The organism is Neisseria dentiae, assembly GCF_024580525.1.
Taxonomy (GTDB): Bacteria; Pseudomonadota; Gammaproteobacteria; order Burkholderiales; family Neisseriaceae; genus Neisseria; species Neisseria dentiae_A.
In genome coordinates, this window is record NZ_JANIKQ010000004.1 from 1 (window position 1) to 112870 (window position 112870).

The 112870-nt window shown below is 56.0% G+C and carries 113 protein-coding genes, 1 tRNA gene and 1 pseudogene (1 of these 115 cut by a window edge); 77 read left to right on the forward strand and 38 right to left on the reverse strand.

Annotated elements, in window-relative coordinates:
* Positions 1-247: 247 nt before the first annotated feature.
* Positions 248-332: transfer RNA gene (locus NQ012_RS03605), tRNA-Leu, on the reverse strand.
* Positions 333-731: 399 nt separating this feature from the next.
* On the opposite strand from NQ012_RS03605, the gene NQ012_RS03610 reads away from it, so the two are divergent.
* The 8 genes from NQ012_RS03610 (at position 732) to hflX (ending at position 8407) form a co-directional block, all read left to right on the forward strand.
* On the forward strand, positions 732-1397 hold the full coding sequence (locus NQ012_RS03610) for an SCO family protein (RefSeq protein ID WP_257066216.1): 666 nt from the start codon (positions 732-734) through the stop codon (positions 1395-1397).
* A 74-nt stretch (positions 1398-1471) separates the two neighbouring features.
* A complete protein-coding gene (gene hisG / locus NQ012_RS03615) occupies positions 1472-2131 on the forward strand; it encodes an ATP phosphoribosyltransferase (RefSeq protein WP_257066217.1) in 660 nt (219 codons plus the stop codon).
* Positions 2132-2157: 26 nt separating this feature from the next.
* Entirely contained in the window at positions 2158-3399 is a 1242-nt protein-coding gene (locus NQ012_RS03620) for an NYN domain-containing protein (RefSeq protein WP_257066218.1), read from the forward strand.
* Positions 3400-3430: 31 nt separating this feature from the next.
* On the forward strand, positions 3431-3790 hold the full coding sequence (locus tag NQ012_RS03625; protein ID WP_257066219.1) for an MmcQ/YjbR family DNA-binding protein: 360 nt from the start codon (positions 3431-3433) through the stop codon (positions 3788-3790).
* 52 nt (positions 3791-3842) lie between these two features.
* On the forward strand, positions 3843-5135 hold the full coding sequence (gene hisD / locus NQ012_RS03630) for a histidinol dehydrogenase (RefSeq protein WP_257066220.1): 1293 nt from the start codon (positions 3843-3845) through the stop codon (positions 5133-5135).
* 150 nt (positions 5136-5285) lie between these two features.
* Positions 5286-6344 (forward strand): alanine racemase, encoded by a 1059-nt coding sequence (gene alr / locus NQ012_RS03635; RefSeq protein ID WP_257066221.1) that lies wholly within the window; start codon positions 5286-5288, stop codon positions 6342-6344.
* Between the two features lie 97 nt (positions 6345-6441).
* Complete coding sequence (locus NQ012_RS03640) at positions 6442-7215, forward strand: TatD family hydrolase (RefSeq protein ID WP_257066223.1); 774 nt, start codon at positions 6442-6444, stop codon at positions 7213-7215.
* Between the two features lie 100 nt (positions 7216-7315).
* Positions 7316-8407 (forward strand): GTPase HflX, encoded by a 1092-nt coding sequence (gene hflX, locus NQ012_RS03645; protein ID WP_306440794.1) that lies wholly within the window; start codon positions 7316-7318, stop codon positions 8405-8407.
* Positions 8408-8585: 178 nt separating this feature from the next.
* Here hflX and NQ012_RS03650 read toward each other — a convergent pair whose 3' ends face one another.
* Complete coding sequence (locus NQ012_RS03650; protein ID WP_257066226.1) at positions 8586-10940, reverse strand: FimV/HubP family polar landmark protein; 2355 nt, start codon at positions 10938-10940, stop codon at positions 8586-8588.
* Positions 10941-11228: 288 nt separating this feature from the next.
* Between NQ012_RS03650 and NQ012_RS03655 the strand changes: the two genes are divergently transcribed.
* The 5 genes from NQ012_RS03655 to NQ012_RS03675 all read left to right on the forward strand — a co-directional run bounded on the left by NQ012_RS03655 (position 11229) and on the right by NQ012_RS03675 (position 14042).
* Positions 11229-11762 carry a septation protein A gene (locus tag NQ012_RS03655; RefSeq protein WP_257066227.1) on the forward strand — a complete coding sequence of 178 codons (534 nt, stop codon included), beginning with the start codon at positions 11229-11231 and terminating at the stop codon, positions 11760-11762.
* A gap of 3 nt (positions 11763-11765) precedes the next feature.
* Positions 11766-12056, forward strand: coding sequence for a YciI family protein (locus tag NQ012_RS03660; RefSeq protein ID WP_257066228.1), 291 nt, complete (start codon positions 11766-11768; stop codon positions 12054-12056).
* Positions 12056-12325, forward strand: coding sequence for a BolA family protein (locus NQ012_RS03665; RefSeq protein ID WP_257066229.1), 270 nt, complete (start codon positions 12056-12058; stop codon positions 12323-12325). The genes NQ012_RS03660 and NQ012_RS03665 overlap by 1 nt, the downstream gene beginning before the upstream one ends.
* 61 nt (positions 12326-12386) lie before the next feature.
* Positions 12387-13262, forward strand: a complete 876-nt coding sequence (locus NQ012_RS03670) for a peptidylprolyl isomerase (protein ID WP_257066231.1) — start codon at positions 12387-12389, stop codon at positions 13260-13262.
* Positions 13263-13283: 21 nt separating this feature from the next.
* The gene (locus tag NQ012_RS03675) at positions 13284-14042 is read left to right on the forward strand and encodes a peptidylprolyl isomerase (protein ID WP_257066380.1); all 759 of its coding nucleotides are present in this window, start codon (positions 13284-13286) and stop codon (positions 14040-14042) included.
* Positions 14043-14139: 97 nt separating this feature from the next.
* Here NQ012_RS03675 and mtrR read toward each other — a convergent pair whose 3' ends face one another.
* On the reverse strand, positions 14140-14784 hold the full coding sequence (gene mtrR / locus NQ012_RS03680) for a multidrug efflux system transcriptional repressor MtrR (RefSeq protein ID WP_257066232.1): 645 nt from the start codon (positions 14782-14784) through the stop codon (positions 14140-14142).
* Positions 14785-15007: 223 nt separating this feature from the next.
* Between mtrR and NQ012_RS03685 the strand changes: the two genes are divergently transcribed.
* From NQ012_RS03685 to NQ012_RS03710, 6 genes are all read left to right on the forward strand, one after another.
* Entirely contained in the window at positions 15008-16273 is a 1266-nt protein-coding gene (locus NQ012_RS03685; protein ID WP_257066234.1) for an efflux RND transporter periplasmic adaptor subunit, read from the forward strand.
* 11 nt (positions 16274-16284) lie between these two features.
* Entirely contained in the window at positions 16285-19554 is a 3270-nt protein-coding gene (locus tag NQ012_RS03690; RefSeq protein WP_257066236.1) for an efflux RND transporter permease subunit, read from the forward strand.
* 2 nt (positions 19555-19556) lie between these two features.
* Positions 19557-20996 carry an efflux transporter outer membrane subunit gene (locus NQ012_RS03695; RefSeq protein WP_257066238.1) on the forward strand — a complete coding sequence of 480 codons (1440 nt, stop codon included), beginning with the start codon at positions 19557-19559 and terminating at the stop codon, positions 20994-20996.
* Positions 20997-21137: 141 nt separating this feature from the next.
* Positions 21138-21467 (forward strand): ArsR/SmtB family transcription factor, encoded by a 330-nt coding sequence (locus NQ012_RS03700; protein ID WP_257066239.1) that lies wholly within the window; start codon positions 21138-21140, stop codon positions 21465-21467.
* A gap of 151 nt (positions 21468-21618) precedes the next feature.
* On the forward strand, positions 21619-22662 hold the full coding sequence (locus NQ012_RS03705) for an LLM class oxidoreductase (RefSeq protein WP_257066240.1): 1044 nt from the start codon (positions 21619-21621) through the stop codon (positions 22660-22662).
* 102 nt (positions 22663-22764) lie between these two features.
* Entirely contained in the window at positions 22765-23829 is a 1065-nt protein-coding gene (locus tag NQ012_RS03710; RefSeq protein ID WP_257066241.1) for an NADH:flavin oxidoreductase/NADH oxidase, read from the forward strand.
* A gap of 42 nt (positions 23830-23871) precedes the next feature.
* Here NQ012_RS03710 and NQ012_RS03715 read toward each other — a convergent pair whose 3' ends face one another.
* Entirely contained in the window at positions 23872-24432 is a 561-nt protein-coding gene (locus NQ012_RS03715; RefSeq protein ID WP_257066242.1) for a TetR/AcrR family transcriptional regulator, read from the reverse strand.
* Positions 24433-24608: 176 nt separating this feature from the next.
* Here NQ012_RS03715 and NQ012_RS03720 point away from each other — a divergent pair, with 176 nt between their 5' ends.
* The 9 genes from NQ012_RS03720 to NQ012_RS03760 all read left to right on the forward strand — a co-directional run bounded on the left by NQ012_RS03720 (position 24609) and on the right by NQ012_RS03760 (position 31558).
* Positions 24609-25301 (forward strand): metal-dependent hydrolase, encoded by a 693-nt coding sequence (locus NQ012_RS03720; protein WP_257066243.1) that lies wholly within the window; start codon positions 24609-24611, stop codon positions 25299-25301.
* Between the two features lie 167 nt (positions 25302-25468).
* Positions 25469-25924, forward strand: coding sequence for an HvfX family Cu-binding RiPP maturation protein (locus NQ012_RS03725; RefSeq protein WP_257066244.1), 456 nt, complete (start codon positions 25469-25471; stop codon positions 25922-25924).
* A gap of 85 nt (positions 25925-26009) precedes the next feature.
* A complete protein-coding gene (locus tag NQ012_RS03730) occupies positions 26010-26276 on the forward strand; it encodes an HvfA family oxazolone/thioamide-modified RiPP metallophore (protein ID WP_257066246.1) in 267 nt (88 codons plus the stop codon).
* A 106-nt stretch (positions 26277-26382) separates the two neighbouring features.
* The gene (locus tag NQ012_RS03735; protein ID WP_257066247.1) at positions 26383-26676 is read left to right on the forward strand and encodes an HvfA family oxazolone/thioamide-modified RiPP metallophore; all 294 of its coding nucleotides are present in this window, start codon (positions 26383-26385) and stop codon (positions 26674-26676) included.
* 86 nt (positions 26677-26762) lie between these two features.
* Positions 26763-27614 carry an HvfB family MNIO-type RiPP peptide maturase gene (locus NQ012_RS03740; protein WP_257066249.1) on the forward strand — a complete coding sequence of 284 codons (852 nt, stop codon included), beginning with the start codon at positions 26763-26765 and terminating at the stop codon, positions 27612-27614.
* On the forward strand, positions 27601-28323 hold the full coding sequence (locus NQ012_RS03745; RefSeq protein WP_257066250.1) for an HvfC family RiPP maturation protein: 723 nt from the start codon (positions 27601-27603) through the stop codon (positions 28321-28323). The genes NQ012_RS03740 and NQ012_RS03745 overlap by 14 nt, the downstream gene beginning before the upstream one ends.
* 3 nt (positions 28324-28326) lie before the next feature.
* The gene (locus NQ012_RS03750; RefSeq protein ID WP_257066251.1) at positions 28327-28920 is read left to right on the forward strand and encodes a sigma-70 family RNA polymerase sigma factor; all 594 of its coding nucleotides are present in this window, start codon (positions 28327-28329) and stop codon (positions 28918-28920) included.
* Positions 28921-28929: 9 nt separating this feature from the next.
* Positions 28930-29106, forward strand: a complete 177-nt coding sequence (locus tag NQ012_RS03755) for a zf-HC2 domain-containing protein (RefSeq protein WP_085365099.1) — start codon at positions 28930-28932, stop codon at positions 29104-29106.
* A 349-nt stretch (positions 29107-29455) separates the two neighbouring features.
* Positions 29456-31558 carry a TonB-dependent siderophore receptor gene (locus tag NQ012_RS03760; protein ID WP_306440792.1) on the forward strand — a complete coding sequence of 701 codons (2103 nt, stop codon included), beginning with the start codon at positions 29456-29458 and terminating at the stop codon, positions 31556-31558.
* 218 nt (positions 31559-31776) lie between these two features.
* On the opposite strand, the gene NQ012_RS03765 is transcribed toward NQ012_RS03760, so the two are convergent.
* Positions 31777-32553: a ferredoxin--NADP reductase gene (locus NQ012_RS03765; RefSeq protein WP_257066253.1), complete on the reverse strand. Its 777-nt coding sequence runs from the start codon at positions 32551-32553 to the stop codon at positions 31777-31779.
* Positions 32554-32919: 366 nt separating this feature from the next.
* Between NQ012_RS03765 and lspA the strand changes: the two genes are divergently transcribed.
* Positions 32920-33432, forward strand: a complete 513-nt coding sequence (gene lspA, locus NQ012_RS03770; RefSeq protein WP_257066255.1) for a signal peptidase II — start codon at positions 32920-32922, stop codon at positions 33430-33432.
* 28 nt (positions 33433-33460) lie between these two features.
* Entirely contained in the window at positions 33461-34399 is a 939-nt protein-coding gene (gene ispH, locus NQ012_RS03775) for a 4-hydroxy-3-methylbut-2-enyl diphosphate reductase (protein WP_257066257.1), read from the forward strand.
* A gap of 145 nt (positions 34400-34544) precedes the next feature.
* On the opposite strand, the gene tsaD is transcribed toward ispH, so the two are convergent.
* The 3 genes from tsaD to NQ012_RS03790 form a co-directional block, all read right to left on the reverse strand.
* The gene (tsaD, locus tag NQ012_RS03780) at positions 34545-35609 is read right to left on the reverse strand and encodes a tRNA (adenosine(37)-N6)-threonylcarbamoyltransferase complex transferase subunit TsaD (protein WP_257066381.1); all 1065 of its coding nucleotides are present in this window, start codon (positions 35607-35609) and stop codon (positions 34545-34547) included.
* A gap of 77 nt (positions 35610-35686) precedes the next feature.
* A complete protein-coding gene (metF, locus tag NQ012_RS03785) occupies positions 35687-36532 on the reverse strand; it encodes a methylenetetrahydrofolate reductase [NAD(P)H] (protein WP_257066259.1) in 846 nt (281 codons plus the stop codon).
* A 304-nt stretch (positions 36533-36836) separates the two neighbouring features.
* Entirely contained in the window at positions 36837-37997 is a 1161-nt protein-coding gene (locus NQ012_RS03790) for a polyamine ABC transporter substrate-binding protein (RefSeq protein WP_085365092.1), read from the reverse strand.
* Positions 37998-38311: 314 nt separating this feature from the next.
* On the opposite strand from NQ012_RS03790, the gene NQ012_RS03795 reads away from it, so the two are divergent.
* The 6 genes from NQ012_RS03795 to NQ012_RS03820 all read left to right on the forward strand — a co-directional run bounded on the left by NQ012_RS03795 (position 38312) and on the right by NQ012_RS03820 (position 42594).
* The gene (locus NQ012_RS03795; protein ID WP_085365091.1) at positions 38312-38830 is read left to right on the forward strand and encodes an RNA pyrophosphohydrolase; all 519 of its coding nucleotides are present in this window, start codon (positions 38312-38314) and stop codon (positions 38828-38830) included.
* Between the two features lie 133 nt (positions 38831-38963).
* Complete coding sequence (locus NQ012_RS03800) at positions 38964-39416, forward strand: DUF7832 domain-containing protein (RefSeq protein ID WP_257066262.1); 453 nt, start codon at positions 38964-38966, stop codon at positions 39414-39416.
* An 18-nt stretch (positions 39417-39434) separates the two neighbouring features.
* Positions 39435-40490 carry a glycosyltransferase gene (locus NQ012_RS03805; protein ID WP_257066263.1) on the forward strand — a complete coding sequence of 352 codons (1056 nt, stop codon included), beginning with the start codon at positions 39435-39437 and terminating at the stop codon, positions 40488-40490.
* A gap of 12 nt (positions 40491-40502) precedes the next feature.
* Positions 40503-41072 (forward strand): D-glycero-beta-D-manno-heptose 1,7-bisphosphate 7-phosphatase, encoded by a 570-nt coding sequence (gene gmhB / locus NQ012_RS03810; RefSeq protein ID WP_257066265.1) that lies wholly within the window; start codon positions 40503-40505, stop codon positions 41070-41072.
* An 81-nt stretch (positions 41073-41153) separates the two neighbouring features.
* Positions 41154-41888 carry a lysophospholipid acyltransferase family protein gene (locus NQ012_RS03815; protein WP_257066267.1) on the forward strand — a complete coding sequence of 245 codons (735 nt, stop codon included), beginning with the start codon at positions 41154-41156 and terminating at the stop codon, positions 41886-41888.
* A gap of 22 nt (positions 41889-41910) precedes the next feature.
* A complete protein-coding gene (locus NQ012_RS03820) occupies positions 41911-42594 on the forward strand; it encodes a M48 family metallopeptidase (protein WP_257066382.1) in 684 nt (227 codons plus the stop codon).
* Between the two features lie 166 nt (positions 42595-42760).
* Here the strand turns inward: NQ012_RS03820 and NQ012_RS03825 are convergent, their stop codons facing one another.
* The 7 genes from NQ012_RS03825 to NQ012_RS03855 form a co-directional block, all read right to left on the reverse strand.
* Positions 42761-43588 carry an undecaprenyl-diphosphate phosphatase gene (locus NQ012_RS03825; protein ID WP_257066269.1) on the reverse strand — a complete coding sequence of 276 codons (828 nt, stop codon included), beginning with the start codon at positions 43586-43588 and terminating at the stop codon, positions 42761-42763.
* A 191-nt stretch (positions 43589-43779) separates the two neighbouring features.
* Positions 43780-44481: a thiol:disulfide interchange protein DsbA/DsbL gene (locus NQ012_RS03830; RefSeq protein WP_257066271.1), complete on the reverse strand. Its 702-nt coding sequence runs from the start codon at positions 44479-44481 to the stop codon at positions 43780-43782.
* A 19-nt stretch (positions 44482-44500) separates the two neighbouring features.
* Positions 44501-45307: an SPOR domain-containing protein gene (locus NQ012_RS03835; protein WP_257066273.1), complete on the reverse strand. Its 807-nt coding sequence runs from the start codon at positions 45305-45307 to the stop codon at positions 44501-44503.
* A 113-nt stretch (positions 45308-45420) separates the two neighbouring features.
* Positions 45421-46911: a YifB family Mg chelatase-like AAA ATPase gene (locus NQ012_RS03840; RefSeq protein ID WP_257066275.1), complete on the reverse strand. Its 1491-nt coding sequence runs from the start codon at positions 46909-46911 to the stop codon at positions 45421-45423.
* Between the two features lie 26 nt (positions 46912-46937).
* Positions 46938-47213, reverse strand: coding sequence for an accessory factor UbiK family protein (locus NQ012_RS03845; protein WP_085365081.1), 276 nt, complete (start codon positions 47211-47213; stop codon positions 46938-46940).
* Between the two features lie 103 nt (positions 47214-47316).
* The gene (locus tag NQ012_RS03850) at positions 47317-47754 is read right to left on the reverse strand and encodes a hypothetical protein (RefSeq protein ID WP_257066383.1); all 438 of its coding nucleotides are present in this window, start codon (positions 47752-47754) and stop codon (positions 47317-47319) included.
* Between the two features lie 15 nt (positions 47755-47769).
* Positions 47770-48570 (reverse strand): NUDIX domain-containing protein, encoded by an 801-nt coding sequence (locus NQ012_RS03855; protein WP_257066276.1) that lies wholly within the window; start codon positions 48568-48570, stop codon positions 47770-47772.
* Positions 48571-48971: 401 nt separating this feature from the next.
* Between NQ012_RS03855 and NQ012_RS03860 the strand changes: the two genes are divergently transcribed.
* Positions 48972-49619, forward strand: coding sequence for a hypothetical protein (locus tag NQ012_RS03860; RefSeq protein WP_257066278.1), 648 nt, complete (start codon positions 48972-48974; stop codon positions 49617-49619).
* 92 nt (positions 49620-49711) lie between these two features.
* On the opposite strand, the gene NQ012_RS03865 is transcribed toward NQ012_RS03860, so the two are convergent.
* Positions 49712-51760 carry a M3 family metallopeptidase gene (locus NQ012_RS03865; RefSeq protein WP_257066279.1) on the reverse strand — a complete coding sequence of 683 codons (2049 nt, stop codon included), beginning with the start codon at positions 51758-51760 and terminating at the stop codon, positions 49712-49714.
* Between the two features lie 283 nt (positions 51761-52043).
* Here NQ012_RS03865 and NQ012_RS03870 point away from each other — a divergent pair, with 283 nt between their 5' ends.
* Both NQ012_RS03870 and xth read left to right on the forward strand, forming a co-directional pair.
* Complete coding sequence (locus NQ012_RS03870) at positions 52044-52355, forward strand: ArsR/SmtB family transcription factor (RefSeq protein WP_257066280.1); 312 nt, start codon at positions 52044-52046, stop codon at positions 52353-52355.
* 119 nt (positions 52356-52474) lie between these two features.
* Complete coding sequence (gene xth, locus NQ012_RS03875) at positions 52475-53245, forward strand: exodeoxyribonuclease III (RefSeq protein ID WP_257066281.1); 771 nt, start codon at positions 52475-52477, stop codon at positions 53243-53245.
* Positions 53246-53536: 291 nt separating this feature from the next.
* On the opposite strand, the gene trkA is transcribed toward xth, so the two are convergent.
* The gene (trkA, locus tag NQ012_RS03880) at positions 53537-54931 is read right to left on the reverse strand and encodes a Trk system potassium transporter TrkA (RefSeq protein ID WP_257066282.1); all 1395 of its coding nucleotides are present in this window, start codon (positions 54929-54931) and stop codon (positions 53537-53539) included.
* 226 nt (positions 54932-55157) lie between these two features.
* Between trkA and NQ012_RS03885 the strand changes: the two genes are divergently transcribed.
* On the forward strand, positions 55158-56543 hold the full coding sequence (locus NQ012_RS03885; protein WP_257066283.1) for a GntP family permease: 1386 nt from the start codon (positions 55158-55160) through the stop codon (positions 56541-56543).
* Positions 56544-56559: 16 nt separating this feature from the next.
* Positions 56560-57084: a gluconokinase, GntK/IdnK-type gene (locus NQ012_RS03890; RefSeq protein WP_257066284.1), complete on the forward strand. Its 525-nt coding sequence runs from the start codon at positions 56560-56562 to the stop codon at positions 57082-57084.
* Between the two features lie 255 nt (positions 57085-57339).
* Here the strand turns inward: NQ012_RS03890 and NQ012_RS03895 are convergent, their stop codons facing one another.
* Positions 57340-57495: a hypothetical protein gene (locus tag NQ012_RS03895; protein WP_257066285.1), complete on the reverse strand. Its 156-nt coding sequence runs from the start codon at positions 57493-57495 to the stop codon at positions 57340-57342.
* Between the two features lie 203 nt (positions 57496-57698).
* Complete coding sequence (locus NQ012_RS03900; RefSeq protein ID WP_257066286.1) at positions 57699-57875, reverse strand: hypothetical protein; 177 nt, start codon at positions 57873-57875, stop codon at positions 57699-57701.
* Positions 57876-58084: 209 nt separating this feature from the next.
* Here NQ012_RS03900 and NQ012_RS03905 point away from each other — a divergent pair, with 209 nt between their 5' ends.
* From NQ012_RS03905 to grxB, 4 genes are all read left to right on the forward strand, one after another.
* The gene (locus tag NQ012_RS03905; RefSeq protein WP_257066287.1) at positions 58085-58696 is read left to right on the forward strand and encodes a phosphoribosylanthranilate isomerase; all 612 of its coding nucleotides are present in this window, start codon (positions 58085-58087) and stop codon (positions 58694-58696) included.
* 9 nt (positions 58697-58705) lie between these two features.
* A complete protein-coding gene (gene trpB / locus NQ012_RS03910) occupies positions 58706-59908 on the forward strand; it encodes a tryptophan synthase subunit beta (protein WP_257066288.1) in 1203 nt (400 codons plus the stop codon).
* Between the two features lie 336 nt (positions 59909-60244).
* Positions 60245-60988: a carbonic anhydrase gene (locus tag NQ012_RS03915; protein WP_257066290.1), complete on the forward strand. Its 744-nt coding sequence runs from the start codon at positions 60245-60247 to the stop codon at positions 60986-60988.
* Positions 60989-61074: 86 nt separating this feature from the next.
* The gene (gene grxB / locus NQ012_RS03920) at positions 61075-61725 is read left to right on the forward strand and encodes a glutaredoxin 2 (RefSeq protein WP_257066291.1); all 651 of its coding nucleotides are present in this window, start codon (positions 61075-61077) and stop codon (positions 61723-61725) included.
* 116 nt (positions 61726-61841) lie between these two features.
* On the opposite strand, the gene NQ012_RS03925 is transcribed toward grxB, so the two are convergent.
* On the reverse strand, positions 61842-62525 hold the full coding sequence (locus NQ012_RS03925; RefSeq protein WP_257066292.1) for an epoxyqueuosine reductase QueH: 684 nt from the start codon (positions 62523-62525) through the stop codon (positions 61842-61844).
* Positions 62526-62780: 255 nt separating this feature from the next.
* Between NQ012_RS03925 and NQ012_RS03930 the strand changes: the two genes are divergently transcribed.
* The 4 genes from NQ012_RS03930 to NQ012_RS03945 all read left to right on the forward strand — a co-directional run bounded on the left by NQ012_RS03930 (position 62781) and on the right by NQ012_RS03945 (position 66515).
* Positions 62781-63758: a DNA polymerase III subunit delta' gene (locus NQ012_RS03930; RefSeq protein WP_257066293.1), complete on the forward strand. Its 978-nt coding sequence runs from the start codon at positions 62781-62783 to the stop codon at positions 63756-63758.
* Positions 63759-63784: 26 nt separating this feature from the next.
* Positions 63785-64144: a PilZ domain-containing protein gene (locus NQ012_RS03935; RefSeq protein WP_373566630.1), complete on the forward strand. Its 360-nt coding sequence runs from the start codon at positions 63785-63787 to the stop codon at positions 64142-64144.
* A gap of 325 nt (positions 64145-64469) precedes the next feature.
* Positions 64470-65615: a succinyl-diaminopimelate desuccinylase gene (gene dapE / locus NQ012_RS03940; RefSeq protein WP_257066294.1), complete on the forward strand. Its 1146-nt coding sequence runs from the start codon at positions 64470-64472 to the stop codon at positions 65613-65615.
* Positions 65616-65774: 159 nt separating this feature from the next.
* The gene (locus NQ012_RS03945) at positions 65775-66515 is read left to right on the forward strand and encodes a UDP-2,3-diacylglucosamine diphosphatase (RefSeq protein ID WP_257066295.1); all 741 of its coding nucleotides are present in this window, start codon (positions 65775-65777) and stop codon (positions 66513-66515) included.
* Between the two features lie 41 nt (positions 66516-66556).
* On the opposite strand, the gene NQ012_RS03950 is transcribed toward NQ012_RS03945, so the two are convergent.
* Together NQ012_RS03950 and NQ012_RS03955 are read right to left on the reverse strand one after the other, a co-directional pair.
* Positions 66557-67363, reverse strand: coding sequence for a TSUP family transporter (locus NQ012_RS03950; RefSeq protein WP_085391011.1), 807 nt, complete (start codon positions 67361-67363; stop codon positions 66557-66559).
* Between the two features lie 40 nt (positions 67364-67403).
* Positions 67404-68318: a TauD/TfdA family dioxygenase gene (locus NQ012_RS03955; RefSeq protein WP_257066296.1), complete on the reverse strand. Its 915-nt coding sequence runs from the start codon at positions 68316-68318 to the stop codon at positions 67404-67406.
* Between the two features lie 316 nt (positions 68319-68634).
* On the opposite strand from NQ012_RS03955, the gene gcvP reads away from it, so the two are divergent.
* The gene (gene gcvP / locus NQ012_RS03960; protein ID WP_257066298.1) at positions 68635-71490 is read left to right on the forward strand and encodes an aminomethyl-transferring glycine dehydrogenase; all 2856 of its coding nucleotides are present in this window, start codon (positions 68635-68637) and stop codon (positions 71488-71490) included.
* A 135-nt stretch (positions 71491-71625) separates the two neighbouring features.
* Here gcvP and NQ012_RS03965 read toward each other — a convergent pair whose 3' ends face one another.
* Positions 71626-72636 carry an RluA family pseudouridine synthase gene (locus NQ012_RS03965; RefSeq protein ID WP_257066300.1) on the reverse strand — a complete coding sequence of 337 codons (1011 nt, stop codon included), beginning with the start codon at positions 72634-72636 and terminating at the stop codon, positions 71626-71628.
* Positions 72637-72742: 106 nt separating this feature from the next.
* Positions 72743-73057, reverse strand: a complete 315-nt coding sequence (locus NQ012_RS03970; RefSeq protein WP_257066301.1) for a hypothetical protein — start codon at positions 73055-73057, stop codon at positions 72743-72745.
* Between the two features lie 108 nt (positions 73058-73165).
* On the opposite strand from NQ012_RS03970, the gene NQ012_RS03975 reads away from it, so the two are divergent.
* Positions 73166-76069 carry an Rne/Rng family ribonuclease gene (locus tag NQ012_RS03975; RefSeq protein WP_373566632.1) on the forward strand — a complete coding sequence of 968 codons (2904 nt, stop codon included), beginning with the start codon at positions 73166-73168 and terminating at the stop codon, positions 76067-76069.
* Positions 76070-76441: 372 nt separating this feature from the next.
* Here NQ012_RS03975 and speA read toward each other — a convergent pair whose 3' ends face one another.
* Positions 76442-78346, reverse strand: a complete 1905-nt coding sequence (speA, locus tag NQ012_RS03980) for an arginine decarboxylase (RefSeq protein WP_257066305.1) — start codon at positions 78344-78346, stop codon at positions 76442-76444.
* A gap of 499 nt (positions 78347-78845) precedes the next feature.
* Complete coding sequence (locus tag NQ012_RS03985; protein WP_257066306.1) at positions 78846-79634, reverse strand: inositol monophosphatase family protein; 789 nt, start codon at positions 79632-79634, stop codon at positions 78846-78848.
* Between the two features lie 83 nt (positions 79635-79717).
* On the opposite strand from NQ012_RS03985, the gene NQ012_RS03990 reads away from it, so the two are divergent.
* A complete protein-coding gene (locus NQ012_RS03990; RefSeq protein WP_257066308.1) occupies positions 79718-80440 on the forward strand; it encodes a 16S rRNA (uracil(1498)-N(3))-methyltransferase in 723 nt (240 codons plus the stop codon).
* Positions 80441-80527: 87 nt separating this feature from the next.
* Here the strand turns inward: NQ012_RS03990 and NQ012_RS03995 are convergent, their stop codons facing one another.
* Positions 80528-80992 carry an Lrp/AsnC ligand binding domain-containing protein gene (locus NQ012_RS03995; protein WP_257066309.1) on the reverse strand — a complete coding sequence of 155 codons (465 nt, stop codon included), beginning with the start codon at positions 80990-80992 and terminating at the stop codon, positions 80528-80530.
* A 132-nt stretch (positions 80993-81124) separates the two neighbouring features.
* Here NQ012_RS03995 and NQ012_RS04000 point away from each other — a divergent pair, with 132 nt between their 5' ends.
* On the forward strand, positions 81125-82381 hold the full coding sequence (locus NQ012_RS04000; protein WP_257066310.1) for a D-amino acid dehydrogenase: 1257 nt from the start codon (positions 81125-81127) through the stop codon (positions 82379-82381).
* A 328-nt stretch (positions 82382-82709) separates the two neighbouring features.
* Here NQ012_RS04000 and NQ012_RS04005 read toward each other — a convergent pair whose 3' ends face one another.
* On the reverse strand, positions 82710-83327 hold the full coding sequence (locus NQ012_RS04005) for a riboflavin synthase subunit alpha (protein WP_257066312.1): 618 nt from the start codon (positions 83325-83327) through the stop codon (positions 82710-82712).
* 152 nt (positions 83328-83479) lie between these two features.
* Complete coding sequence (locus NQ012_RS04010; protein ID WP_257066314.1) at positions 83480-84760, reverse strand: NupC/NupG family nucleoside CNT transporter; 1281 nt, start codon at positions 84758-84760, stop codon at positions 83480-83482.
* A gap of 245 nt (positions 84761-85005) precedes the next feature.
* Here NQ012_RS04010 and NQ012_RS04015 point away from each other — a divergent pair, with 245 nt between their 5' ends.
* From NQ012_RS04015 to NQ012_RS04025, 3 genes are all read left to right on the forward strand, one after another.
* Positions 85006-85446: a peroxiredoxin gene (locus tag NQ012_RS04015; RefSeq protein ID WP_257066316.1), complete on the forward strand. Its 441-nt coding sequence runs from the start codon at positions 85006-85008 to the stop codon at positions 85444-85446.
* Positions 85447-85457: 11 nt separating this feature from the next.
* Positions 85458-86042 carry a GNAT family N-acetyltransferase gene (locus tag NQ012_RS04020; RefSeq protein WP_257066318.1) on the forward strand — a complete coding sequence of 195 codons (585 nt, stop codon included), beginning with the start codon at positions 85458-85460 and terminating at the stop codon, positions 86040-86042.
* Positions 86043-86132: 90 nt separating this feature from the next.
* Positions 86133-86594 carry a methylated-DNA--[protein]-cysteine S-methyltransferase gene (locus NQ012_RS04025; protein WP_257066320.1) on the forward strand — a complete coding sequence of 154 codons (462 nt, stop codon included), beginning with the start codon at positions 86133-86135 and terminating at the stop codon, positions 86592-86594.
* Positions 86595-86909: 315 nt separating this feature from the next.
* On the opposite strand, the pseudogene NQ012_RS04030 reads toward NQ012_RS04025, so the two are convergent.
* Positions 86910-87058, reverse strand: a pseudogene (locus tag NQ012_RS04030) (lipoprotein signal peptidase).
* A gap of 99 nt (positions 87059-87157) precedes the next feature.
* Here NQ012_RS04030 and xerD point away from each other — a divergent pair.
* On the forward strand, positions 87158-88048 hold the full coding sequence (xerD, locus tag NQ012_RS04035; protein ID WP_257066322.1) for a site-specific tyrosine recombinase XerD: 891 nt from the start codon (positions 87158-87160) through the stop codon (positions 88046-88048).
* A 238-nt stretch (positions 88049-88286) separates the two neighbouring features.
* Here xerD and mog read toward each other — a convergent pair whose 3' ends face one another.
* The 4 genes from mog to NQ012_RS04055 form a co-directional block, all read right to left on the reverse strand.
* Complete coding sequence (mog, locus tag NQ012_RS04040) at positions 88287-88868, reverse strand: molybdopterin adenylyltransferase (RefSeq protein ID WP_257066324.1); 582 nt, start codon at positions 88866-88868, stop codon at positions 88287-88289.
* A gap of 88 nt (positions 88869-88956) precedes the next feature.
* Positions 88957-89670, reverse strand: coding sequence for an S-methyl-5'-thioinosine phosphorylase (locus tag NQ012_RS04045; RefSeq protein ID WP_257066326.1), 714 nt, complete (start codon positions 89668-89670; stop codon positions 88957-88959).
* 97 nt (positions 89671-89767) lie between these two features.
* Complete coding sequence (gene adhP, locus NQ012_RS04050) at positions 89768-90811, reverse strand: alcohol dehydrogenase AdhP (RefSeq protein WP_085364968.1); 1044 nt, start codon at positions 90809-90811, stop codon at positions 89768-89770.
* A gap of 406 nt (positions 90812-91217) precedes the next feature.
* Positions 91218-92006, reverse strand: a complete 789-nt coding sequence (locus tag NQ012_RS04055; protein ID WP_257066330.1) for an inositol monophosphatase family protein — start codon at positions 92004-92006, stop codon at positions 91218-91220.
* Between the two features lie 172 nt (positions 92007-92178).
* On the opposite strand from NQ012_RS04055, the gene NQ012_RS04060 reads away from it, so the two are divergent.
* The 4 genes from NQ012_RS04060 (at position 92179) to rpsO (ending at position 94855) form a co-directional block, all read left to right on the forward strand.
* Positions 92179-92988: an RNA methyltransferase gene (locus NQ012_RS04060; RefSeq protein WP_257066331.1), complete on the forward strand. Its 810-nt coding sequence runs from the start codon at positions 92179-92181 to the stop codon at positions 92986-92988.
* A 58-nt stretch (positions 92989-93046) separates the two neighbouring features.
* On the forward strand, positions 93047-93919 hold the full coding sequence (locus NQ012_RS04065; RefSeq protein ID WP_257066333.1) for a DUF1853 family protein: 873 nt from the start codon (positions 93047-93049) through the stop codon (positions 93917-93919).
* Positions 93920-93987: 68 nt separating this feature from the next.
* Positions 93988-94389, forward strand: a complete 402-nt coding sequence (locus tag NQ012_RS04070; RefSeq protein ID WP_257066334.1) for a hypothetical protein — start codon at positions 93988-93990, stop codon at positions 94387-94389.
* A gap of 196 nt (positions 94390-94585) precedes the next feature.
* Positions 94586-94855: a 30S ribosomal protein S15 gene (rpsO, locus tag NQ012_RS04075; protein ID WP_085364963.1), complete on the forward strand. Its 270-nt coding sequence runs from the start codon at positions 94586-94588 to the stop codon at positions 94853-94855.
* A 189-nt stretch (positions 94856-95044) separates the two neighbouring features.
* Here the strand turns inward: rpsO and NQ012_RS04080 are convergent, their stop codons facing one another.
* Positions 95045-95932 (reverse strand): LysR family transcriptional regulator, encoded by an 888-nt coding sequence (locus NQ012_RS04080; RefSeq protein WP_257066338.1) that lies wholly within the window; start codon positions 95930-95932, stop codon positions 95045-95047.
* A gap of 107 nt (positions 95933-96039) precedes the next feature.
* On the opposite strand from NQ012_RS04080, the gene NQ012_RS04085 reads away from it, so the two are divergent.
* The 3 genes from NQ012_RS04085 (at position 96040) to ppk1 (ending at position 99300) form a co-directional block, all read left to right on the forward strand.
* Positions 96040-96438, forward strand: a complete 399-nt coding sequence (locus NQ012_RS04085; RefSeq protein ID WP_257066339.1) for a DoxX family protein — start codon at positions 96040-96042, stop codon at positions 96436-96438.
* Positions 96439-96497: 59 nt separating this feature from the next.
* A complete protein-coding gene (locus NQ012_RS04090) occupies positions 96498-97103 on the forward strand; it encodes a nitroreductase family protein (RefSeq protein WP_257066340.1) in 606 nt (201 codons plus the stop codon).
* Positions 97104-97242: 139 nt separating this feature from the next.
* Positions 97243-99300, forward strand: a complete 2058-nt coding sequence (gene ppk1 / locus NQ012_RS04095) for a polyphosphate kinase 1 (RefSeq protein ID WP_257066341.1) — start codon at positions 97243-97245, stop codon at positions 99298-99300.
* A 125-nt stretch (positions 99301-99425) separates the two neighbouring features.
* Here ppk1 and tmk read toward each other — a convergent pair whose 3' ends face one another.
* Positions 99426-100046 (reverse strand): dTMP kinase, encoded by a 621-nt coding sequence (tmk, locus tag NQ012_RS04100; RefSeq protein ID WP_257066343.1) that lies wholly within the window; start codon positions 100044-100046, stop codon positions 99426-99428.
* Positions 100047-100168: 122 nt separating this feature from the next.
* Positions 100169-101164 (reverse strand): endolytic transglycosylase MltG, encoded by a 996-nt coding sequence (gene mltG, locus NQ012_RS04105; protein ID WP_257066344.1) that lies wholly within the window; start codon positions 101162-101164, stop codon positions 100169-100171.
* A 136-nt stretch (positions 101165-101300) separates the two neighbouring features.
* Here mltG and NQ012_RS04110 point away from each other — a divergent pair, with 136 nt between their 5' ends.
* The 5 genes from NQ012_RS04110 to NQ012_RS04130 all read left to right on the forward strand — a co-directional run bounded on the left by NQ012_RS04110 (position 101301) and on the right by NQ012_RS04130 (position 105428).
* Positions 101301-101456, forward strand: coding sequence for a lipoprotein signal peptidase (locus tag NQ012_RS04110; RefSeq protein ID WP_257066385.1), 156 nt, complete (start codon positions 101301-101303; stop codon positions 101454-101456).
* The gene (gene ampD, locus NQ012_RS04115; protein ID WP_257066345.1) at positions 101449-101997 is read left to right on the forward strand and encodes a 1,6-anhydro-N-acetylmuramyl-L-alanine amidase AmpD; all 549 of its coding nucleotides are present in this window, start codon (positions 101449-101451) and stop codon (positions 101995-101997) included. Before NQ012_RS04110 ends, ampD begins: the two co-directional genes overlap by 8 nt.
* 79 nt (positions 101998-102076) lie before the next feature.
* A complete protein-coding gene (locus NQ012_RS04120) occupies positions 102077-103348 on the forward strand; it encodes a cell division protein ZipA C-terminal FtsZ-binding domain-containing protein (RefSeq protein ID WP_257066346.1) in 1272 nt (423 codons plus the stop codon).
* A gap of 433 nt (positions 103349-103781) precedes the next feature.
* Entirely contained in the window at positions 103782-104054 is a 273-nt protein-coding gene (locus tag NQ012_RS04125) for an ACT domain-containing protein (protein WP_085366997.1), read from the forward strand.
* A 12-nt stretch (positions 104055-104066) separates the two neighbouring features.
* Positions 104067-105428, forward strand: coding sequence for a PFL family protein (locus tag NQ012_RS04130; protein ID WP_257066349.1), 1362 nt, complete (start codon positions 104067-104069; stop codon positions 105426-105428).
* Here NQ012_RS04130 and NQ012_RS04135 read toward each other — a convergent pair.
* On the reverse strand, positions 105425-105604 hold the full coding sequence (locus tag NQ012_RS04135) for a hypothetical protein (RefSeq protein WP_257066350.1): 180 nt from the start codon (positions 105602-105604) through the stop codon (positions 105425-105427). The two genes, NQ012_RS04130 and NQ012_RS04135, sit on opposite strands and share 4 nt — an antisense overlap.
* A 144-nt stretch (positions 105605-105748) precedes the next feature.
* On the opposite strand from NQ012_RS04135, the gene NQ012_RS04140 reads away from it, so the two are divergent.
* From NQ012_RS04140 to NQ012_RS04175, 8 genes are all read left to right on the forward strand, one after another.
* The gene (locus tag NQ012_RS04140) at positions 105749-106555 is read left to right on the forward strand and encodes a DUF4198 domain-containing protein (protein ID WP_257066351.1); all 807 of its coding nucleotides are present in this window, start codon (positions 105749-105751) and stop codon (positions 106553-106555) included.
* Between the two features lie 115 nt (positions 106556-106670).
* Complete coding sequence (gene zapE, locus NQ012_RS04145) at positions 106671-107822, forward strand: cell division protein ZapE (RefSeq protein ID WP_257066352.1); 1152 nt, start codon at positions 106671-106673, stop codon at positions 107820-107822.
* Positions 107823-108041: 219 nt separating this feature from the next.
* On the forward strand, positions 108042-108467 hold the full coding sequence (gene ndk / locus NQ012_RS04150; protein WP_257066353.1) for a nucleoside-diphosphate kinase: 426 nt from the start codon (positions 108042-108044) through the stop codon (positions 108465-108467).
* 133 nt (positions 108468-108600) lie between these two features.
* Positions 108601-109701, forward strand: coding sequence for a 23S rRNA (adenine(2503)-C(2))-methyltransferase RlmN (gene rlmN / locus NQ012_RS04155; RefSeq protein WP_257066354.1), 1101 nt, complete (start codon positions 108601-108603; stop codon positions 109699-109701).
* The gene (gene pilW, locus NQ012_RS04160; RefSeq protein ID WP_257066355.1) at positions 109698-110462 is read left to right on the forward strand and encodes a type IV pilus biogenesis/stability protein PilW; all 765 of its coding nucleotides are present in this window, start codon (positions 109698-109700) and stop codon (positions 110460-110462) included. Before rlmN ends, pilW begins: the two co-directional genes overlap by 4 nt.
* The gene (locus NQ012_RS04165) at positions 110462-111364 is read left to right on the forward strand and encodes a RodZ domain-containing protein (RefSeq protein WP_257066356.1); all 903 of its coding nucleotides are present in this window, start codon (positions 110462-110464) and stop codon (positions 111362-111364) included. The genes pilW and NQ012_RS04165 overlap by 1 nt, the downstream gene beginning before the upstream one ends.
* On the forward strand, positions 111361-112632 hold the full coding sequence (gene ispG / locus NQ012_RS04170) for a flavodoxin-dependent (E)-4-hydroxy-3-methylbut-2-enyl-diphosphate synthase (RefSeq protein ID WP_257066358.1): 1272 nt from the start codon (positions 111361-111363) through the stop codon (positions 112630-112632). The genes NQ012_RS04165 and ispG overlap by 4 nt, the downstream gene beginning before the upstream one ends.
* A gap of 54 nt (positions 112633-112686) precedes the next feature.
* Positions 112687-112870: the start of a hypothetical protein gene (locus NQ012_RS04175; RefSeq protein ID WP_085367007.1), read on the forward strand. It continues 215 nt past the right edge of the window; only the first 184 of its 399 coding nucleotides appear in the window; the start codon lies at positions 112687-112689; its stop codon lies off the right edge, out of view.

Consider the following 112870-nt stretch of genomic DNA (forward strand, 5'->3'; position numbering starts at 1 on the left):
TGTGGTGATGGTTGGTTATCTGCTCGTTTGGCTAAGACACGGATGTTAAAAAATCCCAGGGCGTGTACAGAGGCAGATAACCTGTTTGGTTGCTATGGTACATCGGTTTCAACATACAAGGGCGTGTTTCGGGCCGTCTGAATGAAAAAGCTGCCGTAACTGTGTGTACGGCAGCTTTTTTAACGGGTATTGGGAACGACGGCGGTTGCTTCCGGCAAAAAAACAACCGCTAGAAAGCGGTTTTGTGTGGTGCCCAGGGTCGGACTCGAACCGACACACCTTTCGGCGGGGGATTTTGAGTCCCCTGCGTCTACCAATTTCGCCACCTGGGCAGGTGAAGAGTTGGCTATTATAGTGCCAAAAAAAATCTTGTAAAGCCTTGTGCGGCGGTTTTGCGGGTTATTTTTACAATTGCTTGAAAACAAATAAAATTAAAACCGATCCGGCGTTGTTTGGGTGCGCGGGCGGGAAAATGCGCCGGTTTTGACCTGAAGCAGGCGGTTTCGCAACATAGAAGCCGCCAAACAGGTTAAGATGACACCATAGCGAAAAAACTTTATTGCTCCCGCGGCGTTGCTGCGCCTTAGCTCAAAGAGAACGGTTTTGTAAGCCGCTGAAGCGGCAGCAAAATCGGTTCCGTACTACTCGTACTGCCTGCGGCTTGCTGCCTTGCGGCAAAAATAAGTTTTTCCGCTATTGCCTTTATAAACGGATAATTTTAGGAGCGTGCCATGTTCAAACCTAACCACCGCCGTATTCTGCTTGCCGTTGCGGCCGCGGCCCTGCTGGCGGCCTGCAAGCCTCAGGAGGCCGCCGATCCGGCCGCATCGCAGCCTGCGCCCGAAAAGGCTTCCGCCACGGTGGCGGCGGCGCAGCCGGCGGGTTTTAACGGCACGGATATGCGTAAGGAAGACATAGGCGGCGATTTCACGTTAACCGACGGCGACGGCAAACCGTTCAGCCTGAGTAGCCTGAAAGGCAAAACGGTGATTTTATCGTTCGGCTATACCCATTGCCCCGATGTCTGCCCCACCGAATTGCTCACCTACAACGATGCGCTCAAGCAGCTCGGTGCCGAGGCGGATAAGGTGGCTGTGGTGTTCGCCAGCGTCGATCCCGAGCGCGACACGCCCGAGCTGATCGGCAAATATGCCCGCCAGTTCAACCCTGCCTTTATCGGCCTAACCGCCACCGAAGGCCAGGATTTGCCGCTGATCAAGCAGCAATACCGCGTGGTTTCGGCCAAAGCGCAGCAGCAGTCGGAAAAAGTTTATCTGGTCGACCACACCGCAGGGGCTTATCTGCTTGATAAAAACGGCGAAGTGGCCGTGTTCGAGCCTTACGGCTATACCGCGCAACAGATTGCAGACGATATCCGCATCTTGTTAAAATCTTAGCCGTCTGAATCAGGCCGTCTGAAAAAGATTTCAGACGGCCTGATAACCATCACATCACAATATCCCAGAAAAATATGCAAGAAAACCAATTGACTATCGCCTTGTCGAAAGGCCGCATTTTCGACGAAACCCTGCCGCTTTTGGCCGCCGCAGGCATCACACCCGCAGAAAACCCCGAAAAATCGCGCAAGCTGATTATCGGAACCAACCGCCCCAATATCCGCCTGGTGATTGTGCGTGCCAGCGACGTACCCACTTATGTGCAATACGGCGCGGCCGATTTCGGCATTGCCGGCAAAGACGTGTTGATCGAACACGGCGGCGACGGCCTTTACCAGCCGCTGGATCTGCAAATCGCCAAATGCCGCATGATGGTGGCCGTACCCAAAGGTTTCGATTATGCCGCCGCTTCGCAGCCGGGCAGCCGCCTGCGCGTGGCCACCAAATACCCCGATATCGCCGCCGAACACTTCGCCGCCAAAGGCGTGCATGTGGACATCATCAAACTTTACGGCTCGATGGAACTCGCCCCGCTGGTGGGCTTGAGCGACGCCATCGTCGATTTGGTTTCCACCGGCGGCACGTTGAAAGCCAATAATCTCGAAGCGGTGGAGCATATCTGCGATATTTCCAGCCGTTTGGTGGTGAACAAGGCGGCGCTGAAAGTGAAACACACGCTCATCCAGCCCGTAATCGACGCATTTGCGGGCGCCATCGGCGCAGAGGCCGTCTGAAAAGATAACTAAAAGAAGAACAAACCATGAACATCACCGATAAAAAACTCGCCGTTTTAATCGATGCCGACAACGCCCCCGCCGACATCATCGACCGCCTGTTGGAAGAAATCGCCAAATACGGCATCGCCAGCGTCAAACGCATCTACGGCGACTGGAGCCACGGCCTCAACAAATGGAAAGCCGCGCTGTTGCCGCACGCCATCATTCCCGTGCAGCAGTTTGCCTACACCAAAGGCAAAAACGCCACCGACATGGCGCTGGTCATCGATGCGATGGACCTGCTTTACAGCGGCAATTTCGACGGTTTCTGCATCGTATCCAGCGACAGCGACTTTACCCGTCTGGCCAGCCGCCTGCGCGAAAGCGGCCTCACCGTTTACGGTTTCGGCGAAAAGAAAACCCCCGAAGCTTTCCGCAAAGCCTGCGACAAATTCATCCACACCGAAATTTTCCGCCCCGAAAAAAGCGGCGCCGATAAAAACAAAAGCAGCGGCAAAACCAAGCCCGCCGCCGAAACCGGCTCGTCCGCGCCCGACGCCGCCACGCTCATCAAACGCGCCGTGCGCGAAAATGCCGACGATTTGGGTTGGGCCAACCTCGGCCCCATCGGCAGCTACATCAACAAAATCAACCCCGATTTCGACCCGCGCCTCTACGGTTTCAGCAAACTTTCCGAATTAATCAAATCGTTCGACATCTTCGAATGGCGCACCGACAACAACCAAATCCAAGTGCGCCGCCGCACCGTTGGCGAAAGAAACGGCAGGCCGTCTGAAAACGGGCAGCACGAACCCCGCCAAAACGAAACCGGCGAACCTGCGCGCGGCACCAATAAAGCCGAGCAGCAGAACAACACATCTGCCGCCGCCGAATCTGCCGTGCCTGATGCGGCGCCCGCACAAGGCCGCAAACCCGTCCGCAAAACGCGCGCGCAGCAAACCGAAACGCCGTCTGAAACCGCAGCGGCACACACAACGGACGAAACGGCAGACAACGCCGCCAAACCCAAAAGCAACGGCAAACCCACCTTCACCAAACTGATACCCGTGGTGCAGCAGGCCGTCGATGCCGCGGCAGACGGGAGCGGCTGGGCGCGCTTGGGCGACGTGCTCAAACAGCTCGCCCCGGCCGTCAACCCGCACCAATACGGCTTCGACACCGACCGTGCCCTGATACACGCCATTTACAGCGACTGGCTGGAAATCAAAAAAGCCGGCCGCGGCGAGCGCATACGCGTTAACAAACGGTTTGTGAGCAAAGACTGATGCCGTCTGAAAACCGCAAGGAGTACGCGCAATGAACCGCCGAACCCTGCTCGATTATGCCGCCCGACGCTACCTTACCGTGCCCGAATATCCGTGGCGGAAGTATCCCGATTATGCCGTGCTGCGCCACAGGGGCAGCGGTAAATGGTATGCCGTTTTAATGGATGTGCACGCCGCCAAACTCGGCTTGACAGGCAGCGGAAATGTGCCGTTGGCCAATATCAAAGCCGCCCCCGATTTGGTGCAGCTCCTGCGCGTGCAGATGGGTTTTCTGCCCGCCTACCACATGAACAAAACGCACTGGCTGAGCGTGCGGCTCGACGGTTCGGTAAACGAAGCCACTGTCAAAGCCTTGCTGGACGGCAGCTTCGCATTGACACAGGCCGTCTGAACAACCGGGCCGCCACGCATTCCGAATGGCAAAAAAACGAAAGACCGAAACCATGAAACACCTCAACACCCAATCCCCCGATTTCCAAGCCGAACTCAAAGCGCTGCTGGCTTTCGAAACCGCGCAAGACCCGAAAATCGACCAAATCGTGGCCGATATCTGCGCTGATGTGCATAAGCGCGGCGATGTGGCCGTGATCGAATACACCAACCGTTTCGACGGCACGGCGGCGCAAAGCATCAATGATTTAACCCTTAGCCAAACCGACTTGCAAAACGCGTTCGAGCGTTTGCCCGAAAACGTGCAAAGTGCGCTGAAAACCGCCGCCGCACGCGTGGAAAGCTACCACCAACGCCAAAAACTGGAGTCGTGGACATACACCGACGAAGACGGCACGCTCTTGGGCCAGCAAATCACCCCGCTCGACCGCGTCGGCATTTATGTGCCCGGCGGCAAAGCGGCTTACCCCAGCTCGGTGATTATGAACGCCATGCCCGCGCACGTGGCCGGCGTGAAAGAAATCATCATGGTGGTGCCGACCCCGAAAGGCGAGCGCAACGACATCGTGCTGGCGGCGGCTTATGTGGCGGGCGTAACCAAAGTGTTTACCGTCGGCGGTGCGCAAGCCGTGGCCGCGCTGGCTTACGGCACCGAAACCGTGCCGCAGGTCGATAAAATCACCGGCCCCGGCAATGCTTTTGTCGCCGCCGCCAAACGCCGCGTGTTCGGCGTAGTGGGCATCGACATGGTGGCCGGGCCGTCTGAAATTCTGGTGATTGCCGACGGCAGCACGCCCGCCGATTGGGTGGCGATGGATTTGTTCAGCCAGGCCGAACACGACGAAATCGCCCAAGCCATTCTGATTGCCACTTCGCAAACGTATTTAAACGAAGTTCAGACGGCCATGGACAAACTGATTGAAGAAATGCCCCGCCGCGACATCATCGAAGCCTCACTGGGCAACCGCGGTGCGTTTGTGTTGGCGAAAGATTTGGACGAAGCCTGCGAAATCGCCAACTATATTGCGCCCGAACATTTGGAATTGTCGGTGGAAAACGCCGATCAATGGGCGAAGAAAATCCGTCATGCCGGCGCGATTTTCATGGGCAGATACACCAGCGAGAGCTTGGGCGACTATTGCGCCGGCCCCAACCATGTGCTGCCCACCAGCCGCACCGCCCGTTTCTCGTCGCCCTTGGGTACTTACGATTTCCAAAAACGCTCGAGCCTGATTCAGGTATCCGAAGCGGGCGCGCAAAAACTGGGCAAAATCGCCAGCGTTTTGGCGCACGGCGAAATGCTCACCGCCCATGCGCGCGCGGCGGAATTCCGTTTGAAAGATTAACGTTTCGGCTTCGGTATAGACATATATTTAAAAACCGACCCAATCGGCCTATAATCCGTTGTTTCAAACAACAGGCCGTCTGAAAAGCGCCGTTTTCAGACGGCCTTTAACCAATGCCTGCCAACCCTGCCGTAAAGGATATTCTGAAAAATGCGTCCGCTAAATGCCCAAATCCGCCTTGAAAACCTGCGCCACAATTATCAAACCTTAAAAAACATCCACGGCGGCAAACTGTTGGCGGTGGTGAAAGCCGATGCCTACGGCCACGGTGCGGTGCGGTGCGCGCACGCGTTGGCGGATTTGGCCGACGGTTTTGCCGTGGCAAGCGTGGAGGAGGCGGTGCAATTGCGGGAACACGGCATCGAAAACCCGATTTTGCTGTTGGAAGGCGTGTTTGAAGCCAAAGAGTACGAACAGGTCGACCGCCACCGCTTGTGGCCTGCCGTGTGCAGCCAATGGCAGCTTGAAGCGCTGCTGCACCACTCATGGCAGCACCCCGTGAAAGTATGGCTGAAAATGGATTCGGGGATGCACCGCGCCGGCTTCTTCCCGCATAACTACGCCGCCGCCTATACGGCGTTGAAGCAAAACCAAAATGTTGATAGCATTGTGAAATTCAGCCACTTCGCCTGCGCCGACGAAGCCGACAACGCTATGACTGAAATGCAGCTTGAGGCGTTTGATTTGGGCTGCGAGGGTTTGGCGGGCGAAGAGAGCCTGGCCAATTCCGCCGCCATGCTGCGCTATCCCGCCGCCCGCCGCGATTGGGGCAGGGCGGGCATCGCGCTTTACGGCGCCTGCCCGTTCGGCCACACCGACAGCCGTTTGAAACCTGTGATGCGCCTGAGCACGCGCGTGTTTGGCGAGCGGGTGTTGCAGCCGCATTCGCCGGTGGGCTACGGTGCGGCGTTCTACACCAAAAAGTCCACCCGTGTGGGTCTGATTGCCTGCGGCTATGCCGACGGCTACCCGCGCCATGCCCCCAACGGCACGCCCGTTGCCATCGGCAGCCACCGCAGCCAGCTTATCGGCCGCGTGTCGATGGATATGATGACGGTGGAGCTTGATGTGTCGCACGAAGGCATAGGCAACGAAGTCGAGCTGTGGGGCGATGTGGTGAATGTGAACGAAGTGGCTAAAGCCGCCGGCACCATTGCCTACGAACTGCTCTGCCATGTGAAACGGGCGAAGTTTACTTATTACGAATAACCGGATGCGCCGAAGGCCGTCTGAAAGCCCGCACTGTTCCGGCAGCAGCTCCGTTTTTTCAGACGGCCTCGGTGCTTTATAGTTTCTAAACAATATCATGTATTTAGTTGATTCCCACTGCCACCTTAATTTCGACGGCCTAAGCAGCCGCCTGCCCGAAGTGTTTGCCAATATGGCTGAAAATCAGGTCAGGCAGGCGTTGGCGATCAGCGTGAGCCGGCAGAGTTTCGCCGAAGTGCTGGCGATTGCCGAGGCCAACGACCATATTTTCGCCACCGTGGGCGTGCACCCCGACCGGGAAGACGCCGAAGAGTTTACGGTGGAAGAATTGGCGCGCCATGCGCAACACCCGAAAGTGGTGGGCATAGGCGAAACCGGCTTGGATTACCACTGGTGCAAAGGTGATTTGGCGTGGCAGCACCAGCGTTTTGTCTGCCATATCCTTGCCGCCAACCAAAGCGGGCTGCCGCTGGTGGTACACACCCGTGATGCGGCTGCCGACACCATGCGCCTGTTGCGCGAGCATCAGGCGCACGCGGGCGTTATCCATTGTTTCACCGAAAACGTGGAAGTGGCCAAAGCCGCGCTGGATTTGGGCTTTTATATTTCGTTTTCCGGCATCGTTACCTTTAAAAACGCCCCCGATATTCAGGCGGCGGCAAAATATGTGCCTGCCGACCGCATACTGGTGGAAACCGATGCGCCTTTTCTCGCTCCCGTGCCCAAACGCGGCAAGCCCAACGAACCGGCTTATGTGAAATACACCGCCGATTTTGTGGCGCAGTTGTGTGGTGAAACACCGGAGCGCATCGCCGAAACCACCACCGAGAATTTTTACCGGCTGTTTAACAAAGTGCCGCGAGCGCAATAGGCTTCAGGCCGTCTGAAAAAAACCGACCAACGGAGCCAGCACCGTGAGCAAACCCACCCTGTTCCAAATCGACAAATCCCTTGAAAAGCCCGAGCGCGTGATGCTGGCGGGCGTGATGCTCAGCGCCGACTATACCGGCGCCAACGAGTTGCGCGAGCAGGCGTTTCAGGCGGCTTTAAACGAGGCGGCCGAATTGGTGCGGGCAGCAGGCGGCGACTTGGTGCGTACCGAAACCGCCAAGCGCGACAAAGCGCACACCGCTTTATTTGTGGGCACCGGCAAGGCGGAAGAGCTGGCCGAAACCGTGCGGCAGCATAATATCGACCTGGTGGTGTTCAACCACGAACTCAGCCCCACGCAGGAGCGCAATCTGGAGCGGGTGCTGCAATGCCGCGTGCTCGACCGCGTCGGCCTGATTCTGGCGATTTTCGCCAAACGCGCGCAGTCGCAAGAGGGTAAATTGCAGGTAGAGCTGGCGCAGCTCAGCCACCTGAGCGGGCGCCTGGTGCGCGGCTACGGCCATCTGCAAAGCCAGAAAGGCGGTATCGGTTTGAAAGGGCCGGGCGAAACCCAGCTCGAAACCGACCGCCGCCTCATCAACCAAAAAATCACCGCGCTGAAAAAGCAATTGCACAATGTGCAGAAACAGCGCGCCACCCGCCGCAAAGCGCGTATGCAGGGCAATATCAAAACTTTTTCGCTGGTGGGTTATACCAATGCCGGAAAATCCAGCCTGTTCAACCGTTTAACCAAAGCAGACGTGTTGGCGAAAGACCAGCTTTTCGCCACGCTCGACACCACTGCCCGCCGCCTGTATCTCAACCATCAAACCAGCGTGATTCTTACCGATACGGTAGGTTTCGTGCGCGATTTGCCGCACAAGCTGGTGTCGGCTTTTTCGGCCACGCTTGAAGAAACCGCATTGGCCGATGTGCTTTTGCACGTTGTCGATGCCGCCCACCCCGATTTCGAACGGCAGATGGACGATGTGAATGCTGTGCTCGAAGAAATCGGCGCCCACGAAGTGCCGCAGCTGGTGGTATACAACAAAATCGACCTGCTGCCCGACAACAAACGCCCTGCCGGCGTATTGCGCGACACGCAGGGCAGGGCGGTGGCGGTAAATGTTTCGGTTACCGGAAACTTGGGTTTGGACGCATTACGTGCGGCTATGATCGAACGGGCAGGGTAGGTGATGTAGGTTGGATAGAAAATCGGGAGGGTATTTGTATGGTGAATTAAATCTAACGATATAAGACGGCTAGCCGCCTTGTATCGAAGTAAGTGGATTCACTATATAGTCTTTTTTAGCCATAAGCCTAAACTAAAAATGCCGTCTTTTCAGACGGCATTTATTGTAGAAATCGAGATTATTTATCCAACTCGGCAAGCATGGCTTTGGTTTTTTCCAAAATCGTACCGCTGGATTCTTCCAGCAACTCTTGCAGGGTTTCTCTTGCTGCTTCGGGGTCGCCGATTTCAACATACATTTGCGCCAGTTCGTATTTGGCTTCCAGCGGAGCGGTCATGCCCACGGATTCGGAGATAAAGCCGTCGTCGCTGCGCGAATCGCCCTCAACGTTGATGCTTTCCCATTCGATGGTTTCCGCATCATCGGTAGGGAGGTTAACCGTGGCGCCGAAATCTTCGCCGTCTTGGAAGGCAAAACCGTCGTCTTGCGGGGTGGCCGCAGTCCAAGCGGATTCGGTTGTTGCTTCGATTGCGGCATGATCTTCTGCCGGTGTGGTTTCGATTGCGGCAACAGCTGATGTATCGGCATCTTCTGCAATTTCAACGGCAAGAGAGGATTGATCGGTAACGGTTTCGGCCGTTGCCGCATCGGTTTCGGCGGTAAACGATAACGTGTCGATTTCAACCGTTTCTGCTACGGATTCCGGAGCAGTTGTGGGTTCGATTTGCACCAAAGACGGTTCTTCAGCCTGCTCTTTGTCATCAGGGGCGGCTTGGCCGGTAACGGCATCAACAGCGGCCTGTTCGGTGTAAAACTCAAGCGGGGCATCGTCGAAGGTGGCTTTGGCGGAATCGGCCGGTTCGGATTCTGCTATTACGGTGGTTTCTTGGTTTGAATCCGCATCTTCATCTGCGTTGAATTCAACGGCTACATGTTGGAATTCATTTTCGGTTTCAGGCTCGTAAACGCTTTCGGTCGATTCGATGTTATCCCAATCGGCATGTTCGCGTTTTTGAGTTTCTTCGTCTTGAGTCAGTGCGCCGGATACGATGCCGCCTTGTTCGCCGTCAATCGAACCCAAATCCAAATTGAAGTTGCCTTCGGTTTTTTCTACGGGAGCGGCTTCGGCTTCGCTGAAGAAAATATCGTCGAAGTCGTCTTCCATATCCAAACCGTCATCTTCGGTTTTGGTTGCGGCTACTGTAGCAGCGGCGGCGGCCGTAACCGTAGCGGCTGCTGCTGTTGTGCCCGCGGATGATTTGGCTTCGCCGCTCGGATAGGCCACAGGCTGATGTGTGCGGATTTCTGTTTCGGGTGTGGGTTCAAGCGTTTCGTATTCGTCGTCTGAATCGGTATCGGTGTCTTTGACGATGATTTCCTTGCTGCCCTCGGTTACGCCTTCGACGGCAGCCTTTTTCTTACCTGCCAGTTTCAACAGCAGCCATAAGGCGATGGCGCCTAAGCCTGCAAACAGCAGCCAACGCCATAAACCGCTGCTTTCTTCAGAGGCGGGCTGGGCAGGTTGCGCCGTTGCTGCAGGAGAGGAAGTAGCGGCGGCAGGTTCGGAGGCCGTGCTGCTGGCAGCGGCAGTCGCCGGCTCCGATGCTTGGGGAGCTGCGGATGCTGCGGCCGTTGTTGTGTCCGTTACGGGAGCGGAAGCCGGGGCGGCGGTTTCGGCGGGTGCAGAAGCGGCGGTGTCAGGCTGCGATGCTTGGGCGGCTTGCTCTTGTGCGGCAGGGACGGGTTGCTTGGCCAGGCGTTTCAATTCTTCCGAAGAAGGAATGTTCAATACGCGGCCGGCAAGAATTTGGTTGGCATTACGGGTTGGGAAGATTTCCGGGTTGGCCGTCATGATGGCGGCGATGGTTTCGCGTAGGCTCAAACCGGACGGGCGGATTTGGTTGGCGATGGAGGTGAGTGTTTCGCCTCGGCTGACTTTATAGTTGCCGCGAGGCGGCTCGGATTTGCGCTCGGCAGCAGTTTGCTCGCGCAATTTTTCGCGTGCGGCCGCGGCAGCTTTCTGCTGCTCTTTGCGGGCCTGCTGTTCTTGTGCTTTTTTGGCTTTCAGTTTGGCCCGTGCGGCGGCGGATTGTTGTGTTTCTGCGCGGATGCCGGTTTCATCGGTTTGGGCCGGTGCCGTTTGGGTGCGGCTTTCCGGCTGCGTGCCGGCGGAGCTGCTGCTTTCGGCAGGGTAGTCGGCGGGGTCGATAATGGCGGTGTATTGGCGCGATTGCGAGCCTACGCCTACTTGGAATACTAAAACGGGGTCGTTTACCGGTGCGTTGGAGCGGATGTTGATAACGGCGTTATTGCCGGATTTTCTAACGCTGGCGCGCAGGCTGCCGTCTGAAAGCGAGGCGTTGCCGCCGTTCAGCAGAATCCGGGCTTCTTCCCCAGTTACCGTTACTGTGCCGGAAAACGGCTCGCCGAGATTGGATTGAACGTTCAAGCCGCCTAGGCCGCCAACTGCCGAAAATGACGTTGTCAGCGCGAGAGAGGCGGCAATCAGTTTGATTTTGTGATTGTTTTTCAAATTATGTCCCCTGTTCGAGTTTGCAGCTAGGCTGCCTGTAATATATAGACAGCATGATATATGCTAACCGCCTACTCTGCCAAGTAAAATTGCTAATTTATGTAAACAATAAACCAGAGTTTGCAACTTTATAACCACTTTCTGTTGCGCATGGGGGAAAATCCGATAATCGGCCTGTTTTTCAGACGGCCTGTCGGTTTATTGTTACCATTGACATAAGTAATGCAAAAGAGTTCATCTGCCTGTATCATTGCACATTGTTTTTACCTTGGATTTGTTCGGCAAGATATGAAAATTTTAAGCGACTTAATCGCTGTGATTCTGTTTTTCGCCACCTATACGCTCACCAAAAATATCGTGTGGGCGACGGCGGTTGCTTTGGTGGTGGGCGTGTTGCAGGCCGGGTTTGCCTGGTTGAAGCATAAAAAGCTCGATACGATGCAATGGGTGGGCTTGGTTTTGATTGTGGTGTTCGGCGGGGCGACGATTCTGCTACGTGATCCGCGTTTCATTATGTGGAAGCCCACTTTGCTGTTTTGGGCGGGGGCGTTGGCTTTGTGCTTGGGGCAGTTTTGGGGTAAAAACGGCTTAAAGGCCGTGATGGGCAAGGAATTGGAGCTTGACGAGCAGGTTTGGCGCCGGCTGACTTGGATTTGGGTGGCTTTTTTGGTGTTTATGGGTATTGCCAATATCGCGGTTGCCTATATGTTTACCGAAGCACAATGGGTTAACTACAAACTGTTCGGCTCAACCGGGCTGATGGTTGTTTTCGTTATCGGGCAGGGTATGTATTTGAGCCGTTACCTGCCTCAGGAGGACTGATTTATGGAATATTATATGTTGCTGGCCACCGACGGCGAAGGGGTGCACGATGCGCGTATGGCCGCACGCCCCGAGCATTTGAAACGTTTGGAAGCCTTGCAGGCCGAAGGCCGTTTGCTTACGGCAGGCCCCAACTCTCTGCCGGATAACCCCGATCGGGTGTCGGGCAGTCTGATTATCGCCAAGTTTGCGTCGTTGGACGATGCCCAGGCATGGGCGGAGCAGGATCCCTATGTGGTAGCGGGCGTGTATGAAGAAATTCTGATCAAACCGTTTAAGGCCGTGTTTAAATAATGGATATGCAGGCGATTATCGAAGGCCGTCTGAAACCGTTGGGCTTGCAATTGTGCGAGTTCCACGACGACAGCCATCTGCACGCCGGCCATGCGGGCAACAGGGGCGGCGGCCATTATGCTGTTGTAGTGGTGGGCGAAGTGTTTGCCGGCGTGGGCAGGGTCAATCGTCAGCGCATGGTTAAAGATTCGTTGCAGGATTTGTTTTCAGACGGCCTGATACATGCCTTAAGTATCAAAGCGGTTACGCCCGAAGAATATTTCCGTTAAGCCGGTTCGGCTGATACGGATTAACGTTTAATTTTGATTTCCGATAAATCAGAGAGCAACCATGAAAAAATCTTATATTGCATCTGCCGCAGCGTTGTTGGTGGTGTCCGGCAGCTTGATGGCGCAAACCATCGTAACGGTGAACGGTGCGAAAATCGACAGCAAAGACATCGACTACCAAGTGAAGCTGCTGCAAAGCCAAAACCCGCAGGTTCAAGACGGCCCGATGCTGCGCCGCAACCTGACCGAACGCCAAGTAACCATGACTTTGGTGGCGCAGGAGGCGAAGCGGTTGAAGCTGGAGCAGTCTGCCGAATACAAACAGGCGCTGGAGCAGGCGCGCGCGGCGGCAAAGCAGAGCGGGGATGACAAGAAACCCGGTTTTCCGCAGCAGTGGTCGGCATTTGAAACCGCCCTGCAAAATCAGGCTTATATCGCTCATGTGTTGCGCAGCAACCCCGTTACCGAAAACGACGTGAAAAAAGCCTACGGTGATTTCAGCAAGTTTTACCAGGGCAGCCATGAAGTGCAGTTGGGTGAAATCTTAACCCGCAATGCGGCGGACGCTCAAAAAGCCATTGCCGATTTAAAAGCCAAAAAAGACTTCAAATCCGTTGCCAAACAATATACGGCCGACCCGCGCGGCAAACAGACCGGCGGCCTGAATGCCGCTTATGTGAACTTGAAAGATTTGGAACAGGGCGCGCCCGCCGTTTATGCCGTTGTGAAAAACCTGAATAAGGGCGGATACACCACCACACCGCTGGAAGACGGCAACGGTTTGTATGGCGTGTTTTATATTAACGACAAGCGTGCCGCCAAAGTGCCGACTTATGAAGCCGCGAAAAACGGCATTGCGCAAGAATTGCAGGCGGCCCGGGTGGACGGTGCGATTGAGTCGCTTTACCGCAAAGCCAAAATACAAAACGCCAAATAAGCAGTTGGAGAGAATGCCATGATGAAACACAAATACACTACCTTGGCGGCTGCGGCCGTGTTGGCGGCTGCCGGTTTGGCCGTGGCCAAAGCACCTGAAATCGACCGCGGGCGTATCGACAGCATGGTTGCCCAAGTATTGCAGCAGGCGGACAACACGCCCGGTACGCAGCGCCCCGACGGCGCGGCGATACGCAAAAACGTGATTTTGCAGCTGCAAACCGCAGAGGTGTTGAAAAATGAAGCATTCAAGGCGGGTTTGAACAAAGATGTCGAAGTGCAGAACCAGTTTAAAAACGTAGAGGCGCAGTTTTACGCCATGCAGTATGCGCTTTATTTGGAGCGGAACACCGAAGTCAGCGAGGCGGAATTGCGTGCGGGTTACGACAGACAGACCCGTGTGGTGAAGTTGCAGCAGGTGCATTTCCCCTCTGCCGAAGAAGCGCGCAAGGCTCAGGAACTGCTGCTGAAAGGTTTGTCGTTCGACGAATTGATGAAACGCTATCCCAACCCCGAACAAGCGCTTGCCGACTTTATCTCGCCCCAGCAGCTGCCGCCCGTAATGGCACAGCTGGTTGACGGCATGACGCGCGGCCAAGTTACCCGCGAACCGGTGGAGATGGACGGAAAATTCTATCTGTTTAAGCTGGCCGCTTCCGAGCGCAACCCGGAAGCGCCGCCGTTCGAGCAGGTGAAACCTTTCCTGACGCAGCAGGTTAAGCAGCAGAAAGTTCAGGAGCAAATCGAAAAAATCTTGAAAGACAACGGCGTCGGCGGTTAAATACCGTGGCTGTTGTTCGAGGCCGTCTGAAACTTTGTTTTCAGACGGCCTTAAGTATTTTTGAAAAGGTCTCGGGCTTTGAAAGTAGGTGAAACGGTTAAGCGGCGGCTTGCGGTTTGCGCAGGGTGGGGCAGTGTTTGAGACTGCCGAGTATGGTTTGTACGAAACGCGGGCCGTTTTCTTTTAAGTTGACCCGTTCGGGGTTGACCAGCCATTGGTGAATCAGACCGTGAATCGCCGATTTCAAATAAAGCCGGGCAAGCGCGGTGTCTAAGTCGGCAGGCAGCGATTCTTGTTTGATGCATTGTTTCAATACGGCATCGAGCAGTTCGTGCCACATATTTTCATATTTGTCGATAACGGCGGTAATAGCCTGGTTTTGCTCGGTACGCTCGCATTTTAAATGCAGCACGCTGCTGAATTTATAGTGTGCGGGGTCGTTTTCCATGCGGTGAAACATATTGGTGAGGCTGATGTGCATGGTTTCCCACATATCGGCGGCATCATCATTCAAATCTGCCTCCAGACGGCCTGCGATTTCGTCGCACAGGCGTTGGAAGAGGGCGTCGAACAAGTCTTCTTTGTTTTTGAAGTGCCAATAGAAAGCCCCCCGCGTTACGCCGGCGTTTTGGGCGATTTCGTTGAGCGAGGCGCGGGAAACGCCTTTTTGATAAAAGGTGTCTAACGCGGCCAGCATCAGGTGTTCGCGCGTTTTCAGGGCTTCGGCTTTGGTTTTTCGCATGGTTTGTGTTACGGGTTATTTTTTGTAAAAAAGTTTCACGATTATAAGAAATAACTTTTTAACATGCAAGTGTGTATGTATAATGGCGGATTATTTTATTATGCCTGTATTGCGTGATACGGGGCGGGCTGGTTGGTTTTTGCCGGCGGCCGAAGATAAATCTGCATGGTTTGGGCCATGTAAGATATGTAAGGAAATTACATTTTCATAGAAAGATCGAATCATGACATATTACTCTTCTAAAACATTGCGCTTGGCGGCTGTGGCCGCTGCCACGCTGCTGGCACTGTCTGCCTGCGGCAAGAGTGAAGAATCAGCCCAACAGGGCAAAGGGGGCGCGGCGGGTCAGCAGGCGCCCGCGCCCGTGGTGGGCGTGGTTACCGTGCAGCCGCAGTCGGTAACCATCAGCACCGATCTGCCCGGCCGTTTGGAGTCGCGCCGCTCGGCCGATATTCTGCCGCAAGTGAGCGGCATCATTAAAAAACGCCTGTTTCAAGAGGGCAGCTATGTGAAAGCCGGCCAGGCACTCTATCAGTTGGACGACGCTACTTATATCGCTTCTTTGGAAAGCGCCCGCGCCGAGCTGGCTTCCGCGCAGGCAACGTTGGCTAAGGCCAATGCCGATTTGGCGCGCTACAAGCCTTTGGTGGCCGCCGATGCCATCAGCAAGCAGGAATACGATGCCGCCGTGCAGTCGAAACGCTCGGGCGAGGCAGCGGTGAAAGCGGCTCAGGCGGCCATCCGTTCGGCCCAAATCAATGTGGACCGCTCGCGCATCAGTGCGCCGATTTCCGGTTATATCGGCCAATCTTATGTTTCGGAAGGTGCGTTGGTTAGCTCGGGCAGTAGCACCAAACTGGCTACGATTCAGCAAACCAACCCCATGTATGTGAACCTCACCCAATCCGCAACCGAAGCCATGCAGCTGCGCCAAGACATTGCCGACGGCAAAATGAAGGCGGTAAACGGTGCGGTGGAAGTGGACATCAAACTGGAAAACGGTAAAACCTACGCCCACAAAGGCCGCCTGCTGTTCGCCGACCCGACGGTTAATGAAACCACCGGCCAAGTAACCCTGCGCGCAGAAGTGCCCAATCCCGATAACATTCTGCTGCCGAATTTATATGTGCGCGTGAGCCTGCCGCAGGCCGATATGGATGATGTGTTCGTGGTGCCGCAACAGGCGGTAACGCGCGGCAAGCAAGATACGGTGATGATTGTGAACGCCCAAGGCGGTATGGAACCGCGCGTGGTAACGGTGATGCAGCAATACGGCAGCAACTGGATTATTTCAGACGGCCTCAAGGCGGGCGACAAAGTGATTGTGGACGGTACGTCTATCGCCGGCATGATGCAGGCGAAAAAAGTAACGCCTAAAGAATGGACGCCGCCTTCGACCCAAGCTTCGCAAGCCTCCGCACAGGGTGCCTCGGCCGTTCAGACGGCCTCTGAAGCCAAACCTGCCGCCGCTTCCGGTGAGAAAAAATAAGGAAGCGACACATGGCTAAATTTTTTATCGACCGCCCGATTTTTGCCTGGGTAATCGCGATTTTCGTGATTATCGCAGGTGTTGTGGGCATCAGAAGCCTGCCGGTTTCCCAATATCCTTCCGTGGGCGCACCTACCATCACGCTGGCGGCCACCTATCCGGGTGCATCGGCACAGGTGATGGAAGACAGCGTGCTGGCCGTTATCGAGCGCAATATGAACGGTGTGGAAGGCTTGGACTATATGACCACCAACGCCACGTCCAGCGGCGGCGGCACGGTCAGCCTGACCTTTACCCCCGAAACAGACGAGGATATGGCGCAGGTTGAAGTGCAGAACAAGCTTTCCGAAGTAACGGCGCTGTTGCCCGCAACCGTGCAGCAAAACGGTGTAACCGTATCCAAATCGCGATCCAACTTCCTGATGGTGTTGATGATGTCGTCCGACACCATGGACACGGAAGAAATCGCCGACTATGTGGAACGCAACATCAAGCCGGAAATCCAGCGTGTGGAAGGTGTGGGCGAAGCCCGCCTGTTCGGCTCGCAACGTGCCATGCGCGTGTGGGTTGATCCGAAAAAACTGCAAAACTACAACCTTTCTTTTGCCGACGTATCTTCTGCCATCAGTGCCCAAAACGCCCAGCTTTCCGTAGGCACGATGGGCGATCTGCCTGCCGTACAGGGGCAGACTATTGCCGCCACCATTGTGGCGCAAGGCCAGATGAGCAAGCCCGAAGAGTTCGGCAACATCGTTTTGCGCTCCAGCACCGACGGTGCCAACGTTTATCTGAAAGACGTGGCCAAAATCGCTTTGGGCAGCCAGGATTATGCAACCGGCACGCGCTTGAACGGCAAGCCTTCGGTGGGTATGGCGGTGATGCTGTCCAACAGCGGTAACGCCGTGGCGACGGCTGCTGCCGTGCGTGAAAAAATGGATCAGTTGCAGCGTTATTTCCCCAACGATATGAAATGGTCGGTGCCTTACGATACGTCTAAGTTCGTGAACATTTCGATTGAGAAAGTGGTGCACACACTGATCGAAGCCATCGTGCTGGTGTTTGTCGTGATGTTCCTGTTTTTGCAGAATATCCGCTATACGCTGATTCCCACTATCGTGGTGCCGATTTCGCTGCTGGGTGCGTTTGCCTCGATTTGGTATTTGGGCATGTCGATTAACGTGCTGACCATGTTTGCGATGGTGCTGGTAATCGGTATCGTGGTGGACGATGCGATTGTGGTAGTGGAAAACGTCGAACGGATTATGGCCGAAGAAGGGCTGCCGCCGGTGGAGGCTACTAAAAAGGCCATGAGCCAGATTTCCGGTGCGGTAATCGGTATTACCGCCGTGCTGATTTCAGTGTTTATTCCGCTGGCAATGTTCAGCGGCGCCACCGGTAATATTTACCGCCAGTTTGCCGTAACCATGGCGATTGCGATTGCTTTCTCGGCATTTTTCGCCCTCACGCTCACGCCCGCTTTGTGCGCTTCCATGCTCAAGGCCATTCCCAAAGGACATCACGAAGAGAAAAAGGGCTTTTTCGGCTGGTTCAACCGCAAATTTTCAGACGGCACCCACCGTTACGAAGGCTGGGTGGCCAAGCTGTTGCGCAAATCCGCCCGCATGATGGTGGTGTATGTGGCGCTGGCCGCCGTGGCCGGTTTGCTGTTTGTGCGCATTCCCACATCTTTCCTGCCGACTGAAGACCAAGGCAGCCTGATGATGATGGTGCAGCTGCCTTCAGGCGCTACCAAAGAGCGTACCGATGCCACTTTGGCCGTTGCCAACCAAGTGATTACCTCCATGCCCGAAGTGGAAAACTTTATCGGCGTGTCGGGTTTCAGCTTTGCCGGTTCCGGTCAGAATATGGGTTTCGGTTTCGTAACCCTGAAAGATTGGAACGAGCGCAAAGCCGCAGGCAGCGATGCTGCTTCGGTGGCCGGTAAGATTACCGGTGCGCTGATGGGCAGCGTGCGCGACGGTTTTGCGATCGTGATGAACCCGCCCGCCATTATGGAATTGGGCACCAGCTCCGGTTTTGAAATGTATCTGCAAGACCGCAACAACAGCGGCCACGAAGCGTTGTTGGCCAAACGTAACGAGTTGATCGGCAAAATGCGCCAAAATCCGATGTTTGATGCCAGCAATGTGCGTGCGTCGGGTTTGGAGGATGCCCCGCAGTTGAAGATTGAAATCGACCGTCAGGCCGCTGCCGCGCAGGGTATTGATTTTTCCAGCATCAAAACCGTTTTGGGTACGGCGTTGGGTTCTTCTTATATAAACGACTTCCCCAATAACGGCCGCTTGCAGCGGGTGATTGTTCAGGCCGATGCCGCCGCGCGTATGCAGCCTGCCGATATTCTTGCGCTGCCCGTGCCCAACAGCAATGGCGTAGCGGTGCCGCTTTCCACCATTGCCACCGCATCTTGGCAAAACGGTATGGAGCAGAGCGTGCGCTTCAACGGCTATCCCGCCATGCAGATTTCGGGCGCAGCAGCTACAGGCTATTCTTCGGGCGAAGTGATGGCCGAAGTGCAGAAAATGGTAGACGAAATGCCCGGCTACAGTTTGGAGTGGGGTGGCCAGTCGCGCGAAGAAGCCAAAGGCAGCTCGCAAACTTATATTTTGTATGGTTTTGCCATTTTGGCCGTGTTCCTCGTGTTGGCGGCTCTGTATGAAAGCTGGTCGATTCCGCTGGCTGTAATTTTGGTGGTGCCGCTGGGTTTCTTGGGTGTGGTGCTGGGTGTAAGTGGCCGTAACCTTACTGGCAATCTGTTCGGTATGCCCGCACAATACCTCAACGATATCTACTTCCAAGTCGGCCTGATTACCGTTATCGGATTGAGTGCGAAAAACGCCATTCTGATTATCGAGTTTGCCAAAGACCTACAAGCACAGGGCAAGAGTGCGCTAGAGGCAGCATTGGCTGCCGCCCACCTGCGCTTCCGTCCGATTATCATGACATCGTTTGCCTTTATCTTGGGCGTGGTGCCTCTGTATATCGCATCGGGTGCCAGCTCGGCCAGCCAGCGCGCCATCGGCACGACAGTGTTGTGGGGTATGCTGATCGGCACGATATTGGCCGTGTTCCTGGTGCCGATTTTCTATGTGGTGGTGCGTAAGTTTTTTAAAGATACGCCGCGCCAGCAGGAACGGGCTAAACTTCAGGCCGCCGAAGCCGGCATGACGCCCGATTTGGTAGATAAATATGTGGCCGATGCCGAAGAGGGCGCACATCTGACCGAAGAAGAAAAACGTGCCCTGCATGACAATAAGGATTAAGCATGAAACAAGCAAAATTCAAACCCGCATTAAGTGCCGTGGCCGCCGCTTTGGTATTATCGGCCTGCGCCATGATTCCGAAATACGAACAGCCGCAGGTAAGCGTGCCCGAGAATTTCAAATACGACACCTATCCCGGCACCGGTATTCAGGCGGCCTCTTTGGGCTGGCAGGATTATTTTGCCGACCCGCGCCTGCACCGTTTGATTGAAATCGCGTTGGCGCGCAACACCGATTTGCGCAGTGCCGCACTTAATGCCGAAGCCTTGCGCAAGCAGTATATGATTCAGCGTGCCGATCTGCTGCCCGGCATCAATGCCACCGGCAGCGGTTCGCGCGGCAGAACGGCGGCCGATTTGAGCAGTACCGGTCAGTCGTCTGTATCATCGGCTTACAATGTCGGCTTGGGCGTTACCTCTTATGAAATCGACCTGTTCGGCAAAGTGCGCAGCAACACCGAAGCCGCTTTGCAAAGCTATTTCAACAGCGCCGCCACCCGCGATGCCACCCACCTTTCTTTGGTGGCTTCGGTGGCGAAAGCTTATTTCAACGAACTTTATGCCGCAGAGAGCATGAAGCTGGCGCAAAACGTGTTGAAAACCCGCGAGCAAACCTATAAGCTCACTCAATTGAAACACAAAGCGGGCGTGGTTTCCGCCGTTGATTTGCGCCAGCAGGAAGCCCTGATTGAATCGGCCAAAGCCGACTATGCCGATGCCGTGAAATCCAAAGAGCAGGCGGCAAATGCGTTGGCCGTGCTGATTAACCAGCCGCTTCCGGCCGATTTGCCGGCCGGGTTGCCGTTGAACAAACAGTTCAAAATCAGCCAATTGCCAGCAGGATTAAGTTCCGAAGTGATGCTCAACCGGCCCGACATCCGCGCAGCGGAGCATTCGCTCAAACAGGCCAACGCCAATATCGGTGCGGCGCGTGCGGCGTTTTTCCCCAGCATCAGCCTTACCAGCACCATCGGCACAGGCTCTACCGAATTGAGCGGTTTGTTTAAGGGCGGCAACGGCACATGGTCGTTCGCGCCCAGCATCAATCTGCCGATTTTCAACTGGGGCAGCAACAAAGCCAACCTCGATGCTGCGAAAATCCGCCAGCAGATTCAGGTAGTGAACTACGAAGCCGCCGTACAGTCGGCTTTTCAAGACGTAGCCAACGCTTTGGTTGCCCGCGAGCAGTTGGATAAAAGTAATGCCGCTTTAACCAAGCAGAGCAGGGCTTATGCCGACTCGCTGCGCCTGATTAATTTGCGCTACCGCCACGGCGTATCCAGCGCGCTTGATTTGCTCGACGCCGAGCGCAGCAGCTACAGCGCCGATACCGCGCTGTTGGCCAACCAGCTCACCCGTTTGGAAAATCTCGCCGACCTGTATAAAGCCCTCGGCGGCGGTTTGAAGCGTTACACCCAAAACGATGAGGCCGCCCGGCAATAATGTTTGATTAAACAAAGGCCGTCTGAAAATAAAAGCTTACATCAGGCTTAATGTTTTCAGACGGCCTTTTTTATTGCTTTCTATTTACAAATCTAAAAAACTAGATATAATAGCCGCCATACACACAACCCGCACCATACCATGAACATCATCGAAATCTTAAAAGCCTTATCCAACGAACACCGTTACCAAATGCTGCAATGGCTGAAAACCCCCTACAATCATTTTCCTGCCGAGCGTTTGAACAACCAAGAAATGCTGCAAGCCTCGGGCGAAGCGTTCGACGGTTGGGTGTGCGTGGGCATGATAACCGAAAAATCAGGCTTGGCGCAGTCGGTGGTGTCGGGTTATTTGAGCACCTTAAAGCAGGCCGGGCTGATCGAAAGCCGGCGGGTGGGCAAATGGACTTATTACCGCTATCTGCCGCAAGGCGTGGCCGCATTAATCGAAGCCCTGCAAACAAACTTGTAACTTGGATTCAGCGGTTCGCGGCGGCCGGTTTTGCCGCGCATCGTAAACGGTTTCGCTGTCCGCAGCGATTTTTAAACAGATTTAATATCTAAATTTTTAGATATATGGAATACAGAAATTTTCTATTGGCAAACTGAAAGGAGTCATCACCATGAAAACCCAACTGCCCAATCTTTCCGTGTTAAACCAAGACAACAGCAGCTTGTTTGAACAAGCTGCCGCCGCGCCGCTTTCAGACGGCCTCAAACTGCCTGAAACCTTGGCGCAGCACCCCGCCTTTTCGCGCGTGTTCCAAGCGGGCAAACTCACTTTCGGTCTGATTGCGCCGTTCAAAGGCTATGCCGACAGCCCCTTCCCCGAGCTGCACGACTTTGCCGAGCTGGCGCAGGCGGCGGATAATGGCGGATTTGCCGCGCTGTGGTTGCGTGACGTGCCGTTTTACGACCCCGCTTTCGGCGATACCGGCCAGATTTACGATCCCTTCGTTACCGCCGGTTATCTTGCCGCGCTGACCCGCCGTATCGCCATCGGCACAGCCGGCATTGTTACCCCGCTGCGCGAACCGCTGCACGTGGCCAAAGCCGCCGCCAGCATCGACGTACTTTCAGACGGCCGTTTTCTGCTCGGTATGTCCAGCGGCGACAGGCCGGTGGAATACCCCGCTTTTGCACAAAATTTCGACAACCGAGCCGAACGCTTCCGCGAAGCCTGGGATTTGATCGACACCGCCACCCGCGAATCTTTCCCACGCCGCAGCAGCGAACATTACGGCAACCTGAGCGGCAACATCGATATGCTGCCCAAGCCGCAAAGCGTGCTGCCGAAAATCGCCATCGGCCGCGCCCGGCAGGATTTGGCCTGGCTCGCCAACACACCTGATGCATGGATTTGGCACGGCGTCGATCCACAGCAAGTCGGCAAAATCATTAATACCATCAACGAATTGGGCGACGGCCAAACTTGGAAACCGTTCGGCTATGCCAATTTTGTTGAACTGACCGACAACCCTAACGAACCGGCCAAGCTCTACAACAACATCTTTTTGCGCGGCGGCGCGCACGGCTTGGCGGAATACTGGCAAGCGCAGCGCGAACAAGGCTTGGCGCATGTGACCATTAACCTCAAGCCCACCCGCCGCCCGGCCAAAGAGGTGTTGCAGGAATTGAGCGAAACCGTGCTGCCTGCATTTGTGTAAACCATAGGCCGTCTGAAAGCCGTTTGAGACCTGATTCGATTTTTCAGACGGCTTATTAAGCGTATGATACTAATTTGTTAATAAGTGAATAAGGAAATCAAAATGGCCAAATTCCGTTACCTCAACACCCCGTTTGCCATCAAAAACCTCGAACTGAAAAACCGCTTGGTGATGCCGCCGATGTGCCAATATCAGGCTACCGACGGCGTGCCGAACGACTGGCATTATGTGCACTATGTTTCGCGTGCCGTCGGCGGCGTTGGCCTGATTATTGTGGAGATGACCAATGTCGCGCCCAACGGCCGCATTTCGCCCAACTGTTTGGGCTTGTGGAATGACGAACAGCGCGATGCATTTAAGAAAATCGTCGATGCCGTACACGCGCGCGGCAGCAAGATTGCCATTCAAATCGCTCACGCCGGCCGCAAAGCGCAGGATTGCGCCGATGCGGTGGCGCCGTCGGCAATTCATTATGGCAGCCTGGATTTTCCCGGCCAGAATCTCATCACCCCGCGTGCGCTTTCCCACGAAGAAGTCGGCGAGATTGTGCAGGCGTTTCAGGATGCCGTGCGCCGCGCGGTGGAAGCCGGTTTCGATGCCATCGAGTTGCACGGCGCACACGGCTATTTGATCCACCAGTTCCACGCGCCGAAAAGCAACACACGCGACGATGAATACGGCGAAAACAAATTTTTGTTCGGCGAGCAGGTGATTGCCGCCGCCAAAGCGGTGATGCCGTCTGAAATGCCTTTGCTGGTGCGTATTTCCGCGCAGGAATACGGCGCAAACGGCTATGACCTCGCCTACGGTTGCGAAGTCGCCAAACGTTATGCGGCGGCAGGCGCGGATGTGATGGACGTGAGCGGCGGCGGCGACGGTGTGCTTGATCCGGCGCATACACCGCCGATGACTGCCGGTTACCAAGTGCATCTGGCCGATGCGGTGAAAAAAGCCACCGGCCTGCCGGTGATTGCCGTCGGCCTGCTGGATGATCCCGCCGTGGCCGATTATGTGCTGGGCAGCGGCGCCGCCGATCTGGTGGCCGTCGGCCGCGGCCTGCTGCGCGACCCGTATTGGCTGTTAAACGCGCAATACCGCCAAACCGCCGCCGATGCCGCACCGGTGCAGTTTGTGCCCGATTCATATCGGCGCGGCTTCGGCGTGTAGGCTAATATCGGTTTGAAATGAACCAAGCGTTTCATCGCTGTCTCATTTCACGTTGAGCCATTCAAATAACTCCCGCAACAGCCCGAAAGTTTCGTCCACTTCGGGCTGTTTTTCCTGCTCCAGCCAATAGCGCGTGTTCGCCATCGCCAGCGCGGCATACATGGCGGCCTGATAGCGGCGCGCTTCGGGTTTTTGTTCGGGTCGGTGGGTTTCGGCGTGGCGGACAAAGGCGTTTTGCAGGATTTCCTGCATGTCGCGGTAGAGGTGCAGACGTTTGGTTTCCACCTGCCACAAGGCCAGTACTTCGCGGCGGTGTTGGTATAGTTGCGGCATAGTTTCATTTAAAAACGGCCCCAAATGCTCGGTAGCAAAACGCTCGGCCACGCCTTGTGCATATTGTTCGCGGATTTCGGCAATCATGGCCGCCGCCAGGCTGCTTTTGCCCGAGTAGTATTTATAAAAAGTGGAGCGGTTCACCAATGCGGCATCGAGAATATCCTGCACGGCGATGTCTTTGAACGGTTTGTGCTGCAACACATCAATCAGCGCGTTGCGGATGGCGCGGTGGGTTTTGATGATGCGCGGGTCGGTATAGTCGGTCATGGTTTCGGAAACAATCGGAAAAGCCTTATTTTTGCTATTTTTGTTCGGATAAGCAAACAAAATGCTTAGAATGTATGTTTTTCCAAACGATAAAGTATTTTTGACGGTTTGCAGGCTGCCTGAAAATACCTAGAATCCGCGGCATTGATAAAACTGTTTAGTAAAGGAACATTAAGATGTATTTCGGCCATTTCGCCGTTGCCGCGGCGCTGAAAGCCCATAAACCCGACGTGCCCGCCTTGCCGCTGTTTATCGGCGCGGGGGTGATTGATATTGTTAACGGCCTGATGATTGTCGGCGGCGCCGACACCGTGCGCGGCAATTTGAACACGCTGCCGTATCTGTATTTCGATTTGGTGTTTATCGATTGGGATCATTCGCTGTTGATGGCGGCGGTGTGGTCGGCGCTGTTTGCGTGGATATGCAAGGCGTTTTACAAAAGCGGCAAAATCGCGTGGTTTGCCTTTCTCTGCTCGATGCTGCATTGGCTGGCCGACGTGCCGGTGCACAATGCCGATTTGGCGCTTTATCCTTATTCCGATATCAAATTCGGCTGGGGCTGGTGGGCGAAATACGGCGAATGGTCTTGGGGTATCGAAGTGGCGTTTATGGCGGTGCTGCTGGCCTATGCGTGGGTGAAATCCAAAGCGCAGGGCGTCAGCCTGACTTGGCAGGTGCTGTTTTTGAGTTTTACCGCCGCGAATATGTCGCCGTGGTTGTCGCCGATGAAACACGTTGCTACCTTGCCCGAACCGTGGGCGCATCTGATTCACGGTTTTCTGGTAACCGTCGGTTATGTGATTCCGCCGCTGATTTTGGCGTGGCTGTATGCGCGGCAGCGGAAAGATGTGAAATGGTATCGGGCTTGATTGAACACGGTTGGCTTGGCCAAGGCCGTCTGAAAACTTTCAGACGGCTTTTTGTTTTTATATTTTTCAAAATCTTATTAAAAAATATCGGCGAAAACGGCGGTGCAATGTAAGAAGCCGCCGCCTGCGCCGTCTACTCGGGCATAAATAATTTTTCAGGAACCATCATGAACCGCACAGCTTGTTTGAGCCGCTTTTCAGACACATGGGGCAAAGATGCCGCGCTTTTGGGTTTGCGCTTGTTTGCCGCTTATGAATTCTGGGAAGCGGGTATCGAAAAATGGAACGGCCAAAACTGGTTTGCCGATATTCAAAGCGCGTTTCCGTTTCCGTTCAATTTGTTTTCCGCCGGATTCAACTGGACGGCGGCAACGGGCATCGAGTTGGTGGCACCGTTGTTGCTGCTGTTCGGCCTGTTCGGGCGCGCCGGAGCGCTGATGCTGATGGCGCTAACGGCGGTGGCATGGGCGGCGGTGCACAGCGGCAACGGCTATAACGTGTGCGACAACGGCTACAAAATGGCGCTGATTTATCTGGTAGCGCTGCTGCCGTTGGTTTTGCAGGGCATGGGCCGTTTTTCGCTGGACTATCTGCTTTTCGGCCGGCGCAATAAGGCCGTCTGAAACGGTTAAGTGCCGTTTTATCCGGCAGAGATTTTATTCTTTATTGGTTTTATCCCCTCTATATGTTTGAAAGGAAAAAAGAAATATGAAAACCACTTCTACTTTGATGGCATTGGCCGGCGCACTGGTTTTGGCGGGCTGCCAGGTCGAGCCTGCGCAATCTTCTTCGCCGGAAGTGTCGGTGCAGCAGAAAGCGGGCGAGGGCAAGTGCGGCGAAGGCAAATGCGGCGCGGCTTCCCAAGCGGGCAAGGCTGCCGAAGGTAAGTGCGGCGAGGGCAAATGCGGCGCAGCTTCCCAAGCGGGCAAGGCTGCCGAAGGCAAATGCGGCGAAGGCAAGTGCGGCAGCAAATAATGTGATGCCGGTTTGAAAAGGCTGCCAGGCATTTTCAGACGGCCTCATGTGTTCAACTTCATTTTCAATACTTGTTAATTTTCAATACTTTTTAAAAGGAAACATCATGAAAAAATCTTCTTCCCTGATTGCATTGGCCGGTGCGCTGGCATTGTTGGGCGGACAGGCAATGGCGGAAACCAAACAGCCCGCCGCAGCCAAAACCGTGAAAACCGCTGTTAAAAAAGCGCAGGAAGGCGCTTGCGGCGAGGGCAAATGCGGCGCGTCGGCCGGCAAGAAATCTGCCGGTAAAGCGGGCGAAGGCAAGTGCGGCGAAGGCAAGTGTGGGGCTTCGGCAAAAAAGAAACCCGCCAAAGCCGCCGAAGGTAAATGCGGCGAAGGCAAGTGCGGTAGCAAATAAGCGCTTGAGGCCGTCTGAAAAGGTTTGCCGTTTTCAGACGGCCTTTTCGCCCCGTATGGTTGGAACAGTATGATAAAGGAGATGGAATGAATACCTTGCACGGCGCCGGTTTGGGCTACAAACGCAGCATGGCTGCCGATTTCTTGCAGCTTGACCGCAACAACAGCCCGATCCGTTTCATTGAAATCGCCCCCGAAAACTGGTTGAGAATGGGCGGCGCGGCACGCAAGCAGTTTGATGAAGTGGCCGAACGCTTTCCCGTTGCCTGCCACGGCCTGTCGCTGTCGCTGGGCGGGCAAGACCCGTTGCAGCTTGATTTTCTCAAACAAATCAAAGCATTTTTGCGGCAATACCGCATCGGCTTTTTTTCGGAGCATTTGAGCTATTGCAGCCACCACGGCCATATTTACGACCTGCTGCCGCTGCCGTTTACCGAAGAGTCGGTGCGCCACACCGCCGCGCGCATCCGGGCGGTGCAGGATATTCTTGAAATGCGCATCGCCGTGGAAAACACTTCATATTACGCCCACAACCCGATTGCCGAGATGGACGAAGCCGAGTTTCTCAACGCCGTGGTGCGCGAGGCCGACTGCGACATCCATCTGGACATCAACAATATCTACGTTAACGCCGTCAACCACGGCATCGTCGCCCCGCGCGACTACATCGACCGCACCGATTTGGCGCGCGTCAGCTATATGCACATGGCCGGCCACGACGAAGAAACCGAAAACCTGCTCATCGACACCCACGGCCAGCCCGTGTGCGATGACGTGTGGGATTTGTTTGCCTATGCCTGCCGCCGCCTGCCGCACAGCGTGCCCACCTTGCTGGAGCGCGACAGCAACTTCCCGCCGTTTGCCGAGCTGGAAGCCGAAGTCGCCCGCATCGCCGCCATCCAACAACAAGCAGAAAAGGAACGCCATGCAGCCGCATAACCCCAGCCCCTCCGCCCGCGCGCAGGCCGAGCTGGCCGACCATGTGCGCAACCCCGCACTGCCCGCGCCTGCCGGCATCGCCCCCGAGCGCCTGGTCGTGTACACCCGCCTGGTGCGCAACAATTTGAAAAGCTTTCTCGACCTCTGTTTCAGCGACAGCAGCCTCATGCTTGACCCCACGCAATGGCAGGGCTGGCAGAACCGCTTTCTGATCGAAGCGCGCCCCGAATCGCCGTTTTTCAACGATATTCCCGCGCAATTTCTCGCCTATCTCAACCGCCTGCCCGAACACGACAGGCCGTCTGAAAATATTCTGGCGATGATGGATTTCGAAACCGCGCTGCTGCACGCAGAAACCGCCCGACAACCCGATTCAGACGGCCGCTGGCACGAACACAGCGTGTTATCATGGGCGCCTGCCGCCCGCCTGCAACAATATCCCTGCGATTTCGTCAGCAGCGGTTTGGCGCAGATAAACGCTGGCGCGTGTCACGTTTTAAGCTGGCGCAACCGCCGCAACGAAGTGTATTACCGCATTGTGGAAGATACCGATTTGTTTTTACTGCAACATTTTCAAAGCCAAAACGACACCTTCGCCCGCCTGCTCGAAAGCCTGCAAAGCCTGCTGCCGGGGCAGGACATCGAAGGCCGTTTGAAAACGGCTGTAGGCGGCTGGGTGGAAGCCGGCGTTTTACTCACGGCGGAATAAATTATGGAAGCATTCACGCAAAAACTGGCCGCCATTCACCAAGATGTGCTGCGCTTTGCCAAAATCCAACTGCGCGATGACTATTTGGCCGAAGACATCGTGCAAGATACGCTGGTTGCTGCCATCGCCAAACACAGCCAGTTCCGCGGCGATGCCGGGCTGAAAACCTGGGTGTTGAGCATACTCAAAAACAAAATCGCCGATTACTTCCGCAGCCACAAATACACCGTCAGCCTTGAGAGCCTGCAAGAAGAAAACGACGCCATCGAACGCCACTACGACTACTGTTTCGACGAAAACGGCCATTGGCAGCTTGCCGACAGCCCGCAAAACTGGCAGCCCGCCCCCGAAGAAGCCGTTGCCCGGCAGGATTTTTTCCGCGCGCTCGAAAACTGCATGCAGAGCCTGCCGCAGGATACCGCCCGCATTTTCTATTTGCGCGAAGTGATGGGCTGGGATGTGGAAGAAATCTGCCGCGAATTTGCCATCAGCAAAGATAACTGCTACGTTATTTTGCACCGCGCCCGCAACGGCCTGCGCCGGTGCCTGCAACACTGCTGGTTCGACTCGGCCGAAGAAGAAGGCGCAGGGAAATAAGGAGGAAATATGTTGAAATGCAAAGAAGCCTGCGTATTGCTTTCGCAAAGCCAAGACCGCACACTCACTCCGCGCGAACGCCTTTCGGTGTGGGTGCATCTGGCAATTTGCCCGCATTGCCGCCGATACCGCAAGCAGTTGAAGTTTATCAGAAAAAATATTAAAAACTGGCAGGAGCGGGAATAGGGAGGGGCGGCCGGCTGGAAATTTTCGTGTTTGCCGGCAGGCCATACGGGTAGCGGTTTTTAAACGATAAAACCGCTGCTTTATTTTTGCTATTGTGAATCAATTTAAGAAAGATATGCACGCCATAATCGGATTAAGTCCAATTATGATAAATAATTACCATAAAAATAGTTTTATGGTATATTTTATTTTAAGTAACTGTATTTGAATATAAAAAAACAAAACTCGGTTCGGCGAAAGCCGAGCCGAATTTTTTATTGACATAAAATTATTCCTGCAATACTATATAAAAATGTAAATAATACTAATTCTTAATTAATTTATTTTAAGTGCGTAAACGAGGTGAAAAATGAAAAAAACGATGCTGGCCGTGTTAATCGGTAATGTGTTCATCGCGCCTGTATGGGCGGAAACGGAAGTGCAGAGCGTGGCGTTGGACAACGTGGTGGTCAAAGGCGACCGCCAAGGTGCCAAGGTCAAAACCAATGTGGTTACGCTGCAAGAAAAAGACGAAAGCACCGCAACCGATTTGCGCGGTCTGCTGCAAGAAGAGCCGGCCGTTGATTTCGGCGGCGGCAACGGCACTTCGCAGTTTTTAACGATTCGCGGAATGGGGCAGAACTCTGTTGACATCAAAGTGGACAATGCTTATTCCGACAGCCAGATTCTGTATCACCAAGGCCGTTTCATTATCGACCCGGCGTTGGTGAAAGTGGTATCGGTGCAGAAGGGTGCGGGTTCGGCCAGCGCGGGCATCGGCGCCACCAACGGCGCGATTGTTACCAAAACGGTTGATGCGGCAGACCTGCTCAAGGGTTTGGATAAAGACTGGGGCGTGCGCGTGAATGCCGGCTATTCCAGCAACACGGGCCATTCATACGGCACCAGCGTATTCGGTAAAGCCGGCAATTTCGACGGTTTGCTGTCTTACAGCCGCACCGATGAAGACGATTATAAGGCGGGCAAGGGCTATGCCAACCAATACGGCGGCAACACCGTGCTGAAAAGCGGTTTGGACAAACGCAGTTATTTGGCCAAACTCGGTGCGAACTTTAACAACCACCGCATTGTATTGAGCCATATGCAGGACCAACACAGGGGCGAGCGTTTTGTGCGGGAGGAATTCGGCTGGGAAACAACGAGAAGAGATAACGGCAGTATCGCATCGAACAGCCCGACTTACCGCGAAACCACACTTTCCAACACCAATTTGGAGTGGACGGCAACAGACTTGGGCTTTATCGATAAATTGGAAGCCAACGCATATTTAATGAAAAACAAGCGCTATTCTGCCGATGATTCCAACAACGGTTACGCAGGTATGGTTCCCGGGCCGACCACCACCGTTATTGAAACCAAAGGCGCCAACTTGGGTTTGGACAGCCGCATCGGCGGGCGCACGACATTGAAATACGGCGTCAACTACCGCCATCAAGAAATCGAGCCGCATGCGTTTCTTAACGGCCAATACAGCAACCCTAATAATGCAGCCGCCCAAGCCTTGGTTAGAAGCTACAATTTAACCAATCCGAAAAAAACCGATTCGGGCGTGTATGTGGAAGCGATTAACGACATCGGCGATTTCACCCTTACCGCAGGCTTGCGCTACGATTATTTCGACATCAAAACCCACGACGGCAAATCGGTTTCAGACGGCCGGCTCAACCCGAGTTTCGGTTTGATTTGGCAGCCGCTCGACACGCTCAGCTTCAGCGCCGTCCACAACTACGCCACCCGCAGCCCGCGCCTTTATGATGCATTGCTCAGCCACGGCCGGCGCGGAATTGTTTCCATTGCCGACGGCACCAAGGCCGAGCGTGCACGCAACACCGAAATCGGCTTTAACTACAATAACGGCACGTTTGCCGCCAACGGCAGCTATTTCTGGCAAACCATCAAGGATGCCATCGCCAACCCGCAGGACCGCCATGATGCGTCCGGCAACGCCATTGCAGGCATTCGTGAAACCACCAATGCCGGCTATATTAAAAACCGGGGTTACGAATTGGGCGCGTCTTACCGTACCGGCGGGCTGATTGTCAGGGCGGGCGTGGCGCACAGCAAGCCGCGTATTTACGACACGCACCCCGAAAAACTGTTAAGCGCCAACCCCGAGTTTGCCGTTCAAGTGGGGCGCACGTGGACCGCGTCGCTGGCCTACCGCTTTAACAAGCCCAATCTGGAAATAGGCTGGCAAAACCGCACCGTGCAGAAGGCTTCGGGTTCCGTTTTGGTGCGCGACCAAAATGGCAATGCCAGCCAGGTCGAGCGTAAGAGCTACAACGTGAATGATATTTTTGCCAACTGGAAGCCGCTGGGTAAAGACACTTTGAACGTGAACTTCGCAATCAATAACGTGTTCAACAAGTTTTATTATCCGCACAGCCAGAGGGGCGAAACCCTGCCGGGCATAGGCCGCGATTTCCGCTTGGCCGTAAACTATAAGTTTTAACCTGAAACCTTTATAACAAATCAGTTTGCGTCATGCTCGGGCTTGGCCCGAGCATCTTTTTGTTTCAAAAGGAATAACAGATACTCGGGTCAAGCCCGAGTATGACGAAACATAAATAAATTCAGGATTAAAACGTATTTGTACAAAAGTCTCAGGCCGTCTGAAAGCATCAAAATCTTTCAGACGGCCTTTGCGTTGGGTGTCAAGTGAAGCGGGGGTTAAAACCCGTTTTCCATCATAATCTGCCCCGGCACGCGGTTGCGGTGCATGGCGAAACCCATATCGAGCAGGGCTTGGAACGTGTCTTTTACCATCGCGGGGTTGCCGCAGATCATAAAGCGCGTGTTCTGCGGAGTGAACGGCTTGCCTGCGGCGGCGGCCAGTTCGCCGTTTTTCAGCAGCTCGGGCAGGCGTTTGTTTAGCGCGCCCGCCGCCTGCCCGCGGGTGAGCACGGGCAGGAAGGTGAGTTTGCGGAAATATTCGCCCACCAGCGGGTGGTTTTGCAAATCGGCGATGCGGCGGTTGAAAATCAGCTCGCCGGCATAGGAAACGGAGTGCGCCAGCACCAAGCTGTCGAAACGCTGCCAGATTTCGGGCTGTTCCAATATCGACAAAAACGGCGCGATACCCGAGCCGGTGCAGAGCATCACCAAATCTTTGCCGTCGGGGAAGCGTTCGGGCAGCAGAAAGCCGGTGGCGGTTTTGTCGAGCAGCACGGTGTCGCCGCTTTGCAGCACGGCGAGTTTGGCCGACATCGGGCCGTTTTCGATCAGCACGGCAAAATATTCGAGCGTGTCGGCATATTCGGCAGACATCACCGAATAGGCGCGCCAGATAAAACCGGCGCCGTCGCGGAAACCCAGCCGTGAAAACTGCCCGGCCGAGAAGCGGTAGCTTTCGGGGCGGGTGATGGCAAACGTCATCAGCTTGGGCGTGTGGTGTTCAACCCATAAAACGGTTTCTTCGGTGTATTTGGCTTCGGGGGCGGCGCTCATCGCAGTTCCTGGTGTGTGTTTCAGACGGCCTTAAGGTATTGGCAAAGTCTCGGCTTTACAGACGGTTTCGGATTATACCGAAAGGCCGTCTGAAAGATAATCGCCGCGCGTGTTTTAACAATGCTTAATGGTCAGTCCGCCTGCCTACTCCGTTACGGCGTTGCTGCGCCTTAGCTCAAAGAGAACGATTTTGTAAGCCGCTGAAGCGGCAACAGAATCGGTTTCGCACTATCTGTACTGCCTGCGGCTTGCTGCCTTGTGCCGAAGTAAGCGGATTGACCATGCCAACTGTTTCCTTATGCAAATTAAACCCGATAAGGTGCGATTCAGGTAAAATGCAGCCTTTGTTTTTAGCCGACAACACACATGACAGCCCAAAAACCTTCCAAAACCAAATATTGGCTTTTGATTGCCGCCGCCATCGTGCTCGACCAAATCACCAAAACCGCGGTGCTGAAAAACTTTGCGTTTGCCGAGCGTTTGAACGTGATTCCCGATTTTTTCGATTTAACGCTGGTTTACAATACCGGCGCGGCATTCAGCTTTCTGGCCGATGCGGGCGGCTGGCAGAAATACTTCTTTCTCGCACTGGCTGCGGTGATCAGTTTTTATCTTGCCCGCGCGATTGTGAAAGACGACTTCGGCGCATGGGGGAAGTGGGGCGCAGCCATGGTAATCGGCGGCGCTTTCGGCAATGTTATCGACCGCCTGATTCACGGCCATGTGGTGGATTTTCTGCTGTTTTACTGGCAAAACTGGTTTTATCCCGCGTTTAATGTTGCCGACAGCTTTATCTGCGTCGGCGCCGTTTTGCTGGTAATCGACGGCTTCAAGCACAAAAAAGAAAAAGCGGCAGGCGGCGAAGCTGAGGCCGTCTGAAAATCATTTATCCGACAAAGTACACATCATGACCGAGAAAACCATACTTTTAGCCAACCCGCGCGGTTTTTGCGCCGGTGTCGACCGCGCCATCAGCATCGTCGAGCGTGCCCTCGAAGAATTCGGTGCGCCGGTTTACGTGCGCCACGAAGTTGTGCACAACAAATTCGTGGTCGATAACCTGCGCGAAAAAGGCGCGGTTTTTATCGAAGATTTGGCCGACGTGCCCGCAGGCGCCACGCTGATTTATTCCGCCCACGGCGTATCCAAAGCCGTGCAGGAAGAAGCGGCCGAGCGTGGCTTTCAGGTGTTTGACGCCACCTGCCCGCTGGTTACCAAAGTACACAAAGAAGTGGCCCGCCTCGATGCGCAGGGCTACCAGATTATTATGATCGGCCATGCCGGCCACCCCGAAGTGGAAGGCACGATGGGGCAGCTTTCCGAAGGCAGCATGCTGCTGGTGGAAACCGTGGAAGACGTGGCCAAGCTCGAAGTGCGCGACACCGAAAAGCTCGCCCATGTGAGCCAAACCACCTTGTCGGTGGACGAAACCCGCGACATCATCGAAGCCCTGCAAGCACGCTTTCCGCATATCCGCGGCCCGCATAAGGAAGACATCTGCTACGCCACCACCAACCGCCAAGAAGCCGTGAAAGAGCTGGCGGCACAATGCGACATTGTGATCGTGGTCGGCTCGCCCAACTCTTCCAACAGCAACCGCCTGCGCGAAGTGGCCGCCCTGCGCGGCGTTGATGCCTATATGGTGGACAATGCAGGCGGCTTGAAACGCGAATGGTTCGAGGGCAAAAACAGCGTGGGCGTAACCGCCGGCGCATCTGCTCCCGAAGTGCTGGTGAAAGAAGTGATTGCCACGATTCAGAGCTGGGGGCACGAAACCGTGCGCGAAGGCGAGGGTGCGGAAGAGAGTATTGTGTTTGTGCTGCCCAAAGCATTGCGGAAAGAATAATTGCGGAAACGGTTTCGATATATCGGTATTTGCATAAACACAGGCCGTCTGAAAACTTTCAGACGGCCTGTGTTTATAAATCCATTTCGGTATTGCAAAACATTTACGTCATACTCGGGCTAAGCCCGAGTATAAGGCAGATATTTCAGCTTTTCACAATCTCCGCCAGCGGCCAGCGCGGTTTCACATCGAAGCCGCCCGCCGCCTGCGCGTTTTGCAGGCGCATGGCGCCGGCAAAGGCAATCATGGCGCCGTTGTCGGTGCAGTATTCCATCGGCGGAAAATACACGTTCACCGCTTCGGCGGGCGGTTTGGCGCGGCCTTTGGCGTGCGGTGGCTGCACGGTGAGTGCCGACAGGGTTTCGCGCAGCTTCCAGTTGGCGCCCACGCCGCCGGCCACCACCAGCGTGCGGAAACCTGTGTCGAGCAGGGCTTTTTGCGACTTGGCCGCCAGCACGTCCACTACTGCGTCTTGAAACGCGCGGCAGATGTCGTTGCGGGTTTGTTCGGGGATTTCGCCGCCGTTTTCCGCCCGCACTTTCTGCACGGCGGTTAACACGGCGGTTTTCAGGCCGGAAAAACTCATCTGCAAGTCGGGCGAATGTAGCATAGGGCGCGGAAATTCAAACGCATCGGGCGAGCCGAGTTTGGCCAGTTGCGACAGTTTGGCGCCGCCCGGATAAGGCAGGCCGAGCAGTTTGGCGGTTTTGTCGAACGCTTCGCCCGCCGCATCGTCAACACTTTCGCCCAAGAGCGTGTAGTCGCCGATGCCACGAACTGCCATAAACTGCGTATGCCCGCCGGAAACCAGCAGCGCCACAAACGGAAAGGCGGGTTTGTCGTCGGCCAGAAGCGGCGAGAGCAGGTGGCCTTCGAGATGGTGCACCGGCACTACGGGCTTGCCGAGCGCAAACGCCAGCGCGTTGGCGTAGCCCGAGCCGGCCAGCAGCGCGCCGCCCAAGCCGGGCCCCTGCGTGAACGCCACCGCGTCGATATCGGCGTAGCCTGCGCCCGCTTCCTGCAAGCAGCTTTGGGTGAGCGGCACCAGGCGGCGGATATGGTCGCGGCTGGCCAGCTCGGGCACCACGCCGCCGTATTCGGCGTGCATCGCCATCTGCGTGTGCAGGCGGTGTGCAAGCAGGCCGCGTTCGGTGTCATAAAGCGCAACGCCGGTTTCGTCGCACGAAGATTCTATTCCCAATACCAACATAATCATCAGGCCGTCTGAAAAGTAAAAGGCGGTATTTTAACGGATTTACGGCCGGCGTGGCTTGCCGTCGGCGCGCATCAGTAACCCAAACGCTGGCAGATCGTCGACACTAAACCGGCTTGGTTGAGGGTGTAGAAATGCAGGCTGGGCGCGCCTTCGCGCAGCAGGCGTTCGCACATATCGGTTACCACGTCGAGCGCCAGCGCTTTGATGGAAGCGGTGTCGTCGGCATACGATTGCAGCTTCAGCCGCAGCCAGCGGGGGATTTCGGCGCCGCAGGTGTCGGAAAAACGCGCCAGTTTGGAAAAGCTGGCAATCGGCATGATGCCGGGGATAATCGGGATGTCCACGCCGCGCCCGTGCACGTCGTCCACGAAGCGGAAATAGGCGTCGGCGTTGTAAAAATATTGGGTGATGGCCGAATCGGCGCCGGCTTTGGCTTTGCGCACGAAGTTGTTCAAATCGTCTTCCGCGCTGCGCGCCTGCGGGTGGTATTCGGGGTAGGCTGCCACTTCGATGTGGAAGTCGCTGCCGAACTCGGTTTTAATCAGCGAGACCAGTTCGTTGGCGTAACGCAGGCCGCCCAGCCCCACGCCCATGCCGGAGGGGATGTCGCCGCGCAGGGCGACGATGTGGCGCACGCCGAGGGATTTGTATTCGTTGAGCAGGTTGATGATTTCCTGCGGCTGCATACCCACGCAGGGCAGGTGGGGGGCGGCGGCCACGCCTTCGCTCAAGATATCTTGAATCGCCTGCATGGTGCCTTCTTTGGTGGAGCCACCCGCGCCGGAAGTACAGGAAAAGAATTCGGGGTCGAACTGGCTTAGCTGCTTGCGCGTAATCACTTGTTTGGCGCGGCCTTCGGGGGTGCGGGTGGGGAAAAATTCAAAACTCAGTTTTTTGCGTTGTTTGCTGCTTAACATGGTGCGGCCTTTTGGTTTTCGGTATGCCCTAGATTATGCGGCATGATGTTTTTAAATCAAGCGGGAATGTGCGGTGTTTGCGTGAAAAATATTTGTTTGGATATGAATCGGATTATTACGGAAAACGGCGGGAGAGCGCAGGCCGTCTGAAATGCTTAAATACCGTCATTCCCGCATAGGCGGATATGACGGTATTTGTGATTGCCGTTGGAACAAAAATACTCGGGCCGGGCCCGAGTATGATTGAAAACAAAATATTTCCATGCTTCAAGCGGGTTGGCAAAGTTTCCCGCCTTCGTGCTTATTATTTGTTGGCTTTCAAGCCCTGCCACAGGCGTACGCTCAGTTTGACGGCATCGGCCGATTTGGGCAGCACCACGAAACTCTTGGCTTTCACTTCTTCGCTGGGGAAGATGGAGTTGTCGTCGGAATATTGTTTTTCCATCAGTTCGCGCGCCGGTTTGCTGGCGGGTGCGTAGGTAACGAAGTTGCCGTTTTGCGCCGCCACTTTCGGGTCGAGCGTGTAGTTGATGTATTTGTGGGCGTTAACAACGTTTTGCGCGTCTTTCGGGATCATAAACGAATCGATCCAGATGCCTACGCCGGTTTTCGGGGTGAGCACTTCGATGTTCACACCGTTTTTCGCGTCTTTGGCGCGGTTTTTGGCAATGTTGAGGTCGCCGCCGTAGCCTACGGATACGCACAGGTTGCCGGCCGCCATATCGTCGATATAGCCGGAAGAGCTGAAGCGTTTAACATCGGGGCGCACTTTTTTCATCAGCTCGATTGCGGCTTTCAAGTCGTCGGCGTTTTCGCTGTTCGGGTCTTTGCCCAGATAGTTCAGCGCCAGCGGAATCTGCTCGGTGGGGCTGTCGAAGAAGCTGATGCCGCACGATTTCAGTTTGGCGGTATATTCGGGGTTGAACACCAAATCCCATTCGTTGGCGGGCAACTGGTCGGTGCCGAGCGCTTTTTTCACTTGGTCTTTGTTGATGGCCAGCGTGTTGATGCCCCAGAAGTAGGGTACGGCGTATTTGTTGCCGGGATCGACTTTATCCATCATCGCCATCAGGTCGGGATCGAGATTGGCATAGTTGGGAATCAGGTTTTTGTCGATTTCCTGATAGGCGCCGGCTTTAATCTGGCGGCCCACGTTGGCAATAGAGGGGGCGACCAAATCGTAACCCGATCTGCCGGTTAACACTTTGGCTTCGAGTGTTTCGTTGCTGTCGTAATAGTCGTAGCGCACTTTCACGCCGTTGGCTTTTTCAAATTCAGTAATGGTGGCGGGATCGACATAGTCGGACCAGTTGTAGATGTTGAGGTTGGCCGTGCCTTCGGCGGAAGTTTGCTGCGCGCCGCTTGCCGGTGTGTCGCCTGCCTGTTGGGTGCCGGAGCCGCCCGATCCGCCGCAGGCGGCCAGAAACAGGCTTGCCAGCGCAGAAAACAATAAAGTTTTTTTCATCTTTTTATCCTTCAAAAAAACGTACCGTTTGCGTGGTACAAAAAAATAGAGAAATATGTAAACGGCACCTTGCCGCATACAGCAGGCGCCGGCTGGCCGGCGTAGTGCGGATTAAACGGCAAAAGCCTTTCAGATGCAAGACCTTAGCGCGTAAAAACCAACGTTTTTTAACACGTTTTCAGATAGGCGTTTCATCATAAACAAAAATTTTTTTCACACGGTGCCGTAGCCGCCGCGCGCACCGTGGCGGATTTGTCAAAACCCCTGCATTTATGGGAAAATCGCCCGATTGAATTTTATGCAAAGGGCGAACGATGCTCGACCGTGAAGGATATCGCCCCAACGTCGGTATTATCTTAACCAACGACCGCAACGAGGTTTTCTGGGGCAAGCGCGTGCGCGAACATTCGTGGCAGTTTCCGCAAGGCGGCATCAAACCGGGCGAAAGCCCCGAAACGGCGATGTACCGCGAACTTTTGGAAGAAGTGGGCCTGCTGCCGCACCATGTAAAGATTTTAGGCCGCACGCGCGACTGGCTGCGCTACGACGTGCCTTCGCACTGGGTGCGCCGCGAATGGCGCGGCTCTTACCGCGGCCAAAAGCAGATTTGGTATCTGTTGCGCCTTATCGGCCGCGAAAGCGACGTGCACCTGCGCGCCACCAGCCACCCCGAGTTCGACGGCTGGCGCTGGCACCAATATTGGGCGCCGATAGACGAGGTAATCGATTTCAAACGGGATGTATATGCGGGCGCGTTAAGCGAGCTGTCGCGCTTTCTGCGCGGTTTGGAAACATTGGAAGAATTCAACCGCAGGCAGTCGGCAGAGCGCTGAGCGCACCTGCTTAACCACGCATTCAGGCCGTCTGAACATCCGCACGGCAGCAGCCGGTAGGTTTTCAGACGGCCTGTTTTGTGCAGACAAATGCTTTCCGGCAGAGAAGGCCGTTTGAAAGAGGGCAGAAACCATGTATGACCACGTGCAATTCCACACCGACGAAAACTACCCCGCCGGCCTGCCGCCGGAAAACGCGGCCACCCATATCGGCATGTATTGGGCGTGGGCGGCATCGCAGAGCCTGACCAACCCCGTTTGGCAGAGTGCGCCCGAAACCGCCGCCGATTTCGCCGCCATGCTCGAAGGCGGCATCAGCGGCGCCGAATTTTTGCGCCGCCATATGGACGGCGCACTCACGCGCGACGATTTCAACGATTTCGGCCAACGTTTTACCGACTTTTATTACGACGACGAAGAAGACGGCTACGGTGCGTTTATGGAAGACTATGTGCGCACCATGAACACCCCCGCGCTCGACAGCTTTTACCATGTTGCCGACAACGCCGAAAACCGCGCCGCTTTGGAAGCCGTGTTCCAATCCGCTTTCGAAGCGTGGGACGCCAGCCTGCGCAGCAAACGTTAGGCCGTCTGAAAGAACACTATGTCCGCCAAACCCTTAGCCATCAGCATCAACTGCTTCCGCCGCGGCGGCGGCATGGAAAGCTACACTTTCGACCTGGTGCGCCATCTCACCGGCAGCGGCCGCAGCGTGCGCGTTTATGCGGCGCAATTCGACGCCGCCTTGCCCGAATACGCCCGCATCGAACCTTATTTGGTCAAACAGAGACTGGTGCCCAAAAAACTCAGGCCGTTTTTCTTTTCCGCCCAATTGCAGCCGCACCGCCGCCCCGAAGAGCAGCTGATAGCCTGCAACCCCAGCGACCATGCCGCCGTATTCGTTTGCGGCGGCACGCATCTGGGCTATCTGCGCAGCATGGGCAAAACCGCCAACCCGATCGACAAATTAACCGTTTGCCGCAACCGCAGCAATTACGCCACCGCCCGCTCCATCATGGCACACTCGGCACTGATGCAGCGCGAACTGGTGGAGCTTTACGGCATCGATCCGGCCAAAATCCGCGTGGTTTATCCGCCTGCCGACACCGAGCGCTTCCGCCCTGATGACGCTGCTGCCGCCGAAACACGCCGCCGCTACGGTTTCCGAGACGGCGAAACCGTTTTCCTGTTTCCGTCCACCGGCCATACGCGCAAAGGTTTGGATTTGCTGGCCGCGTTTTTCGAGCACACCGATTTGCCGGTTAAGCTCGCCGTTGCAGGCTCGCCGCTGCCGCGCCCGATGAAAAACACGGTGGAGCTGGGTTTTTGCGACGATATGCCCGCCCTTTACCGCGCCGCCGACTACACCGTTATGGCATCGCTCTACGAGCCGTTCGGCCTGGTGGGCGTAGAATCGGTGTTGAGCGGCACCCGCGTGGTTTTGTCGGACAATATGGCCTGCACCGAAGTGATGAACGGCGGCGCCGGTTTTTTCTTTTCCCGCGAAAACCCCGAAACTCTGGCCGAAGCCGTGCGGCAGGCGGTTGCCCTCAAGCAGGCCGGCGGCCATAAAATCGCCGAGCCGCTGCAAGCCTTAACCTACAACCCCGATGTAGCGCACCATATCGCCGGGTTGGACGCCATGTTGCAGGCCGTCTGAAAAGGAAAATACATGAAACTGATTATTCTCGACCGCGACGGCGTGATTAACCACGACCGCGACGATTTTGTAAAGTCCGCCGACGAATGGGTGCCGATAGAGGGCAGCATGGATGCCGTTGCCTTTCTCACCGAGGCGGGCTACACCTTGGCCGTGGCCACCAACCAATCCGGCATAGGCCGCAACTATTTCACCGTGGAAACCCTCACCGAAATGCACGCCAAAATGCACCGGCTGGTGCAGCAGGCCGGCGGCAAAATCGACGGTATCTGGTTCTGTCCGCACACCGCCGCCGATAACTGCGGCTGCCGCAAACCCAAGCCCGGCATGATTACCGACATTATCGAGCGCTTCAACGCCGAAGCCGCCGACACCTGGCTGGTGGGCGACAGCCTGCGCGATTTGCAGGCCATCGATGCGGCAGGCGGCAAGCCCGCGCTGGTGCTCACCGGCAAAGGCAAAAAAACGCTGGAAAGTGAGGGCGACAACCTGCCGGCCAATACGCAGATATTCGACAACCTGCTGGCGTTTTCGCAATACGTTACGCAGGAGAAGGCCGTCGGAGAAGCCAAAGAAACCTGACGTTTGGCCGATGCCGGCGGAAACCTTTGTAAAATCCGCACAGGCCGTCTGAAAAACACCCGCAATCCACAGGAACCCCGAATGCTTTATATCCGCAACCTTATCTACTGGCTGGTGCTGGTGCTGATTACCCCGCCGATGTTTATCCTGATATTGCCCTCCGCCCTGATACCCAAGGGCGCCAATTACGTCGGCCGCGCCTGGGCGCTGGTGTTGGTGTGGCTGCTGAAGAACATCGTCGGCCTCACATACCGCGTGGAAGGCCGCGAAAACATCCCCGCGCGGCCGTCGATTATTTGCAGCAAACACCAATCGGGCTGGGAAACTTTGGCGTTTCAAGAAATTTTCCCCCTGCATGTTTTCGTGGCCAAAAGAGAGCTGTTTAAAATCCCGTTTTTCGGCTGGGGTTTGAAACTGGCTAACACCATAGGCATAGACCGCAGCAACCGCACCCAAGCCAACCGCCAGCTGATGGAGCAGGGTTTGGCGCGCAAAAAAGAAGGTTTCTGGATTACCATCTTCCCCGAAGGCACCCGCCTGCCGCCGGGTTCGCGCGGCAAATACAAACTCGGCGGCGCGCGCATGGCGCAGATGTTTGAAATGGACTTGCTGCCGGTGGCGCTCAACAGCGGCGAATTCTGGCCGAAAAACTCGTTTTGGAAATACCCGGGCGAAATCACTGTGGTTATCGGCAAACCCGTCGCCTACAACAGCGGCACACCCGAAGAAGTAATGGCGCAATGCGAAAGCTGGATTGAAGCGCAGCAGCCAAGAATCGGCGGCAGAGAGCCGTTTGCAGCCCCTAAGGCCGTCTGAAACCCGCCTCGACTATATTCAAATGCAGCTTACCCACACTCTTTCAGACGGCCTCGTCGTCCGCATCGAACTGAAACGCAGTGCCAAGAAGAATATTATTCTGCGGCCGCATTCGGCCGACACCGTCCGCATCAACGTGCCGCCCTATCTGAGCGGCAGGCAGTTGCAGGCCTGGCTGGCGGGCAACGAACCGTTGCTGCTGCAAACCCTTAGCCGCGCCCCGCAACCCGCGCCCGAAACCATGCCCGAACGCATTTGGTATCGCGGCGAGCGGCATACCCTGCATACCCACGCGCAGACGCATATCCGGCACCAATCGCCGCAAATCCTGCTGCCCGACGCACCGTGGAGCCGGCAGAAAACCCTGTTGCGCCGCTACCTTGCCGGGCGCGCCGCCGAAACCCTGCTGCCGCGTCTGGCGCAACACGCCGCCGCAATGCGGCTGACCCCTGCCGCAACCGCCCTGAGCAATGCCAAAACCTTTTGGGGCGTGTGCCGCAGCCGCACCGGCATCCGTCTCAACTGGCGTCTTATCGGCGCCCCTGATTTTGTGGCGGATTATGTGTGCATACACGAACTCTGCCATATCCCGCATCCCAACCACAGCCCGCGTTTTTGGGAAATGGTCAACCGCCATACGCCGCACACAGAGGCCGCCAAAAAGTGGTTGAAACAGCACGGCGGCGAGTTGTTTGTGTTGGATTGAAGCGGGCGGGGGGCAAACGCCGTCGTCATGCTTGGGCCAAGCCTGAATATGATGTATATACTTTTTCTTAAGTTGCTTGACTATATACTGCAAAGGCCGTCTGAAAATATTTTCAGACGGCCTTTGTGGCGGGTTTGACGCAATCAATCGTTTTCGGGAAAAACGGCTACATTTCCGTCCAGTTTACCCAGCCCATCCACCAAGTGATCAGGATCAAACCGCCGAAAATAATGCGGTAGTAGGCAAACGGCACATAGTTTTTGGTGGCAACGAATTTCAACAGGGCTTTCACCGCCAAGAGGCCGGCGGCGAAGGCGGAAACGAAACCCACCGCAATCAGGCCGATGTCTTGCGCGGAAAACAGATGAAAGTGTTTCAACACGTCGTAAGTGGTGGCGGCAATCATCACCGGCACGGCCAGAAAAAATGAAAATTCGGTGGCGACCTTGCGCTCCAGTCCCCACAACATACCGCCCATAATGGTGCTGCCCGAGCGCGAAGTGCCGGGCACCAGCGCGCAGATTTGAGCGATACCCACCACCAGCGCATCGCGCATACGCATATCGTCCACGCTGGTTACTTTCGGCGGAATGCGGCTTTGGCGGCGTTCAATCCACAAAATGATAAAGCCGCCGATAACCAAGGCCGCAGCCACGGTAATCGGGTTAAACAGATAAAGTTTGATTTGCTTGCTGAAAATCAGGCCGACCACGGCGGCGGGGATAAAGGCCACGGCCAGGTTGACAACGAAACGGTTCACCTGCTTGTCGCGGCCTATATGGGTAACCACATGGGTGAAACGGTGGCGGTATTCGAAGATAACCGCCAGCACCGCACCGAGCTGGATGGCGATTTCAAACACTTTGCCGTTGCTTTTGAAGTTGATCAAATCGCCCACCACAATCAGGTGGCCGGTGCTGGAAATCGGCAGAAATTCGGTCAGGCCTTCGATAATGCCCAGAATCAGGGCTTTGAACAATAACAGGATATCCATAAATCAGGGAGGTTCTTTCAGACGGCCGGGCAGCTTTCAGACGGCCTGGTAAAAATAAATTCCAGGCAGCCTTTTATAGCCTGAAAACCTAACGATTCCGCAACCGCCGCGCCGGCCGCAACCTCGTTGCGCCGATGCTGCCCGCTTTGCATCATCATTAGGTTTCTTTGCTATGGCTGCCCGCTTGCTGCTTATTTGTTGGCAGACTTGGCAATCGACGCGCCCTTACTTTTCAGCGCGGGAGCGGCTTTTTTAGCGGCCGGCGCTTTCATACCGCGCTCGCTGCGTACTTTGGCTACCAACTCGTCGATGGTTTTCATGCCGGCATTCCAGTCGCCCGTGAATTTCACTTGGTATTTGCCGCCCACAATCACGGTGGGCGTGCCGCTGATTTGGTAGGTGTTGGTCAGCTCTTCCATCTTTTTGGCTTGGGCGGGGTTGCCGAACGAATCGTAAGCGGCAATCAGTTTCTTGCCGTCGAAGCTCTTCTGGCTTTCTGCCCATTGCTTGAATGTGGCCGTGTCGGCCAGATTGATTTTCTGTTCGTAAACGGCTTTAAACACCTCGGGGTTGGCCTGGTATTTCAAGCCGGAACTGTTCACCGCGGCGGCTACGCGCGCCAAGCCCAGCATTTCGGGCTGCCAAACAACGTGTTCGGTGCGCAGATAAGTATCGGCGGGGAAAGTTTTGGCGTGTTTCAGCAGCACCGGGTCGAGATGGTAGCAGTGCACGCAGAAATAACCGAAAAATTCGAGCACTTCGATTTTATCGGCCTGAAGCTGGGGAATCGGCTTGGGCAGAACGGTGTAGTCGGTGCCTTCGGTTGCCGCATGGGCGTTGGCGGCCAAGCCGAATGTTGCCGTGGCGGCCAGTAAAATGCTTTTCAGTTTCATGTGTGGTCCTTTTTACATCTTATTTCACGGAACGGGCGAAGCTGTCCACACCGTTGCGTTTGAGGGTTTGTTGGGTGCGGCGGGCGGCATCGCTGCTCATACGGCCGCTTTGCACACGGTAAACGGGTTTGCCGTTCGCTTCGCCTTCCACCACGCTTGACGACACGCCCATCATGGCCAGTTTGGCGCGGTGGGCTTCGGCGCTTTCGCGGTTGTTGAACGAGCCCATTTGCAGCACGGTGCGGCCGCCTTCGTCATCGGCGGACTGCTTGCCGCCATCGGCTTTTTTGGCGCTTTCTTTTTTGGCTGTTTCTTTTTTCGCGGCTTCTGCACGGGCGTTTTCACGCGCTTTTTCGATGCTGCCGCTGTCTAAAATCTGCTCAGGCGTGGGCTTGGCCGCCTTTTTCTGGTCTTCTTTTTTCGGCTGCTCTTTTTTCGCTTCGGGTTTGGGTTCGGGTTTTTTCACCGCCGGTTTCTGCTCGGGTTTGGGTTTGACTGCGGTTTGGGGCGGCACGGCTGCGGAAGCGTCGGAGGCGGCGGTTGTTGCCGTTTCGGAAGCGGTTTGCCGGTCTTCGATAAAGCCGCCTAAAACATCGGAAGCAGTATCAACGGGGGCGCTGGCGGCAGGCGGTGCGGATGCGGCAGGCTCGCTGCTTTTCGGCGTGAGAATTTCGGGTTTGGGCAGCTCTTTCTGCGTTTCTTCTTTGAATGCTTCTTTATTGCTTTTGTTCAAAAAGAACAAAACGCCGGCAATCACTGCGGTTGCCAGCAACAAGCCCAACATAAAGCCTGAAAGGCCTTTTCCATACTGTTTTTTCGCGCTCATAAAATACCTACGATACCTTGATTTTTTATTGGGTGATGCTGTCTGAAAACTGCTTTGCTCCCCAGTTTCCAAGCGGCGCATTTTAGCAACAACTTATGCTTTAAGCAAAAACCTTACAAAGCCCGACGAAAACTTACCGCGCGTAACACATGGGCGCGGCTGACGTCTTCGTCGCCGCCCAAATCGGCCAGCGTGCGCGCCACCCGCATGATGCGGTGGTAGCTGCGGGCGGAAAGCGAGAGTTTTTCGAGCAGGCCGCCCAGCGTTTCGTGCGCCTCTTTAGAGACCATCGCCGTTTCGTCCAGTTCCGTTACGCTTAAGGCCGCATTGACCTTGCCCTGCCGCGCATACTGCCGCTCGCGCGCGGCCCGCACGCGCGCCGACACGTCGGCGCTGCTCTCGCCGGCCTGCTGCTGTATCAGCTCGGCGGCGGAAAGCGCGGGCACTTCGATGGTTAAATCGATGCGGTCGAGCAGCGGGCCGGAAATTTTGCCACGGTAGCGGGCGATGCTTTCGGGTGTGCAGCGGCAGGGTTTGGCGGGGTGGCCGAGGTAGCCGCAGGGGCAGGGGTTCATGGCGGCGACCAATTGGAATTTGGCGGGGTAAACGGCTTTGTGTGCGGCGCGGGAAATATGGATTTCGCCGGTTTCCAGCGGTTCGCGCAACACTTCCAGCACCTTGCGGTCAAACTCGGGAAGCTCGTCTAAAAACAAAATGCCGTTGTGGGCCAATGAAATTTCGCCGGGGCCGGCATTTCCGCCCACAACCGCCACGGGGCTGGAAGTGTGGTGGGGACTTTGAAAAGGCCGTTGGCCGTGCAATTCCTGCTTGTGGTTGGGCAGCAGCGAGCGCAGCGTCCACACTTCGATGAGTTCGTCGTCGGTTAACGGCGGCAGAATGGAGGGCAGACGCTGGGCGAGCATGGATTTGCCCGTGCCGGGCGGCCCCATCATCAGCAGGCTGTGGCCGCCGGCGGCGGCGATTTCCAAAGCCAGGCGTGCGGTGTGCTGGCCTTTTACGTCTTTCAAATCGGGCAGGCTGCGGTTTTCAGACGGCCTTTGCGCCATATCGGCCTGCGTTTGCGCCAACGGTTCGATAGCGTTCAGGTGTGCGGCCACCTGCCCCAAACTGCCGGCGCCGTAAACCGTGATGCCGTTCATCACGGCGGCCTGCGCGGCATTTTGTTGCGGCAGGATAAAGGCACGGCCGGCTTTCATGCCCTGCCAGGCCATCGCCAGCGCTCCCCGCACGGGGCGCAGCGCGCCCGATAAGGCCAGCTCGCCCGCAAATTCGTATTGCGCCAGTTTGTCGGCCATAACCTGCCCCGAGGCGGCCAGTATGCCGAGTGCAATCGGCAGGTCGAAGCGGCCGGATTCTTTGGGCAGGTCGGCGGGGGCGAGGTTGACGGTGATTTTTTTGGCGGGAAATTCAAAGCCGCTCTGGATAATCGCCGCACGCACGCGGTCGCGGCTTTCTTTGACTTCGGTGTCGGGCAGGCCGACGATATTAAACGCAGGCAGGCCGTTGGCAAGATGGGCTTCCACCTCCACCAACGGCGCGTTCATGCCGCTTAAGGCGCGGCTGTAAACAAGGGCTAACGACATTTGGCAGTCTTCGGTTTCAGACGGCCTTATTCGGTTTGTTCGGGCACTTCGGCGGCTTCCTGCGGCTCGGCGGTGCCGCCTTCGAGTTTGGCCAGGCGCGCTTCGAGTTCGGCCAGTTTGGTGCGGGTTTTAATCAGCACCTGCTGCTGGATGTCGAATTCTTCGCGGGTAACCAGATCCATGCGGTTAAACGCGCTGCCGAGCAGAGCCTTTACGTTTTTTTCAACGTCTTTGGCGGGGCTGTTGGCGATGGTTTCGCTCACTTTGGCCGACACTTCTTCAAATATTTTTTTGCCGATCATTTTGCTGCTCCTTAATTCTAGGGGGTTGGGGGCATTGTATAGCGAATCGGGCCGTCTGAAAAGCAAACACGGGCTGCGTATGCTTTCAGACGGCATATTTGATTTATTCCGCCGTAAAACCCACTTGGAACACTTCGCCGCCGATATGGATGTCGGCCAGATAGTCATGGCGGTTCTGCACGCACACGGGCAGGCGGATTTGCGGTGCCGCCCACGAGCCGTCGGCCTGGCGCAGCAGCTTGTAGCGGTTGAAGCCCATGTCCATATCGCGCATCGAAAAACTCACAAACACTTCGGCCGTTTGCGGCGGCACGTTGCGCAGAGTGATGTCGAACGGCTCGTTGGCAGCCACGCGGCTGCTGAATTTCACTTCCGCCCCGTTGGGCAGCTTGCAGCCCGCGCGCACGTTGCAGGCGGATTCGCGCACGGGCGTGATTTCGGGCTGCCGGCTTTGCCACCACAGCAGCGCCGCTACTTTCACAGCGGCAAACGCCAACAGCGACACACCCGCCAAAACGGCTTGTTTCCGGTTTAGTTTCAACATGTTTAGACGGCCTCAGGCAAATTCGGTTTCATTGTCGGCAATCACCGCATGGGCGCCTTTTTCGAGCCAGCGGCGGCGATAGACGGCCAACGTGCTTTCGTCAGCCAGCACCACCAAAGGCAGCGACACGCCGTTTTCAAGCACTGCGCACACCGCTTCGGCGGCTTCGCGGTTTGGCACCTGCCACACCACCACATCGGCATCCTGCACGAGCGGCCATTGTTCGGCTTCGCCGATTACCACCCACACGCTTTGCGCGGCGGGCATTTTCCCGCGCGCGCGCAGTTCGGGTTCGCCGATCAACACATTGGCGTGTTGCGGTTCGGCCAGCGCAAACGGCACCACGCGGTAGCCGCCCATACCGTTTTCGCCGTAAAAACCGGTTTTCAGACGGCCTGCAAGCTGCGTCGGCACGGCAAGAGCGGCCAGCAGATCGCCGTTGGCGGGCAGCATGGGCGACACGGTAAAATCGCCCGCCCGCTGCCACAACCATTTCTGCCCCTCGCGTGCCTGAATATGGCCCGACCAACCGTCGGCCTCCACCCGCCAGAAGCGCAGATGCACCCGCGCGTGTTCGTAATCGTGGATTTTCGTCAGCCACGGCCTTGCGGTTTTGATATGAATGCCCAGCTCTTCTTCAAATTCGCGCTGCAAGGCGGCGAACTCGCTTTCGTCCGCTTCGACCTTGCCGCCCGCAAATTCCCAATAGCCCGCATAAGGCTTGCCTTCGGGGCGCGAACTGAGCAGATAGCGGCCCTGCCTGTCGAGCACGACACCGGCCACTACGCGGATTAAAGGACGGGAAGTTTCCATTGCAACCCCATAAAAATAACGCTAAGGCCGAAATATACCGAAACGTCGGCGCGCCGTCATGGGTTTCGGCAGGTGTGCACGCAGCGGACTTGCGAAGCTGATGACGATAATCGGATGTTTCAGACGGCCTAATGCTTTTGGGCCGAAACGGTCGGGTTTTGATAGCGGGTTGATTTAATAAAACAAGGTTCGTCATACTCGGGCTTGACCCGAGTATCTTTTTTGCTCCTCAAGAAACGGCAGATACTCGGGTCAAGCCCGAGTATGACGAACGTTTTTTGAGTGTCGCGGAAGTTTTGAGTAGAACGCGGATGTGTTAGAAGCCGAAACGGGTTTTGCAAAGCGCCCGGGCAGCCAATCCGCTATATAATGCGGTTTTCCAGATTTTTCCTATCGATTTTATGCACCCCCGTCTCAAACTGCCGCTGTTGGCTTTGTGTTCAAGCACGCTGCTGCTTTGCGCCTGCGGCCCCAACGAAGCCGTAGCGATGGCGGCCGCGCCGCCTGCCGCGGCCGCTTCGGCGGAAACTGTGGCAAGTTACCGCGGCAACCTGCTGGAAGACGCCGCCGCTTTGCAGGCGGCGCAAGATGCGCTGAAAAACCTGCCGCCTTTCCGCGGCAAAGCGGTTAACGTGTTCGACAATATCGATTTTTTCGACGGTGTGCGCCCGCGCATCGAGGCGGATATCCAAGACCCCGTCCGCCCTGAAAAAATCGACCACTATGTTTACGACCAAGGCCGCTGGCGCTACACCGACACCCTGCGCATTCCGCCCGAAGGTTTGGATATTCCGAAAAAACTCACTCCGCTCTCGCGGGTAAGGTTCGCCGACGCGGCGGCCGTGGCGGCGGCGTGGTCGCAAAAGGCGCGCTCGGTGAACGCCGTGGTTACCGAGCCTTATTTTGTTTCGTATGTGCTGCTCGACAAAGAGCACAAACGCTTCTGGCACACAGCAACCATCGAAGCCGTGGGCGAACAGTATTATTTGAGTTTCCATGCCGACGGCTCGGTTTGGGAGTTTAAAAAACTGGGGCGGGAAGGGCAGTGATAGAAGGGTATTGATTTAAGCCATCAGGCCGTCTGAAAAGCTTTTCAGACGGCCTGATGGCTTATCGATACGGCAGAATTGCCAAAACCGCCTTAAGCCGCTTCCACATCGAAGCCGCTGTGGCGCAGCAGCGCGTCGATTTGCGGTTCGCGGCCACGGAAGGCTTTGAACGACTCCATTGCGCTGCGCGAGCCGCCCACGGCGAGGATTTCCATCCAGAAACGTTTGCCGGTGGCTTTGATGTCGCCGCTTTCTTCAAAGGCGGCGTAAGCGTCGGCCGACAACACTTCCGCCCAAGCGTAGCTGTAGTAGCCTGCGGCGTAGCCGCCGGCGAAGATGTGGCCGAAGCTCAGGGCGAAACGGTTGTAGGCGGGCGGCTGTACCACGGCCACTTCTTTGCGCACGTTTTCCAAAACCTGCGGCCATTCTTTCAGACGGCCTTTGTCGCTTTGGCTGTAAATCAGCATGTCAAACAGGGCGAATTCCATCTGGCGCACTAAAAACATACCGCGCTGGAAGTTTTTCGCGGCCACCATTTTGTCGAACAGCCCGCGCGGCAGAACGGCGCCGTTGTCTTCGTGCGACGACATTTCGGCCAGCACGTCGTATTCCCAAGTGAAATTTTCCATAAACTGGCTGGGCAGTTCCACGGCGTCCCATTCCACGCCGTTGATGCCGGAAACGCCTAATTCGTCGACCTGCGTGAGCAGGTGGTGCAGGCCGTGGCCGGTTTCGTGGAACAGGGTGATGATTTCGTCGTGGCTCAGGCGCGACTCTTTGCCGCCCACGGGCGGGGTGAAGTTGCACACCAGATAGGCAACCGGCGTCTGCGTTTGGCCGATGCGGCTGCCCGACACGAAACGGCGGCGGCCGCGGTAGTCGTTCATCCATGCGCCGCCGCGCTTGCCTTCGCGGGCGTATAAATCCATATACACGCCGCCGATAATCGAGCCGCCTTTTTCCAGCTCGAAATAGCGCACGTCGGGGTGCCAAACGGGCACGGTTTTTTCGATGAAGTTCACGCCGTAAAGGCGGTTGACTTGGGCAAACAGCCCGGCGAGCACTTTGCCGGCGGGAAAATATTTTTTCACTTCGGTTTCGCTGAAGGCGTATTTGGCTTCGCGCAGTTTTTCGCCGGCATAGGTCAGATCCCATGCCTGCGGGTCGGCGATGCCGAGGTTGTCGCGCGCGAACGCCTGCACTTCGGCCAAATCTTTTTCGGCAAACGGTTTGGCGCGTGCGGCCAAATCGTGCAGAAAACCGAGCACCTGTTCGGGCGTGTCGGCCATTTTGGTGAACAGCGACAGTTCGGCGAAATTATTGAAACCCAGCAGTTGCGCTTCTTGCAGGGCGATTTCCAAACGGCGGCCGATATTGGCGGTGTTGTCGAACTTGCCCTCATCGCTCAGTTCGCTGGCGCGGGTAACGTAGGCGCGGTAAATCTGTTCGCGCAGGCTGCGGTTGTCGGCATACTGCATCACGGCGATGTAGTGCGGCATTTGCAGGCCGATTTTGTAGCCTGTTTTGCCTTCGGCCTGGGCTGCGGCGGCAAACATGGCCAAAGCGTCTTCGGTGAGGCCGGCCAGTTGGCTGCTATCGTTAAAATAAAGGGCAAACGCATCAGTGGCGTCGAGCACGTTTTGCGAAAATCGGGCGCCCAGTTGCGCGCTTTCGGTTTGCAGCGCGGCAAATTCGGCCTGTTGTTCGGGCGGTAGCTCGGCGCCGCTGAGCACGAAGTCGCGCAGGTCGTGGTTTAGTTTGGTTTGGCGGGCGGCATCGAGTTTGGCGAACTCGGGTGAGTTTTTGATGGCTTTAAAACGTTCGTAAAGTTCGATGTCTTGGCCGATTTCGGTGAAAAACACGGTAACTTCAGGCATCAGTTCGTTATACACGGCGCGCAGTTCGGGGGTGTCGACCACCGAATTGAGGTGCGCCACCACGCCCCAAATGCGGCCGACGCGCTCGGTGATGTCGGTCAGGCGCTCCACCGTGTTTTCCCATGTGGCGCCGCTTTGCGCCTTGATGCCGGCAATTTCGGCGCGTGCTTCGCTCATGGCGGTTTCGAGAGCGGGGCGGATGTCGCCGGTGCGGATTTCGTTATAGCGCGGCTCGTCGGCCAGATTCAATAATACGTTGCTCATGGGGTTCCTCTTAAAAATACGGTTTCAGACGGCCTTATATGGCGGCAAGGCTGCAATATTAAAGCCTTTTTCGCGGCGGCGGGATAAATTAAGCCGAACGGCCTGATATGGAAATCATCACAATTTTAAAAAATATACTTCAAAAATGATAACGATATGTTTTATTGGAGTGTGGTTTTTAAAGGTATTCGGCAGGTTTCGGGCCATAAATCCGCCCCGCCGTTAAGTTTTGCCGCAAAGAGTTGTTATAGAATGGGGCGTGATGTTTATTACGGTTATTGCTATGAACGCTGTTACTCCCGAACTGAAACGCAACGCCGTTTTGCTCAAGCTGATGGGCAACCCCGAGCGGCTGGCGATTATGGCGCTGCTGCAAGAGAGCGAGCGCAGCATCGACGAGCTGGCGGGCATATTGGCGTTGCAGCCGACCGTGGTGTCGAAGCATCTGACGCGGCTGCGAGCCGAGGGGTTGGTCGATTACACGCGCTACCACCGCGTGCTGCAATACCGGCTGGTGTCGCAGCAGGCATCGGCGGTGCTGGATACTTTGCTTGCGTTCGGCGCCAAGCCGCAAAAAAGCGCCGCCAAAGAATAAACGGTTTTCAAGGCCGTCTGAAAAAAGCCCGCCCTTTCGGCGGGCTTTGTTTCGGCAGCCGTGCAGGGAAAAACGAAGTGTGGCACAATCGGCGCCCTGAATATTAACCGGGGCTGTTTATGAAAATCGCTACTTGGAATGTCAATTCCCTCAACGTGCGCCTGCCGCAGGTGCAAGACTGGCTGCAACAACACCAACCCGATGTGTTGGTGTTGCAGGAGCTGAAGCTCGACCAAGACAAATATCCCGCCGCCGTTTTTCAGATGGGCGGCTGGCATACCGTGTGGAGCGGCCAGAAAACCTATAACGGCGTGGCCATTATCAGCAGGGCCGAACCGCAGGACGTGCATGCCGGCCTGCCCGCGCTGCCCGACGACCCGCAGCGGCGCGTGATTGCCGCCACCGTCGGCGGCGTGCGCGTGATTAATGTGTATTGCGTGAACGGCGAAGCGCCCGACAGCCCGAAATTCGAATACAAACGGCAATGGTTTGCCGCGCTGGCCGAATTTGTGCGCGGCGAAATAGGGCGTTACGAAAAATTGGTGCTGCTGGGCGATTTCAACATCGCCCCCGCCGATGCCGACTGTTACGACCCCGAAAAATGGCATGAAAAAATCCATTGCACCAGCGCCGAGCGGTCGTGGTTTGGCAACCTGCTCGGTTTGGGCTTAACCGACAGCCTGCGCCACCTCCACCCCGAGGGCGCGTATTACACCTGGTGGGATTACCGCGGCGCGATGTTCCAACGCAAACAGGGTTTGCGCATCGACCATATTTTGGTTACGCCGGCATTGCGCGATGCGCTGCAAACCGTACAGGTGGATTCTGAGGCGCGCGCACAGGAGCGCCCCAGCGACCATGCGCCGGTGTGGGCGGAGTTTGCGGTGTAGCGGTGTCGGTTTGCCGCCGAATCATCATGAAGGCCGTCTGAAAAGGTTTGTATTCAAACAAACTTTTCAGACGGCCTGTTTCATATGCAGCGTATTCAAATGTTTTGCAGCCTGAGGCTTTTGCAAAATTCTTTTAGATGCCTTAAAACATTTGCGTCATACTCGGGCTTGACCCGAGTATCTCTTTGTCTTCTAAAACACACAGATACTCGGGTCAAGCCCGAGTATGACGAAATATAAATAAATTCAGGATTAAAACGGCTTTTTTGCAAAAGCCGCTGACTGCATTCACTAGCCGAAAAAGCCCATTTTCACGGCAATCAGTTTTTCCAGTTCGCGCAATACGCGGCGGCGCGACACGAAGAAAATAATGTGGTCGCCGTCGGCCATTACCGCGTCTTCTTTGTGGCCCATCACCACTTCGTCGCCGCGCACGAGGGCGGCGAAGTGGCAGCCCTGCGGCCATTTGATTTCCGACACGCGGCGGCCGACCAGCGCGGAGGTTTGTTTGTCGCCGTGCACCACCACTTCGATGGCTTCGGCCGTGCCGCGCCGCAGGGGGTGGACGGCTACTACGTCGCCGCGGCGGATGTGGGCGAGAATCGAGCCGATGGTTACCAGATGCGGCGATACTACGATGTCGATTTTGTTGCCTTCGAGCAAATCCACATAGCTTGAGCGGTTGACAATGGTGATTACGCGCTTGGCGCCGAGGTTTTTGGCCAGCAGGCTCGACATGATGTTGTTTTCGTCGTCGTTGGTGAGGGCACAGAAAACGTCGATTTCGTCGATATATTCCTGCTCGAGCAGGGTTTCGTCGGAGGCGGAACCCAGCAGCACCAGTGTGCTGTCGAGGTGTTCGGCCAGCCAGTCGGCGCGGTTTTTGTTGTATTCGATGATTTTGATGTCCATATCGCTTTCGAGCTGTTTGGCCAGCCGGTAGCCGATGTTGCCGCCGCCGGCGATCATGATGCGGCGGTTGCGCTGCTCGTTGGGCCGCAGCTCGCGCATCATGATTTTCACGTTTTCGGTGCCGGCCACGAAAAACACTTCGTCGCCTTCGATAATCACGGTTTGGGCGGAGGGCACAATCAGGCGGTTGTTGCGGTAGATGGCGCAGATTTGGCAATCTACCCCTTCGGGCAGGTGTTGGTTGATTTGGGAGATTTCTTTATCGACCAACAAGCCGCCTTTGCGCGCCTGCACCACCACCATGCGGGCTTTGTCGTCGGCAAAGCGCAAAACCTGCAAGGCGCTGGTGTAGCTGAGCAGGCCGGCCAGCCGTTCGGTTACCAGTTCTTCGGGGCTGATCGACTCGGTGATGTCGAACATATCGAGGCTGCTTTGCTCTTCTTCGGTGCGGTAGTCGAGATAATCGGTGGAGCGCACGCGGGCGATACGGCTGGGAATGTTGAACACGTCGGCGGCGATTTTGCAGGCCACGATGTTGGTTTCGTCGCTGCGGGTGAGCGCCAGCAGCAGGTCGGCGTCTTCCGCGCCCGCGCGTTTGAGCATAAACGGCGAGGCGCCGTTGCCCAGCAGGGTTTGTACGTCGAGCTTGCTGCCGATGTTTTGCAGCGCGGTTTCGTTAACGTCGATGATGGTTACGTCGTTGCCGGGCAGCGAGGCCAGTTCTTGGGCAACGGTGGAGCCTACCTGGCCGCTGCCGAGTATCAGTATTTTCACGTTGATCTGCCGTGTTTTGCTGTGGGAAACGGTATTTTAGCCCAAAGGCCGTCTGAAAGCATTTTTCGGCTTGGCAAAAGGTTTCGGACGGCCCCGAACCGGGGCTGCCGGCTTATGCAAATATGTAAACTGCTTATGTTGATATAAATCATACGCGCTGCGGCATGCTGTATTAGAATAGCGGCAAACCTCAACACATTATTTCTGCTACTAAAAAGGGCTTCGCATGGAAAATTGGACGCAAACTTTAAGCACGGGTACGCTGCTCGGCATTGCGGCAGGCGCCATCCTGCTGATTTTGATATTAATCATCAAATTCCGCGTGCACGCGCTGCTTACGCTGATGATTGTCAGCCTGCTGACCGCCATCGCCACAGGGCTGCCGATGGGCAGCATCGTGAACGACGTGCTGGTGAAAAACTTCGGTGGCACGCTCGGCAGCGTGGCGTTGCTGGTGGGCTTGGGCGCCATGCTCGGCAGGCTGGTGGAAACGTCGGGCGGCGCGCAATCGCTGGCCGATGCGCTGATCCGCGCTTTCGGCGAAAAGCGCGCACCGTTCGCGCTGGGCGTGGCTTCGCTGATTTTCGGCTTTCCGATTTTCTTCGATGCCGGCTTGGTGGTGATGCTGCCGATTGTGTTCGCCACCGCCCGCCGCATGAAAGCCAATGTTTTGGCCTACGGCATGGCCTCTATCGGCGCGTTTTCGGTGATGCACGTTTTCCTGCCGCCGCACCCCGGTCCGATTGCCGCTTCTGAATTTTACGGCGCCAATATCGGCCATGTGCTGCTGCTCGGCCTGCCGTTGGCGGTGATTACCTGGTATTTCAGCGGCTACCTGCTCGGCCAGGTGCTCGACCGCAAATTCGCCGTGCCCGTGCCCGACATTCTCAGCGGCGGCAAACAAGACGACGATCCGCCGCAGGAGCCGGCCAAGGCCGGCACGGTTATCGGCATTATGTTAATCCCCATGCTGCTGATTTTCTTAAACACCGGCTTGGCCACGCTGATTGCCGAAAAAGTGGTGAGTGCCGACGAAGGCTGGGTGCAGACCCTGCGCATGATCGGCTCCACACCTATCGCGCTGCTGATTTCGGTGCTGGTGGCCATGTTTGTGCTCGGCCGAAAACGCGGTGCAAAAGCCACCGCGCTTGAAAAAACCGTTGACGGCGCGCTCGGCCCCGTCTGCTCGGTGATTCTGATTACCGGTGCGGGCGGTATGTTCGGCGGCGTATTGCGCGCTTCGGGCATCGGCCAGGCCTTGGCCGACAGCATGGGCCATTTGGGTATTCCCGTGCTGCTGGGCTGCTTTTTGGTGGCGCTGGCGCTGCGTATCGCGCAAGGTTCGGCCACGGTTGCCTTAACCACCGCCGCCGCGCTGATGGCGCCCGCCGTGGCCGCCGCCGGCTACAGCGACTGGCAGCTTGCCTGCATTGTTTTGGCCACCGCCGCCGGTTCCGTAGGCGTGAGCCATTTCAACGATTCCGGCTTCTGGCTGGTCGGCCGCCTGCTCGATATGGACGTGCCCACCACGCTGAAAACCTGGACGGTTAACCAAACCCTGATTGCCGCCATCGGCTTCGCACTTTCCGCCCTTGCGTTCAGCATCTTATAAGTAAAGGAGCAATATCATGGATACCGTACATTTCGTGCTGATGGGCGTGTGCGGCTGCGGCAAAACCACCGCTGCCCTTACCCTGCAACAGCATTTCCAATGCCCTTATGCCGAGGGCGACGAGTTCCACACGCAGGAAAACCGCGACAAAATGGGCGCAGGCATTCCGCTCACCGACGAAGACCGCTACCCGTGGCTGCGCAACCTGCGTGATTGGATGACCGCGCAGGCGCGTGCGGGCAAGCCCTACAGCATCGTTACCTGTTCGGCGCTCAAGCGCCAATACCGCGACATTCTGCGCGAAGCCGAGGGCAGGGTGGTGTTTATCCACCTCGCTCCACCGTATGAAGTGAACCTTGAGCGCATGATGGCGCGCAAAGGGCACTATATGAAAGCCGGTATGCTCGATTCGCAAATGGCAATTCTCGAAGAATTGGGTGCAGACGAAGCCGGCGTGCGCATCAGCAGCGCGGGCGAAGCCGACGAAGTGCAGGCCGAAATGATGGCTTGGGTGAAAGCGCAAGGCTTCGAGCCTAAATAATCGTTAAACAGTCAATCAGGCCGTCTGAAAAGGTTTTTCACATAAACCTTTTCAGACGGCCTGATTGTTTGGTTTGGGCTGTGCAGAATCTGAAACCTTTTCAAAATTCATTGAGGCCGTCTGAAACGCTTAAATACCGTCATGCTCGCGACGGTTGGATATTTCAGACGGCCTTGAGACATTTTGCAAAGGCTTCAATCTGTTTTTTATACCGTTTTTGCCGTGTTTGAGCCAAGGCCGAATACGGCAACGGTTTTAATGCGCGTGGCCGCGTTCGCCGTGGCTGTGGCCGTGATCCTGCATATTGTGTTCGCGCTCGGGGCCGCGGTCATGGCCACCATGGTGGGGAGCAACGCAGGCGGCCAGCAGCAGCGCGGTGGCGGCGGAGAGCAACAAGGCTTTGAATTTCATCGTTATCGTCCTTTCTTTATAAAGTGTGATTCGGGCGGCAACCCGCCGGAGAGAGAAGGGCGGGAAAAGGGTTTTGCAACGCCGAACCGTTTTTCGGCCACAGATAATGTTACACTTCGGCTTGCGGTTTAAAACCGGTTTTTTACGGAACAGGCCGTCTGAAAAAGTTTTCAGACGGCCTGCAACAGCCGGATCGGGCCGTGTTATTGCTGCATGGTGCCCAGCGCGTCGGTGCCGGTGCCGGTGGTAGCGGCGGGTACGCTGTCTTGAACCTGACCCGCAGTGGTGTCAACGGCGGGGCTGTCGGTTGAAGACGAGCTGCACGCGGCGGCGGTTAAGGCGATGGCGGCAGAGAGCAGCAAAACTTTGATATGTTTCATAACGGTTTATCCTTTGAAATTTGAAAAAAAACAGCACAGGGTGCTGTGCCGTTTTCATCTTAAAAGCCATCAGGCGGTTATGGCAATGCGGCTTAACACGGTTTTGCCCGATTAAAACCATAACTGCAAAGGCCGTCTGAAACTTTGCAGATATTAGGGAACTATTGTATAAACACCCAAACCAAAATTTACAGCCGACCGGAAAAACCATGACTCCCCGTATCAAAATCTGCGGTTTCACCCGCCCCGAAGACGCCGCCGCCGCCGCCGAGTTGGGCGCCGACGCGGTGGGGTTGGTGTTTTACGAAAAAAGCAAACGCGCCGTGAGCATAGAAACGGCGCAGCGCATCGTGCGGGAGCTGCCGCCGTTTGTCGGCGTGGTGGCGCTGTTTGTCAACGAAGAAGCGGCGCGCATCGAAGAAATTCTCGCGCAGGTGCCGATAGACATCATCCAGTTTCACGGCGACGAGCCGCCCGAATTCTGCCGCCGTTTTGCGCGCCCCTATATCAAGGCCGTGCGCGTGCAAAACACCGCCGACATCATCTCGGCGCTCGAAACTTATCCCGACGCCCGCGCCGTGCTGTTCGACGCCCACATCGAAGGCGAATACGGCGGCACCGGCCACAGCTTCGACTGGCGGATGCTGCCGCAAAACCTCAACGGCCATTGGATACTTTCAGGCGGCCTCACGCCCGACAACGTGGCCGAAGCTGTTAGAATAACGGGCGCGCAAACCGTTGACGTGTCCAGCGGCGTGGAAAGCGCGGCAGGCATCAAATCCGTTGCCAAAATGGCGGAGTTTATCCGCCGCCTATCATAAGGAATATTCATGCAGAACTACCAAGCCCCCGATTCACAAGGCTTTTTCGGCGAACACGGCGGCGTGTTCGTTTCCGAAACCCTGATTCCCGCCCTACAGGAGCTGGCGGCCGCTTATCAAGAAGCCAAAAACGATCCCGCTTTCTGGGCGGCTTTCCGCAACGACCTGAAACACTACGTCGGCCGCCCCAGCCCCGTTTACCACGCCGCGCGCCTGTCTGAAAAACTCGGCGGTGCGCAAATCTGGCTCAAGCGCGAAGACCTCAACCACACCGGCGCACACAAAATCAACAACACCATCGGCCAGGCGCTGCTGGCCAAGCGCATGGGCAAAAAACGCGTGATTGCCGAAACCGGTGCCGGCCAGCACGGCGTGGCTTCCGCCACCGTTGCCGCCCGTTTCGGCATGGAATGCCATGTTTACATGGGTGCCGACGACATTATCCGCCAAGCCCCCAACGTGTTCCGCATGAAGCTGTTGGGCGCCAATGTGGTGGGCGTGGACAGCGGCAGCCGCACCCTGAAAGACGCCATGAACGAAGCCATGCGCGAATGGGTGGCGCGGGTGGACGATACTTTCTACATTATCGGCACCGCCGCCGGCCCCGCGCCTTATCCCGAAATGGTGCGCGATTTCCAATGTGTAATCGGCAACGAAGCCAAAGAGCAGATGCTCGAAGCCATCGGCCGCCAGCCCGATGTGGCGGTGGCTTGTGTGGGCGGCGGTTCCAACGCTATCGGCCTGTTTTATCCTTATATTGAAGAAAACGGTGTGCGTCTGGTGGGGGTGGAGGCAGGCGGACACGGCGTACACACGCCCGACCATGCCGCGCCGATTACCAGCAAAGCGCCCGCCGGCGTGCTGCACGGTTTCCGCAGCTATCTGATGCAGGACGAAAACGGCCAAGTGCAGGGCACGCATTCCGTTTCGGCCGGTTTGGATTACCCCGGCATCGGCCCCGAACACAGCCATCTGGCCGACATCAAACGCGTGGAATACACCGCCGCCGATGACGATACCGCCTTGCAAGCCTTTGATTTATTATGCCAATACGAAGGCATTATCCCTGCGTTGGAAAGCTCGCACGCACTGGCGTGGGCGGTGGAGAATGCGCCGAAAATGGGTAAAGACCAAGTGATTCTGGTCAACCTGTCCGGCCGCGGTGATAAAGACATCAACACCGTTGCCAAACTCAAAGGCATTGAATTGTAAGGGTTTCAGACGGCCTGAGGTTTTGCAGGACTCATGCCGTTATGGAAAACTGCTTAGGGTGTGCAGTCAGAATGCTTGTGAAGCGGATTTTAACCAAAAATACCGCCGCAACGCGGTTGGCTGCACGCCCCAATAACAAGGACGCATCTTATGCCCGGGCTTGCCCGGGTATTTTTATTGTTTGGAGAGAAAGGCAAAGGTCTCGGGCCGGGTATCGGAAAAGTAGCCGTGCGTAGTTAGACATGGCTTGACGGAGGTCAATCAAACCTTATTAACGATAATATATTAAATAACTATAATCAATAATTTATTCATATAGATAAATAGGATTAAAAAATGAATTATAAATATATTATTTTTTCGCTTGCGCTCGCAGCAGGCTTGGCTGCCGCCGAAACGCATCCGCATTGGTCGTATGAAGGCGATAAAAGCAGCCCGGCGCATTGGGGCGAGCTGAGCGAAGCGTTTGCCATGTGCGGAAAAGGTAAAAACCAGTCGCCGGTGGATTTAACCAATGCCATTCACGTTTCGGGCAACAGCATAGATTTCCGCTATCAGCCCGCGCGTTTCCGCATCGAAAACAACGGCCATACGGTTCAGCTTACCCCCGATGCCGGCGGTGAAACGCTGGATATCGGCGGCAAGAAAATGCAGTTGAAGCAGTTCCACTTCCACACGCCCAGCGAGCACACGTTTAACCACCGCCATTTTCCGATGGAAGCCCATTTCGTACACCAAAGCAGCACGGGCGAGTTGGCCGTGCTGACGGTGCTGTTTCAAGAAGGCCGGAACAACCCCGCGCTGGCGCAGATTCTGGCCAAGCACTTGAAAGCCGGACAGTCGGCTCAGACGGCCGCGCCGTTGGATATCAACACGCTGTTTCCCGCCAACCGCCGCCATTTCCGCCTGAACGGCTCGCTCACCACGCCGCCGTGCAGCGAAGGGGTGAACTGGATTGTGTTGGAAACACCGGTCAGCGCAGGGGCAGGGCAGATTAAGGCGATGGCGAAAATGATAGGCCACCCGAATAACCGCCCCGTGCAACCTTTGAACGCGCGGATTGTGATCAAGGAAAACTGACACAGGCTGCGGCTTGTGCGGCGGTTGTTTCAGACGGCCTTTTGGTGTTAAGGTGCACACAGGCAAACAAACTAAGGAAAACAGCCATGAAACTCTATATTTACGACCATTGCCCCTTCTGCGTGCGCGCCCGCATGATTTTCGGCCTGCGCGGGTTGGCGGCGGAAGAAATTGTGCTGTTGAACGACGACGAAGCCACCCCCATCGGTATGATAGGCGCCAAACAGGTGCCGATACTGCAAAAAGACGACGGTTCGTATATGGGCGAGAGCTTGGATATCGTGCGTTATATCGATAATCTGGCGGATAAAGGCCGTCTGAAAGAAGAAATCCGACCCGAAGTGCAGGCTTGGCTGGATAAGGCCAACACTTATGTCAGCAAGTTGGTGCAGCCGCGCATGGTATCGATCGGGCTGCCCGAGTTTGCCACCCAAAGCGCAATTGATTATTTCGTGCATAAAAAAGAAGCCAATATCGGCAGCTTTGCCGAAAATCTGGCAAAAACCGATGAATATCTGCAAACCCTGCATGCTGATTTGGCTGATTTGGAACGGCAGGTTGCAGGCGTGCACAATCTGAACGGCGAAGGTTTGAGCATGGAAGATATCCACGTTTTCCCGCTGCTGCGCAACTTAACGGCGGTGCGCGGGTTGGCGCTGCCGCCGAAATTGAAAGCCTATACGGACAATATGCCCGCCGCTTCAGGCGTGCCGCTTTATACGGATAGGGCGGTGTAGGTTATTTTGAATTTTGCAAAAGCCTCAGGCCGTCTGAAACCATATTTCAGACGGCCTGAGTGAATGTCGCAAAGATTGCGGCCGGCCGGAACCCTGCCGGCTAAACCGAAAGCGCGTCAGCTGTTTTCCTCTTCGTCGCCGTAATATTTCACACCGATTTTAATCGGCGCCCGGCCTTGCGATTTGCGGTGGTGGTTGGTGTCGCGCAGCGAATAGGCGCAGCCGCAGTATTCCTGTTGGTAGAAATGTTCGCGCTTGCTGATTTCGATCATGCGCGCGCTGCCGCCGCCTTTGCGCCAGTTGAAATCCCAATACACCACGTCGTCGTACGGCGCGGCGGCGCGGTGGCCGCAGTCGTTGATCTGGTTCATGTTTTTCCAGCGCGAAATGCCCAGCGAGCTGGTGAGCACGGGGAAGCCGTGTTCGTGGGCATAAAGGGCGGCGCGCTCGAAACGCATATCGAAACACATGGTGCAGCGGCGGCCGCGTTCGGGGTCCATTTCCATGCCTTTGGCGCGCTCGAACCAGTTATCAACATCGTAATCGGCGTCGATAAAGGGAATATTGTGTTTTTTGGCAAAAGCGATGTTTTCGTTTTTGCGGATTTCGTATTCTTTTTTCGGGTGGATATTGGGGTTGTAGAAGAAAATGGTGTAGTCAATGCCGCTGGCGAGCATGGCCTCCATCACTTCGCCCGAGCAGGGGGCGCAGCAGGAATGCAGCAGCACTTTTTTGTGGCCGCCCGGCGGGGTGAGCACGGGGCGCTCGATGGGGGTTACTTCGGGTTTGTTGTCGTTCATGGTGTGTGGCCGTTGAAAGATTTTCAGACGGCCTCATTAATCTGGCCGTCTGAAAAAAGGTTTCTCAATTAAGGCGTATAGCTAATCCACTTTAAAATAAGTACAAGGCGGCGAGCCGCAGATAGTACAAGTAGTACAGCAAGGCGAGCCAACGCGGTAATTATTTTAAAGTGGGTTGGCTATATTTTAGCAGAATCAAGGCCGTCTGAAACCTGTATAATGCCTGCTTTTCCAGCCGTTTTTTGCGCTTTTCTTATGATTTATCCGTGGCACCAAACCCAATGGCGGCAGCTTGCGGAACACCGCAACAACCTGCCCAACGCCTGGCTGTTTACCGGCAGGCAGAACACCGGCAAAACCGCGTTTGCCCGCCATACCGCCCAAGCCCTCTTGTGTGAGCAGCCCGGCACGGCTGGCGACCCCTGCGGCGTTTGCCCGTCGTGCCATCTGTTTGCGCAAAACAGCCATCCCGATTTTTACGAACTCACGTCCGAAATCCCCGACGGCGAAGCGGTGGGGCGCAAGCTGTTGCAGATTAAAATCGACGCCGTGCGCGAGGTGGTCGACAACATCCACCTCACTTCCGTGCGCGGCGGGCGGCGTATCGTGCTGGTGCATCCGGCCGAAAGCATGAACCTCCAGGCCACCAACGGCCTTTTGAAAGTGCTGGAAGAGCCGCCCGAAAACGTGCTGTTTTTGCTGGTTACCCATGCGCGCGACAAACTGCTGCCCACCATCAAAAGCCGCTGCCGCCAAATGGTGCTGCCGCCGCCTTCGCACGAAGAAGCCTTGCAGTATTTGCGGCAGCAGGAAACAGACGATGCCGAAAACCTGCTGGCCTTTCACGGCGGCGCGCCCCTGTTCGAGCACCAGCCCGAACTCGACGAACTGCGCGAATCGCTGCTCGAGCTGTTGGCCGCCCCGCGCCTGCTGGCGATACTCGACTATGCCGCCGAGTTCGACAAACACAAACAGCCGCTGGCCGTTTTTCTCGACTGGCTGCACAAATGGCTGCTCGATGTGGGTTTGGCGCAACAGCATATGCCGCCGCTGTATTACCCGCAACACGCGCAGGCATCGGCGCAAACGGGCAGGCGCACATCCGGCGCTGCCCTGTTCGCACTGACAGGCCGTCTGAACCGCTTAAGCCCTTACGGATACCACACGCTGAGTGTTAAAATGCAGATCGAAAGTTTGCTGACCGATTATCTCGAATTCTGGCAAAACAAATAACAACCGAACATTAAAAGGGAAAACCAATGATGAATGCCCCCCAAGACCTGCCCGGCCGCATGATGGCCCTGCAACTGCGCGAAAAAGCAGCACTCTACAACAGCTATATGCCGTTTCTCGAACACGGCGGCCTGTTCGTGCCCACCGACGATATTTTTTCGCTGGGCGACGAAGTGCTGCTGGCTTTGGAACTCACCGACCACCCCGGCAAAAAATTCCTGCGCACCAAAGTAGCTTGGATTAACCCCGCGCGCACGTCGGCCCACCGCCCCAAAGGCGTGGGCTTGGCTTTCGGCAGCGACGAAATCTGCCTGCAAACCAAAATCCTGATCGAAGGCGAACTGGGCAGCGCGCTGCGCGGCGACAGGGTAACGTTTACCCTGTAAGCGTAATTGCCGCTTTGCAGGCGTGGTTTTCAGACGGCCTGAGACCTTTGCAAGTTGTTTAGGCTGTTTGGAATGCCCGACCGCCGATAAACAACCGCCGTCATACTCGGGCCTGCCCCGAGTATCTCTATTTCTTTACCGTTGCCGCAGAGCCGCCGCCTGCTGAGAAAAGCCGAGACCTTTGCAAAAATACCTTAAGGCCGTGTGGAATGCTTAAATTCCGTCATTCCCGCCTGCGCGGGAATGACGATAATCGGATGTTTCAGACGGCCTAAACAACTTGCAAAGGTCTCAGGCCGTCTGAAAAAAACAAACAGGAACCCCCATGAACGACACCGCATCGCTGAACCTTGCCAAACAACTGATTGCCCAGGCATCGGTTACGCCCGACGACAAAAACTGCCAGCAGATTCTGGCCGAACGCCTGAAAAACATAGGTTTCGCCATCGAGGAAATGCACTTCGGCAACACCAAAAACATTTGGGCGCGGCGCGGCGGCAGCGCGCCCGTGTTGTGTTTTGCCGGCCATACCGACGTTGTGCCTGCGGGGCCGGAGGAATTGTGGCACTCGCCGCCGTTCGAACCGACGGAGCGCGACGGCAGGCTGTTCGGGCGCGGTGCGGCCGATATGAAAACCAGCATCGCCTGTTTCGTTACCGCCTGCGAGCGTTTCGTGGCCGCCAACCCCAACCACGCGGGCAGCATCGCGCTGCTGATTACATCGGACGAAGAAGGCGATGCGTTCGACGGCACCACTAAAGTGGTAGATGTGTTGAAGGCGCGCGGCGAACGGATAGATTATTGCATCGTGGGCGAACCCACCGCCGTAAACGTGTTGGGCGACACCATCAAAAACGGCCGGCGCGGTTCGCTTTCGGGCAATCTAACCGTCAAAGGCAAACAGGGGCATATCGCCTACCCGCATCTGGCGGTCAACCCCGTGCACACTTTCGCGCCCGCGCTGGCCGAGTTGGCCGCCACCGAGTGGGACGCGGGCAATGAATATTTCCCGCCCACCGGCTTTCAGATTTCCAATATCAACGGCGGCACCGGCGTCACCAACGTGATACCCGGCACGCTCAATGTGAAATTCAACTTCCGCTTTTCCACCGAATCCACCGAAGAAGGCTTGAAACAGCGGGTTCACGCCATACTCGACAAACACGGCGTGGATTACAGCTTGGAGTGGATGTGTTCGGGCCAGCCGTTTCTGACCGAAGCGGGCAAACTCACCGACACCGCCCGCCGCGCCATTGCCGAGGTGTGCGGCGTCGAAGCCGAACTTTCCACCAGCGGCGGCACTTCAGACGGCCGCTTCATCAAAGCCGTTGCCGACGAACTGATCGAACTCGGCCCCAGCAACGCCACCATCCACCAGATAAACGAAAACGTGCTGCTGGAAGATATTCCCAAGCTCTCGGCGGTTTATGAGCGCATGATGGCCGATTTGCTGCATAGCGAATCCGCTTAATTTCCGCTACGGCGTTGCTGTGTCTTGCTGTACTACCGTACTACCCGCGGCTTGCTGCCTTGCATCGAAAATATGTGAACCCGCTGTAAACGGCGGGTTTTATATAGCGGCGCAAATCCGTTATGATGCCGTCTGAAATAACCATATCAACGCCCAGCCATGCCGCAAACCCTGTTTATCGCCGATTTGCATCTGTCCGACGACACCCCCGCGCTTAACCGCCTGTTCCTGCAATTTTTGCAGGAACAACAGGGCAGGACGGATGCGCTGTATATACTCGGCGATTTGTTTGAAGTGTGGCTGGGCGACGATATTCTCAGCAACATCGCCGTTGAAGCCGCCGCCGCGTTAAAAGCATTCGGCCGCACCGCGCCGGTGTATTTTATCTGCGGCAACCGCGATTTTCTGCTCGGCCAAGATTATGCCGGACGGGCGGGGATAACGCTGCTGCCCGACATCCGTGAAATCGAGCTTTACGGCACGCATTATTTAATCAGCCACGGCGACGAAATGTGCACCGATGATGTGTCTTACCAACGTTTCCGCCGCATTATCCGCAATCCGTGGCTGCGAAAACTGCTGCTCGCCCTGCCGCAAAGCCGCCGCCGCAAAATCGCCGCCAAAATCCGCGCCGCCAGCAAAGAGAAAAAACAGGCGATGGGGCATACGCCCGTTTCCGACGTAACCGAACAAGGCGTTCAGGCAGCCTTAAACCACCACCCGCAAACCGAGGCGCTTATCCACGGCCACACCCACCGGCCGGCGGAGCACGAACACGGCTTCAACGGCCGCACGGTGAAACGCTATGTGCTGCCCGATTGGTACGGCGGCAGCGGCGGCTATCTGAAGGTGTCGCCGGAAGGGGCGGAAACGGTAGCGTTAAAAACAGAGGCCGTCTGAATTTCAGATGGCCTCTGTTTTTAATAAAAACTCTTAAGTTTTTATCCTGCAACGGCTTTATAAATCATGGTGCACATAATTAAGCCTACGGTAACAATCAAAACTTTTTTGATAATTTCACCGTTACTGTTAATGGCATGCAAGCTGCCGAAATGATTGCCGACTAAATTGGCAAGAATCATTGGAATGCCTATTAAAAAAGCCATTTTTCCTGCAAGTAGAAAAGCCACAAATGCACCGATATTAGAAGCAAAATTGAAAATCTTCGAAGTGGCAGATGCTTGTAATAGGGTTAATTTGTTGATGATAAATAATGCAATGATAAAAATACTTCCTGTTCCAGGGCCGAAAAATCCGTCATAAAAACCTACTATCAGACAAGTGATGAAAACAGCAAAAGCAGACTTTTTAATTTCGTTAGATTCACCGCTGTCGGCTTTTGCAAGCAGCTTTCCTTTAAACAGGGTGGCGAAAAGACCTATGGGCAGAAAAGCTAAAATAATGTAACTAATCACATGTGCAGGAAGCATCAAAATAACTTTTGCGCCGATATATGCGCCAATTAATGCTGAGACAATTCCTACGGGTATGATTTTCCATACAATAGAGCTACTTTTCATAAAATTTTTAATGGCAGCAAGCGTACCTATTGTGCTGACCAGTTTTTCCTGTGCCAGAGCTACTTGTGGGGGTAGGCCTACCATTAAGAAAGCGGGAATAAGGATCAACCCGGCTCCTCCGGCGATGGCATCGATATAGCCTGCAACTAAAGAAGCTAACACCAGCAGGCCTAAACCTATGTAAAAATATTCGGCAATAATGCTACCGTCAACAAAGATAGAATCCATATAAATCCTTTATGAAATGATTAAGTGAAATAATACAGGGTTATGAAGTTTTAAGATGATGCTTGCAGTCGGGCGTAACCAAACAACAATCGGAAGGCTTTTGGTATAAACCGAATACGCGTAGCAGCCATCGGTCTTTGCCATTGAAAAGAGGCTGAAATCCATTTCTGGTATGTAGCGTTTTTTGATTGTCAAATGTAACAGCCTGCCCAGGTTGGAGATAAAAAGATTTCCAAATAGATTTATCTGTTGAAATCTGTTTGAGCTTGTCTAGTGCACAGATATGCTCAGGGCTGTGTTGAGTAGATAAATTATGATAGTCAAATCTTGAAATATATGAGTTATCAGACTCCTGAATCAGTAAAGGTAAGTTACTAGAAGAGTAGTTGCCTTTGAAAGAAGCAGGTCTGTTAACTGAAAATACAGGGTCTTGCAAAAGCAGTTTTTCTTCGTTGGATAAGAAAGCCAGTATATCGTTTAATAATAAAATGCTGGTTGCCACTCCTTCGTGTTGCCTTAAGCAGAGTAAGGTTAATGTATCTGGAGAAGGGGTTTTAATCGACTGTTGGAGGTTTTCACTACGAAGTCGTAAATCGGGGTTATCTACATGAGGGTAAAAAGTTTCATTTGAGCCGTAAGAGCTGATTTGCTTCTCTAAACCTTTTCGAGGCACTACATGGCGAATAAGTTGGCCATCATTTTCACCTTCGTAAACAACAGGATAAAGGTTTAAAGCATGCAAATAGGCAAGCAGGGAAATTGAGGTCGTCGGAATATCAGAATTATGAACAAATCCTGTTTCAGTTGGGGTGTCCGGTAAGAAGCTGTCAATTTCTATTTGACTGAGTGTAAAGGAATTGGATTTTAAATTATTAAGATCAGCAGAAAATTTTATATGGAAATCATGTTTTATGCTGTGAGCAACAGCTTGCTGGTATAAGGTGTTGTTATCCAAAAAAGTCTCCTTGAAAAAAATAATGGGATTGAGCTTAACTTTAGTGAGCGTGTTCTTGGAAAAGCAGATTGTCTACAATTTTACAAATAAGGTCAATATATATTTTAAATTATTCATCATGTTATGATATTTGATTGGTGAAATATTTTTATTTCTTCCTGCGTTTGCTTGGAATGGTAAAAATTTTAAAATATTTATCCACAGAAATTTCTGCTTGGAAAAACCCCATCAAACCCGCAAAAGCGTTTAAAATTACCCCCGTTTCAAACGGCAGGCCGCGCGCAGGCCGCTTTTTTACGCATACAAAGGAAAATCCATGAATTTCAACGAATTGTTTGACAACAACGAATTCGCCTCCCGCCACATCAGCTTTAACGACGAAGCCGCGCTGCTCTCGGCGTTGGGCGAAAAAGATATGACGGGTTTTATCGGCAACACCGTGCCGCAAAGCATCCGTATGTCCGGGGCACTGAATCTGCCCGAGGCGCTCACCGAAGCCGACGCGTTGGCGAAAATCAAAGCGGTTGCCGCGCGCAATAAAGTGAACAAAAGCTACATCGGGCTGGGCTATTATCCGACCCGCCTGCCGAACGTGATTCTGCGCAACGTGCTGGAAAACCCCGGCTGGTACACCGCCTACACGCCGTATCAGGCCGAAATCGCACAAGGCCGCTTGCAGGCGCTGCTCAACTTCCAACAAGTGTGTTTGGATTTGACCGGTTTCGATACCGCCGGCGCGTCGCTGCTCGACGAAGCCACCGCCGCCGCCGAAGCGATGGCGATGGCCAAGCGCGTGAGCAAAGTGAAAAGCAACCGTTTCTTTGTGGACGAGCGCGTGTATCCGCAAACGCTGGACGTGATGCAAACCCGCGCCAAATACTTCGGCTTCGAGCTGGTGGTGGGCGATTTTCAGACGGCCTCGGAAGGCGATTTCTTCGGCGCGCTGTTCCAATACGTCGGCAAAGACGGCGACGTGCTTGATTTGCAGGAAGTTATCGGCCGTCTGAAAGAAAAAGGCACGATTGTGGCGGTGGCCGCCGACGTGATGAGCCTGGTGTTGTTGAAGTCTCCTGCCGAACTCGGCGCGGATATTGCATTGGGCAACACCCAGCGCTTCGGTGTGCCGATGGGCTTCGGCGGTCCGCACGCGGCTTATTTCGCGTTTAAAGACGAATACAAACGCTCCGCCCCCGGCCGCATCATCGGTGTGTCGAAAGACGCGGCAGGCAAACCCGCGCTGCGCATGGCGCTCTCCACCCGCGAGCAGCACATCCGCCGCGAAAAAGCCACTTCCAACATCTGCACCGCGCAGGCGCTGCTGGCTAATCTGGCCGGTATGTATGCCGTTTACCACGGCCCCGAAGGCGTGAAGCGCATCGCCAAACGCATCCACGCGCTGGCCGCCGCGTTCGCCGGATCGCTGAAAGATTCGGACGGCCTCAAAGTGGTGCACGAAGTGTTTTTCGACACCGTGGCGGTGGATTGCGGCAGCAAGGCCAAAGCCGACGAAATCTACCGCAACGCCTTAAACGCCGGCTTCAATCTGCGCCGCGTGAACGACAACGTGCTGGCCGCCGCCTTCCACGAAGAAAGCAGCCGCGAAGATTTGGCCGTGCTGCATATGCTGTTTACCGGCCAGTCCACGCTCACGCTGCCCGCCGAAGCGCCGCAATGCCTGTCTGAAAACCTGTTGCGCAGCGATGAGATTCTCACCCACGAAGTGTTCAACCGCTACCACACCGAACACGAAATGCTGCGCTACCTGAAAAAACTGGAAGACCGCGATTTGGCGATGAACCGCAGTATGATTTCGCTGGGCAGCTGCACCATGAAGCTCAACGCCACCGCCGAGATGCTGCCGATTACCTGGCCCGAATTCGCCAACATCCACCCGTTCGCACCCGCCGAGCAGGTGCAGGGTTATCAGCAACTGTTGCGCGATTTGCAGGAACAGCTCAAAGCCATCACCGGCTTCGACGCGATTTCGATTCAGCCCAACTCCGGCGCGCAGGGCGAATACACCGGATTGCTGTCTATCCGCCGCTTCCACGAAGCCAACGGCCAGCCCGACCGCGACGTGTGCCTGATTCCCCAGTCCGCCCACGGCACCAACCCCGCCACCGCACATATGCTGGGCATGAAAGTGGTGGTGGTGAAAACCGACGAAAAAGGCAACGTCGATATCGAAGATTTGAAAGCCAAAGCCGCCGAGCATCAAGAACATTTGGGCGCGCTGATGATTACCTATCCCTCCACCCACGGCGTGTATGAAGAAGGCATCCGCGAAATTTGCCAAATCATTCACGACCATGGCGGCCAGGTTTATATGGACGGCGCCAACATGAACGCCCAAATCGGCATCATGCAGCCCGCCGAAGTAGGCGCCGACGTGCTGCACATGAACCTGCACAAAACCTTCTGCATCCCGCACGGCGGCGGCGGCCCCGGCATGGGCCCCATCGGCCTGAAAGCCCACCTTGCCCCGTTTGCACCCAGCCACGCGGTAACACCCGTCGAAGGCGCAACCGAGGGCATGAGCGCCGTTTCCGCCGCACCCTACGGCTCGGCCAGCATTCTGCCGATTACCTGGATGTACATCACCCTGATGGGCAAACAGGGCATGGAGCAGGCCACCCAATGGGCGCTGTTGAACGCCAACTATGTAGCGAAAAAACTGGGTGAGGATTACCCGATTCTCTACACCGGCAAAAACGGCCGCGTGGCGCACGAGTGCATCGTCGATTTGCGCCCGCTGAAAGCCGAGAGCGGCATCACCGAAACCGATATCGCCAAACGCCTGATGGACTACGGCTTCCACGCCCCCACCGTGTCGTTCCCCGTACCCGGCACGCTGATGATCGAGCCGACCGAGAGTGAGAGCAAGGCCGAACTCGACCGCTTCATCGCCGCCCTGAAAGCCATCAAGCAGGAAGTGCTGAAAGTGCAGAACGGCGAATGGCCGAAAGACGACAACCCGCTGGCGAACGCGCCGCACACCGCCGCCGACGTGGCCGGCGAATGGAATCGCGCCTACAGCCGCGAAACCGCCGTGTTCCCGCTGCCCTATGTGCGCGAACACAAGTTCTGGCCGAGCGTCAACCGCGTGGATGATGTGTTCGGCGACAAGAATCTGGTTTGCTCCTGCCCGCCGCTGGAAGCGTATGAAGATTAATCCGGCTTGAGCGGATGTATGAGGCCGTCTGAAAAAAACATTTCAGACGGCCTCGGTATTTTGTAAAAGCTTATGGCCAATAAAATTACAAACAGCCCTGTCCGTCAAGCCCGGGTATGACGTGCGTACTTTTGCTTAAGTCGGTTGGCTGTCTAAAACAGAAGCATCACCACTTTGACTTTCCAATACCAACAAAAACTGTGCCAAATCCTGCGGCAGCGCCGCCTTCAGGTGCAGCGGCTCGCCCGTGAGCGGGTGGTTCAGGTGCAGCTCGGCCGCGTGCAGAAACATCCGTTTCAGGCCGAGTTTTTGCAGGCGTTTGTTGGCCTGATAGTCGCCGTAGCGTTCGTCGCCGGCAATCGGGCAGCCTTGCGACTGCATGTGCACCCTGATTTGGTGGGTGCGGCCGGTTTTCAGTGTGGCTTCCGTTAAGGTTAAATCCGACAGGCCGACGCTGTGCAGAAGGCCGTCTGAAAAACGGTTTAACACCCGCAAAACGGTGTGCGCCGCTTGGCCGTCCTCACTCACGCGCACCATTTTTTCGCCCTGCGCGCCGGTGTATTTGAAAAGCGGCAGCTTCACATGAACGCGGTTTTCTTGCAGACGGCCCACCCCCAGCGCCAGATAGATTTTTTTCGGGTGGTCGTTGCGGATGGCTTCGTGCAGCTTCACCAGCGCGCTGCGTTTTTTGGCAACCATCAACAGGCCGCTGGTGTCTTTGTCGAGGCGGTGGACGAGTTCGAGATATTTGGCTTCGGGGCGGGCGCGGCGGATTTGCTCGATAACGCCGAAGCTCACGCCGCTGCCGCCGTGCACCGCCGTGCCGGCGGGTTTGTTGATAACCAGCATGGCGTCGTCTTCATACACAATCTCAAATTCGCGCGCGGGCGCGGCGTTTTTTTCAGACGGCCGCTGCTTTTCGGCCGTGCGCACGGGCGGAATGCGCACCACGTCGCCCTCGTTCAAACGGTCGGTCGGCTTGGCGCGCTTTTTGTTCAGGCGCACTTCGCCCGCGCGGATAATGCGGTGGATATGGCTCTTGGGCACGCCCTTGAGGATTTTGATTAAGAAGTTATCGAGCCGCGCGCCGGCATCGGCTTCGGTGATGCTGATGTGGTTAACCAAGTCTTTGCTAATTGCAGGCATTTTCTCTATAATCCCGTTACTGTTTTAAGACGGTTTAAGAAGAAATAAAGGCCGTCTGAAACAGATGCGGCGCCAAGGTTTGCAAACGCCAAACCGAAACCGCCTGTTATTGTGAATCGAACATTTTATCTGAAAAAAGCACGCCACAAAGCATTTCCTTTATCTGCCTCAAAGCCGGGCGGGTAAAGACGTAATTAAGTTTAACCTTTTCCGGCAAAGCGCCCGCAAGCGTAAGACGCATGACAACAACGCGCCGCCGCAGGATTTCCGCCGCGCCGGACAGCAATGAAGAAGACGGCTCGTATTTACCGGTTTGCCGGGCGCCCGAGGGCGCAGCGGCAGGCCAGCAGCACGGAAAGACGCCCCCGCCGCTTGGCAGGCGCATCCGTGCCGCACGCTCTTTATCTCCCTTCTCGTTCAAGACCAGCCCCACACGCCGTTTCAGACGGCCTGACCATTGGCGGCTGACAAGCGTTGAATACTGATTACACGCCTCGTGGGTGCATGAAACGAGGTTGTTATGAAACGTATGTTGTTTAATGCCACGCAGGCCGAAGAGCTGCGCGTGGCGATTGTCGACGGGCAGACGCTGCTCGACCTCGACATCGAAACGCTGGGAAAAGAACAGCGCAAAGGCAATATCTATAAGGGTGTGATTACCCGCATCGAACCGTCGCTGGAAGCGTGTTTCGTCGATTACGGCACCGACCGCCACGGTTTCCTCCCGTTTAAAGAAGTATCCCGATCCTATTTCCAAGACTACGAAGGCGGCCGCGCGCGCATTCAAGACGTGCTCAAAGAAGGCATGCAGGTTATCGTGCAGGTGGAAAAAGACGAGCGCGGCAACAAAGGCGCGGCGCTCACCACCTTTATCAGCCTGGCCGGCCGCTATCTTGTGCTGATGCCCAACAACCCGCGCGGCGGCGGCGTGTCGCGCCGTATCGAAGGCGAAGAGCGCCAAGAGCTGAAAGCCGCGATGGCCGAGCTGGAAGTGCCGCGCGGCATGAGCCTGATCGCCCGCACCGCCGGCATCGGCCGCAGCGTTGAAGAGCTGCAATGGGATTTCAACTACCTGCAACAATTGTGGCAGGCCATCGAAGAAGCCGGCAAAGCCCATAACGAGCCTTACCTGCTGTTTATGGAAAGCTCGCTGCTCATCCGCGCCATCCGCGACTACTACCGCCCCGACATCGGCGAAATACTCGTCGACAACCAAGAAGTGCACGAGCAAATCAGCGAGTTTATGAGTTATGTGATGCCCAACAACGTAGGCCGTCTGAAACTCTATCAAGACCACACGCCGCTGTTTTCCCGCTTCCAAATCGAGCACCAGATTGAAAGCGCGTTCGCCCGCAGCGTGAGCCTGCCTTCAGGCGGCGCGATTGTGATTGACCACACCGAAGCCCTCGTTTCCATCGACGTCAACTCCGCCCGTGCCACCCGCGGTGCCGACATCGAAGATACCGCCTTCAAAACCAATATGGAAGCTGCCGAAGAAGTCGCCCGCCAAATGCGCCTGCGCGACTTGGGCGGTTTGGTGGTAATCGACTTCATCGACATGGAAAACCCCAAGCACCAGCGCGACGTTGAAAACGTGCTGCGCGACGCGCTGAAAAAAGACCGCGCCCGCGTGCAGATGGGCAAACTTTCCCGCTTCGGCCTGCTCGAGCTTTCGCGCCAGCGCCTGAAACCGGCTTTGGGCGAAAGCAGCCACATCGCCTGCCCGCGCTGCGCCGGCACCGGCGTGATCCGCAGCATCGAATCTACCACCCTGCATGTGTTGCGCATCATTCAGGAAGAAGCCATGAAAGACAACACCGGCGAAGTGCACGCGCAAGTGCCGGTGGATGTGGCCACCTTCCTGCTCAACGAAAAACGCGCCGAGCTGTTCGGTTTGGAAGAGCGTTTGGACGTTTCCGTATTCCTGATTCCCAACACCCATCTTGAAAACCCGCACTACGAAATCACCCGCGTGCGCACCGACGATGTGGACGAAAACGCCGAGCCGAGCTACAAGCGCGTGGAAGTGCCCGAAGAAAACGAAAGCGACAAACCCTTCGGTAGCGAAAGAGCCAAAGCCGCCCGCCCCGAACCCGCCGTTAAAGGCGTGAAACACACCCAACCTGCGCCCATCGCGGCCGAACCCGCCGTAACCTCATCAGGCTGGTGGGGCGGTTTCAAATCGTGGCTGGGCAAAGTATTCGGCGGTTCGCCGGAACCTGAAAAAGCACCCGAGGCCGAAAAAGCCGCGGAGCGGAGCAACGGCAACCGCCAAAGCAACCGCCGCCAGGCCGCCGGCAACCGCCGCCAAACCCCGCGCCGCAATCCGAACCAGAAACGGCAGGACGACGAGGTTCAAGAAACCAAAGAAACCGCAGCCGCAGGTTTGGCCGAAAGCAGAGAGGGCGACAATGGCAACCGCGCCCCGCGCAACCGCCGCAATCAAGACGATAACGGCCGCAACCGCCAAAACCGTAACGATGCCGCCCGCAACACCGCAGAAGAAAGCAAACCGGTAGAGAAAGCGGCGGAAAAAGAAACCCGCAACGAACAGCGCAGCGACAACCGCCGCCGCAACCGTAGCGAAAAAGCCGCCGCCCCGGTTGCCGCCGTAGCGGCATTGGAAGCGGAAAACCTGCCCGAAACCGAAGTGGAGGCAACTGCGGAAGCCGTGCAGGCCGAAGCACGCAGCGATAATCAGGGCAGCCGCCGCGAGCGTGACCGCAACCGCCAGCGCGACCAACGCGACCGCCGCAGCAACAGCAAAAAACGCAATATCCCTTCCGCCGCCAAAATCGAGCAATATCTGAGCATCGAAGAAGCGGCCAACAAGGTGCGTTTCGCCGTGGCGCATGTGTACGGCGGAGCGGAAGAAACCCCCGTTGCCATCGCCGTAGCCGCCCCGTTGGCTGCCGATACCGGAGTGGCGGCCGTTGCTGCTGCCGACGAACCTTTGGTTGTGGTGGTGCCCGTGCAGGAAGCAGAACCTGCCGCCGTTGCGGAGCAGGCCGCAGAAAGCGGCGGGGCCGAAACGGCGTTGTTTGCCATCGAATCCGACGATGCCGCGGAAGCGGCGAGACCGTCTGAACAGGCGGTAATCGAATCGGCGGTATCGAATGCGGAGCAGGCCGTCAGCAATGTATTGGGCATCGGCCATGCAGATGAAGACGTTGCGCTGGAAACCCAACCGGCAGGGCAGGCGGAAGAAGTTGCCGTTGCCGCCGTGCAAACCGTAACCGCCGTGCAAACCGTTTCAGACGGCCAAGACTTGGGCGGTTTGGTGTTGGTGCAAACCCGCGCCGATGCGCTGGCCGCCGCCGCAACCTGGGTGCAGCCCGAAACCCGTGCCCTGCGCCGTGCCGACGTGCCGAAAGTTGCGGAGGCCGAAGCTGCCGATGTGCCGCTGGTGCAGGTGGAAACCGGCAAACAGTAAGCAGGATGCCGATAGAGAAAATCCCGGCCGTTATCGAACGGTCGGGATTTTTTGTCGGCGCAAGTTTTTAAACGGTTCCGTTATGCCCGAATTTAAGTATTTCAGACGGCCTGAAGGTAGTTTTACAAAGATTTCAGGCCGTCTGAAAGCTTAATGGGAACAGACGGTTTCGGGTACCTTCCCGTCCGTCATTGCCGGGCTTGACCCGGCAATCCAGCTTCAGATGTTTCTGTAATAAATATCCGCCTTTCGCCTGAACGACAAATGCCGGATTATCGGGGCAAGCACGATAACAACGGAATCAAACGGTTCAGACGGCCTTAACGAATCTTACGGAGATTTCAGGCCGTCTGAAAAACATTTGCCGATATATCAGGCTTCGTCTTCCGTTTCGGTGCTCAGATAGCTGCTTTGTTTGAGCGCGTGCAGAAATTCGGCGGTGTAGAGTTTGCGCTCTGCGGCCTTCAATTGCGCCCAACGGGTTTTTTCTTCGAATTTGTTGATCACTTCGTTGGTGGAAAGGTGAACATAATGCAGCATATCTTCAATGGTGTCGTGCTCTTCCATGCCGGCGAATTCGATGCTGCCGTCGTTGCGCACATAAACGTTAACCGAATCGGTGTCGCCGAAAAGGTTGTGCATATCGCCGAGGATTTCCTGATACGCGCCCACCATAAACACGCCCAAAACATACGGTTCGCCGGGGATTAGATCGTGCACGCTCATGCTGGATTCTATGCTTTGCTGATCGACATACTGGCTGATTTTGCCGTCTGAATCGCAGGTTAAATCCTGCAACACGGCGCGGCGGGTGGGGCGCTCGTTTAGGCGGTGCAGCGGCATAACCGGCAGCACCTGGCCGATGGCCCAAGTGTCGGGCAGGCTTTGGAACACGCTGAAGTTGCAGAAATATTTGTCGGCCAGCTTATCGGTTAAATCGTCGTAAACCTGACGCTGCGAGCGCCGTCCGGCCTGAAGCTGGTTTTTCAGACGGCGGCACAATACGGCGTGGAGCTGTTCGGCCAGCGCTTTTTCTTTCAGCGGCACTTTGCCTTCGAGATACAGCTCGGTTACTTCGGTGAGATAGTGGCCGATGCGGTAATAGGTTTCGGTAACCATTTCGCTGTCGTTGATGTCGAGATAGGCAATCAGCTTTTTGGTGGCGAAAGAGAGGTTTTCTTCGTCGGCGATTTCGGGAATCTGCTCGGGCAGGCGTTCGACATCGGTAACGTTCATCACCAGCACGGCGTGATGCGCGGTCATGGCGCGGCCGGATTCCGAAAAAATATGCGGGTGCGGCACGTTGTGTTCGTTGCAGTATTCGGCCAGCATCGAAACGATGGTGTGCGAATATTCGCCCATGTCGTAGTTGATGGAGCTGGCATTGCGCGAGTGCGTGCCGTCGTAGTCCACGCCGAGACCGCCGCCCACGTCGACATACTCAATCGGCAGCCCCAGGCCGCGCAGCTCGGCGAAATAGCGCACGGCTTCTTTGAAACCCATGCGGTAGTCGGCGATGTTGGAAATTTGCGAACCCATGTGAAAGTGCATCAGTTTGACCGTATCGGCCAGATCGGCTGCGGTGAGTTTTTCCACGGCGGAAATCAGCTGCGCGGCGGAAAGGCCGAATTTGCCTTTTTCGCCGCCGGTGTCGGCCCACTTGCTCGACGAGAGCGAAGAAAGGCGCACGCGCAGGCCGATATTGGCTTTGATGCCGAGGTTTTGCGATTCTTGAATCACCAAATCCACTTCGGATTCTTTTTCAATCACGATAAACACTTGGTGGCCGAGCCGTTGCCCCATCAGTGCCAGGCGGATGAAGTCGCGGTCTTTATAGCCGTTGCACACGATGGTGCCGCCTTTGGGCGCGAATGCCAAAACAATCATCAGCTCGGGCTTGGAACCGGCCTCGAGGCCGATGGAAACCTCGCTGTTTTTCGGCACGATGATGTTTTTCACCACGCTTTCCTGCTGGTTGACCTTAATCGGATAAATCGCCGTGTATTTGCCCTGATAGCTGTTTTTGCGGATGGAACGGTTAAACGCCGCACACAGCCGCGCCACGCGGTCTTGCAGAATATCGGGAAAGCGGAACAGCATGGGCAAATCCTGCCCGCGTCCGTTGAGTTGCGCCACCAGGCCGTATAAATCGACTTCTACGCTGCTTTGGTCGTTCGGCCGCACCATCACGTGGCCGTTTTCACCCACCGAAAAATAGCGGTCGCCCCAATGGCGGATACCGTAAAGCGAAGCGCTGTCTGCTGCCGACCAAGACATAGTTTTGTCCTTCAAAAACAGGGTTGATAAACGGCGTGAATCATAGCACAAGCGGTTGCGGCGGCGGGGGAAAATTCGGGCGGTTTTTAAGGTTGGGGTTTCGGGGAAGGGGATTTAGCGTCAATCAAGTTTTCCGGCGCCGCTTTCAGACGGCCTGATTGCGAAAAAACGGCAATGCCGCGTTTTGCAGATAAAAAAAACCATTCATACCAAGGGAGAAGTATGAATGGCCAATACATTGCGGGAAAACGTCTTACCGGCACCCGCCTCAAGGGAGAGAAAAGGCGTTAGCGGTGCCAGCGGTTTGCATTCTAAACCAGTTAGCTTTAAATGGCGTTAATCTGTGCAATTATTTTCATAATTTACGTTCATTGTTGTTTGTTTGCAAATAGCATAACCGTTTTGGATATAATTTTCAGGAAGTTTTTGTGTTGTATGCGGTTTATTTGGTCGGCTTGTTAAGAGACTGTTTGCAAGCCGTGCGCGGGGCAGGGCGGCGTTATTGGTTTTCGCGTATCCATTTCAGCCATTTTGTAAACAATTCATCTTGCAAACCCGCAATCACCGAACGCTTGAACACATGCTCGCCGCTCCAAAAATCGTCGCCTTCCAAAGTGGCCAATTTGCCGCCGGCCTCTTCGAAAATCAGCGCGCCGGCGGCGTAGTCCCATAGTTTTTGGCCGCCGTGCACATAAATATCGTAGCGGCCCGAAGCCAGATAGCACCAGTCCAGCGTGCTGCTGCCCATGCTGCGTATGCTGCCGAACGGCGCCAAGGTGTTCATGCGGCTGGAAAGTTTGCCCGAGCGCAGGTATTTGATTTCCACGCCGGCGATGGCTTCGTGAAGCTGCTTCTGCACGTTGCGCAGCGGCAGCGGGCGGCCGTTGAGGAAAGCGCCGCCTCCGCGTTCGGCGTAAAAGCATTCGTCGCTTACGGGGTTGTAAATCACGCCCATTTGCGGGCGGCCGTTGCGGATAAAGGCGCACGATAGGGCGAAATGCGGCAGGCCGTTGATGAAATTGTTGGTGCCGTCGATGGGGTCGACCACCCATAACCCTTGCCCGTTATGCCGCCACAGTTCGGTTTGGCGTTGTGCGGTCATTTCTTCGCCCAGCATGGGGCGGTCGATGATGTCGGGCAGTTTGGCTGCAAATGCCGCCTGTGCGGCCAAATCGGCTTCGGTCAGCAGCGAACCGTCGGCTTTGCGGCTGATGCCCACGTCGAGAAAACGGGGCATCACTTCGGTTTGCGCCACTTCACGCACCAGCATATGCAGTCTGTTTAACACGATGTATCCTTAAATATTAAATGCTTGCTATTTCGGCCTGAAAACGACAATATTAACTTTTTTCAGCCGATGATACCAACAGAATGCCACGCTTTTACGTCTCCGATGCCTTGTCTTCCGGCCAACTGCTTGATTTGCCCGATAATGTGGTGCGCCACCTGAATGTGCTGCGCACGCGCGCGCATGAAGAAATCGTGCTGTTTAACGGCAACGGCAAGGCTTATCCCGCCCGTTTGGCGCTTTTGGAAAAGCGCCGCGCGCAGGCCGAGATTTTGCGGGAAGAAGGGGCGGACAACGAATCGCCGCTGCGCATTACGCTGGTGCAGGCGGTTTCCAGCGGCGAGCGTATGGATTTCACCCTGCAAAAAAGCGTGGAATTGGGCGTTACCGAGATACGGCCGGTGTTGAGCGAGCGTTGCGTGGTGCGTTTGAGCGGGGAGCGTGCCGACAAACGCTCTGCGCGCTGGCAGGATATTGTGGTTTCGGCCTGTGAGCAGAGCGGGCGCAATGTGGTGCCGAAAGTGCTGCCGCTCTTGCCTTACCGCGAAGCTTTGGCAGGTTTGCCCGAAGGTTCGCGCCTGCTGATGAGCCTTAACCAAGCGCGCAGTTTGAACAGTATCAAACCTGATCCGCAGGGTATTGTTTTGATGGCCGGCCCCGAAGGCGGTTGGACGGAGGCGGAAGAGCGGTTGGCGTTTGATGCCGGTTTCGAATCGGTCAAGCTCGGGCCGCGCGTTTTGCGCACCGAAACCGCCGCGCTGGCCGCCATCGCCGCAGCGCAGGCATTATGGGGCGATTTCGCCTGAATTTTGTTGGATGTTGCCGTTAGGCTTGCAGGCCGTCTGAAAAACTTTTCAGACGGCCTGCAAGCCTAACGGGCAAACGGTTTGCGTTTAACCCAAATCCAGCAGCATTTCTTCTTTCACTTCTTCCATCACCACATAACTGCGGCTTTCTGCCGCTGCGGGCAGTTGCAGCAGGATATTGCCGAGCATATCGCGGTAGGCCGACATATCGGGCAGGCGCAGTTTGATTAAATAGTCGTATTCGCCCGAAACCAAATGGCATTCGAGAATCTGCGGGATTTTCGACACTTCGCGGCGGAAGTCTTCAAAAATATTGCCCGATTTGGAGCGCAGTTTGATTTCCACGAATACCAGCAGGCTTTGCCCCAGCGCGTGCGGGTTGAGGCGTGCGTGGTAGCCGCTGATGATGTTTTCGCGTTCGAGGCGGCGCACGCGCTCGGTTACGGGTGTGGTGGACAAGCCCACTTTTTCGGCCAGCTCGGTCATCGGAATGCGGGCGTTTTGCTGCAACAGCCTCAAAATTTTTAAATCGGTTTTATCCAAATCTTTCATGTTTGATTTTTCACTTTTATATTGATTATTTTAAGGATATTAATCTTTTTAAATATAGAAATAAAGTGAAAAACGCTATTTTAAATGGGTTAGACTTTAAGATCTCACTACACATATAAAAAGAGGGCGGAAATGAAAGTGATCGTGTTGGGCGCAGGCATCGCGGGCGTATGCACGGCCTGGTATCTTTTGGAAGCAGGGCACGATGTTACCGTTATCGACCGCGCCGATGCGGCGGCGATGGAAACCAGTTTTGCCAACGCCGGCCAGCTTTCCTACGGCTACACCACGCCGTGGGCCGCGCCGGGCATTCCGAAAAAAGCCGCAAAATGGCTGCTTCGGCAGCATTCGCCGCTGATTTTCAAGCCCGACGGCAGCCTGTTCCAACTGCAATGGCTGTGGCAGATGCTGGGCAACTGCAATAGCGGGCGCTACCACCAAAATAAAGAGCGCATGGTGCGGGTGTCGGAATACAGCCGCGAAATGTTCCGCCGCTTTCAGGCGGAGCACGCTTTGGATTTTGAAGGGCGGAACAAAGGCACGTTGCAGATTTTTCGCACCGAAAAAGAAGTGCGTGCGGCAGAGGGCGATATCGAAGTGCTGCAAGCCTACGGCGTGCCGTACCAAAGATTGCAGCCCGAAGCGTGCTTACAATACGAACCCGCGCTGAAAAAAGCGCTGCACAAAATTGCCGGCGCGCTCTACCTGCCCAACGATGCCACCGGCGACTGCCACCTGTTTGCCCGCAAACTCGCGCAAATGTGTATGGAAAAAGGCGCAGAGTTCAAATTCAACTGCGAAATCAGCCGTATCGAGCATTCAGACGGCCTGATTAAAGCCGTTCACGCAGGCGGAGGGCGTTTCGAGGCCGACCGCTTCGTGTGCGCGCTCGGCAGCTTCAGCCGCCCGATGCTGGCCGCATTGGGCTTGGATTTGCCCGTTTACCCCGTTAAAGGCTACTCGCTCACCGTGCCGGTTACCGACGGTAGCGCCGCGCCCGTTTCCACGATTATCGACGAAACCTATAAAGTGGCCATTACCCGTTTTAACGAACGCATCCGCATCGGCGGTATGGCCGAGCTTTCCGGCTACAAGCTGCAACTTGCCCCCGAGCGCCGCGAAACGTTGGAGCTGGTGGTGAACGACCTCTTCCCCGGCAGCGGCGATTTACCGCGCGCCACCTTCTGGAGCGGCCTGCGCCCGATGACGCCGGACAGCACGCCCATCATCGGCGCTACTCGTTTTGACAACCTGTTTATCAACACCGGCCACGGCACATTGGGTTGGACGATGTCGCTGGGTTCGGCCAAACTTACCGCCGATTTGGTGTGCGGCAGGGAAACGGAAATCCGCAGCAACGATTTGGGGCTGAGTCGGTATAACAAATAGAATCGGGCGGCGGGAGCGCAGGCTGCCGTTGCTGAAAAACAATTTGCTTCAGTTATGCCCGAGTTTTATCCGGGCATTTTTTGTTTGAAAAGCAATATTTGAGAAGATATAACCGATACGCGCCAAACCTGGGAACGGCGGCGGTTGGTTTTTTCAGACGGCTCGGCGAATATTGCAAAATTTGAGGCCGTCTGAAACGTTTCAGACGGCCTAAACGGGTTTAGCAAACTCCCGGCCTGCGGTTTAGAACGGATAAATCAGCTTCCGGGACAAAGCAGCAAACCGCAGGCAATGCGGCAAGATGCTGCAACAACGCAGCGGGGCAAGTTTATCCGCTGTTGCGCTGCGCCAGCACACGGGCCACGGTATCTACCACCGCCTGTGTTTGCGGGTCGATTTCGATGTTGACCACGTCGCCCGTGCGGCGGCTGCCGAACAGCGTGCGTTGCAGGGTTTCGGGTATCAGGTGCACGTTGAATTCGCCGTCGGTTACGCTGCCGATGGTGAGGCTGCAACCGTCCAAGCCCACGAAGCCTTTGGTGAGGATATAGGGTTTTAACCCGGGCGGCAGGGCAAACCATACGGTGCGGTTGTGCGCGCTCTCTTCAATGCGGATGATGATTGTGGTGGCGATGATGTGGCCGCTCATCAGATGGCCGCCGATTTCGTCGCCGAAGCGGGCGGCGCGCTCGAGGTTGACGGGGCTGCCCACGCTTAACGCGCCGAGGTTGGTTTTGGCCAGCGTTTCGCCCATCAGGTCGAAATCCACCAGCCGGCCGTTGATTTTGGTGATGGTGAGGCAGCAGCCGTTATTGGCAATAGAAGCGCCGGTTTGCAGATTGTGCGCCATTTCTTCGGGCAGCTCGACGGTGTAGGTGCGAAAGTCGGGGGAGGGCGCGTGCACGGCGGCGATACGCCCCATGCCTTGAACGATGCCGGTAAACATAAGCTATTGTTTCCTTTTGATAAATAAAACAGGCCGTCTGAAAGTTTGTTTTAGCTTCGCAGAAACTTGTTTCCTTTCGGAAACTGCGTTTTAGCTTCGCAGAAACTTGTTTCCTTTCGGAAACTGCGTTTTCAGACGGCCTTATCCGGTTTTTAACCGATAATGGCCGCGCCCGACAAACCGATAAACAAACCGGCAATCACCGCGCTCATCAGGTTGGACAGCGAGCCGGCCACCACCGCTTTGAGGCCGAGGCGCGCTACGTCTTTGCGGCGGTTGGGCGCCATAATGCTCAGGCCGCCCACCAGCACGGCGATGGAGCCCAGGTTGGCGAAGCCGCACAAGGCAAACGAGATAATCGCCTGTGTGTTTTCGCTCAGCTTGACGGCCGATTCGGGGCGTAAGTATTTCACGAATTCGGAGTAGGCCACAAATTCGTTCACCACCACTTTTTGGCCGATTAACGAGCCGGCGATGCCCGCTTCGTGCCACGGCACGCCGATTACCCAAGCCAGCGGCGCAAACAGCCAGCCCAAAATGGTTTGCAGGGTTAGGCCGCCGTAGCCGAACCAGCCCGCCACGCCGCCGATCAGGCCGTTGAGCATGGCGATTAAGGCCACGAATGCCAGCAGCGAAGCGCCTACCGCCATGGCAATTTGTGCTCCCGTTACCGCGCCGCCCGCAGCCGCATCAATCACGTTGGCGGGTTTTTCTTCTTCATCGGCGGTGGCGTCGATTTCCGCTTCGGTTTGCTGCTTTTCGGTTTCCGGCACCAACAGTTTGGCAAACAGCAGGCCGCCGGGCGCGGCCATAAACGAAGCGGCGATCAGGTAGGGCAGCGGAACGCCCATCTGCGCGTAGCCGCCCAACACGGAGCCGGCCACCGAAGCCAAGCCGCCGCTCATAACGGCAAACAGTTCCGATTCGGTCATTTTGCGGATAAACGGGCGCACCACCAGCGGCGCTTCGGTTTGGCCCACGAAAATGTTCGCCGCCGCCGACATCGATTCGGCTTTCGACGTGCCCAGCACTTTTTGCAGAAAGCCGCCGATGATTTTAATCAGAATCTGCATCACGCCGATGTAATACAGCACCGCCACCAGCGACGAGAAAAACACAATCATCGGCAACACGCGAAAGGCAAACACGAAACCGCCGCCGCCGAACACTTCAAACATTTTGTCCGACACCAAACCGCCGAACAAAAAGCTTACGCCGTCGCCGCCGTAGGCAATCACCTTGCCCACGCCTTCCGACACCGCCAAAAGGCCGTCGCGCCCCCACGGTACATACAGCACCAGCGCGCCCAGCGCCACCTGGACCAAAAACGCGCCCGCCACCGTGCGGATATTGATGGCTTTACGGTTGGTGGAGAGCAGCACCGCAATCACAATCAGCACCGCCATGCCCAACAAACTGTTCAAAACGCCCATTTCGCTTTTCCTTTTTTGACGAATTGCGCACATTATAAAGGAGCGCGTAAAGCCGTGGCGGAATTTTCAGACGGCCGATAGCGGGTTAAATTTCAAATAATGTACCGCCTTGGCGTACTATTTGTACCGCGGCTTCGGCGCCTTGTCTTATTTGAAATTTAATCCGTTATATAAGGCTTTTGGCACCCGCCCGAAATGATATAAGATAAGGCCGTCTGAAAACATTTCCGCAAGAAAGAGCAAATATGGCATACCACTTCACCTTGCCTTCCAGCGCCGGCCGCGATTTCGTGTCATCCGAACATCTGCCGCTGGTGGTGTATTTCTACCCGAAAGACAGCACGCCCGGCTGCACCACCGAAGGCTTGGATTTCAACGCCCGCCTGGCGCAGTTTGAGGCATTGGGTTATACCGTAGTAGGCATTTCGCGCGACGGCGTGAAATCGCACCAGAATTTCTGCGCCAAACAGGGTTTCCGGTTCGAGCTGTTGAGCGACGCCGACGAAACCGTGTGCAAAATGTTCGACGTAATCAAACTGAAAAAACTCTACGGCAAAGAATCGCTGGGCATCGAGCGCAGCACTTTCGTGCTCGGCCGCAACGGCGAAATCATCCGCGAATGGCGCAAAGTGAAAGTGGCCGGCCATGCGCAGGAAGTGTTGGAAACCCTGCAAAACCTGTCTTGAAAGCCATATCTATGAATACTCCGCAACCCGTAACCCTCAGTCTGAACGGCATCCGCCTGGAGCCGCTGGGCATGCAGCACGAACAGGGCCTGCGCGAAGCCGCAGCCGACGGCGAATTGTGGCGGCTGGTGTTTACCTCGGTGCCCGAGCCGCACGAAACCGCCGCCTATATCCGCCAAGCATTGCTCACCTCCGACCGCCTGGCCTTCGCCGTGATAGACGAAACCTGCGGCAGAGTTATCGGCAGCACCAGCTATCACGACATCATTCCCGCCGCCGCACGCTTGGAAATCGGCTACACATGGTATGCGCAAAGCTACTGGCGCAGCCGTGCCAACACCACCTGCAAATACCTGCTGCTGTGCCACGCTTTCGACACGCTGGGCGCACAAACCGTGGGCTGGCGCACCGACAACCTGAACACCCGCTCGCAACAGGCCATCGAACGGCTGGGCGCGCAAAAAGACGGCGTGATACGCGGCCAGCAGGCGCGCCGCGACGGCAGCGTGCGCGACACCGTGATGTACAGCCTGATCCGCGCCGAATGGCCGCAGGTTAAGGAGCGGCTGGCGGCACGTTTGGGTTTGGCCGGTTGAACGTTTGTCATTCGTTGTGTCAACAGACACCGGGGTTTAAAAAACAATGAAAATCCGGCTGCGGGTTTTCAGACGGCCAAGGTAAGCATTATGAACCGCTATCCCTGTTTATACGCCGCTCCGTTCGGCAACATTACGCTGGTTTTCGACGCGCAAAACAACCTGCTCGAACTGCATCTTTCTGGCAAGCCCGAGTATGCGCCGTATCCCCTGCCCGAAGCGTGGCAGCGCAAGCTCGACGGCTATTTCGCAGGCCGTCTGAAAAACTTTAACCAGCCTGTTTCGGAGCAGGGCACCGCCTATCAGCGGAAAGTGTGGCAGGCGATTGCCGAAATTCCCGCCGGGCAGGTGATGACTTACCAAGACATCGCCCGCAAAATCGGCAGCCACCCGCGCGCCGTTGGCGGCGCGTGCGGCAAAAACCCGCTCGCGCTGGTGGTGCCCTGCCACCGCGTGGTTGCCAAACACGGTTTGGGCGGCTTTTCCAGCGGCGAGGGCGAAGCGCTCAATATCAAACGCTGGCTGCTGAAACACGAAGGCGTGGAAATATAGTGAATTCGCTTACTCCATTACGGCGTTGCTGCGCCTTAGCTCAAAGAGAACGATTTTGTAAGCCACTAAAGCGGCAACAGAATCGGTTCCGTACTATTTGTACTGTCTGCGGCTTGCTGCCTTGTACTGAAGTAAGTGAATTCACTATATAACCGTTTGGCCGAACGGTGCAGGCCGTCTGAAAAAACACAACCAAACACCACGATATGAACGAAAACCCCCAACCCGATTTGCAGAAACGCCTGGCCGAGATGGAAATCCTTTTGGCCGAAGCCTTGGCCGATAAAGCGAGGGCAGAAGCGCATCTGGCGGCGGTTAAAGCCAAAACCGAGACCTTTGCAAAACCCCCAGATGTGGATGCAGTTCAAGGCGTAGCAGCGCAGCGAGCGCAGACATATCACACGATAGGCAAGCGAGTGAGCAGCGCACAACGCAGAAATGCGCCGCAGATGGGGGTTTTGCAAAGGTCTCAAGCCGCCAAAATCGCCATGTTGGCCATTCTGGCGGCCATCGTTGCGGTTGTCGCCTTGATTATCGTAACGGCCGCCCTGTGAAACCCTGTTATGCCGTCTGAAAAACACCCCGACCCCCTTGCCGAACGCCTGCTCGAACACCTGTGGCTGAACCACCGTTTGAGCCAAAACACGCTCGATGCCTACCGCCGCGATTTGGAAAAAGTCGTTGGCCGCCTGCGCGCGCAGGGCTTGGACTGGCAAACCGCGCAAAGCACCGACTTGGCCGCCGCCGTTTACCACCCCGATGAAAAAACACGCTCGCAGGCCCGCGCCCTGTCGGCCTGCAAGCGGCTCTACGGCTGGCTGCTTGAAACCGAGCAGCGCGCCGACAACCCCACCCGCCACCTCAGCGCACCCAAGCAGGTGCAAACGCTGCCCAAGCTGATTACCGAAGCGCAAATCGAGGCACTGTTGAACGCGCCCGACACCGAATCGCCGCACGGCCTGCGCGATAAAGCCCTGCTGGAGCTGATCTACGCCACCGGCCTGCGCGTGAGCGAAGCGGTGAAGCTGAAAGTGAATGAAGCCAACCTCGGCAAAGGCATCATCAACACCATCGGCAAAGGTAACAAACAACGCATCGTGCCGCTGGGCGCCGAAGCCGTGTATTGGATAGAGCGCTATTTGGTCGAAGCGCGGCCGCAATTATTGAAAAACCGCATTTGCGACGAATTGTTTGTGAGCCAGAAACGCGCGGGCATCAGCCGCCAACTGGCGTGGATGATAGTGGAAAAATACGCCGAGGGCGCCGGCATCCAGCACCTCAGCCCCCACGGCCTGCGCCACGCCTTTGCCACCCATTTGGTCAACCACGGCGCCGATTTGCGTGTGGTGCAGCTCTTGCTCGGCCACGCCGACATCAGCACCACGCAGATTTACACCCACGTTGCCAACGAGCGGCTGAAAAGCATTGTGCAGGAACATCATCCGCGAGGTTAGGGTAGGGCAGGCCGTCTGAAATACCCAAACGCCGTCATACTTGGGCTTGACCCGAGCATCTTTTTGGGTTTCAGAAATCTTTAGGAAAATGAGATACTCGGGTCAAGCCCGAGTATGACGCAGAGGTTTTAAGATATTGAAAGGAATGTTGCCAAGAACATAGGCCGCCTGAAAAGTTTTCGGACGGCCTCAAGTTTTGTTTCTATAAAAATAGTTCGGATAAACGGGGCATCCGGCGTTATTTCTGTTTCGGCCTGAACGCTTTGCACACCGTTTCGTCGGTTTCGATAAACGCCCCGCCGATTAATTCGACGCAATACGGAATCGCGGCAAACAGGCCGTGGACTTTGATTTCCCCGCCTTCCCCGCGCACACCGCCCAAGGTTTCGGCGATGGCTTTGGGGCGGCCGGGCAGGTTGACGATTAAGCATTTGCCGCGTATGCCCGCGGTTTGGCGCGACAGGATGGCGGTCGGCACATAATAAAGGCTGATTTGGCGCATCTGCTCGCCGAAGCCGGGCATTTCTTTATCGATAACCGCCAGCGTGGCTTCGGGGGTAACGTCACGCGGGGCGGGGCCGGTGCCGCCGGTGGTGAAGATCAGGTCGCAGCCGTCGGTGTCGGCCATGCGCCGCAGCACCGCTTCGATGGCGCTCTGTTCGTCGGCAACCAGCGCTTCGGCGAAATTGATCGGGTTTTTCACGGCGGCTTGCAGCCATTGTTTCAGGGCGGGGATGCCTTCGTCGGCATACACGCCGCTGCTGGCGCGGTCGCTGGCGGAAACGAGGCCGACGGTAACAGTGGGAAGAGTGTGCGGCATGGCGGCTCCTTGTTTGGTGCACGGTGTTTGGTTTTCAGACGGCCTGATTGGGGTTTTGCCAAGGCTTGGGGCCGTCTGAAACGGCGGTTTACAAATCCACCAGCAGGCGGCGGATTTTTTCGATGGCGTGGATGTCGTCGAGGTTGCACGCGGCTTCGCGGCCGCTGTTCATGCAGGCGATGCCGGTTACGCCGCACAGGTGGGCGTAGGGCAGGCCGAGTTCGCGCGCGAGCACGGCTTCGGGCATGCCGGTCATGCCGATAATGTCGACGCCGTCGTTGCGGTAGCGGCGCACTTCGGCGCGGGTGGGCATGCGCGGCCCTTGCAGGCAGCCGTAAACGGCGCGGCTGTGCACGGGCGTGTTGTGGCTTGCGGCGTGTTCGAGCAGGGCGCGGCGCAGGGCGTTGTCGTAGGGGTCGGAAAAATCGGTATGCACCACTTCGTGCTGCTGGCCTTCGAAAAGCGTGCTGTGGCGACCGAAAGTGTAATCGACCAAATCGTCGGGCACCACCAGCGAGCCGGGTTCGTAGGCATCGCTCAATGCAGCTACGGAAGACACGGAAACCACGGCTTCGGCTTCTACGGAATGCAGCGCCCAAATATTGGCGCGGTAGTTGATTTCGTGCGGGGCGAGCGAATGGTTGAGGCCGTGGCGGGCGAGAAACACGATGCTGCGGCTGCCGAGCGTGCCGAACAGCAGCGGGCTGCTGGTGAGGCCGTAGGGCGTGCGCACGATACGGCGTTGGGTAATGTTGAGTTCGGGCAGTCGGGTGAGGCCGCTGCCGCCGATAACGGCTATCATGGGCTGCTTTCTTCTTGATGGTGGAGGGCTATTGTAATGGATAAACAGGCCGTCTGAAATATTTCAGACGGCCTGTGTTTGATGCTGCCATCAGGGTTTAGTGATTACCGCAGCCGCAGCTTGCTTTCATGTCGATAACCATGCGGCCTTGGATTTTGCCGTCGCGCATTTCTTGGAAAATGGCGTTGGTTTCGTCGAGCGTGCGTTTCTGCACCACCGGCACCACGATGCCTTCGGCGCCGAATTGGAAGGCTTCTTCCAAGTCTTTGCGGGTGCCCACCAGCGAGCCGACGACTTCGATGCCGTCGAGCACGATGCGTGGGATAGACAAATCCATGGTTTCGGGCGGCAGGCCGATGGCAACCACGCGGCCGCCGGCGCGCACGGCATCTACGGCGGAATTAAAGGCGTTGCGCGAAACGGCGGTAACCACGGCTGCGTGCGCGCCGCCCACTTTTTCCTGAATCACTTTGGCCACGTCTTCTTTGGCGGCGTTGATGGTGAAATCGGCACCCACTTCTTTGGCCAAAGCCAGTTTGTCGTCGTTGATGTCGATGGCGATAACGTGCGCACCGAATACTTTTTTCGCATACTGCACGCCCAAGTTGCCCAAACCGCCCGCGCCGTAGATGGCAATCCATTGGCCGGGGCGAACGCCGGAAACTTTGATGCCTTTATAGGTGGTTACGCCCGCGCAGGTAATCGAGCTGGCTTGTGCGGGGTCGAGGCCGTCGGGCACTTTTACGGCGTAGTCGGCATCGACGATGCAGTGTGTGGCCATGCCGCCGTCGGCGGTGTAGCCGGCGTTCAAAACGGTGCGGCACAGGGTTTCGCGGCCGGTGTTGCAGTATTCGCAGGCGCCGCAGCTTTTAAACAGCCAGGCGATGCTGACGCGGTCGCCTTTTTTCAGGCGGGTTACGCCGGGCGCCACTTCGGTAACGATGCCGATGCCTTCGTGGCCGAGCACGCGGCCGGGTTTTTGGCCGTAATCACCGGCGGCAACGTGCAGGTCGGTATGGCACACGCCGCAATATTCCACTTCTACCAGTGCTTCGTTGGTTTCCAGCGGGCGGATTTCGCGTTCGATAATATCTACGTTGCCGTCGCTGTTTTGGGTAACCACTGCTGCTTTCATTTTCATGGTGCATTCTCCTGATTCAAGTGATAAATGCAGAAACGGCGGTTGCGCGGCCGTTAGGGTCTGTCGACACAACGCAACGGCGGTATTTTTGGTCAAAATCCCCCGTCTGCGGCGTTAGGTAGCGTAGCGGACTTGCGAAGCTAAAATGCTCGCAAGGTGTTCAATCTTGCTGCGCTTTTTGCCTCAAAAAACCGCTTCGCCGGTCGCGTCGACAGACCCTAGGCCGGCATAATCCGCATCTGCTTCTGGGAGAAGTATGCACTTTTTTCAAATGGGAATCAAACTTATTTTTGATATAAGTCATTGAAATTAAAAATATTTAATGTTACGTTATAACATCGTTTGGTAAAAGGTAAAACAGGCCGTCTGAAATGTTTCAGACGGCCTGCGGGTTGGAGAGCAGGTTTTATTTCACATGCGGCGCGATGATTTGCAGCATCTGCGCGAGCACTTTCGGGTTGCCCGCCACCGTGTCGCCGCTTTCCAGCCAGCCTTCGTTGCCCCGCATATCGGTAACGATGCCGCCCGCTTCCTGCACGATCAGCGCACCGGCGGCGATGTCCCACGGTTTGAGGTTGAATTCGAAAAAGCCGTCCAAACGGCCGCAGGCCACGGCGCACAAATCAAGCGCGGCCGAGCCTTCGCGGCGGCCGCCTGCGGTTTTGGCGAGAATGTCTTTCAGAATGGCGAGGTAGGTGTCCATCATGCTTTGGTCAACCACGGGAAAGCCGGTGCCGATCAGGCAGCGGTTCAGCTCGATACGGTTGGATACACGGATGCGGCGGTCGTTGAGCAGCGCGCCTTTGCCGCGCGAGGCCATGTATAAATCGTTGCGCTCGGGGGCGTAAACCAGGGCTTCCTGCAACACGCCTTTGTGCAGCAGCGCCATCGAAATCGCATATTGCGGATGGCCGTGCAGATAGTTGGTGGTGCCGTCGAGCGGGTCGATAATCCACTCGTATTCGGCGGTGGCTTTGCCTTGCGTGCCGCCTTCTTCGGCGGTGATTTTGTGGTGGGGATAGGCTTCTTTGAGGGCGTCGGCCAGAATGGCTTCGGAAGTGCGGTCGACATCGGAAACGAAATCGTTAAACGCTTTGCTGTCGGTTTTTACGGCGTCCAAATCGCGCGAGGCGCGTATCATCATATCGCCTGCTTTGCGCGCGGCTTTGAGGGCGGTGTTCAAAATCGGGTTCATGGTGGCTTTTCCAATCGGGCTAATCGGGTACAATAATGCGCAAACCAACTCGGCGTTTTGCGGTTTCCAATGTTTTTTAAAGAACGTTTCAGACGGCCTTTTCAATTTGGCTTCAGGCCGTCTGAACAATGAAATCGAAGCCCGTATTATACCCCCGTTACGAAAATAAAACATGAACAATCCCAAACCCGCGCTGCCGGACTATCTCGGCAATATCCGCATTGTGCTCGCCCGCACCAGCCATCCCGCCAATATCGGCTCCGCCGCCCGCGCCATGAAAACCATGGGTCTGCACCGTTTGACGCTGGTTGCCCCGCAGCTTATCGCCACGCCGGTAACGGCGCACCCGCCCGTGTTCGATGCGGCTAACCCGCAGTCGTTCAGACTGCCCGAAGAAAGTTTCGTGCTGGCTTCGGGCGCCGCCGACGTACTCGAAAACGCCCGCATCACCGCCACGCTGGCCGAGGCGCTGGCCGACACCGCCTTAAGCTGCGCCCTTACCAGCCGCAAACGCGAGCTGACCGCGCCGCTGCAAACCCCGCGTGAGCTGGTTCCCGAGCTGTTGCAGGCTGCCGCACAAGGGCAGCAGGTGGCGCTGGTGTTCGGCAACGAAACTTTCGGTTTGAGCATCGAAGAAGTGCAAAGCTGCAACCGCCTGATGACCATCAACGGCAATCCCGGCTATTTCTCGCTCAACCTTGCGCAGGCCGTGCAGGTGGTGTGCTACGAGCTGTTCAGCCAAACCGATGTGCCGATGACGCATCTTGAGCAGCAAACACGCCCCGCCACCCACGAACAAATCGCCGGCATGGTTGCCCATATGCAAAGCGTGATGGAAAGCGTGGGCTTTTTCAACCGCCGCAACAGCGACCGCCTGATGCGCCGCATGCAGAGCCTGTTTATGCGGGCGGACACGCAAACCGAAGACATCGACATCTTGCGCGGTTTTTTAAACACCGTTAAACGCAATTTGAAAGATTGAGTTTGAGGCCGTCTGAAACCGTTTCAGACGGCCTGTATCCCATGAATCATAAACAGCTATGAATTACTCCCTCGACGCCCTGTGGTGGCGTTTAACCGACCCCGACGTGCGCGCGCTCGCCTCGGTTCTCACCGCGCCCGCACTCTGGCACAGCGGCGCCGAATTGGGTGTGCGCGAACTGTTGGGCGGCAAAGGCTTCCGTTATCTGCTCGATTTGGACGGCAACCCCGAAAGCCTGCGGCAATATCTGCAAGCGCGCCGCCCGTTCGGCAACCGTTTGGGTTGGTATGCCGAAAGCCTGTTGGCGTTTTGGCTGGAAACCGCGCCGCATACCGTGCTGTTGGCGCAAAATGCCGTGGTGCAAAACGAACAAGGCCAAACCGCAGGCGCGGCCGACTTCATCGCCCGAATTAACGGGCAGCCGTGCCACATCGAACTAACCTGCAAATACTACGGCAGCCGAAGCGGCAGGCCGTCTGAAATGATAGGCTTGAACCCGCACGACCGTTTGGCCGATAAAGCCGCCAAGCTCACGCAGCAAACCGCCTTGCTGCAAACCGAAGCAGGGCAGGGCGTGTTGCGCGGGTTGGGGCTGCAACCGCAGCAGGTGCGCGCCGTTACGGTGGTGCGCGGCATCGGTTTTTCGGCCGCCGCGCAACCCGGCAACCAAGCGCCGTTAAACCCCTATTGCTGGCACGGCCTCTATATAGAAGATTGGGCGGAATATGATTTTTCAGACGGCCTCAAGCGTTATTATGCTTTGCCGCGTATGGATTTTTTAGCCCCCGCGCGCATCGCCGGAAACGAAACGCAGGGCGCAGACGATATCCGCAGTTTGGAAAGCGGCCTGATTGCCGAACTCGAACGCCGCCCCGACGGGTACTGGCATGAAGTCAACCGCCTGATGAAAGCAGACCGCTCCGGCGGGTAAGCCGTGCAATTTTCCCGAAAAAAGCGTAAATTCCATTTTCATGGGTATCCGCCCGAAAGGAGAGCGTTATGAACAAAACCCGCACCTTGATTGCCTTAGCCGCCGCCCTGCTGCTGGCCGCCTGTGCCGTTACCCCCGAGCAGCGCGCCGCACGCGAAGCGGCGCAGAAAAAACGCGAGCAGGATTTGCAGGTGGCGCTGGCGGCGCAGTGCGACAAGGAAACCGCACAACTGATGCGGCAGCAGTTCGAATTGTCGGCAAATCCGGACGCGCCCGTACAAAAATCGTTCCGCCTGCGCTATGTGGATAAGGTTTCCGACCCGATGTTCCAAGCCTGCTACAAAATGGCGTGGCAGAATTACCTTGCCCGCCAAGAGCTTGAGCGTATGCGCTATTATGACGACTGGGACGATTTTTACTATCCGTTCCGCGGGCCGTTCCGCCGGCCGTTCTGCCATTACTGCTGGTAGGCCGCAGCTTTTTGAAACAGAGGCCGTCTGAACAAACGGCTTCTTCGGCGCGGTTTTCACAAACCCGTGCAAACCGCTGCAAACTGTGGCATAATCGCGCATTCCGTTTGAAACGGATTTTAGGAGTTTGCACGGGTTTAGGCTTGGCAAACTTGTCCGAACCGCAAGGTTCATTATTTTTCGGAGTTTATCCATCATGGCATTGACCGTAGAACAAAAAGCGCAAATCGTTAAAGATTTCCAACGCAAAGAAGGCGATACCGGCTCTTCTGAAGTGCAGGTTGCATTGTTGACTTTCCGTATCAACGATCTGACCCCCCACTTCAAAGCCAACCCCAAAGACCACCACAGCCGCCGCGGCCTGTTGAAAATGGTGAGCCAGCGCCGCCGCCTGTTGGCCTATCTGCGCCGCACCCAGCCCGATACCTACCGTAACCTGATTACCCGTTTGGGCCTGCGTAAATAATCTTGATTCTGATGGCAAACGCCGCTTCGTTTTAAAAGAAGCGGCGTTTTTTATTGCAGGGTGGGCTTGCAAAGGTAGCAGGCCGTCTGAAAATACCGCAGCCGTACATTTGGCTTCGCCGTCTGGTATGGCGTTTCAGACGGCCTCAATGAATTTTAAAAAAGCCTTGCCCGGCATATTTCGCTGCGTTCAACCGGCGGTTTTCTCGCTTAAAAAATCGATAAAGCTGCGTACTTTCGCGCTTAAAAACGTGCGGTCTATATAGGCTGCATATAGTTTGGTGGTGAAAATATGGTAATCCGGCAGCAGCTGCACCAGCCTGCCCGAAGCCAGATCTTCGTCCACACACCATGCGGGTTGGTAGCCGATACCGGCACCTGCACGGATCAGGCTGCCTGTCATCAGCGTGCTGTTGGAGTGGGCAACAGGGTTCAAGGCCAGTTTGGTGCGCTTGCCGCTGCCGTTGTGGCGTATTTCGATGCCGCTCATATCCACATAAGAAGCCAGCACCGCCGGATGGTTGCCAAGCTCTTCCGGGGTTTGCGGCACGCCGTTGCGGCGCAGGTAATCGGGCGAGGCAAGCAGCAGAAATTCGATATCGGCCAGCGGCTTCACAATCAGCGAAGGGTTGGGCGTGTCGGATACGCGCAAGGCCAGATCGTAACCTTCGGCAATCAGATCAACGTGGCGGTTGCTCAAATCGAGATAGAGCGACACGTCGGGGTAACGTGCGGCGTATTCGGCCAGCCAGCCGCTGAAACGCGGGTTGGCGAACCACCTGGGCATGGTGATGCGCAACACGCCCTGCGGTTTGTCGGTGCCGTTGGCGGCTTTGCGGGCGGCGGTTTCCAGCGTTTCGAGCGCATAGCTGCATTGGCGGAAATATTCTTCGCCCGTTTCGGTTAAGTGCAGGTTGCGGCTGTTGCGGTGCAGCAGCTTGGCTTGGATGGTGTTTTCGAGATGGCTCACGTGCTTGCTGGCCATGGCGGTGGAAATGCCGAGCTGCTCGGCGGCGCGGGTGAAGCTGCCGCTTTGCACCACTTGGCGGAATACTTTGAGACTGAACAGGGTATCCATGTTTTCTTATTAGTAAACGTTGTTTCAATAAAAGGATTGTATATCAATAAAAATTAAACGGCTATACTGCGCACGTTTTAACTAAATACACATACACAAGGATTTTCATGAACGTTTTATCCCGTTTTCAGCCTGTTATTCTTTCTATTCTGCGCATTGCCGCAGCCTATATGTTTATGCTGCACGGCACGGCGAAGCTGTTTGCCCTGCCGCATGTGGAAATGTTCGACGGCCTGCAACTGATGTCGGTTTACGGTTTGGCCGGTGTTTTGGAAGTGGTAGGAGGCGGCCTGTTGCTGCTGGGGCTGTTTACCCGCCCCGTTGCGTTTGTTCTTTCCGGTCAGATGGCGGTGGCTTATTTTATGTCGCACGCCTCGTCTGCGCCATTGTTCCCCCTGCTGAACGGCGGCGAACCGGCGGCATTGTTCAGCTTTATCTTCCTTTACCTGGCCGCAGCCGGCGGTGGTGCGTGGGCTTTGGACAATGCATTCAAAAAAGCAGCATAAGCACTTTGCTTTGCTTGAATGTTTTATTAAAACCAGCTGATTTTATTTAAGGAAATATTATGACTTACCAAAATATCCAACAAACGGCAGAAACCCGCCGTTCGGTTTATGCGTTAAACAAAAACCTGCCGCTGCCGGCGGCGGAAGTGGCGGGCATCGTCGAGCACGCCGTGCTGCACACGCCTTCTTCGTTTAATTCGCAATCAACCCGCGTGGTGGTGTTGTTCGGCGCCGAGCATGAAAAATTGTGGCAGTTTGCCGAAGACGCATTGCGCGCCATCGTTCCTGCCGACAAATTCGAGCCGACCCAACAAAAACTCGATATGTTTAAAGCAGCCGCAGGTTCGGTGTTGTTTTTTGAAGACCAAGAGGTAGTGAAAGGTTTGCAGGCGCAATTCCCCACTTATGCCGACAACTTCCCCGTTTGGGCCGAGCACACTAACGCCATGCACCAATATGCCGTATGGACCACATTGGCCGCAGCCGGTATCGGTGCCAATCTGCAACACTACAATCCGCTGATTGACGCAGCCGTTGCCAAAGAGTGGGATATTCCCGCTTCGTGGACTTTGCGTGCGCAAATGGTGTTCGGCGGCATTGCCGCCCCTGCAGGCGAAAAAACGTTTGCCCCGTTGGAAGGCCGCTTCAAAGTGTTCGGCGCATAATTTGCTTTTAGTAGTTGATTAACCGATAGTTAGGCCGTCTGAATGTTTTTCAGACGGCCTGTCGTTATGATGATGAAAGTATTGCCGAAAATGTTATACTTTACGGTTAATACCTAATATGCCGATTACGGAGCAAATAATGTCTGAAACCAACCGATTACTCTGCCGCGAACTCAGCCTTCTGGCCTTCAACCGCCGCGTCTTGGCGCAAGCGCAGGATACGCGCGTGCCGCTGTTGGAGCGCTTGCGCTTTTTGTGCATCGTATCGTCGAACCTCGACGAATTTTTCGAAGTGCGCATGGCTTATCTCAAGCGCGAGCAGAAGCAGCGCCCCAATTTGATTCTCGACAGCGGCAAAACCCCCGCCGAAACCATCGCCGCGGCCCGCGAAGAAGCCCGCGCGCTGATACGCGAGCAATACGCCCTGTTTAACGAAGAGCTGCAACCGGCCTTGAGCAAAGAAGGCATACATTTCTACCGCCGCCGCAACTGGACACCCGAACAGCGCGCGTGGATTCAAGATTATTTCGACCGCGAGCTGCTGCAAATCCTCACCCCCATCGGCCTCGACCCTTCGCACCCGTTTCCGCGCCCGCTCAACAAATCACTCAACTTCGCTGTCGAATTGGTGGGCACCGACGCATTCGGCCGCGCATCGGGCATGGCCATCGTGCAGGCGCCGCGCATCCTGCCGCGCGTGCTCAAACTGCCGCCCGAAATCTGCAACGGCGACAACGGCTTCGTGTTTTTATCGTCGATTCTGCACGAATACGTCGGCAAACTCTTCCCCGGCATGGAAGTCAAAGGCTGCCACCAGTTCCGTCTCACGCGCGACAGCGACCTGACCGTTGACGAAGAAGACCTCAAAAACCTGCGCACCGCCATCCAAAGCGAACTGCAAGACAGGGAATACGGCGACGGCGTGCGCCTAGAGGTAGCCGAAACCTGCCCCGCCCACATCTACGAATTCCTGCTCGGCCATTTCAAACTCGATATCAACGAACTCTATCAAGTGAAAGGCCCCGTCAACCTCGTGCGCCTGATGGCCGTGCCCGACATGGTAGAGCGCCCCGATTTAAAGTTTCCGCCTCGCACGGCGGGGCTGCCCAAAAGCCTGACCAAAGGCAAATCGGTGATTGACGCCGCCGCCGCCGCCCCCGTGCTGCTGCACCATCCCTACCAATCGTTCGAGCCGGTGGTGCGCTTTATTCAGGAAGCCGCCGCCGACCCCGACGTGGTGGCCATCAAAATGACGATCTACCGCACCGGCAGCAGCTCCGAGCTGGTGAAAGCCCTGCTGCGCGCCACGCAGGCGGGCAAAATCGTAACCGTGGTGGTGGAGCTGATGGCACGCTTCGACGAAGCCAACAACGTCAACTGGGCGCAGCAGCTTGAAAACGCCGGCGCGCACGTGGTGTACGGCGTGTTCGGCTACAAAGTGCATGCCAAAATGGCGCTGGTTATCCGCCGCGAAGAAGGCGTGCTCAAACGCTACGCCCACTTGGGCACCGGCAACTACCATCAAGGCACCTCGCGCATCTACACCGATTTCGGCCTGATTACCGCCGACGAAGACCTCACCGCCGACGTCAACACCCTGTTTATGGAAATCACCGGATTAGGGCAGCCGGGCCGTCTGAACAAACTCTACCAAAGCCCGTTTACTCTGCACACTATGCTGATGGAAAGTATCGCACGCGAAATGCGCCACGCCCAAGACGGCCGCCCCGCATGGATTATCGCCAAGATGAATTCGCTGATTGAACCCGGCATCATCGAAGCACTTTACGCAGCCAGCGCCGCCGGCGTGCAAATCGACCTGATTGTGCGCGGCATGTGCGCCCTGCGCCCCGAAGTGCCCGGCCTGTCCGACAACATCCGCGTGCGCTCCATCATCGGCCGCCAGCTCGAACACTCGCGCGTGTATTATTTTTATAACGACGGTGAAGAAAACACCTATATTTCCAGCGCCGACTGGATGGGCCGCAACTTCTTCCGCCGCATCGAAACCTGCACGCCCATCGAAGACGCCGCCCTGAAAGCCCGCGTGATACGCGAAGGTCTCACCCTTGCCCTGCAAGACAACCGGCAGGCATGGCTGATGCGCCCCGACGGCAGCTACGTGCGCGCCGAGCCTGCCGAAGGCGGGGAGGAAGCGAGCCTGCAAGACCAACTGTGGGCGGAATACGGCGCTTAACGGAACGGGTGTTTGGGAAGCAGACACAGCTTTCGTAAAGCTTCGGGTCGAGATCTTTGCAAAAATACTTTAAGGCCGTCTGAAAAATGTTTCAGACGGCCTTTCGATATCCAATCAAAATTCAATCAGAGCCGGAAATGTCGGTTTAGCGCGGCTTCGATAGATTGCCGTACGGCTTCGCGCTCGCGGTTGCTGTCGATAACCGCATAGCGATCGGGGGCGGCGGCGGCGCGGTTAAGGTAAACATCGCGCACGCGGGTGAAAAAGGCGGCTTCTTCCTGCTCGAAGCGGTCTTTTTCGCGGTTGCAGCTGATGCGTTCCATAGAAACTTCCAGCGGCACGTCGAGCAGGATGGTCAGATCGGGGCGCAGGCCGCCCTGAACCCAGTTTTCAAGTGCGGCAATGTCGGCCAGCGGCACGCCGCGGCCGCCGCCCTGGTAGGCGAAGGTGGCGTCGGTGAAGCGGTCGGACACCACGTTCACGCCGCGTGCCAGCGCGGGGGCGATAACGCTTTCGATGTGTTGGCAGCGTGCGGCGAACATCATCAGCGTTTCGGTGCGCAAACCGGCTTGGGTGGCGGGGTTGAGCAGGATTTCGCGCAAAGCCTCGCCCACCGGCGTGCCGCCCGGCTCGCGGGTAAACAAAACCGGCAGGTTGCGGGTTTCAAACCAGTTGCGGATAACGGCGAGGTTGGTGGATTTGCCCGCGCCGTCGATGCCGTCGAGCGTGATGAATTGTGCCTGCATGGTGTTTGCTTTTCAGGGGGGGATAGGCGGCATTATAAAAGAAATCGCGTTAAAGGCCGTCTGAAAACATTTTTGTTAAACAGAAGCAAAATGTTTTCAGACGGCCTGTGCGGTGTTATGCCTTATCTTTTCAGAATATATTTGCGCACGGCGGCGTTGTGTTCGTCGAGCGTGTGGCTGAACTGGCTCAAGCCCGTGCCGTCCATCCTCGAAACGAAATACAGGTATTTTTCGGCGGATGGGTGTGCGGCGGCTTCGAGCGCGGCTTTGCCGGGCAGCGCAATCGGCGTGGGGGTGAGGCCCGCGCGGGTGTAGGTGTTGTAGGGGGTGTCGCGCTGCAAATCGGCTTTTCGGATGCGGCCTTTATAGGCGTCGCCCATGCCGTAAATCACGCTGGGGTCGGTTTGCAGGCGCATACCGATGGCAAGGCGGTTGGTGAATACGGCGGAAACGTGGCGGCGGTCGTTTTCGTGGGCGGTTTCTTTTTCGATGATGCTGGCCATAATCAGCATTTCATAGGGGTTTTGATAGGGAAGCCCGCTCTGGCGCTCGTCCCACGCGGCTTGCAGATTGCGCTGCATGGTTTGGTAGGCGGTTTTGTAAATCTGGATATCGCTGCTGCCTGCGTCGATTTCGTAGCTGTCGGGGAAAAACAGCCCTTCGGGGTTGCTGCTCGGCGCGTCGGGGGCGATTTCTTGCAGCAGTTTTTCATTGCTCCAGCCGCGGGTGCTGTGTTCGATATCGTCGGTTTCGTTGATGATGCGGCGCATCTGCGAAAAACGCATACCTTCCACGATACGCACCGTTACCGAATCGGGGCGGCCGCCGCGCAGGCGTTGCAGAATCTGCCAGGCGGAAACCTGTTTGGGCAGGCGGTAGGAGCCGGTGTGCAGGCGGTTGTGCACGCCCAACACATAAGCGGCGGCCAACAGCGCATGGCGGCTGTAAACCACGTTGTCATCGGCCAGCTTGCGGCTCACCGAGGCAATACCTTGGTTTTTTTCCACTTTCAGACGGTAGGTTTTTTCGTTGTTTTTCGGCGTAAATAACAGCCCTGCCCAAACGGCGGCGAACAAAATAAAAGCGGCCGAAAGCCATTTCAACAATTTTTTCAGCATGGTAGGATTCGTGTGTGTCGGTTCAGGCGGCAGTATAAAGCGAAAACGGCGTTTTTTGCAGCGCCGCAGTTTAGCGGCGGCGTTAAAAGTATGAAAGGCCGTCTGAAAACAAGAGTGGAAACATTTGAAAAACATTATGAGACCTTTGCCAAATCCCCATCTGCGGCGCATTTCTGCGTTGTGCGCTGCTCGCTTGCTTGCCTATCTGCTTGATATGTCTGCGCTCGCTGCGCTGCTACGCCTTGAACTGCATCCACATCTGGGGGTTTGGCAAAGGTCTCATTATGGATAACTGGCAACAAGGCTGGTGGCTGCCCGCGCGGCGCACCGATTCCCCCAATTTCGGCCCCAGGGAAAACGGCGAAACCGTTTCGCTGGTGGTTTTGCACAATATTTCGCTGCCCCCGTTCGAATACGGCACGGGCGCGGTGGAAAAGCTGTTTACCAACCGCATCAACCCTGAGGAACACCCGTTTTTCAGCGTGATACACCCATTACGCGTGTCCAGCCATTTCTTTATCGACCGCAAGGGCGAAACCGTGCAGTTCGTTTCGTGCGACGATGTGGCCTATCACGCGGGCGTTTCATCGTTTCGCGGGCGCGAAAAATGCAATGCGTTTTCGATAGGCATCGAATTGGAAGGCTGCGATTTTGAACCTTTTACCGATGCGCAGTATCAATCATTAAACACCCTTTTGCGCGCGCTGGCGGCACGCTACCCGATAGAGGCGGTTACCGGCCACCAGCATATCGCCCCGGGCCGCAAAAGCGACCCCGGACATTTTTTCGATTGGGAGCGGGCGGCGGAGGGCGGCATCGCAATCGTGCGCTGAAAGATGCTGCCAGAACAGGCGATTTTCGTTATAATCGCCGCATTAAACCAAACCCCCACGGATTAACGGATTATTACATATGAGTGAAACCACACTGATTATCGTCGTGCTCGTGCTCGCTGTTATTTTGGGCGTGATTGCCTACAATATGTATCAAGAAAACAAATACCGCCAGCAGGTGCGCGAGCAGTTCGGCCATTCCGATAAAGATGCCCTGATGGGCAGCAAAACCGATTTTGTGCGCGACGGCCAATCGCAAGACCAAGCCGGCGCGCCCATCCGCCCCCTGCGCCAAAAAGATATTTCCGAGCAGGAAACCTTGGGCAGCAAAGACGATTTGTTTGCCGCCAAAGTTTCCGAAGCGGCCGCGGGCAAGCCCGACGTGGAGTTTGAAATGGAAGACGATTTCACCGAAACCGTTATCCAGCCCGAAGTCAAACCCGCCGACGCCGCTTTCGACTTCAAAAAAATGGCCGCGCCGGTGTTTTCGCAAACCAAGCTGCAAGGCAAGCGCAAACTGCTGCTTGATCTGAACGACCTCACCAAGCTCGAGTTGCCGTGGTTCGACCACCGCTTCGACTATATGGCCTATATCTCGCTGCACGAAGCGCAGGAGCTGCATTCGATTCCCCGCCTTTCCAGCCGCCACCGTTTCCAAATCGCCGGCTGCACCATGGACGACCGCTTCCAAATCGCCGAGCCGATCCCCAGCGTTTACTACCAAGGCTTCGTTATCGGCCTGCAAGCCATCAGCCGCAGCGGCCTGGCCACCGTGCAGGAGCTTGAAAACTTCGGCGACCAGGTGAACCAGTTTGCCGAAAAAATGAACGGCGGCCTGCTGCTCACCGATGTGGAAACTTTCTTGAACGTTGCCCGCCCGCTCGACGAATTGTGCGCCCGTGTCGACCAAACCATCGCCATGCACCTCGTTTCGCGCGGCACCGTCAGCGGCACCGAGCTGCGCGCCGCCGTGGAAAACCTCGGTTTCGAGCTGGGCGTCGACGGCGCGTTCCACCTGCCCAACGAGCAGGGCGAACCGCTGTTCAGCATCATCACGCTCGACAATTCGCCTTTCACTTCCAGCCTGCTTGCCAACCAAGCCTACCGCGGCTTCAGCATGCTGTTCGACATCACCCACGTGCCCGCAGGCGAAAAACAGTTCAACCGCTTTATGGATTTGGCGGTGAAACTTTCCAGCACGCTGGGTTTGGATTTGGTGAACGACAAACTCGAAGAGCTTTCCACCCAATGGCTCAAAGATGTGCGCAGCTATGTGCTGGCGCGTCAGGAAGAAATGCAGAAAGTGGGCATCGAACCGGGCGGCACATTGTCGAAACGCCTGTTTTCCTAACCGCATTCCGGCATCAAGCGAAAGGCCGTCTGAAAGGAAAGTTTTCAGACGGCCTTTGGTTTGCGGTAAAGCAAACAACCCTCGGCCAATCGCGGATTTAAGCCGGCAAAGGCATGGCAGCGTGCCCCTTTTTCTATACAATACGGCTTATTTTTTCAGACGGCCTTTTGTTTAAAAGCAGGCCGAGACCTTTGCAAAATTCAAATTACCACCTGAAAAATCTGATTTCCGTCATTCCCGCGCAGGCGGGAATCCAGGTGCTTGGCGTTCAAGTATTTGTTTAATCAATACTTCAATATTTCCATCTGGATTCCCGCCTGCGCGGGAATGACTGGATTTAAACATTTCAGACGGCCTCAGCGAATTTTGCAAAGATCTCAGGCCGTCTGAAACCCCGTTTCAAACCTCAAACTCAACGCTAAGGAAACGCAACATGAGCAATTCAGTGATTACCGTTATCGGCAAAGACCGCGTCGGCATCGTTTACGACGTATCCAAAATCCTTGCCGAACACAAGCTCAACATCCTCAACATCAGCCAGCAGCTGATGGATGATTTTTTCACCATGATTATTCTGGTGGATACCGCCGAATGCCCGAAATCGCGCCAAGAGATGCTGGATTTGTTTGCCGAAGAGGGCAAAAGGCTGGCGTTGGACATCCGCATGCAGAACGAAGAAATCTTCAATGCCATGCACCGCATTTAAAGGGGCTGAATCATGAGCAAAAGCATACAGTCCAACGAAATTCTCGAAACCGTGCGCATGGTGGCCGACCAGAATTTCGACGTGCGCACCATCACCATCGGCATCGACCTGCACGACTGCATCAGCAGCAATATCGACGAACTCAACCGCAACATCTACAACAAAATCACCCGCACCGGCAAAGATTTGGTTCAGACGGCCGCTTATCTTTCGGCCAAATACGGCGTGCCGATTGTGAACCAGCGCATTTCGGTAACGCCCGTCGCCCAAATCGCCGCGGCCACCAAAGCCGGTTCGTATGTGAGCGTGGCGCAAACCCTCGACCGCGCCGCGAAAGCCATCGGCGTATCGTTTATCGGCGGCTTTTCCGCGCTGGTGCAGAAAGGTATGTCGCCCGCCGATGAAACCCTTATCCGCTCGATTCCCGAAGCCATGAAAACCACCGATATCGTGTGCAGCTCCATCAATATCGGCAGCACCCGCGCGGGCATCAATATGGATGCGGTGCGTTTGGCGGGCGAGATTATCAAAGAAACCGCCGAAATCACACCCGAAGGCTTCGGCTGCGCCAAAATCGTGGTGTTCTGCAACGCGGTGGAAGACAACCCCTTTATGGCGGGTGCGTTCCACGGCTCGGGCGAGGCCGATGCGGTGATTAATGTGGGCGTGTCCGGCCCCGGCGTGGTAAAGGCCGCGCTGGAAAATTCCGACGCGCGCACCCTAACCGAAGTGGCCGAAGTGGTGAAGAAAACCGCCTTTAAAATTACCCGCGTAGGCGAGTTAATCGGCCACGAAGCCGCCAAACGCCTGAATATCCCGTTCGGCATCCTCGATTTGTCGCTCGCGCCCACACCCGCCGTCGGCGATTCGGTGGCGCGTATCCTCGAACAAATGGGCTTGAGCGTGTGCGGCACCCACGGCACCACCGCCGCGCTGGCATTGCTGAACGATGCCGTGAAAAAAGGCGGCATGATGGCTTCGAGCGCGGTGGGTGGTTTGAGCGGCGCGTTTATTCCCGTGTCGGAAGACGAGGGCATGATTGCCGCCGCCGAATCGGGCATACTCACGCTCGACAAACTTGAAGCCATGACCGCCGTCTGCTCGGTGGGCTTGGATATGGTGGCCGTGCCCGGCACCACGTCGGCGGCCACTATTTCGGGTATCATCGCCGACGAGGCGGCCATCGGCATGATCAACAGCAAAACCACCGCCGTGCGCATTATCCCCGTGCCCGGCAAAGACGTGGGCGACAGCGTGGAATTCGGCGGCCTGCTGGGTTATGCGCCGATTATGCCGGTGAAAGAAGGCTCGTGCGAAGTGTTTGTGAAGCGCGGCGGGCGTATTCCCGCGCCGGTGCAGTCGATGAAGAATTAGCAGCGACGCTGCGCACCGTTGAACTCAATCTGCTTCAGACTGAGACCTTTGCAACCCCCCAGATGTGGATGCAGTTCAAGGCGTAGCAGCGCAGCGAGCGCAGACATATCAAGTAGATAGGCAAGCGAGCGAGCAGCACACAACGCGGAAATGCGCCGCAGATGGGGATTTTGCAAAGGTTTCAGACTCTGAGAAAGGGCATAGAGAAGCAACCGAGGCCGTCTGAAAACCTTTTCAGACGGCCTCGGTTTATTTTTGCCTGTATGTGTTATATTATAACAAAACTTTTAAACCCTTATTTCCAACCAAGCGAGAAAACCATGAAAAAAACAGCCTTGTTTACTTTAGCCGCTTTGCTTTGCTCAACCGCCGCCCACGCCCACCGCGTTTGGGTGGAAAGCGCCCACACCCACGGCGGCGAAATCCTCAAAGCCGAGCTTGGCTACGGCGAGTTTCCTGATATGGAGCCGATCGCCAAAGACCGTCTGCACATCTTCCGCAAGCCTATGCAGCTTGTTACCGAGAAAGGCAAAGAAGATTTGGTGCAGAAAGGGCAGCATAACTATCAATACCAAAGCAAAAAGCCTGTGAAAGAAGGCAGCTATCTGGTTACCGCCGAATACCAGCCCACATTCTGGTCGAAAAACAAAGCCGGCTGGAAGCAGGCCAGCATCAAAGAAATGCCCGATGCCGAGTATTGCGAGCAAACCCGTATGTACGGCAAAAATATCGTTAACGTCGGCCATGAAAGCGCCGACACCAAAATCATCACCCGCCCGGTAGGCCAGGGCTTGGAAATCGTGCCGCTCGACAACCCCGCCAACGTGCATGTGGGCGAACGTTTCAAAGTGCGCGTGCTGTTTAACGGCGAGCCGCTGCCCGGTGCCGTTGTTACCGCCACTTTCGACGGCTTCGACACCAGCGACCGCAGCAAAAACCATAAAGTGGAAGCGCAGGCGTTTTACGATAAAACAGGTGATGACGGCAGCGTAGATATTATCCCGCTGCGCCAAGGCTTCTGGAAAGCCAATGTCGAGCACAAAGTCGATTTCCCCGACCAAAAAACCTGCCAGAAACAGGCCAGCTACACCACGCTCACGTTCCAAATCGGTCATCAGGCACACTAAAACGGCGTGATTGCCCGCCCAACTGTTTTCAGACGGCCTCTGTTTTAATAAACACTTGGAGGCCGTCTGAAATCATTTATAATGCGCCCATATTGATTTGCATAAATGTTAATAGATGAATAATAAAGAAAACCGTTTTGTTCCGCCCGATTTCAGCAACCACAGTCCGCTCACCTGGTATCAAGCCGCCTCGGAGCAGCCCGCGTTTATCCGCGATGCCGCCCAAGCCAAAGCCATCGAATATCTCGACCGGCTGTGGACCGAATTAATGATGTTCAAACGCAAGCGCAACCGTTTTCTGGGCCGCAGCCTGCGTTCGCCGCAACTGCCCAAAGGGCTGTATTTTTACGGCGGGGTAGGGCGCGGCAAGAGTTTTCTGATGGACGTGTTTTACGGCTGTCTGCCTTACCGCCGCAAACGCCGCGTACACTTCCACGCCTTCATGGCCGAAGTGCACCAGCGCATGAAAGCCCTGAAAAGCGAAGCCAACCCGCTCAAAGCGGTGGCGGCGGAAATCGCCAAAGAAACCCGCGTGCTGTGTTTCGACGAATTCCACGTCAGCGATATTGCCGACGCCATGATTTTGGGGCGTTTGTTGGAAAACCTGTTTGAAGGCGGCGTGGTGCTGGTGGCCACTTCCAACTACGCGCCTTCGGAACTCTACCCGCAAGGGCAGAACCGCAGCAGCTTTCTGCCCACCATCGCGCTGATCGAAAGCAAACTTACGGTTCTCAATGTGGACGGCGGCGAAGACTACCGCCTGCGCACCTTGAAACCCGCCGAGGTGTTTTATGTGCCCGACAGCGAAGAAAACGAAGGCAAACTCGCCTCGCTGTTTGCACAAGTGGCGCACGGAAAAGCCAAAAATCCCCGCCCGATTACCATACACGGGCGCGAACTGATGTGTAACGCGCACGACGACAAAGCCATCTGGTTCGACTTCCGCGCCCTGTGCTTCGGCCCCCGCTCGCAGGCCGATTACCTTTATCTGGCCGAACGCTACGAAATGGTGTTTGTGTCGGGCATCGAAAAACTGAGCGAAGCCGAAAAGGCAGAAGCCCGCCGCCTCACCTGGCTGATAGACGTGTTATACGATTTCCGCGTTAAATTTTGCGCCACCAGCAAAGTTCCCGCCGAAGAAATCTATGTGGAAGGCGACTTCGCCCACGAATTCGTGCGCACCGTCAGCCGTATGGTGGAAATGCAGTCGGAAGAATATCTGGCGCTGCCCCATTTAACGCTCGGCAAAAAAAATGCCGATATTTAACAAAATATTGGCAGAGTTTGATAAAATACGCGCCCCGATTTTTGTTTAAATCAAGAATTATAGTGAAACAAAATAAAAAGGAGACAAGGCGCCAAGCCGCAGACAGTACATAGTACGGCAAGGCGAGGCAACGCCGTATCGTTTTTATTTTGTTTTGCTATTAAAGAAAAACAGGTGTTTTTACCTGTCGGGAAACTTCATTAATTAAAGGAATTTTTCATGGCTATCGAACGTACCATTTCCATCATCAAACCCGATGCAGTTGCCAAAGATGTGATCGGCCAAATCTACAGCCGTTTTGAAAACAACGGCCTGCGCATCATCGCCGCCAAAATGAAACACCTGAGCACCAAAGAAGCCCAAGATTTCTACGCCGTACATAAAGAGCGCCCGTTTTTTGCCGACCTGGTTGCCTTCATGACCAGCGGCCCCGTTATGATCCAAGTGCTCGAAGGCGAAAACGCCGTGGCCAAAAACCGCGAATTGATGGGTGCGACCAACCCGAAAGAAGCCGCCGCCGGCACCATCCGCGCCGACTTTGCCGAATCTATCGATGCCAACGCCGTACACGGTTCCGACAGCCTGGAAAACGCCGCTAAAGAAATCGCCTATTTCTTCAGCGAAAGCGAAATCTGCGCCCGCTAAGCGGCCGTGCAACTCTTCGGGCTGTCTGAAATGCTTTCAGACGGCCTGAAGGTTTTTAGCTTTTAAATGGCAGCTTTTGCAACGCCTGCTGCAAACCCATGATAAAGCTTTCATTTAAAAGCTTGTAACGAACATGAAAACCAATCTGCTGAATTTTGATTTAAACGGACTCACCGAACATTTCGCGCAAATGGGCGAAAAGCCTTTCCGCGCCAAACAGGTGATGCGCTGGATACATCAGGCCGGCGCCGCCGGTTTCGACGAGATGACCGACCTGGCCAAATCCCTGCGCGCCAAACTGCAAGAGCAGGCCGAAGTGGCCGTGCCCGCTTTGATGGCCGCGCAAGAATCTTCAGACGGCACCCGCAAATGGCTGCTCGACGTGGGAACCGGCAACGGTGTGGAAACCGTGTTTATTCCCGAGGCCGAGCGCGGCACCCTGTGCATTTCGTCGCAAGTGGGCTGTGCGCTGGAATGTACGTTCTGCTCCACCGGCAGGCAGGGCTTCAACCGCAACCTGAGTGCCGCCGAAATCATCGGCCAGCTTTGGTGGGCAAACAAAGCCATGGGCGTTACCCCGAAAAACGAGCGGGTTGTTTCCAATGTGGTGATGATGGGCATGGGCGAGCCGCTGGCCAATTTCGACAATGTGGTAACCGCCTTGAGCATTATGCTCGACGACCACGGCTACGGCCTGTCGCGCCGCAGGGTAACGGTGTCCACATCCGGCATGGTGCCGCAGATGGACAGGCTGCGCGACGTGATGCCGGTGGCGCTGGCCGTGTCGCTGCACGCTTCCAACGATGCCGTGCGCAACGAAATCGTGCCCCTGAATAAAAAATATCCGCTTGGCGAACTGATGGCGGCCTGCCGCCGCTATCTCGAAAAAGCCCCGCGCGATTTCGTTACTTTTGAATACGTGATGCTCGACGGCATTAACGACAAGGCGCAGCACGCAAGGGAGTTAATCGAACTGGTACGCGACGTGCCGTGCAAATTCAACCTGATACCGTTCAACCCGTTTCCGAATTCGGGTTACCAGCGTTCGAGCAACGAAAACATCCGCGTGTTCCGCGATATCCTGCAACAGGCAGGTTTTGTGGTTACCGTGCGCAAAACCCGCGGCGACGATATCGACGCCGCTTGCGGCCAGCTCGCCGGCCAGGTAAAAGATAAAACGCGCCGCCAGGAAAAATGGCAGCAGATTACCATGCAACCGAAGGGGGTAGTATGAACATCAAAACAACAGTGGGAATCATCATAACGGCTCTGGCATTGGGCGCCTGTGCAGGCGGTGCGTCGCAGCCGAGCGCGCGCGAACGCGCCAAGCAGATATCCAATATCAAAACGCAGCTTGCCATGGAATATCTGCGCGGAAAAGATTACCGCCAAGCGGTTAACAGCATCGACGAAGCCTTGAAGGAAAACCCGAAAAACGAAAACGCTTGGCTGATCCGCGCCCAAATCTACCAATATCTGAAAGTTAACGATAAAGCGCAGGAAAGCTTCCAAAAAGCCCTGTCGATCAAACCGAACAGCGCAGAAATCAACAACAACTACGGTTGGTTTTTATGCAGCACGCAAAACCGCCCGGGCGACGCGATGCCTTATTTCGACAAGGCGCTGGCCGATCCCACTTATCCCAACCCGCACGTTGCCAATCTCAACAAAGGCATATGCAGCACCAAAACGGGCCAGTATTCTCTGGCGGAAGCCTATTTCGAGCGCGCTTTGGCTGCCGCACCGCAGTTTTATCCCGTTTTGAAAGAAATGGCGCGTACCAAAATGTTGGCCGGCAATTTAAGCGACGCCGATTATTATTTCCGGCAATACCAAAGCAAGGTTGATGCTTTGGGCGCAGACGACCTGCTCTTGGGCTGGCGCCTGTATAATGCCTTGGGCAACACGCAGGCGGCCTACGAATACGAGGCGCAGCTGCGTGCCAACTACCCCTATTCCGATGAACTGCAAACAATTACAACAGGACGTTTGTAATGACCGATAACCAGCAATCAGAACAACACGCCTCCAACGGTGCCGCGGCCGAGTTGGGTTTGAAACTGCGTCAGGCACGCGAGCAGAAAGGTTATTCGATCGGCGAAGTGGCCGAACGCCTGAAACTGTCGGCCCGCCAAATCGAAGGCTTGGAAAGCGGCAACTACGAAGGTATGCCCGAGCTGGTGTTCGTGCGCGGTTTTTTACGCACCTACGGCCGTTTTCTGGATTTGGACGATAACGAAGTCGCCGCATTTTTAGACCGCATCATGCCGCAGAACCGCAATAACCTGTATGCGGTCGACCGCAGCGGCAGCCAAGCCCTGAATTACCAGCAAACCGAGGTGAAAAAATCGTTTCCCACTTGGATTTTGGGCGTGCTGACGGCGGTGGTTATCGGCGGCGGTATTTATGTGTGGCAGAGCAAGTCCAACCAAGAATACGCCAAGCAGAGCGACAATATGGAGCGCCCCGAACCGGCAGGCTCGGAGGCCGGCAATCTTCAGGCCGACAATATTTCGGTGGTGGCGATGGGCAGTGACGCAGCGGCGTCGGCCGTCCCCGCTGCTTCCGCTCCGGCGGCAGTTCCGGCCCAGGCAGTGGCTTCGGAACCGGCGTTTGCCGCCAGCGCGGCTTCAGGTGTGGTGCCGGTTGCCGCCGATGAATTGGCGGTTAAGGTGTTGTACCGCTCCAATTTGGTTATCAAAGACAAAAACGGCGCCTTTGTTATCAACCGCATCGTGCCCGCCGGCAGCGAGCACCGCTTCAGGGGCGGCGCACCGTATGAGGTTTGGATCGGCTATTCGCTCGGCGCCACCGCCAATTACGGTGGCCGGGAAATCAACGTACGCCAACACTTAACCGGCAAAACCACTTCATCTTTCACCGTAGGCCAGCAATGAGCAACCCAACCCCCAACCGCCGCCGAACCCATCAAGTCCGCATCGACCATTTAACCGTAGGTTCCGATGCGCCCGTTGTGGTGCAGTCGATGACCAACACCGATACCGCCGATGCGGCAGGCACGGCGCAGCAGGTTAAAGAATTGAGCGATGCCGGTTCGGAGATGGTGCGGATTACCGTAAACAGCCCTGAAGCCGCCGCCAGAGTGGCGGAAATCAGAAGCCGTTTGGACGACATGGGCTGCAACACGCCGCTGGTGGGCGATTTCCACTTCAACGGCGAGCGGCTGCTGCAAGAGTTTCCCGACTGTGTCCGCGCATTGTCGAAATACCGCATCAACCCCGGCAACGTAGGCAAAGGTGCCAAGGGCGACGAAAAATTTGCCTATATGATCCGCACCGCCGCCGAACACGATAAAGCCGTGCGCATCGGCGTGAACTGGGGTTCGCTCGACCAAAGCCTCGCCAAACGCATGATGGATGCCAATTTGGCTTCGGCAGCGCCTAAGCCGCCCGAAGAGGTCATGAAAGAGGCGCTGATTGTGTCGGCGTTGGAATCCGCCCAAAAAGCGGTGGATTTGGGATTGCCCGAAAACAAAATTATTCTGTCGTGCAAGGTTAGCGCCGTGCAGGATTTGATTCAGGTTTACCGCGATTTGGGCGCACGCTGCGCTTACCCGCTGCACTTGGGTTTAACCGAAGCAGGCATGGGCAGTAAGGGCATTGTGGCTTCAACCGCCGCATTGGCCGTTTTGTTGCAGGAAGGCATAGGCGACACCATCCGCATTTCGCTCACCCCCGAGCCGGGCAGCCCGCGCACGCAGGAAGTGGTGGTGGCGCAGGAAATCCTGCAAACTATGGGTTTGCGTTCGTTTACGCCCATGGTTACCGCCTGCCCCGGCTGCGGCCGCACCACCAGCACGGTGTTCCAAGAACTGGCGCGTGATATCCAGCAATATCTGCGCGACAAAATGACGGTTTGGCGCAGCCAATACCCCGGCGTGGAATCGTTGAACGTTGCCGTGATGGGCTGCGTGGTCAACGGCCCGGGCGAGAGCAAACTGGCCGACATCGGCATCAGCCTGCCCGGCACGGGCGAAACCCCCGTCGCTCCCGTGTATGTGGACGGCGAGCGTAAAGTAACGCTTAAAGGCGATAATATGGCCGCCGAATTTTTGGCTATTGTGCAGGAATACGTAGAAACCAATTATGGCGAAGGCGGCAAAAAACGCAACGAAAGCCGGGTGATTCCCATCAGCCCGGTGTAAAACCTGCCGTTATGTTTTCAGACGGCCTCAATACCCAAACCAGCGAGGTGGAAAATGGCACCCGATTTACGCGAATTGCTGTTACAGCTTTATCTGCTCAACAACCCGAAAGCGGAACACAAAGTGTTTATCTACACCTATCAGGGCGTGAGCGACATGGCCGTGAATCCGTTTCAGTTTGTGGGCGCGGATCTGCTCGACAACGTTAAAAAAAGCCTGATTTTGCAGAACCTGCCCT

Coding starts and splice junctions, on each gene's coding strand:
- NQ012_RS03690 (WP_257066236.1), top strand. CDS start 16,285: ATGGCTAAATTTTTTATCGACCGCCCGATTTTTGCCTGGGTAATCGCG.
- NQ012_RS03805 (WP_257066263.1), top strand. CDS start 39,435: ATGTCCGCCAAACCCTTAGCCATCAGCATCAACTGCTTCCGCCGCGGC.
- NQ012_RS03725 (WP_257066244.1), top strand. CDS start 25,469: ATGAACCGCACAGCTTGTTTGAGCCGCTTTTCAGACACATGGGGCAAA.
- NQ012_RS03745 (WP_257066250.1), top strand. CDS start 27,601: ATGCAGCCGCATAACCCCAGCCCCTCCGCCCGCGCGCAGGCCGAGCTG.
- ndk (WP_257066353.1), top strand. CDS start 108,042: ATGGCTATCGAACGTACCATTTCCATCATCAAACCCGATGCAGTTGCC.
- ispH (WP_257066257.1), top strand. CDS start 33,461: ATGACCGAGAAAACCATACTTTTAGCCAACCCGCGCGGTTTTTGCGCC.
- NQ012_RS03695 (WP_257066238.1), top strand. CDS start 19,557: ATGAAACAAGCAAAATTCAAACCCGCATTAAGTGCCGTGGCCGCCGCT.
- tsaD (WP_257066381.1), bottom strand. CDS start 35,609: ATGTTGGTATTGGGAATAGAATCTTCGTGCGACGAAACCGGCGTTGCG.
- NQ012_RS04020 (WP_257066318.1), top strand. CDS start 85,458: ATGAATACTCCGCAACCCGTAACCCTCAGTCTGAACGGCATCCGCCTG.
- NQ012_RS03885 (WP_257066283.1), top strand. CDS start 55,158: ATGGAAAATTGGACGCAAACTTTAAGCACGGGTACGCTGCTCGGCATT.
- NQ012_RS03895 (WP_257066285.1), bottom strand. CDS start 57,495: ATGAAATTCAAAGCCTTGTTGCTCTCCGCCGCCACCGCGCTGCTGCTG.
- NQ012_RS03835 (WP_257066273.1), bottom strand. CDS start 45,307: ATGAGCGCGAAAAAACAGTATGGAAAAGGCCTTTCAGGCTTTATGTTG.
- NQ012_RS04015 (WP_257066316.1), top strand. CDS start 85,006: ATGGCATACCACTTCACCTTGCCTTCCAGCGCCGGCCGCGATTTCGTG.
- NQ012_RS03735 (WP_257066247.1), top strand. CDS start 26,383: ATGAAAAAATCTTCTTCCCTGATTGCATTGGCCGGTGCGCTGGCATTG.
- trpB (WP_257066288.1), top strand. CDS start 58,706: ATGCAGAACTACCAAGCCCCCGATTCACAAGGCTTTTTCGGCGAACAC.
- NQ012_RS04140 (WP_257066351.1), top strand. CDS start 105,749: ATGAAAAAAACAGCCTTGTTTACTTTAGCCGCTTTGCTTTGCTCAACC.
- NQ012_RS03640 (WP_257066223.1), top strand. CDS start 6,442: ATGTATTTAGTTGATTCCCACTGCCACCTTAATTTCGACGGCCTAAGC.
- xerD (WP_257066322.1), top strand. CDS start 87,158: ATGCCGTCTGAAAAACACCCCGACCCCCTTGCCGAACGCCTGCTCGAA.
- hisD (WP_257066220.1), top strand. CDS start 3,843: ATGAAACACCTCAACACCCAATCCCCCGATTTCCAAGCCGAACTCAAA.
- NQ012_RS03625 (WP_257066219.1), top strand. CDS start 3,431: ATGAACCGCCGAACCCTGCTCGATTATGCCGCCCGACGCTACCTTACC.
- NQ012_RS03860 (WP_257066278.1), top strand. CDS start 48,972: ATGCACCCCCGTCTCAAACTGCCGCTGTTGGCTTTGTGTTCAAGCACG.
- NQ012_RS03720 (WP_257066243.1), top strand. CDS start 24,609: ATGTATTTCGGCCATTTCGCCGTTGCCGCGGCGCTGAAAGCCCATAAA.
- adhP (WP_085364968.1), bottom strand. CDS start 90,811: ATGAAAATGAAAGCAGCAGTGGTTACCCAAAACAGCGACGGCAACGTA.
- NQ012_RS03845 (WP_085365081.1), bottom strand. CDS start 47,213: ATGATCGGCAAAAAAATATTTGAAGAAGTGTCGGCCAAAGTGAGCGAA.
- rpsO (WP_085364963.1), top strand. CDS start 94,586: ATGGCATTGACCGTAGAACAAAAAGCGCAAATCGTTAAAGATTTCCAA.
- NQ012_RS03820 (WP_257066382.1), top strand. CDS start 41,911: ATGCAGCTTACCCACACTCTTTCAGACGGCCTCGTCGTCCGCATCGAA.
- dapE (WP_257066294.1), top strand. CDS start 64,470: ATGAACGACACCGCATCGCTGAACCTTGCCAAACAACTGATTGCCCAG.
- NQ012_RS03800 (WP_257066262.1), top strand. CDS start 38,964: ATGTATGACCACGTGCAATTCCACACCGACGAAAACTACCCCGCCGGC.
- tmk (WP_257066343.1), bottom strand. CDS start 100,046: ATGCAGGCACAATTCATCACGCTCGACGGCATCGACGGCGCGGGCAAA.
- NQ012_RS03715 (WP_257066242.1), bottom strand. CDS start 24,432: ATGACCGACTATACCGACCCGCGCATCATCAAAACCCACCGCGCCATC.
- gmhB (WP_257066265.1), top strand. CDS start 40,503: ATGAAACTGATTATTCTCGACCGCGACGGCGTGATTAACCACGACCGC.
- ppk1 (WP_257066341.1), top strand. CDS start 97,243: ATGTCTGAAACCAACCGATTACTCTGCCGCGAACTCAGCCTTCTGGCC.
- zapE (WP_257066352.1), top strand. CDS start 106,671: ATGAATAATAAAGAAAACCGTTTTGTTCCGCCCGATTTCAGCAACCAC.
- NQ012_RS03815 (WP_257066267.1), top strand. CDS start 41,154: ATGCTTTATATCCGCAACCTTATCTACTGGCTGGTGCTGGTGCTGATT.
- NQ012_RS03675 (WP_257066380.1), top strand. CDS start 13,284: ATGAAACACAAATACACTACCTTGGCGGCTGCGGCCGTGTTGGCGGCT.
- mltG (WP_257066344.1), bottom strand. CDS start 101,164: ATGCTGAAAAAATTGTTGAAATGGCTTTCGGCCGCTTTTATTTTGTTC.
- NQ012_RS04085 (WP_257066339.1), top strand. CDS start 96,040: ATGAACGTTTTATCCCGTTTTCAGCCTGTTATTCTTTCTATTCTGCGC.
- NQ012_RS03945 (WP_257066295.1), top strand. CDS start 65,775: ATGCCGCAAACCCTGTTTATCGCCGATTTGCATCTGTCCGACGACACC.
- NQ012_RS03825 (WP_257066269.1), bottom strand. CDS start 43,588: ATGGATATCCTGTTATTGTTCAAAGCCCTGATTCTGGGCATTATCGAA.
- NQ012_RS03900 (WP_257066286.1), bottom strand. CDS start 57,875: ATGAAACATATCAAAGTTTTGCTGCTCTCTGCCGCCATCGCCTTAACC.
- NQ012_RS04090 (WP_257066340.1), top strand. CDS start 96,498: ATGACTTACCAAAATATCCAACAAACGGCAGAAACCCGCCGTTCGGTT.
- mog (WP_257066324.1), bottom strand. CDS start 88,868: ATGCCGCACACTCTTCCCACTGTTACCGTCGGCCTCGTTTCCGCCAGC.
- NQ012_RS03975 (WP_373566632.1), top strand. CDS start 73,166: ATGTTGTTTAATGCCACGCAGGCCGAAGAGCTGCGCGTGGCGATTGTC.
- gcvP (WP_257066298.1), top strand. CDS start 68,635: ATGAATTTCAACGAATTGTTTGACAACAACGAATTCGCCTCCCGCCAC.
- NQ012_RS03665 (WP_257066229.1), top strand. CDS start 12,056: ATGGATATGCAGGCGATTATCGAAGGCCGTCTGAAACCGTTGGGCTTG.
- NQ012_RS03655 (WP_257066227.1), top strand. CDS start 11,229: ATGAAAATTTTAAGCGACTTAATCGCTGTGATTCTGTTTTTCGCCACC.
- hflX (WP_306440794.1), top strand. CDS start 7,316: ATGCTGGCGGGCGTGATGCTCAGCGCCGACTATACCGGCGCCAACGAG.
- xth (WP_257066281.1), top strand. CDS start 52,475: ATGAAAATCGCTACTTGGAATGTCAATTCCCTCAACGTGCGCCTGCCG.
- NQ012_RS03670 (WP_257066231.1), top strand. CDS start 12,387: ATGAAAAAATCTTATATTGCATCTGCCGCAGCGTTGTTGGTGGTGTCC.
- NQ012_RS03740 (WP_257066249.1), top strand. CDS start 26,763: ATGAATACCTTGCACGGCGCCGGTTTGGGCTACAAACGCAGCATGGCT.
- NQ012_RS03965 (WP_257066300.1), bottom strand. CDS start 72,636: ATGCCTGCAATTAGCAAAGACTTGGTTAACCACATCAGCATCACCGAA.
- lspA (WP_257066255.1), top strand. CDS start 32,920: ATGACAGCCCAAAAACCTTCCAAAACCAAATATTGGCTTTTGATTGCC.
- mtrR (WP_257066232.1), bottom strand. CDS start 14,784: ATGCGAAAAACCAAAGCCGAAGCCCTGAAAACGCGCGAACACCTGATG.
- NQ012_RS04045 (WP_257066326.1), bottom strand. CDS start 89,670: ATGATAGCCGTTATCGGCGGCAGCGGCCTCACCCGACTGCCCGAACTC.
- NQ012_RS04025 (WP_257066320.1), top strand. CDS start 86,133: ATGAACCGCTATCCCTGTTTATACGCCGCTCCGTTCGGCAACATTACG.
- NQ012_RS03915 (WP_257066290.1), top strand. CDS start 60,245: ATGAATTATAAATATATTATTTTTTCGCTTGCGCTCGCAGCAGGCTTG.
- NQ012_RS03950 (WP_085391011.1), bottom strand. CDS start 67,363: ATGGATTCTATCTTTGTTGACGGTAGCATTATTGCCGAATATTTTTAC.
- NQ012_RS03760 (WP_306440792.1), top strand. CDS start 29,456: ATGAAAAAAACGATGCTGGCCGTGTTAATCGGTAATGTGTTCATCGCG.
- ispG (WP_257066358.1), top strand. CDS start 111,361: ATGAGCAACCCAACCCCCAACCGCCGCCGAACCCATCAAGTCCGCATC.
- NQ012_RS03685 (WP_257066234.1), top strand. CDS start 15,008: ATGACATATTACTCTTCTAAAACATTGCGCTTGGCGGCTGTGGCCGCT.
- NQ012_RS03855 (WP_257066276.1), bottom strand. CDS start 48,570: ATGGAAACTTCCCGTCCTTTAATCCGCGTAGTGGCCGGTGTCGTGCTC.
- NQ012_RS03890 (WP_257066284.1), top strand. CDS start 56,560: ATGGATACCGTACATTTCGTGCTGATGGGCGTGTGCGGCTGCGGCAAA.
- NQ012_RS03765 (WP_257066253.1), bottom strand. CDS start 32,553: ATGAGCGCCGCCCCCGAAGCCAAATACACCGAAGAAACCGTTTTATGG.
- hisG (WP_257066217.1), top strand. CDS start 1,472: ATGCAAGAAAACCAATTGACTATCGCCTTGTCGAAAGGCCGCATTTTC.
- NQ012_RS03995 (WP_257066309.1), bottom strand. CDS start 80,992: ATGAAAGATTTGGATAAAACCGATTTAAAAATTTTGAGGCTGTTGCAG.
- NQ012_RS03705 (WP_257066240.1), top strand. CDS start 21,619: ATGAAAACCCAACTGCCCAATCTTTCCGTGTTAAACCAAGACAACAGC.
- speA (WP_257066305.1), bottom strand. CDS start 78,346: ATGTCTTGGTCGGCAGCAGACAGCGCTTCGCTTTACGGTATCCGCCAT.
- NQ012_RS04130 (WP_257066349.1), top strand. CDS start 104,067: ATGAGCAAAAGCATACAGTCCAACGAAATTCTCGAAACCGTGCGCATG.
- NQ012_RS03730 (WP_257066246.1), top strand. CDS start 26,010: ATGAAAACCACTTCTACTTTGATGGCATTGGCCGGCGCACTGGTTTTG.
- NQ012_RS03620 (WP_257066218.1), top strand. CDS start 2,158: ATGAACATCACCGATAAAAAACTCGCCGTTTTAATCGATGCCGACAAC.
- NQ012_RS03865 (WP_257066279.1), bottom strand. CDS start 51,760: ATGAGCAACGTATTATTGAATCTGGCCGACGAGCCGCGCTATAACGAA.
- NQ012_RS03660 (WP_257066228.1), top strand. CDS start 11,766: ATGGAATATTATATGTTGCTGGCCACCGACGGCGAAGGGGTGCACGAT.
- NQ012_RS03830 (WP_257066271.1), bottom strand. CDS start 44,481: ATGAAACTGAAAAGCATTTTACTGGCCGCCACGGCAACATTCGGCTTG.
- NQ012_RS04120 (WP_257066346.1), top strand. CDS start 102,077: ATGAGTGAAACCACACTGATTATCGTCGTGCTCGTGCTCGCTGTTATT.
- NQ012_RS03925 (WP_257066292.1), bottom strand. CDS start 62,525: ATGAACGACAACAAACCCGAAGTAACCCCCATCGAGCGCCCCGTGCTC.
- pilW (WP_257066355.1), top strand. CDS start 109,698: ATGAACATCAAAACAACAGTGGGAATCATCATAACGGCTCTGGCATTG.
- NQ012_RS04165 (WP_257066356.1), top strand. CDS start 110,462: ATGACCGATAACCAGCAATCAGAACAACACGCCTCCAACGGTGCCGCG.
- NQ012_RS04125 (WP_085366997.1), top strand. CDS start 103,782: ATGAGCAATTCAGTGATTACCGTTATCGGCAAAGACCGCGTCGGCATC.
- metF (WP_257066259.1), bottom strand. CDS start 36,532: ATGTTAAGCAGCAAACAACGCAAAAAACTGAGTTTTGAATTTTTCCCC.
- NQ012_RS04005 (WP_257066312.1), bottom strand. CDS start 83,327: ATGTTTACCGGCATCGTTCAAGGCATGGGGCGTATCGCCGCCGTGCAC.
- NQ012_RS03750 (WP_257066251.1), top strand. CDS start 28,327: ATGGAAGCATTCACGCAAAAACTGGCCGCCATTCACCAAGATGTGCTG.
- NQ012_RS04060 (WP_257066331.1), top strand. CDS start 92,179: ATGAACAATCCCAAACCCGCGCTGCCGGACTATCTCGGCAATATCCGC.
- NQ012_RS03710 (WP_257066241.1), top strand. CDS start 22,765: ATGGCCAAATTCCGTTACCTCAACACCCCGTTTGCCATCAAAAACCTC.
- NQ012_RS04070 (WP_257066334.1), top strand. CDS start 93,988: ATGAACAAAACCCGCACCTTGATTGCCTTAGCCGCCGCCCTGCTGCTG.
- NQ012_RS04065 (WP_257066333.1), top strand. CDS start 93,047: ATGAATTACTCCCTCGACGCCCTGTGGTGGCGTTTAACCGACCCCGAC.
- NQ012_RS03905 (WP_257066287.1), top strand. CDS start 58,085: ATGACTCCCCGTATCAAAATCTGCGGTTTCACCCGCCCCGAAGACGCC.
- ampD (WP_257066345.1), top strand. CDS start 101,449: ATGGATAACTGGCAACAAGGCTGGTGGCTGCCCGCGCGGCGCACCGAT.
- NQ012_RS03990 (WP_257066308.1), top strand. CDS start 79,718: ATGCCACGCTTTTACGTCTCCGATGCCTTGTCTTCCGGCCAACTGCTT.
- NQ012_RS04080 (WP_257066338.1), bottom strand. CDS start 95,932: ATGGATACCCTGTTCAGTCTCAAAGTATTCCGCCAAGTGGTGCAAAGC.
- NQ012_RS03755 (WP_085365099.1), top strand. CDS start 28,930: ATGTTGAAATGCAAAGAAGCCTGCGTATTGCTTTCGCAAAGCCAAGAC.
- NQ012_RS04055 (WP_257066330.1), bottom strand. CDS start 92,006: ATGAACCCGATTTTGAACACCGCCCTCAAAGCCGCGCGCAAAGCAGGC.
- NQ012_RS03795 (WP_085365091.1), top strand. CDS start 38,312: ATGCTCGACCGTGAAGGATATCGCCCCAACGTCGGTATTATCTTAACC.
- NQ012_RS03870 (WP_257066280.1), top strand. CDS start 52,044: ATGAACGCTGTTACTCCCGAACTGAAACGCAACGCCGTTTTGCTCAAG.
- NQ012_RS03840 (WP_257066275.1), bottom strand. CDS start 46,911: ATGTCGTTAGCCCTTGTTTACAGCCGCGCCTTAAGCGGCATGAACGCG.
- NQ012_RS04110 (WP_257066385.1), top strand. CDS start 101,301: ATGAGACCTTTGCCAAATCCCCATCTGCGGCGCATTTCTGCGTTGTGC.
- rlmN (WP_257066354.1), top strand. CDS start 108,601: ATGAAAACCAATCTGCTGAATTTTGATTTAAACGGACTCACCGAACAT.
- NQ012_RS03930 (WP_257066293.1), top strand. CDS start 62,781: ATGATTTATCCGTGGCACCAAACCCAATGGCGGCAGCTTGCGGAACAC.
- NQ012_RS04000 (WP_257066310.1), top strand. CDS start 81,125: ATGAAAGTGATCGTGTTGGGCGCAGGCATCGCGGGCGTATGCACGGCC.
- alr (WP_257066221.1), top strand. CDS start 5,286: ATGCGTCCGCTAAATGCCCAAATCCGCCTTGAAAACCTGCGCCACAAT.
- NQ012_RS04010 (WP_257066314.1), bottom strand. CDS start 84,760: ATGGGCGTTTTGAACAGTTTGTTGGGCATGGCGGTGCTGATTGTGATT.
- NQ012_RS03700 (WP_257066239.1), top strand. CDS start 21,138: ATGAACATCATCGAAATCTTAAAAGCCTTATCCAACGAACACCGTTAC.
- NQ012_RS03935 (WP_373566630.1), top strand. CDS start 63,785: ATGATGAATGCCCCCCAAGACCTGCCCGGCCGCATGATGGCCCTGCAA.
- NQ012_RS03610 (WP_257066216.1), top strand. CDS start 732: ATGTTCAAACCTAACCACCGCCGTATTCTGCTTGCCGTTGCGGCCGCG.
- grxB (WP_257066291.1), top strand. CDS start 61,075: ATGAAACTCTATATTTACGACCATTGCCCCTTCTGCGTGCGCGCCCGC.
- NQ012_RS03790 (WP_085365092.1), bottom strand. CDS start 37,997: ATGAAAAAAACTTTATTGTTTTCTGCGCTGGCAAGCCTGTTTCTGGCC.